Source organism: Streptomyces sp. SID12488, from assembly GCF_010548275.1.
GTDB lineage: Bacteria > Actinomycetota > Actinomycetes > Streptomycetales > Streptomycetaceae > Streptomyces.
Map to the genome: position 1 here is coordinate 173015 of NZ_JAAGLT010000004.1, position 113657 is coordinate 286671.

A 113657-nucleotide genomic window follows, 5' to 3' on the forward strand; every position below is an offset into this window, starting at 1 on the left:
GCTGGCGGCGTCGGGAGCGGTCGTCGTAGCCGAAGCCGCCGTCGTCCGGGCCCATCGGGGGGAGCATGGTGGTCGCGCCGGCGTCGGAGCGCAGGGCGGTGGTGGCCTGGTCGTCGGGGTAGCCGTAGCCGCCGTAGCCGGCCGAGCTCATGGCGTGCGCGGCTGCGACGGGCTGGCCGTCGAGGCAGGCCTCGATGTCGATGCGCATCTCGTCGGCGGACTGGTAACGGTAGTCCGGGTCCTTGACCAGGGCCTTCAGGACAATGGCGTCCATCTCGGGCGTGATCTCGGGGTCGAACACCGACGGGGGCTGCGGTTCCTCCCGTACGTGCTGGTACGCCACCGCGACCGGGGAGTCCCCGATGAACGGCGGGCGGACCGTCAGGAGTTCGTAGAGCAGGCAGCCGGACGAGTACAGGTCGGACCTCGCGTCCACCTGCTCGCCCTTCGCCTGTTCCGGCGACAGGTACTGGGCCGTTCCTATGACCGCGGACGTCTGCGTCATCGTCATGCCGGAGTCGCCCATCGCACGGGCGATGCCGAAGTCCATGACCTTGACCTGGCCGTTGCGCGTGAGCATCACGTTGGCCGGCTTGATGTCACGGTGGACGATGCCGCTTCTGTGGGAGTACTCCAATGCCTGGAGGATCCCGATGGTCATCTCCAGCGTCCGCTCGGGCAGCAGCTTGCGGCCCGAGTGGAGGAGCTCGCGGAGGGTGGAGCCGTCCACGTACTCCATGACGATGTACGGGATGGACGTCCCGTCGATGTAGTCCTCGCCGGTGTCGTACACGGCGACGATCGCGGGATGGTTGAGCGAGGCGGCCGACTGGGCCTCCCGGCGGAACCGGGCCTGGAAGGAAGGGTCGCGCGCGAGGTCGGCGCGCAACGTCTTCACTGCCACGGTGCGGCCCAGGCGGGTGTCATGTGCGAGGTATACCTCTGCCATGCCACCACGGCCGAGCACGTGACCCAGCTCGTACCGGCCGCCGAGGCGACGCGGCTCTTCCATGCTTCCTACCAGCCCTCTCCGTCGGTCCCGACCGCACCTGTGTGTGGTCCGGCGGTGTGCCGTCCGGGCCTACGGTACCCGGGTTCATTTGTGTGACCTGGCCAAGCCCGTCAGCCGATACCGGACCGGTATCGCAACGTGCACCGATGTGAAGGGGACGTGACGGGGCTCACTGCTTGCTCTTGATGACCGCCTCCATCACGCTCTTGGCGATGGGCGCGGCCAGACCGCCGCCCGAGATGGCGTCACGGATGGCGCCCTCGTCCTGGACCACGACCGCCACGGCGACCGGTGAGCTGCCGTCGGCGAGCTTGGCGTAGGAGATGAACCAGGCGTACGGCTTCTCGCTGTTGTCGACGCCGTGCTGGGCGGTACCGGTCTTGCCGCCGACGGTGACGCCGCTGATCTGGGCGTTCTTGCCGGTGCCGTCCTTGACGACCGTCTCCATCATCGACTGGAGGGTCTGGGCGTTCTTGGAGGTCAGCGGCTGGCTCATCTCCGAGGGCTCGGTCTGTTCGAGCACGTCGAGGTTGGGGGCCTGGAGCTTGTCGACCATGTACGGCTTCATCAGCTTGCCGTCGTTGGCGATCGCGGAGGCGACCATGGCCATCTGCAGCGGGGTCGTCGCTGTCTCGAACTGGCCGATCGAGCTGAGCGCGGTCTGCGGATCGTCCATCTTCTCGGGGAAGTTGGAGGCGGCGGAGCGGACCGGGACGAACTGCTCGGAGTTGAAGCCGAACTTCTTGGCCTCCTCCAGCATCTTGTCCTTGCCGACGTCGAAACCCATCTTGCCGAACACGGTGTTGCAGGAGTACTGGAGGGCGACGCGCATGGTCGCGTTCTTGCAGGGGATGGTCCCCTCGTTCTTCAGCAGCGTCGTGGTGCCCGGCAGGGTGTACGGGAGCGGCGAGTCCGTCTTCTCGTCGGCGTCCGTGTAGAGGCCGTTCTCGAGTGCCGCCGCCGCCGTCACGACCTTGAAGGTGGAGCCGGGCGGGTAGATGTCGCGCAGGGCCCGGTTGAGCATGGGCTCGTCGGGGTTGGCCTTCTTCTGGAGCTTTGTCCAGGCTTCCGAGTCCTTGTTCGAGTTCCCGGCGAACGTCGAGGGGTCGTACGAGGGGAAGGAGGCCAGGGCCAGGATCGCGCCGGTGGACGGGTCGATCGCGGCCACCGCGCCCTTGCCGCGGCCCTTGAGGCCGTCGTACGCGGCCTTCTGGGCGGCGGCGTTGAGGGTGGTGATGACGTTGCCGCCCTGCTTCTTCTTGCCCGTGATCATGTCGAGGGTGTTGCGGAAGAAGAGCCGGTCGTCGTTGCCGGTGAGGATGCCGTCGTCGATGGACTCGAGCTGCGTCGCGCCGAACGCCTGCGAGGCGTAGCCCGTGACGGGGGCCCACATGGGTCCGTCCTTGTAGCTGCGCTTGTACTCGAAGTCGGTACTGTCGGACGTGGTGGAGCCGGTGATCGCCTTGCCGTCGACGATGATGTTGCCGCGTGGCGTGGCATAGCGCTCAATGGCGACGCGACGGTTGTACTTGTCGTCCTTGAGCTCGTCCGCCCGGACGTACTGGATCCAGTTGTCGCGGACGAGCAGGGCGAGCACGAGGAGCCCGCAGAAGATCGCGATCCGGCGCAGGGGCTTGTTCACGGTCGGACCACCTGGGTCATCTCGGCGTCGGGGCTGGGGGCCGGGGCGGGCGCCGGACGGCGCGCGGTGTCGCTGATTCTGAGCAGGATGCCGATGAGCGCCCAGTTGGCGATGACGGAGGAGCCACCGGCGGCGAGGAACGGCATCGTCATACCGGTGAGCGGGATTAGGCCCATGACGCCGCCGGCGACGACGAAGACCTGGAGGGCGAAGGCGCCGGACAGGCCGATGGCCAGCAGCTTGCCGAAGGGGTCGCGGGCGGCGAGGGCGGTGCGGACGCCGCGTTCCACGACCAGACCGTAGATCAGCAGGATCGCCATGACGCCGGCCAGGCCGAGTTCCTCGCCGAAGGTGGCGAGGATGAAGTCGGAGTTGGCGGCGAATCCGATGAGGTCGGAGTTGCCCTGGCCGAGGCCGGTGCCCAGGGTGCCGCCGGAGCCGAAGGCCCACAGGGCCTGCATGGACTGCATGGTGTGACCCCCGACGCCCTTCAGGCTGAGGAGGTACTCGTTCATCGGGTCGAGCCAGGCCTGGACGCGCTGCTGGACGTGCGACTCGAAGCTGGCGACGCCGACCGCGCCGGCCGCCGACATCAGCATCCCGAAGACGATCCAGCTGGTCCGCTCGGTGGCGACGTACAGCATGATGATGAACATTCCGAAGAACAGCAGCGACGTGCCGAGGTCGGTCTCGAAGACCAGGATCAGGATCGAGATGATCCAGACGACGATGATCGGTCCGAGGTCGCGGCCGCGGGGCAGGTACAGGCCCATGAAACGGCGGCTGGCCAGGGCGAGCGCGTCGCGTTTCACCATCAGGTAGCCGGCGAAGAAGATCGCGAGGGCGATCTTCGCGAACTCGCCGGGCTGGACGCTGCCCAGGCCGGGGATCTTGATCCAGATCTTGGCGCCGAAGTTGTCGAAGCCGAGGCCTGGGACCAGCGGCAGGACCAGCAGCACCACGGCTCCGGCCATGGAGATGTAGGTGTAGCGCTGGAGGATGCGATGGTCCTTGAGGAGGACCAGCACCGCCACGAACAGGGCGACGCCCAGTGCGGAGTTCAGCAGCTGGCGGGGGGCCGCCTCGACGAACGTTTTGCTCTGCTGAAGTCGTTCGGACTGGTCCAGCCGCCAGATGACGACCAGGCCGATGCCGTTGAGCAGTGTGGCCAGGGGCAGCAGCAGTGGGTCGGCGTACGGGGCGAACTTCCGTACGACGAGGTGGCCGACGCCGGCGATCAGGCCGAGGCCGAGGCCGTAGCTGAGCACGCCGGCGGGGATCTTGTCGTCGATGGCCAGGCCCACGTTGACGTAGGCGAAGACCGGGATGACGACGGCGAACACCAGGAGTGCCAGTTCGGTGTTGCGCCGGCTCGGGGTGCCGATCGCGCCGATCGTGGACGTGTGGTGCTGCGAGGTGTTGGTTGTACTGCTCATCGTATGAAGTGGCCCCTCACGGCTTGCCTACTGCTTACCGCACAGCGAGACCAGCTTCTGCTCATCCTCGGAGAGGCTGGGGCCGGGTGTGGGAGTGGGTGCGGTTGTGGACGGGGACGCCGTTGTGGACGGCGTCGGGCTCGGCGATGCCTTGGACGCGGCGGCGGTACGGGTGGTTCCCGTGGTGCCTCCGGCCTCGCCCTCGCCGGTCTTGGCGTTGTTCGCGTTGTCGGCCGCGCGCCGTGCTTCCTGCTTCTTGCACGCGGAGGCCTGGGTGGCCAGTTCGGAGATCTTCGACTGGGCGTCCTTGAGGCCGCCCTCCGCGATGGTGGCCTTGACCTGCTTCTGCTGGTAGGCGGGCAGGTACTTGAGTTCGATCTCGGGGTGGTCCTTCTCGACCTTCGAGAGCGAGACCCAGGCGAGGTCCTGGCTGATGCCCCGGTACAGCGCGACGTGCTCGTCGGTGGCGCCGACGTAGTACTGGGTCTGTGTCCAGCGGTAGCCGCCGTACAGGCCTCCGCCGATGACGGCGAGGGCGAGCGTGATGTAGAGGGTTCTCTTGAACCACCTGCGGCCGGCGCCGGGTTTGACGAAGTCCTCGTCGGTGTAGCCGCCGAAGCCGCCGGTCTGGATGTAGCCGGTGGTGTCGCCGGAGCCGGGCGGGCCGAACTCGCCGCCCCCGCCGTCGTGCGCGGGCCGCTGCCGGCCGAGCCCGGAGGCGCGTCCGGCGGGCGTCTGCATGGCGCCGCCGTCGTGCAGGTGGTGCTGGTTGTGCTGGTTCTCGGCGACCGCGCCGACCACTACGGGTACGTCGGACAGCTGCCCGGCGAGGGTGTCCCCGGTGTCGAGGTCCAGGACGTCGGCGATGATCACGGTGATGTTGTCGGGGCCGCCGCCGCGCAGCGCGAGCTCGATGAGCTGCTGCACGGTCTCCTGGGGTCCCTGGTAGCTGGCGAGGGTGTCCTCCATGGTCTGGTGGGACACGACCCCGCTCAGCCCGTCGGAGCAGATCAGGTACCGGTCGCCGGCCCGGACCTCACGGATGGAGAGGTCGGGCTCGACGTGGTCGCCGCTGCCCAGCGCGCGCATGAGGAGCGAGCGCTGCGGGTGGGTGGTGGCCTCTTCCTCGGTGATGCGTCCCTCGTCGACGAGGCGCTGCACCCAGGTGTGGTCCTGCGTGATCTGGGTGAGGACGCCGTCCCGGAGGAGGTACGCACGTGAGTCGCCCACGTGTACGAGGCCGAGGCGCTGGCCCGTCCACAGGAGGGCGGTGAGCGTGGTGCCCATGCCCTCCAGCTGGGGGTCCTCCTCGACCATCATGCGGAGCTGGTCGTTCGCCCGCTGCACGGCGGTGCCGAGCGAGGTGAGGATGTCGGAGCCGGGGACGTCGTCGTCGAGGGCGACGATGGTGGAGATCACCTCGGAGGAGGCGACCTCACCGGCGGCCTGGCCGCCCATGCCGTCGGCGATCGCGAGGAGGCGGGGACCGGCGTAGCCGGAGTCCTCGTTGCCCTCGCGGATCATGCCTTTGTGCGATCCGGCGGCGAAGCGCAGTGACAGACTCATGCGCACCTCGCCCGTCGGCTCCGGGTACATCCGCACGGTGCCCACCCTCCGGTCGGGAGCGCGCCGGTGGCCTTCACATGGACCGCCGCTGCGTGCTCGCTCCGCTCGCGCCTATTCATGATGTAGCACTACTTCCGCAGCTCGATGACGGTCTTGCCGATGCGGATCGGCGCGCCCAGCGGAATCGGTGTGGGAGTCGTCAGCCGGGTCCGGTCGAGATAGGTGCCGTTGGTGGACCCGAGGTCCTCGACGATCCACTGGCCGTCGCGGTCCGGGTAGATCCTGGCATGCCTGCTGGAGGCGTAGTCGTCGTCCAGCACGATGGTCGAGTCGTGGGCCCGCCCGAGCGTGACCGTCTGCCCCTGGAGGGCGACGGTGGTGCCCGTCAGGGTGCCCTCGGAGACGACGAGTTTGCTGGGTGCGCCCCGGCGCTGCCTGCCGCCGCCGGACGGCTGCTGCTGGCGTTGCTGCGGTGGCGCGGCGGCCTGTCGGGCGGCCGCCTGCTGCTGGCGGCCGCTGTCACGCCTCGACCCGCGCTGGGTGACACGCGTACCGAACAGGTCGCTGCGGATGACCTGCACGGCCACGATCACGAACAGCCACAGAACGGCCAGGAAACCCAGCCGCATGACCGTGAGGGTCAGCTCTGACATTGCCCCCGCTTCACCCTTCGGCTTGCCGGTAAATGATGGTGGTGCTGCCCACGACGATTCGAGAGCCGTCGCGGAGCGTAGCGCGGGTGGTGTGCGTCCCGTCCACCACGATGCCGTTGGTGGACCCGAGATCCTGGATCGCCGGGGGTGTTCCGGGGCGGATCTCACAGTGCCGGCGCGAGACGCCGGGGTCGTCGATCCGCACGTCGGCCTCGGTGCTGCGGCCCAGTACGAGGGTCGGGCCGGTGATCTGGTGGCGGGCGCCGTTGATCTCGACCCAGCACCGCATCCGGCCCGCGCCCGCGGCCGGACGCTGTCCCATGGGCGGGCCCGCCGGAGCGGCGCCGAGGCGTCCGCCGGGCGGTGGTGCGGCCGGCATCGGGGGTGCTCCGGCGGCGGGCGGATAGCCGTAACCGCCGCCCGCGCCGGGCCGGCCTCTCGGCGGGGCCGCGGGCGCGGCGGCGCCGGGTCCGGGGCCGCCGGGGGCCTGCTGGTTGGTGGAGGAGGCGAGCGTACGGCTGCGCACGCGGTAAAGGCCGGTGTCCAGGTCGTCGGCCTTCTCCAGATGCACCTTGACGTTGCCCATGAAGGTGTATCGCTGCTGCTTGGCGTAGTCCCGCACCATCCCGGCGAGCTCGTCGCCGAGCTGTCCGGAGTAGGGGCTGAGGCGGTCGAAGTCCGGTGTGCTCAGCTCGACGATGAAGTCGTTGGGTACGACGGTCCGGTCGCGGTTCCAGATGGTCGCGTTGTTGTCGCACTCGCGCTGCAGCGCGCCCGCGATCTCCACGGGCTGGACCTCGGACTTGAACACTTTGGCGAAGGTGCCGTTGACCAGACCTTCGAGACGCTGCTCGAACTTCTTCAGGACTCCCATGGGGCACCTCCTCCTTGTTGCTGCTCTGTCCAAAGCCGTGCGTGCCATGCGTGCGGTGCGTTCCGTACTTGGTACTGCTTACTGATCGTATCCACGCGCCGGGAAATCGGCTGGTTCCCCCTGTCAGGCAGGCCGACGGGTGTCGACGCCTGACGAAGTTCCCTGTGAAGCTCCTCTTCGAACTCCCCGAGCCGTACCCAGATCGTAGAGGCGGCGCCAAACCAGTGTCCCGCACCTGACTGTGCAGCTTGCCCGCCTCCTTGGGAGATGGGCTGGACCGGTACGAGGTTGATACGTGAACGGCACGTGTTGATACGAAGTCGCAGCCGGTCCGGCTCGTTCGGGGCCGATCGGGCGGGCTGGGGGGCGGGGGAAAGGGATGTGAACCCACCACCTCCAGCGTGCTAATCTTCTCGATGTCGGAAGGCCCCAGCCCCCCAGGGAGCAGGGCCCGAGGGCACAGCGAATGCGCGAGTGGCGGAATGGCAGACGCGCTGGATTCAGGTTCCAGTGCCCGCAAGGGCGTGGGGGTTCAACTCCCCCCTCGCGCACAGGTGAACGGCCCTCATCGGGATCACGATGAGGGCCGTTTCGCGTTGTCCATCTGCGTCGTGTCTCGTGCCGTCGGATCTCGTGCGTTGCGCAGATGTGAGGTCTCTCTCACTGTGAAGTGTGTCCCGCTGGTTGTCCGACTTGTCCACAGGGTCTGACCTGATGCGGTGTGCGGCTGTACGGTCTTCGCCAGTTGATGTTGGCGGCGGTGAGTGGAGCGGGGGAGGCGGTCGCGATGACCGAGGTCGGTACGGAGTCGGCGGGGGCCACAGTGGCGCGGAGCATGGCGCGCAAGCTTCCCCAGGTGCGCGGGTTCGCCCAGTGGCCGGTGGAGGGTTCGCCCAAGGAGGAGGGGAAGGCGCTGCGGCGGCAGGTTCCGCGCAGCGAGCACGCCTCCCTCGACACCGGCGCGGACGGCTCCCGTCCGGACGCCGAGGCGGCGGTCAGGGAGTCCAACCTCGGCCGTATCCCCGAGCTGACCGCGATAAGGGTGGGCAGGATGGCGGCCACCCCGTTCGCCTTCCTGCGCGGCTCGGCGGGCCTGATGGCGTACGACCTGGCCCGTACCCCGATGACCAGGATCAGCGCCCAGATCTGCGGCGACGCGCACGCGGGCAACTTCGGGCTGTACGGGGACGCGCGTGGCGGCCTGGTCATGGATCTGAACGACTTCGACGAGACGGTGCAGGGTCCCTGGGAGTGGGATCTGAAGCGGCTCGCGGCCTCGCTGGTGCTCGCGGGCCGGGAGGTGGGCGGGGACGAGGACGTCTGCCGTAAGGCGGCGCACGGCGCGGTCGGTGCGTACCGCCGTACGATGCGGCTGCTCGCGAAGCTCTCGGTGCTGGACGCGTGGAACGCCATCGCGGACGAGGAGCTAGTCTCCCACGCGGACGCCCAGGACCTGGCCGGCACGCTGCAGCGGGTCTCCGAGAAGGCGCGGGGCAACACCAGCGGGCGCTTCGCGGCCAGGTCGACCGAGATCACCGAGGACGGCGGGCGGCGTTTCGTGGACGCGCCGCCGGTGCTGCGGGGGGTGCCGGACGAGGAGGCCGCGGTGGTGGCGGCGGCCCTGGACGAGTACGTGGGCACGCTCTCGGACGACCGCCTTCCGCTGCTGTCCCGCCACTCGGTGCACGACGTGGCGTTCCGCATCGTCGGCACGGGGAGTGTGGGCACGCGGTCGTATGTCGTGCTGCTCCTCGACCACAAGGGCGAGTGCCTCGTCCTCCAGGTGAAGGAGGCCCGTCCCTCGGCGCTGGTCCCGCATCTGGCGACCGCCGGTTTCGACCCGGTGGAGGCGGCGGGCTCGGTGCACGAGGGGCGCCGGGTGGTGCTCGGGCAGAAGCGCATGCAGGTCGTCAGCGACAGCCTCCTCGGCTGGACCACGGTCGACGGACTGCCTTTCCAGGTACGGCAGTTCCGCAACCGCAAGGGCAGCGTCGACCCGGCCGCCCTGTCCGCCGACCAGATCGACGACTACGGCCGGATGACGGGCGCCCTCCTGGCCCGCGCCCACGCGCACAGTGCCGACCCCCGGCTGATCGCCGCCTACTGCGGGAAGAGCGACGAGCTGGACGAGGCGGTGGCGAGGTTCGCCACCGCCTACGCCGACCGCACGGAGGCGGACCACGCGGATCTGGTGGCGGCGGTGCGGGCGGGGAGGATCGACGCGGAGATGGGCGTGTGACGGCTGTGGGGTCGCTTCGGGGGGTCACCTCAGGGGTCTCTTCGGTGACCCTCGGTGGGCGCGTGGGCCGTGGCCTACGCTGGGCGGGTGACGACCCCGGAAGCTGAGCAGTCCTCGTCCGTGCCCGAAGCCGAAGGGCCGCGGGAGCGCCCTGACGCGCAGTCGCCGTCCGGCGAGGCGGAGGGGCCTCGGCCCGAGGAGCGGTTGGAGCGGGCAGTGCGGGTCGCCGAGCAGGCGCTCATCGAGTACGAGATCGCGGTCGAGACCTTCCGTATCGAGGTCGAGAACTTCTCCCGGCTGCACCACCAGAAGCTCGGCCCGATGTACGCCCGCCTCGACGAGCTGGACGCCGAGATCGCCGAGGCGAAGGCCGCGCGCTCCGGCGACCCCGAGGACGTTCGGGCGGCGCGGGAGGCACGGGCGCAGGTCATGCCGATGCCCGGTGTCGAGGAGCTGTTCCACGGCTGGATGGACTCGGAGGGGCTGTTCCCGGAGGCGGCGGCGATGCTCACCGAGCAGCCGGTACGGCCTCCGCAGCGGGTCCGCCCGAGCGACGAGGCCCGCAAGCTCTACCGCGAGCTGGTCCGCAAGGCCCACCCGGACCTGGCGCAGGACGAGGAGGAGCGGGCGCGGCGCGACGAGTTCATCTCGCGGGTCAACAGCGCCTACGGGCGGGGCGACGAGCCGCTGCTGCGGGAGCTGGCCGAGGAGTGGGCGGCCGGCCCGGTGCCCGCCGAGTGGAAGCCGAGCCACAGCGAGGAGCTCTACGCCCGCCTCGAATGGCTCTCCCAGCGCAAGGAGCTGCTGACGCTGGTCGCCAGTGAGCTGGAGGAGGGCGCGATCGGGGCGATGCTGAAGCTCGCTCCGGACGACCCCGACCGTCTCCTGGAGGAGATCGCCGAACAGCTGCTGGCCCAGGTCTCGCAGCGCGAGGAGGAACTCGCGGCGCTGCTCGGGCAGTGACCTGGGTATCGTCGGGGCATGAGTTTCGGATCTGGTGTGCCCACGGTCGAGGTCGTGGACCTCAAGGACGGCGACTTCCTGCTGGACGTCCGTGAGGACGAGGAGTGGCAGGCGGGGCATGCCGCGGGGGCGTTGCACATACCCATGAGTGAGTTCGTCGCCCGCTACGGCGAGTTCACCGGTACGGCACCGCAGGACGGCCGGGTCAACGTGATCTGCCGCTCCGGCGCCCGCTCGGCCCAGGTGACGAACTACCTGGTCCAGCAGGGCATCGACGCGGTGAACGTGGCTGGCGGCATGCAGGTGTGGGAGGCGGCGGGCCGCCCGGTCGTCACCGACGAGGGTGCGCCGGGCTTCGTCGCCTGAACACCGGGTGCCTGGCGGCCCGTGGCCGGCTTCAGCCCAGCTGGTGTGCCGCGAGCAGGTCGCCCAGTGCCTCCTCGTGGGCCGCGGCCGGGCCGAGCGACAGCTCCAGGTACTTGGCCCAGGCGTGGTAGCGGTGCAGCGGGTAGTCGGTGTCGGCGCCGAAACCGCCGTGCAGGTGCTGCGCGGTCTGCACGACCCTGCGTACCCCCTCCGAGGCCCAGATCTTGGCGACGGCGACATCTCCGGAGGCGGGCAGCACACCACCGGCCCCTGTGCTGATCCGCCATGCCGCCTGCCACAGCGTGACCTCCATCGCGCGCAGGTCGATGTACCGGTCGGCGGCCTGTACGGCGACGGCCTGGAAGGTGGCCAGCGGATAGCCGAACTGCTCCCGCTTGCCGGTGTAGTCGCTGGTCATGCCCAGTACCGAGGTACCCAGTCCGAGCGTCAGCGCGCAGGTTCCGACGGTCAGCAGATCGCGCAGCCAAGGCCAGGCACCGTCGGCGTCGAGGACGTACCGGTCCGGCAAGCGCACGGATTCCAGGCGCAGTTCACCGAGCCGCTCACCGGCGGTGGATATCTGCTCGGCGAGTGCGAAACCGTCGAGGGGGGCGCCTTCGTGGAGGCGGGGGACAAGGGCGAGGACGGTCCGGTCGGCGCTCGTCCGCGCGGGTACGAGGACGAAGGCGGCGTTGTGCGCCCAGGGGATCGCGGTCTGGACTCCGTCGAGGACCCAGTCGTCGCCGTCCCGGCCCGCGGTCACGGCGAGTTCGGCGGGGTCGTGGCCGGTGCGGCCGTGCGCGGCGACGGTGAGCACGAGTTCGCCGGTCCCGGCCCGGCGCAGCACCTCGCTCTTCAACTCTCGGTCCCCGTACGCCTGTACGGCCGCCGCTGCCGCGCAGCTCTCCAGCAGGGGCACCCTGGCCAGCACCTTCGCGGACTCGCGCAGTACGAGGCACAGGGCGATGGCGTCGAGACCGGCCCCGCCGAACTCCTCGTCGAGCAGCAGGCTCAGCAGATCCGCGCCGGCGAGCCGCTCCCACAGGGCCCGGTCGAAGTCGTCCGCGACGGCACCCGGGACGAGTGACGGACTGGGCACTCCGTCCGGCGCGACCCCGCCGAACACCGCCCGGGCCGCCTCGACCGCCGCCTGCTGCTCCTCACTGAACCTGAAGTCCATGGTGCTGTCCTCTCGGGCCGGGTGCGGGGGACCTGACGGGGCGTCAAGATAGAACAGGTTCTAGAAGAAGGGAACGGGCGGGACCGGAGGGTGCGTGGCAACGACCGATCGTTCGGTCTGCCCGAGTCGATGGTCCGGCGCAGGGCCGTAGGGTGTCAACGGCTGTGGACAACTCCGGGTCCGGCCTCCCGGGCGCTGCTCATCGGTCGTGCAGGTGTGCGAGGGGGGCTGTGCCGGGCGGGCGGCTCTGAGTACCGTGCCGGTGCGCACGCCACGGGCGCGGTGGGACCGGGTATCGGGAGACGGGGCGGAATGGACGCGTACGAGGCAGGTCCGGACGCCGGGCACGGGCGCGACGAGCCGGGTGAGCCCGGCGAGGCCGAGGGCTCCACCGATCCCGGGGAAGCCCCCCGCCCGGAACTGGCCGCACTTTCCCTCCCCTACCAAATCGGCGCCGCCCTCGCCGTCGCGATCGTCGCCGTCGCCGCGTGTGTTCATCTCGGCATGGTCTTTCTGCACGTCGCGCCCTCGAACACGGTCACCAAGGAGCACGCCCGGACGATCGACGACTGGATCTACCCGGAGTTCGAACAGAACTGGAAGCTCTTCGCTCCCAACCCGCTGCAGCAGAACGTCGCCGTCGAGGTCCGCGCCGATGTCCGTACCGCGGACGGCGCCGCCCGGACCACCGGCTGGTACGACCTCTCCGCGCTGGACGGCAAGGCCATCGACGGCAATCCGGTACCGAGTCACACCCAGCAGAACGAGCTCCGCCGGGCCTGGGACTTCCTCCTCGCCACACACGACGCCCAGAACCGTCCCTCGGGCCTGCGCGGTGCCCTCTCCGAGCAGTACCTGCGTCGCATCGTCGTCCTGCGTCTCGACCGCCAGGAGGCGGCCGGACCGGGGGGCACGATCGACCGCGTCCAGGTCCGCTCCCGCAGCACGAACGTCCGACCGCCCGAGTGGAGCCAGGAGCAGGTGCCCGAGACGCCCACGTACCGCGTACTGTCCTGGTGGCCCGTCCCCGACGGCGAGAAGGCCGCCGAGGCGGCGGGCGCGGCCGGTGCGGCGAAGGGGGACGGCTCATGACCCGCCTCGTCCCCGTGGCCGCCCGTTCGCTCTCCCGGTCGGTCTCCCGTGGCATCGCCCGCGTCACCGAGACCGCCCTGGGCCCGTACCAGGCCGCCGTCGTGCGGATCGGCTTCTCGGCGACCTGGCTGCTGTTCCTGCTGCGCGAGTTCCCGCACCGGCAGGAGCTGTACGGCCCCGACGGCCCCTGGAGCTGGGATCTCGCTCAGCAGCTCATCTCGGACAACGGCGCTTTCACGGTCCTGACGTGGTCCGGCAGCCAGGTCTGGTTCGAGCTCGTCTACGCGCTCGCGGTGCTCGCCAGTCTTCTCCTCCTGCTCGGCTGGCGGACCCGCACCCTGTCCGTGCTCTTCATGGTCGGCGTGCTCTCGATCCAGAACCGCAGCATCTTCATGGGCGACGGCGGCGACAACGTCCTGCACCTGATGTCCCTCTACCTGGTGTTCACGCGCTGCGGCCAGGTGTGGTCCCTGGACGCCCGGCGGGCCCGGAAGGCACGCGCACGCGTGCCCCTCGGCGACGACCCCGCCCCCGACCGCGTGGGGCCTGTGCTCTGGGGCGTCCTCGGGGTGCTCCTCCTGGGCGGTATCGCGGCCGGCATGCTCGGCGGTGACCCGCTGGTCCCCCGGATCCTCTGGGGCATGTGGCTGGCGCAGGGCGTGTGGTGGGTCGTGGCGCGCCGTGGGCAGGGCGGCGAGCCACGGATGCTCCTGGACATCGTCGGCAACCTCGTGCACAACGCGGCCCTCTTCGTGATCATGGCCGAGGCCTGTCTGATCTACGCGACGGCCGGCTGGTACAAGATCCAGGGCTCGCGCTGGCAGGACGGCACGGCCGTCTACTACCCGCTCCACCTCGACTACTTCTCCCCGTGGCCCGCGCTCTCCGACCTGATGTCGTCGAGCGGCACGATGGTGATGCTGGTGACGTACGGGACGGTGGCCGTGCAGGTGGCCTTCCCCTTCACGCTCTTCAACCGGCGGGTCAAGAACATCCTGCTCGCCGTGATGATGACCGAGCACGCCGTGATCGCCGTCGTCCTCGGACTGCCCTTCTTCTCCCTCGCGATGATCGCCGCGGACGCCGTGTTCCTGCCGACGTCCTTCCTGCGCCGCCTGGGCGACGGGGCGGCACGCGCGCGGGTGCGCCTTCTCGCCCGCCTGCCGGGCAACGGCGGACGCGCTGTGCCGGACGAGGAAGCCTCCGAGGCGGCCGACGGGAGCGCGGTGGACGAGACGGCGGAGCCCCCGCACGTAGGCTTCACGGCATGACGGATGCGGCGACGGGGACAGCGATCGACGCGGCGGTGGCCGACTGGCACCGGCTCGCGGGGGCTTCCGTCCTGCTCGACGGCTTCCACGCCCTCAAGCACGCCGTCCGCTTCGGCGCGCGGATCCCGGTCGCCGTGACCGCCGACCGACGGGCGACCCTGGATCTCGCCGACGAGCTGGCTCCGGACGTACGGGACACCCTGGACGCCCTCCTGACCGAGGTCCCGGAGACGGCGTACACGGCCCTCGTGCCGCGCCCGCACCCCACCGCGGTGGCCGCCCTGGCCGTACGGCCCTCCCGCGCGGCCAACCTGGAGGTGCTCGCGCGCACGCCCCGGACCGCGCCCGTCGTCGTCCTCGACAACCCGCGCAATCTCGGCAACGCCGGGGCGGTGATCCGGCTCGCCGCCGGTTTCGGGGCGACGGGGGTCGTCATGACCGGGACGCTCGACCCCTGGCACCCCACCGTCGTACGCGGTGGGGCGGGGCTGCACTTCGCGACCGCCGTGGAGCGGCTGACGGTGGCCGAGCTGCCGTCCGGGCCGGTGTTCGCGCTCGACGCGGAGGGCGACGACATCCGGGGGCTGAAGCTCCCGGACGACGCCGTACTCGCCTTCGGCTCCGAGCGCAGCGGGCTGTCGCCCGAACTACGCGCGCGTGCCGACCATCTGGTGTCCCTCCCGATGCGCCCGCAGGTCTCCAGCTACAACCTCGCGACCAGCGTGGCCATGACGCTGTACCACTGGAGCTTCACCGGGGGACGGGCCTTCAAGGCGGCCTCGGAGAGGTCGGGCGCGGAACCGCGCCCCGAAAGGGGCGCGGGGAACTGCGCGACCGGCCCCCACCGAGCCGCGGCGAAAGTACTGCGTGTCCAGCGGAGCGCTTAAGCCTGGCGGCGCACTTCCACCACCCGGAAGCGGTTCGCCACGAACGCCCCGTCGCACAGTGCCGCGTTCGCCGCCGGGTTGCCGCCCGAGCCGTGGAAGTCGGAGAAGGCGGCCGTCTGGTTGACGTACACCCCGCCGGTCAGGTTCAGCGACAGCTGGGCGCACTCCTCCAGGCAGGCCTCCTGGACGGCCTGTTCGACCTCCGGGTCGGTCGTGTACGCGCCGACCGTCATCGCGCCCTTGTCCCGGACGGTCCGCCGCAGCAGTTCCACCGCGTCCGCCGCCGAGTCGACCGCGACGGCGAAGGAGACCGGGCCGAAGCACTCGCTCATGTAGGCGGCCTCGGAGTCTGCCCCGTCCCAGTATTTCCGCGTGCCGTCGAGCTTCACGATGACGGGCGTACGGACCACCGCTTCGGGGAAGTCGGGGTTCACGATCTCGCGTGAGGCCAGGGCGACCTCGCCGAGCCCGGCCGCCGCCTCGAGGCGTGCCTTCACATCGGGGTTGACGATCGCGCCCAGCACCCCGTTGGCGCGCGCGTCGTCGCCCAGCAGGCCCCCGACAGCCGCTGCGAGGCCGGTGACGACCTCGTCGTACGACTTGTGGCCCTCCTCCGTACGGATGCCGTCGCGGGGGATCAGGAGGTTCTGCGGGGTGGTGCACATCTGGCCGCTGTACAGGGAGAGGGCGAAGGCGAGGTTCGACAGCATGCCCTTGTAGTTGTCGGTCGACTCCACGATCACCGTGTTGACGCCGGCCTTCTCCGTGTAGACCTGCGCCTGACGGGCGTTGGCCTCCAGCCAGTCCCCGAACGACGTCGACCCCGTGTAGTCGACGATGCGGATCTCCGGGCGGGTCGCCAGGGTCTTGGCGATGCCCTCGCCGGGGCGTTCGGCCGCCAGTGCCACCAGGTTCGGGTCGAAGCCGGTCTCCGCCAGGACCTCGCGTGCGATGCCGACCGTCAGGGCGAGCGGCAGTACCGCGCGCGGGTGGGGCTTCACGAGTACCGCGTTGCCCGTGGCCAGGGACGCGAACAGGCCCGGGTAGCCGTTCCATGTCGGGAACGTGTTGCAGCCGATGAGGAGGGCGATGCCGCGCGGGACCGGCGTGAACTCCTTGGTGAGGGCCAGCGGGTCGCGCTTGCCCTGGGGCTTGGCCCACTCCGCGGTGCCGGGGGTGCGGACCTGCTCCGCGTACGCGTACGCCACCGCCTCCAGGCCGCGGTCCTGGGCGTGCGGGCCGCCCGCCTGGAACGCCATCATGAAGGCCTGGCCGCTGGTGTGCATGACCGCGTGCGCGAACTCGTGCGTCCGGCCGCTGATCCGCTTCAGGATCTCCAGACAGACCATCGCGCGGACCTCCGCGCCCGCGTCGCGCCAGGCGCGCTGCCCGGCCTTCATGGCGGGCAGCAGCACGTCGACGTCCGCGTGCGGGTAGGTGACACCCAGCTCGACGCCGTACGGGGACACCTCACCGCCCACCCAGTCGTCCGTGCCGGGCTGGCCGAGGTCGAGGCGGGTGTTCAGGACGGCGTCGAAGGCGGCCCTGCCCGCGGCCAGGTCCAGGCTGCCGTCCTCCCCGTACGCCTTGGGGTGTTCGGGGTGCGGGGACCAGTACGCGCGCGTGCGGATCGCTTCCAGCGCCTGGTCGAGGGTGGGCCGGTGCTGGGCGATCAGCTGGTGCGCGGTGAGTTCGGCGGCCATCAGGGACCAACTCCTCGTCTCAAGAGCACTTCGTTGAGCTCATGACCTGGGGCGTGACCCGGTGCATGAACAGGGACATGACCTGGGCAGAAAAGGGACGACAGAGTTAGAGTAACCGAACGATCGGTCGGGACAAGGGGGTCCGCCGCATCTGTGGACAACGCCGTGCGGGAGGATCGCGCACATGACAGCACTCGACCTCAGCAGCCCCGTGGCCGTCGTCGGCACCGGCACCATGGGCCAGGGCATCGCCCAGGTCGCGCTGGTCGCCGGTCATGACGTACGGCTGTTCGATGCCGCGCCGGGGCGGGCCCAGGACGCCGCCGACGCCATCGTCGAGCGCCTCGACCGACTCGTCGAGAAGGACCGGCTGACGGTGGCCGACCGGGACGCCGCCCGGGGCCGGCTGCACGCTGCCGGGAGCCTCGCCGAGCTCGCCGACTGCTCCCTCGTCGTCGAGGCCGTCCTCGAACAGCTCGACGTGAAGCAGCAGCTCCTGCGTGACCTGGAGGACGTGGTCGACGACGACTGTCTGCTCGCCACCAACACCTCCTCCCTGTCCGTCACCGCCATCGGGGGCGTTCTGCGCAACCCCGGGCGGTTCGTGGGGCTGCACTTCTTCAACCCGGCGCCGCTGCTGCCCCTCGTGGAGGTCGTCTCCGGGTTCGCCACCGACGTCACCTCGGCCACGCGCGCGTACGAGATGGCCCGCGCCTGGGGCAAGACCCCGGTCGCCTGCGCCGACACCCCCGGCTTCATCGTCAACCGCCTCGCCCGGCCCTTCTACGCGGAGGCCTTCGCGGCGTACGAGGCCCAGTCCGCCGACCCCGCCACCATCGACGCGGTGCTGCGCGAGTGCGGCGGGTTCAGGATGGGCGCGTTCGAGCTGACCGATCTGATCGGGCAGGACGTCAACGAGGCGGTCACCCACTCCGTGTGGCAGGCCTTCTTCCAGGACGTGCGGTTCACGCCCTCGCTCGCCCAGCGGCGGCTCGTCGAGTCGGGCCGCCTCGGCCGCAAGACCGGGCAGGGCTGGTACGACTACGGAGACGACGCCGAGCGCGCCGAACCGCACACCGCGGAACAGGCCCAGGCGCCCGCATACGTCGTCGCCGAGGGTGACCTGGGCCCCGCGTCCGACCTCCTCGCGCTGATCCGCGAGGCGGGCGTTCCCGTCCGTGAGGACGAGGAGGACCACGGCACCCGGCTGGTGCTGCCCGGCGGCGGTCAGCTGGTCCTCGCCGACGGACAGACCAGCGTCGAGTTCCGTGACGTCGTCTACTTCGACCTCGCCCTCGACTACCGGCGGGCCACCCGCATCGCCCTGTCCGCCTCCCAGGACACCCAGCCGCAGACCCTCTCCGAGGCCATCGGCCTCTTCCAGGCCCTCGGCAAGGACGTCAGCGTCCTCGGGGACACCCCCGGCATGATCGTCGCCCGTACGGTGGCCCGGATCGTCGACCTCGCGCACGACGCCGTCGCCAAGGGCGTCGCCACCGAGGAGGACGTCGACACGGCGATGCGCCTCGGCGTCAACTACCCGCTCGGGCCCTTCGAGTGGAGCCGCAGGCTCGGCCGGAGCTGGGCGCACGAGATCCTCGACGAACTGCACCAGCGCGACCCGAGCGGACGGTACGCGCCGTCCCTCGCGCTCTACCGCCACGCGTACGCCACCGACAAGCGGGAGGGCACCCCATGACCACCGCCAAGCGCGACACGTACACGCCGACGACGCTGCTCCAGGTCGCCGTCCAGGTGTTCAACGAGCGCGGCTACGACGGCACCTCCATGGAGCACCTCTCCAGGGCCGCGGGCATCTCCAAGTCGTCGATCTACCACCACGTCACCGGTAAGGAGGAGCTGCTGCGCCTGGCCGTCAGCCGGGCGCTGGACGGCCTCTTCGGGATCCTCGACGAGGAGCACGCGCGCGTGGGGCCCGCCGCCGGGCGCCTGGAGTACGTCGTACGGCGCATGGTCGAGGTGCTCATCGCCGAACTGCCGTACGTGACGCTGCTGCTGCGGATGCGCGGCAACACCGACACCGAGCGCCGGGCCCTGGAACGGCGCAGGGACTTCGACCACCGGGTGGCCGAGCTGCTCAAGGCAGCCGCAGCCGAGGGGGACATCCGCGGTGACGTGGAGGTACGGCTCGCGACGCGGCTCGTCTTCGGGATGATCAACTCGGTCGTGGAGTGGTACCGGCCCGACGGGCGCGGCATGGGCGAGCGTGAGGTCTCCGACGCGGTGGTGCGGCTGGTCTTCGGAGGGCTGCGCAACCCGGAGTGAGCTGTCCGGCAGGGGTGGCCCAGGAGGTGGCTCAGGCCTCCGGTCCCAGGTCCTCCTCCTCGAACACCAGCAGGGTCCGCGAGCTGAGCACCTCCGGGATCGCCTGGAGGCGCATCAGCACCAGCTCGCGCAGCGCCTTGTTGTCCGGGGTGTGGACCAGCAGGAGCACGTCGAAGTCGCCGCCCACCAGGGCGATGTGGGCGGCGCCGGGGAGCTGCCTCAGCTGCTCGCGGACCGTGCGCCAGGAGTTCTGGACGATCTTCAGGGTGATGTACGCCGATGTGCCCTGTCCGGCGCGTTCGTGGTCCACGCGGGCACCGAAGCCGCGGATCACGCCGTCCTCGATGAGGCGGTTGATGCGCGCGTAGGCGTTGGCCCGCGAAACGTGCACGCGTTCGGCCACGGAACGGATCGAGGCGCGGCCGTCCGCCTGGAGCATCTGCAGGATGGCCTGATCAATGGCGTCCAGCGGACGAGGGGGCGGCAGGGTGCCGCCGCCTTCGGCCCGTTCGGCCATTTGTTCAGGTGCCATGTCCCCCCGCCTCCCTACCATGGACGTACTGCGTCCATCTCAGGCTGTGGAGAACCGTTTGTCCACAGCCTGGCGGTGCCTGTAGCCAAAATGTGCCGACGACCGAACAATCGGTAGGTGAGGCGAGTCACACCCGTGGCGCGCCCGGAGCCGTCTCCCACGAGGAGGTGCCGTCATGACGGTCATGGAGCAGCGGGGCGCATACCGGCCCACGCCGCCGCCAGCCTGGCAGCCCCGTACCGACCCCGCGCCGCTGCTGCCCGACGCGGCTCCGTACCGCGTCCTCGGCACCGGGGCGGCGGCGCAGGCGGATCCCGGGCTGCTGCGCCGGCTGTACGCGCAGCTGGTGCGCGGGCGCCGGTACAACGTGCAGGCCACCGCCCTCACCAAGCAGGGCCGGCTCGCCGTGTACCCCTCCAGCGTCGGCCAGGAGGCCTGCGAGGTGGCCGCCGCGCTCGTCCTGGAGGACCGCGACTGGCTCTTCCCCAGCTACCGGGACACGCTCGCCGTGGTCGCCCGGGGCGTGGACCCCGTACAGGCGCTGACGCTGCTGCGCGGCGACTGGCACACCGGGTACAACCCGCGTGAGCACCGGGTGGCGCCCCTGTGCACCCCGCTCGCCACCCAGCTGCCGCACGCCGTCGGGCTCGCGCACGCCGCCCGCCTCAAGGGCGACGACGTGGTCGCGCTGGCCATGGTCGGTGACGGCGGCACCAGCGAGGGCGACTTCCACGAGGCGCTGAACTTCGCGGCCGTGTGGCAGGCGCCGGTCGTCTTCCTGGTCCAGAACAACGGCTTCGCGATCTCCGTACCCCTCGCCAAGCAGACCGCCGCCCCGTCGCTGGCCCACAAGGCCGTCGGCTACGGGATGCCGGGCCGCCTGGTCGACGGCAACGACGCGGTCGCCATGTACGACGTGCTCAGCGAGGCCGTACGCCACGCGCGCGCGGGTGGTGGTCCCACGCTCGTCGAGGCGGTGACCTACCGCGTGGAGGCGCACACCAACGCCGACGACGACAAGCGCTACCGGGCCGACTCCGAGGTCGCCGCCTGGCGTGAGCACGACCCGATCGACCTCCTGGAACACGAGCTCACCGCGCGCGGGCTGCTCGACGAGGACGGCATCAGGGCCGCGCGCGAGGACGCCGAGACGCTCGCCGCCGATCTGCGGGCCCGGATGAACCAGGATCCGGCGCTCGACCCCATGGATCTGTTCGACCAGGTGTACACCGAGCCCACCCCCCAACTGCGCGAGCAGCGCGCCCAGTTGCGGGCCGAGCTCGCAGCCGGGGCGGAGGGGACGCACTGATGACCACCGTCGCCCTCAAACCCGCCACCATGGCGCAGGCCCTCACGCGCGCGATGCGCGACGCCATGGCCACCGACCCCACCGTGCACGTCATGGGTGAGGACGTCGGCACCCTCGGCGGTGTCTTCCGGGTCACCGACGGGCTCGCCAAGGAGTTCGGCGAGGACCGCTGTACGGACACCCCGCTGGCCGAGGCGGGCATCCTCGGCGCGGCCGTCGGCATGGCCATGTACGGCCTGCGCCCGGTCGTCGAGATGCAGTTCGACGCGTTCGCCTATCCCGCGTTCGAGCAGCTCATCTCGCACGTCTCCCGGATGCGCAACCGCACACGCGGGGCGATGCCCCTGCCGATCACCGTCCGGGTGCCCTACGGCGGCGGCATCGGCGGCGTCGAACACCACAGCGACTCCTCCGAGGCGTACTACATGGCGACCCCGGGTCTCCACGTCGTCACGCCGGCCACGGTCGCCGACGCGTACGGCCTGCTGCGGGCCGCCATCGCCTCCGACGACCCGGTGGTCTTCCTGGAGCCCAAGCGGCTGTACTGGTCGAAGGACTCGTGGAACCCGGACGAGCCGTCGGCCGTTGAACCGATCGGACGCGCGGTGGTGCGGCGCCCGGGCCGCAGCGCCACGCTCATCACGTACGGGCCTTCCCTGCCCGTCTGCCTGGAGGCGGCGCGGGCGGCGGAGGCGGAGGGCTGGGACCTGGAGGTCGTCGACCTGCGTTCCCTGGTCCCGTTCGACGACGAGACGGTGTGCGCGTCGGTACGGCGGACCGGGCGGGCCCTCGTCGTGCACGAGTCGGGCGGTTTCGGCGGCCCTGGCGGGGAGATCGCGGCCCGCGTCACGGAGCGCTGTTTCCACCACCTGGAGGCGCCGGTCCTGCGCGTCGCCGGGTTCGACATCCCGTACCCGCCGCCGATGCTGGAGCGGCACCACCTGCCCGGCGTCGACCGTGTGCTGGACGCCGTGGGACGGCTGCAGTGGGAGGCGGAACGCTGATGGCGCAGGTACTGGAGTTCAGGCTCCCCGACCTCGGCGAGGGACTCACCGAGGCGCTGATCGTGCGCTGGCTGGTCGAGGTCGGCGAGGTCGTCGCCGTCGACCAGCCGGTCGTCGAGGTCGAGACGGCCAAGGCGATGGTCGACGTGCCGTGCCCGTACGGGGGTGTCGTCACCGCCCGATTCGGTGAGGAGGGCACCGAACTGCCCGTCGGGTCACCCCTGGTGACGGTGGCCGTCGGGACGCCGGCCCACCCCGACCCCGACCCCGGCACTGACGCGGCCGAGGGGTCCGGCAACGTGCTCGTGGGATACGGCACGTCCGAGGCGCCCGCCCGGCGACGGAGGGTACGGCGGGAACAGGCGGCGCCCGCCGCTCCGGTCGCCATCGAGAACACGGCCGTACAGGCCCCCGCCCCCGCCCGGGTGGACGGTCCCGTACCGGTCATGTCGCCGCTCGTTCGCAGGCTCGCCCGGGAGAACGGCCTGGATCTGCGGGAGTTGGCGGGCTCCGGGCCCGACGGACTGATCCTGCGCGCCGACGTCGAGCTCGCTCTGCGCGCCGGCACCACGCGACCCGGGCCCCCGTCCCTGGCACCGACCGCGGTCCCGGTGTCCGTCGCGCACCCGGCCGCCGTCTCCGCCGAGGGCACGCGCGTGCCCCTCAAGGGCATCCGCGGTGCCGTCGCCGACAAGCTCTCCCGCAGCCGGCGCGAGATCCCGGACGCGACCTGCTGGGTGGACGCCGACGCGACGGAACTGATGCGCACACGCGTGCACATGCAGCGTTTTTCTGGGGGACACCCCCAGACCCCCGGGGCCGGCGGCGCGAAGATCTCTCTCCTCGCCCTGCTTGCCCGTATCTGCACCGCGGCCCTCGCCCGGTATCCCGAGCTGAACTCCACGGTCGACCTGGAGGCCAGGGAGATCGTCCGGCTCGACCGCGTCCACCTCGGCTTCGCCGCACAGACCGAGCGCGGGCTCGTCGTCCCCGTCGTCCGGGACGCCCACACCAGGAACGCCGAGGCGCTCAGCGCGGAGATCGCGCGGCTGACCGAGGCGGCCCGGGCCGGCACCCTCACGCCCGCCGAACTCACCGGCGGGACCTTCACGCTGAACAACTACGGCGTGTTCGGCGTCGACGGCTCCACGCCGATCCTCAACCACCCCGAGGCGGCCATGCTCGGCGTCGGCCGGATCGTCCCCAAGCCGTGGGTGCACGAGGGTGAACTGGCGGTGCGGCAGGTCGTCCAGTTGTCGTTCACCTTCGACCACCGGGTGTGCGACGGCGGTACGGCGGGCGGTTTCCTGCGCTATGTGGCGGACTGCGTCGAACAGCCGGCGGTGCTCCTGCGCACGCTGTGACCAGGGTGGCGCGCGCCCGTTCCCTGTGATCAGCGGGGGCCCGCATACTCGGAGGGTGACCGCCTACGAGCCCCAGCCTCCAGGGACGCCCGGCGCCGACGGCTACGACGCCGTCGTGCTCGCGGGCGGGGCCGCCAGGCGGCTCGGCGGCGCCGACAAGCCCGGCGTACGGGTGGGTGGGCGCGCGCTGCTCGACCGGGTGCTCGCCGCCTGCGCCGACGCCGGCGCCACCGTGGTCGTGGCCGGCCCCCGGCCCACCGCACGGCCCGTCACCTGGGCCCACGAGGACCCGCCGGGCGGCGGACCCGTCGCCGCACTCGACGCGGGCCTGCGACACACCGGCGCCGAGCATGTCGTCGTACTCTCCGCCGATCTCCCGTTCCTCGGACCGGCGACGGTACGGCGGCTGCTCGACGCCCTGCGGACAAGTGGCGCCGAGGGCGCGCTGCTCACCGACACCGACGGCCGGGACCAGCCCCTCGTGGCCGCGTACCGGGCGTCCGCGCTGCGCCGGGAGCTGGGCGCTCTCGCCCTCGACCACGGCGGCGTCACCGGTCTGCCGCTGCGCCGGCTGACCGCCGCGCTCGAACTCACCCGTGTGTCCGACCCCGTCGCGTCCTTCGACTGCGACACCTGGGACGACATCGCCGCCGCCAGAGCACGCATCAGGGAGCATGGGCACGTGTTGGACGAATGGATTTCCGCAGCCAAGGACGAACTGGGCATCGACCTGGACGTCGACACCGACCTCCTCCTGGATCTCGCCCGCGACGCCGCGCACTCAGTGGCCAGGCCGGCCGCCCCTCTGACGACGTTCCTCGTCGGGTACGCGGCGGGCCGGGCCGGGGGAGGCCCGGAGGCGGTCGCCGAGGCCACCCGCAAGGCGGTCGCCCTCGCGCTGCGCTGGGCGGACGAGGCAGCGGCGGACGCGAAGTCCGCAGCCGCCGAGCCCGGTGCGGGCAAGGCCCCGGACAACCGCCCGGACGCCGGATGACCGCCCGCAGTGACCTGGACGACCTCGGCGCCGAGGAGGCGCTCGCCCTCGTGAACGAAGGCAACGGCAACGGCAACGGACGTGGCAGCAGGAGACAGGGGGACGGGCCGAGCCCTGCGGGCGCCGCGGTACCGGCACCCTTCGGGGCGGGCGTCTACGACGTGGACGCCGACACCGACAGTCCCGGCACCAACCCGGCCGCCACCCATGCCCCCGCCGCCGAGCGCCCCCGGGCCACCCCCTGGCCCCAGGCCCGGGCCATCGCCGAGCGCGCCGCCCGCCGGGTCCCCCGTACCGCCTCGGCCCCCGTCTCCGTCCCCCTCGACGCCGCCCTCGGCCTGGTCCTCGCCGCCCCTCTCGCAGCCCTCACCGACCTCCCCTCCTTCGACACGTCCGCGATGGACGGCTGGGCGGTGGCAGGCCCCGGCCCCTGGGACGTGCGTGAGGCCGGTGTGCTCGCCGGGCACGCGCAGCCCGAGCCGCTCACCGACGGCGAGGCGGTACGGATCGCGACGGGTGCCCGTATCCCGTACGACACGAGCGCCGTACTGCGCAGCGAGCACGGCCGCACCGACGACAAGGGTCGGCTGCACGCCATCCGCGAGATGAGTCACGGCCAGGACATCCGGCCGCGCGGCCAGGAGTGCCGCTGCGGCGACCAACTGCTGCCCACCGGCACCTTCGTGACCCCGGCCGTGCTCGGACTCGCGGCAGCCGCCGGGTACGACACCCTTGCCGTGATCCCCCGGCCCCGGGCCGAAGTCCTCGTCCTGGGCGACGAGTTGCTCACCGAGGGACTGCCGCACGACGGTCTGATCCGGGACGCGCTCGGCCCGATGCTGCCGCCCTGGCTGCGCGCGCTGGGCGCCGACGTCATCGCCGTACGCAGGCTCGGGGACGACGCCGAGGCGCTCTACGCGGCCCTGAAGGACTCCCCCGCCGAGATCGTCGTCACCACCGGAGGCACCGCTGCCGGACCCGTCGACCATGTCCACCCCACCCTGCGCCGCCTCGGCGCCGAACTGCTCGTGCACGGCGTGCAGGTGCGCCCTGGCCACCCCATGCTGCTGGCCCGGCTGAAGGAGAACCAGCACCTCGTCGGGCTGCCCGGCAACCCGCTGGCCGCCGTCTCCGGGCTGCTCACCCTCGCCGAGCCCCTGCTGCGGACCCTCGCGGGCCGGGCCGCGCCCGAGCCGTACACGCTGCCACTCAAGGACGAGGTGCACGGGCACCCGCACGACACCCGGCTCGTCCCCGTCGTCCTGCGCGGCGACCGGGCCGTGCCGCTGCACTACAACGGGCCGGCCATGCTGCGCGGCATCGCGGCGGCCGAGGCTCTCGCGGTCGTACCGCCGGGCGGCGCACGAGCCGGCCAGGAACTGGAACTGCTCGACCTGCCCTGGGCGGCAGCCACCGAAGCCGGGGAGTGTTTCACGTGAAACATTCGGACCGGAACGGCACCCGACTCAGCGGCAATGGAGGATGTTTCACGTGAAACTGCCGGGCCATGACGCCATCGCCCGCCAGGCGGACGAGCACCTGATGACTTATCGGGTCAAACTTCCCCGGACCGTGGTGGAGCGGCCGATCCGACAGGTCGGCAAGCGCGTCGCCATGGCACTGCTGGTGCTGGTCGGGACCGCACTCATCGTCTATGCCGACCACGACGGCTACAGCGACAACGCCGACGGTTCCGTCGGCCTTCTCGACTCCTTCTACTACGCCACCGTCACCCTCTCCACCACCGGATACGGCGACATCGCGCCCGTCAGTGACGCCGCCCGGTTCACCAACATCTTCGTCATCACCCCGCTGCGCGTGCTCTTCCTGATCATCCTGGTCGGCACGACTCTCGAAGTCCTCACGGAACGCACACGGGATGAGTGGCGCCAGAACCGCTGGAGGGCAGCCTTGCGAGAGCACACCGTTGTCATCGGGTTCGGGACCAAGGGGCGGTCGGCTGTGCAGACCGTCTGTGTCACCGGACTGAAGAAGGAACAGGTCGTGGTCGTCGACCCCAGTGCCAAGGCCGTGGACGCGGCCACCGCCGAGGGGTACGCCGGAGTGGTTGGCGATGCCACCCGCAGCGACGTACTGCTGCGGGCCGAGGTGCAGAAGGCGCGGCAGATCATCATCGCCACCCAGCGCGACGACACGGCCGTGCTCGTCACGCTGACGGCCCGGCAGCTCAACCGCACGGCGAAGATCGTGGTCGCCGTGCGCGAGGAGGAGAACGCGCCGCTGCTCAAGCAGTCCGGCGCCGACGCCGTCATCACGAGTGCGAGCGCGGCCGGTCGCCTGCTCGGGCTGTCGGTGCTCAGCCCTGCCGCCGGCATGGTCATGGAGGACCTCATCCAGCAGGGCAGCGGGCTCGACATCGTCGAACGGCCGGTCATAAAGTCCGAGGTGGGCAAGGGGCCGCGCGAGACGGACGACCTGGTGGTGAGCGTCGTACGAGGGCATCGCGTGCTGGGTTACGACGATCCGTCCATCGGGCAGCTTCAGGTGGCCGACCGGCTCATCACCATCGTGCGAGCGTCGCCGGGCGCGCATGTGGCACCCGACGCCCGCCCGATCCGCGAGCACTGAACTTGTATCGCCTCGCTGACTACTTGCGGTTGTAGAGCCGCATAGTCACGGGCCCGAAGACCAGCACCAGCAGGCCCGCCCACCCCAGCGACCAGGCGATCTCGGCGGCCGGCCACTCGCCGGCCATCAGCTCCCGCACCGCCGACGACACATGCGTGATCGGGCTGTTGTTGACGAAGGCCTGGAGCCAGCCGGGCATGGTGCGCGGGTCGACGAAGACGTTCGACAGGAAGGTCAGCGGGAAGATCACCATCATGCTGACGCCCATCACCGACTTCTCCGTGCGCAGCAGCAGGCCGAACATCGTCCAGATCCACGAGAAGGCGAAGGAGAAGACCAGGAGGAGGGCGATGCCGGCGACCACGCCCACCACTCCGCCGTCCGGACGGTAACCCAGGATGATGCCGACCGTCAGCATCACCACCGACGCCATGGTGTACCGCAGGGCGTCGCCGAGGAGATAGCCGACCATCACCGCCGGCCGCCAGATCGGCAGCGTACGGAAGCGGTCGAAGACGCCCTTCTCGATGTCCGTGTTGACCGAGACGCCCGTGTACATCGTGATCATCACGACCGACATCACCAGGATGCCCGGCAGCAGGAACTGGATGTACTCGCGCGGGGAGCCTGCCAGCGCGCCCCCGAACAGGTACGTGTACATCAGCACCATCATGATCGGGAACGCGGTGACGTCGAAGAGCTGCTCAGGGACGTGCTTGATCTTGAGGATCGCGCGCCAGCCGAAGGTCAGGGACGCCGAGAGCGCGCTGGGGCGCGGCGGCCGGTCCTTGCTGATGAGCAGCGCGGCGAGCGACTCGGCACTGACGGGGGCCAGTTCCTTCTCGGTGGTGGTCGCGGTGCTCATGCCGCCGCCTCGCCTTCAGTGGAGCCGACTGTGGAGTCAGCCGGGGAGTCGGCTTGTGTGTCGTGTCCGGTGAGGGCGAGGAAGACCTCGTCCAGGCTGGGCTGTCCCAGGGAGAAGTTGTCGACGGTGATGCCGCGCCGGGCCAGTTCGCCGAGCGCGCGGGCCGCCTGCTCGGCCGCGTTGTCTCCGGCCGACGACCCGACGCGGGCCGTCAGCGCCACCGGGTCGGGCTCGCGCTGCACGGTCGCGTCGAGGGCCAGCCGCAGCACCTCCTCCGCCTCGGGCCGCTGGGCCGGATCGCGCAGCCGCAGATGGACGGACCCGGCGCCGACGGACGCCTTCAGTTCGCCCTTCGTGCCCTCCGCGATCACCTTGCCCTTGTCGATGATGGCGATCCGGGACGCCAGCTGGTCGGCCTCGTCCAGGTACTGCGTGGTCAGCAGCACTGTCGTGCCCTGGGCGACCACCGCGCGCACGATGTCCCACACCTGGTTGCGGCTGCGCGGGTCGAGCCCGGTCGTCGGCTCGTCCAGGAAGAGCAGGTCGGGCGTGTTGAGGATGGACGCGGCGATGTCGATACGGCGCCGCATACCGCCCGAGTAGTGCTTGACCTGCTTCGCTGCCGCGTCCGTGAGCCCGAAGGCCTCCAGGAGCTGGGCGGCGCGCTCGCGGGCGGTCCGTTTGTGGTGGCCGAGGAGCCGGCCGAGCAGCACCAGGTTCTCGGTGCCGGTGAGATCCTCGTCCACGGACGCGTACTGGCCGGTCAGGCTCACCCTGCCGCGTACGGTGTCGGCCTCGCGCACCACGTCGTGGCCGAAGACGTGTGCCTCGCCGCCGTCCGGCCTGAGCAGGGTGGCGAGCATCTTCACGGTGGTTGTCTTGCCGGCGCCGTTCGGCCCGAGGACTCCGTAGACCGTGCCGGTGGGCACCGCGAGGTCGACGCCGTCGACGGCCCGGGTCTCGCCGAACGTCTTCACCAGCCCCGCGGTCTCGATAGCGAGGTCGGGCGCCTCGGCCGCCCAGCCCGCTCTGGCTGCCTGTGGGCTCATGTTCGGGGTCCTTCCGGAGTCCTTGCGCGTACGGGGTTACGCAGAGGGAGACCGCCGGCCGGCCGGAAACTCATCGCTCGCGCGACCGCACGTCTGTCCACGGTCCCTCCGCCGGACCCGGACCGCACCTCGTTCATGCCGGAACGGGGAGTAGCGTCCCCTCATGCATGCGATCACGATTCCCGAACCCGGAGGGCCCGAGGCGCTGGTGTGGGCCGAGGTCCCCGATCCCGTGCCCGGTGAGGGCGAGGTGCTGGTCGAGGTGGTGGCCGGCGCCGTCAACCGCGCCGACATCCTGCAACGCCAGGGCTTCTACAACCCGCCGCCCGGTGCCTCCCCGTACCCCGGCCTGGAGTGTTCGGGGCGGATCGCGGAGATCGGGCCCGGAGTGTCCGGCTGGTCCGTCGGCGACGAGATGTGCGCACTGCTCGCCGGCGGCGGTTACGCGACGAAGGTCGCCGTGCCGGCCGGGCAGCTGCTGCCCGTGCCCGAGGGCATCGACCTGAAGCGGGCCGCGGCGCTGCCCGAGGTGGCCTGCACGGTCTGGTCGAACGTCTTCATGATCTCCCACCTCCGTCCCGGCGAGACCTTCCTCGTGCACGGCGGCTCCAGCGGTATCGGCACCATGGCCATTCAGCTCGCCAAGGCGGTCGGCGCCAGGGTCGCTGTCACGGCCGGGACGAAGGAGAAGCTCGACCGGTGCGCCGAGCTGGGCGCCGACATCCTCGTCAACTACCGCGAGCAGGACTTCGTCGAGGAGCTGAAGCAGGCCACCGGCGGTGCCGGCGCCGACGTCATCCTCGACAACATGGGCGGCAAGTACCTGGACCGCAATGTCCGCGCCCTCGCCGTCAACGGACGGCTCGCGATCATCGGCATGCAGGGCGGCGTCAAGGCCGAACTGAACATCGGGGCGCTCCTCACCAAGCGGGCCGCGATCAGCGCGACCTCGCTGCGCGCCCGGCCGCTCGCCGAGAAGACGGCGATCGTGGCCGCAGTACGCGAGCACGTCTGGCCGTTGCTCGCCGCCGGTCAGGTGCGGCCGGTCGTCGACCGCGAAATCCCGATGGGCGACGCGGCGGCGGCCCACCGGATCGTGGAGGAGAGCGGGCACGTGGGGAAGGTGCTGCTGGTCGTCCCGTAGCGGGGCGCCCTCGCCGGTCACGTCCTGCGTACGCGCAGCCGCAGCGTGAGCAGGGCGAGGCCCAGGCCGAGGCCGATCAGGACCAGCCCGCTGCCGAGCGGCAGTATCCGCAATACCGGCCCGGAGACCGTGCCGGAGACCGTGCCGGGCAGGGCGTCGGCGTCCCGCGGCCCGTCCGGCACCGAGGTGGGCTCGGGGACGGGCACACCCTCCTCGTACGCCGCCTCGTCGGGCGGCGCGGACTCCGGCCGCCCGGGACGCTCCCGGCCCTCACCCGCCGGGCTCCCGGCCCGGGAGGCGTCGGGGGCGGGCCGGGCGGCGTGAGCGATGTTGCCGTACGACGATGTCGTGCCGTGCGGGGAGGAACCGAGAGGGCAGGCGGCGAGCGTGGGGGCCGCCAGAGCCAGCAGGATGCCGCAGGTACGAAGGGCGCGGAGCCGTGTAGTCATGTCGGTGGCCTCCTCCCGCTGCGGAGTCGCCGGTCGCCGGTCACCCGTCCCGGGGTTCGACGGAACCAGCCTCACACGCGCTCGCCCGTCCGGCATCCCGGACGAAGAGAGCCGGGCCGGACCCACCGGCCGCAGCCGCGACCTGGTGCGAGAGAATGACGGAATGGAGATGCCGAGGAACGACAGGTCACCGGAGAACCCCCAGATCCTGGTCGTTGGCCAGGACGGGATGGCTCTCGGCGGCGGCGGTGACGACGACTCCCGCGAGATCCCGGTGACGGACATGGTGGAGCAGCCCGCCAAGGTCATGAGGATCGGCAGCATGATCAAACAGCTGCTGGAAGAGGTACGCGCGGCCCCTCTCGACGAGGCGAGCCGGGTCCGGCTCAAGAGGATCCACGCCAGCTCGGTGAAGGAGCTGGAGGACGGTCTCGCGCCGGAGCTGGTCGACGAGCTGGAGCGGCTGTCCCTGCCGTTCACGGACGAGGCGATTCCCAGCGACGCCGAACTGCGGATCGCGCAGGCCCAGTTGGTGGGCTGGCTGGAGGGTCTCTTCCACGGGATCCAGACCGCCCTGTTCGCCCAGCAGATGGCCGCGCGGGCCCAGCTGGAGCAGATGCGCCGCGCGCTGCCGCCGGGTGTCGGCGGCCACGAGGGCGAGGACGACCCGCGTACAGGTGGACGTACGGGCGGGCCGTACCTCTAGTCCGTCCTCCAGCCCGTCGGTCCGCCCCAGATCTCATGGAGTGGGGCCCGGTGGCCGACCGACCGGCTGCCGGGCGCCGCTCCATGAACGACCGTCGGCTCAGGACGACGGGTAGCCCGTCGACACCTTCAGTTCGATCACCGGCATGTTCTCCGGGTCGACGTCCTCGCCCGCGGAGGGGAACTGGTCCGTGACCTGGTCCTTGCCGAACGTGTTCTCGTCGTAGGGCGTTTCATTCATCCGCCAGCCGGCCGCCTGGAAACAGAGCTTTACCGAGGCCAGGTTCTTGTAGCGGAAGTCGGGCAGCTGGATCTTGTCCGGGTCGGTGTACGACTCCCGCGCCTCCGAGCACTCCTCCGCGTCGATCGTCTTGCTCGGGTCCGGCCCCTTGTACCCCGATCCGGATCCCGTCCCCGTCCCCGCCGTCCGCGAGACCGAGGCACTCGGCGTGCCGCCGCCGGTCCCGCCGCCGTTGTCGTTGTCCTTCCCGCCCAGGTTCAGGGCCAGGAGCAGTCCGCCGACGGCGACGAGGGAGACGACGACCGAGCCCACGATCACCGGGGTGTTGCTCTTCCGCCCCCCTCCGGAGGCGGCCGGGAGTGTGTGCTGCGGCTCGTACGGGCCGGGCGTCCGGTACGCGGCCTGCTGCGGATAGCCGTACGCCGGAGCCGGTGTCTGCGGGGGCGTGTGCACAGCTGCGTACGCCGAGGCCGGAGTGGTGCCGTACGGATTCGCGGGGTGCGGGTGCGGTGTCGGCTGGTACGGGGTCTGTACGGAGCCGTGCGGGGCCGGGGTCGCCTGGTCGACCGGCGGGAACACCGCGGAGGCGACGCCCGTGCCGCTCTGCGCCGGGGCGCCCGGGACGATGTTCGGGGCGGCCGGGTGGAGGGAGGCGGCCACGCGCAGGCACTCCTCGCGCATCGCGTCGGCGCTCGGGAAACGCTCGTTCGGGTTCTTCTTCAGCGCGCGGGCGACGAGCGCGTCCACCGCCGGGGGCAGCGCGCTGTTGACCGACGAGGGGGCGACCGGCTGCTCCTGGACATGCGCGTACGCGATCGCAAGCGGTGAGTCGGCGTTGAACGGCAGCCGGCCGGTGACCAGCTGGAACAGCATGATGCCGACCGAGTAGAGGTCGGAGCGGGCGTCCACGGCCCGGCCCAGCGCCTGCTCCGGGGAGAGGTACTGCGGGGTGCCGACGACCATGCCGGTCTGCGTCATCGACGTGACGCCCGACTGCATGGCGCGGGCGATGCCGAAGTCCATGACCTTGACGACACCGCGCTTGGTCGTCATCACGTTGCCCGGCTTGATGTCCCGGTGGACCAGGCCCATCTCGTGGCTGATCTCCAGGGCCGCCAGCACATCCGCGGTGATCTTCAGCGCCTTGTCGGCGGGCATCGCCCCGAACTGCTGTATGTCCGCGTCGAGAACGGAGCCGAGCGGCTGCCCCTCGACGTACTCCATGACGATGTACGGGGTCATCGTCCCCGCCACATCGTCCTCGCCGGTGTCGAAGACCGAGACGATGTTCGTGTGCGTGAGCTTGGCCACTGCCTGGGCCTCGCGGCGGAAACGCTCACGGAAGGCCTGCTCACGGCCCAGTTCGGTGTGCAGCGTCTTGATCGCGACCTGCCGGTCCAGGACCGAGTCGTACGCGAGGTGCACCGAGGCCATGCCGCCCTCGCCGAGCAGATCGCGCAGTTGGTAGCGCCCGCCGGCGAGCGCGTGCCCCGCGTACCGGCCGTGTGCGCCGTCCTGGCTCATGTCTCCGCGTCCCCCGAACTTTTCCACAGCCGCACGTGATCGACTGGCTGATTCCGGGCCAAGTCTGCCGGAGGGCACTGACACGTCAAGCGCGGTGCCCGTTCCGTGACCGTACGGGAAGGAAGCGTCGCGGAAGCGTTACAGGGGCTGTTCGGACGAGGTACGGGATTTGCACGCCGATACCCGCAACGGGTTTGATAACCGGTCCGCCCGGGACTCGTACCCGGATTCGTCCCGGAGCTCCTCCGGGATCGCCTCCCGGATCGGAGGCTTGCGTGGAGGCTGTAGCGTGGCCGACGGAGACCGTAACAACACCGCGCGCACCGCGGGCAGAAACGACGGCGAGGACTGATGGCACAGCAGCGCGCTCAGGGCCCGTCCGACCCCGAGGCGGCTGGCGGCGGTATGTCAGACGCGCCTGAGCTGTGGGGCAACGGCGGACTGGTGGGGGACGGCCGGTACCGGCTCACCCACAGACTCGGCCGGGGTGGCATGGCCGAGGTGTTCGCCGCCGAGGACGTGCGCCTCGGGCGGACCGTCGCGATCAAACTGCTCCGCGCCGACCTCGCCGAGGACCCGATCTCCAAGGCCCGCTTCACGCGCGAGGCCCAGGCGGTGGCCGGACTCAACCACCACTCGATCGTCGCCGTGTACGACTCCGGCGAGGACTACGTGGGCGGTCAGTCCGTGCCGTACATCGTGATGGAGATCGTCGAGGGGCGCACCATCCGTGACCTCCTCATCAACGCCGAGGCGCCCGGGCCCGAGCAGGCCCTGATCATCGTCTCTGGGGTGCTGGAAGCGCTTGCCTATTCGCATCAGCACGGCATCGTGCACCGCGACATCAAGCCCGCCAACGTGATCATCACGCACGGTGGCGCCGTGAAGGTGATGGACTTCGGCATCGCCCGCGCGCTGCACGGGGCGTCGACGACGATGACGCAGACCGGCATGGTCATGGGCACGCCCCAGTACCTCTCCCCGGAACAGGCCCTCGGCAAGGCCGTCGACCACCGCTCCGACCTGTACGCCACCGGCTGTCTGCTGTACGAACTCCTCGCGCTGCGGCCCCCGTTCACCGGCGAGACCCCGCTTTCCGTGGTCTACCAGCACGTCCAGGACATTCCGGTGCCCCCGTCCGAGGTCTCGGACGTGGCGCCGCCGGAGCTCGACGGGCTCGTCATGCGTTCCCTCGCCAAGGATCCGGACGACCGCTTCCAGACCGCCGAGGAGATGCGCGGGCTGATCCAGTACGGCCTGCAGATGCTGTACGACCAGGGCGGCCACACGGGCACCTGGAACACCGGGCCCGTGGACATGCACGACGGCCGGCACACCCCCTCGGGGGGCTTCGCCGGCACCGCGGTGATGAACCACCCGGGCGACCAGTCCGGCACCACCCAGATCCCCCAGCAGATCCTGCCCGCCGGGTACGGCGGCGGGGACGACGGCGGCTTCGAGGGGCACGGCAACCGGAGCGGCCGGAGCAAGCTGTGGATACTGGCGTTCTTCGCCGTGATCGCCATCGCGGCGGGCGTCGCCCTGGCCCTGCAGAACGGCAATGGCACGGGCGGCGACACCGGCACCTCGGAGTCGCCGGCCACCTCTCAGTCCGCGACGGCCGACGAGACCACGGCGAGCCCGAGCGACGAGCCCTCCGAAGAGCCGTCGAACACCGCCACGGACGACAGCAGTGGCTCGGACGGAGGGTCCCAGTGGACGCCGTCGGCCACGCCGTCGTTCACAAAGTCCCCGACCCCCTCCACCGAGCCGTCGCCCAGTCCGTCGGACGTGGAGACGAGCGCGGTGCCGTCGGTCACCGCGTCCCAACCGTCGGACCCGGTGACTCCCTCGTCGGAGACGTCGGGCGACACCGGAGAGGGAGACGGCGGTACGGAGGGCGGGGGCACCACCCCCTGACCCGCCGACCGCCTCGCCGGGTGAACGAACCGGCGGCCGGTTGACGTAAAGCAGCCTCCACGCGCGCGTGCGGCCCGAAGAGGGCTTCACGCGCGCGTGCCGTTTACCGGGGGCTCGGCGGCCGGCCCCCGGCGGGTGTCAGCCCACGAACGCCTCGCACACCGCGTCGTACTCGCGCGTCCACCACACCGCGAGCGCCGAGGCGGCCGGGAACTGGGAGTCGGCGCGGGTGTCCCCCCGTTCGTAGTGCCAGCGCAGCATCCAGAAGTCGTTCAGGCGCTCCCACCACACCCGGTGCACGGCGGCGGCCAGTTCGGAGGGCGTGGCCCCTGCCGTACGCCGGTACGCGCGCGCGTAGGCCCGTGCCTTGGGCAGGTCGAGCGTGCCGGTGGGCCGTACGAAGAAGATCGCGGCGCCACGTACGGCCTCCTCCGCACGGGGCTGCACACCGAGCCGGTCCCAGTCGACGATCGCGGCCGGGGCGTCCCCCTTGTAGAGCAGGTTGAACGGGTGGAAGTCCCCGTGCACCCAGCCCACCGAGCCGCCCGGCGGGGGCCGCCGGTCCGCGTGCTGCTCCAGCAGAGCCCGCCGTTCCAGGAGCCGGTGGCGGGCCAGTTCGTCGAAGGCGTCGGTGGGTTGGTGGCGGCGTACGTGGGCCAGGAGCTCGTCGATGAGCGCGAAGGTGTCGGCGGGGTCGGCAGAGGGGGCGGGTGGGGTCTCGGCGAGGCTGTTGGAACCGGTCGGACGCGGCTGCGGCTGCGGCCGACCGGCGGGGTGGTTGGGGTGGTTGGGACGGTGGGCGTCGGCTGAGTGTGGAGGCTCGGCCGGGGCGGAAGGCTTCGCGGAGGCTCCGGCAGGAGTGGCGGCCTCGCTCCGCCCGGGGGTCCCGTTGTGTCGGCCGGCGTCCCGGTGGTGGACGGCTTCGCTCGGTCGGCCGGGTTCTCCTTGGCGGGCGCCGCCGCCGGAGCCGCACTGGCCGGCGGGCCGTCCTCGATCGGCGTCCTCCCCCCGACCCGCGGTGAGTCCCCACGCGGCGGCGCCCTCCCGGACGGCGGTCAGATCCCGGCCCGAGGTGCCTTCCCGGCCTCCGGCCCTCTCCCGGGCTGCTGTCAGGTCCCGTGGGGCGGTCAGGTCCCGTCGGACGGTCAGGTGCCGTCCGTCGGCCTCGCCCTCATGCTCGCCCCCGCCCCGCTCGCCAGGTGCTCGGCATCGGGTCGGCATCACCCGTTCCAGGCTCGCGTGGACCACGCCCAGCAGAGCGCCCAGCCTGCCGCACTGGCCGGTGCTGAGCTGGCCGCCGTGACGGTGGCGGCCGTCGACCCAGGGGTGCAGGGCGTAGGCGTGGCCGCCGACGACGGCGACCGTACGTCCGTCGCGGCCGGGCAGGGGCGGGGCCACCGGGACGCCGAGGTCCGCGAGGCGCTGGGTCGCCCGGTGCTGACGGGCGATCGCGGCGGGGTCGGCGGTCTCGGGGTCGAAGTGGTGCTTGAGGAAGTAGTGGCCGCGGGTGGTGGCGAGCCGGTAGCCGCGGTTCAGCAGCCCCTGGTCGACGGGGTCGCAGGTCAGCGCGGACCCGGCGGCGTACTGGCGGAGGAGGGCGCCCAGCGGGGGCGCATGGGACGCAAGGGGTGGTACAGATGAGCGCGGCACGCGCCAGATGGTAGGGCACGAGCCGGGCGCGTGAGCGGGGCGCTTGTCACAGGCAGTCACAGGCGACCGCGTAAAGTCACGGGGAGTCGGTTTCGATCACGGAGTGCACCGTCGCGAACTGGGGTTCGACCCGGAGGTAGACGGGATCGAAGGGAACGCCGTCCACGGAGCGCGGTGCGGGACCGAACCGGTCGAGCTCGGCGGCGGTCGGCTCGACGGCGGCGCACTCCCCGACGACCTGCACGGACCACGACCGGCTCCGCGCGGACGGAACATCCGCGCCGTACGCGACGACACCGCCCACGCACGCCCGGTGGTACCCGTGCCCCCGGTGCAGGCGCAGCAGGACCCGGCCGTCCACGACGATGTGCCGGGCGGACGCCAGGAAGGGCAACGCGCGCATGCTGGTCGCGACCCGGCCGTGCTCGACCCGGCCGAGGAGATCGGCGGCGCGCTGTTCGTCGGTCGGCATGCACTCAGGTTGCGCGCCCCGAGGGCGGGCACACCAGGGGCGCTCGCCCCGAGAAGAGGGGCCTTAGGTCCCGATTCGGGGGTTCACCCCTCAAAAACCCCGCCGCCGGCCCTGTTGCTCCGCCTGCGTCCGTGCCACGTACGCCGCCGCCTGGGAGCGCCTCTGCATGCCCAGTTTGGACAGCAGCCCGGACACGTAGTTCTTGATCGTCTTCTCGGCCAGGTGCAGCCGTTCGCCGATCTCGCGGTTGGTGAGCCCCTCGCCGATCAGGTCGAGGATCCGGCGTTCCTGCTCGGTGAGGTTCGCGAGCCGCTCGTCGCCCTGCTCACCGGTGTCCGCGCCGCCGCCGCGCAGCCGCTGCATGACGCGGGCGGTCGCGACCGGGTCGAGCAGGGACCTGCCCGCGGCGACTTCCCGTACGGCCGCCAGTAGTTCATGTCCGCGGATGGCCTTCAGGACGTACCCGGAGGCGCCCGCCATGATGGCGTCGAAGAGGGCCTCGTCGTCGGCGAACGAGGTCAGCATCAGGCACTTGACCCCCGCGTCCCGGGAGCGGATCTCGCGGCACACCTCGACGCCGCTGCCGTCCGGGAGCCGGACGTCCAGAACGGCCACGTCCGGGCGGGTGGCCGGGATCCGGGCCAGCGCCTCCGCCGCCGTACCGGCCTCGCCGATCACCTCGATGTCGTCCTCGACCGAGAGCAGTTCGCGGACTCCCCGGCGGACGACTTCATGGTCGTCGAGGAGAAATACGGTGATTTTTCCGTCTTCGGGCACGCGGACAGTCTCACACACCGGCTCTTCCCGTGAGCTGGGTGAGCGGGATAACGTGCCGTTGTTCCGGCCCCCTGCAAGGCTGTGACCAGGGTCCCTTCCCGACTTACTCAATTTACTTGGATTTCCAAGCAAAATGGCAGGTCAGGGGGGTTTCATAGAAATATGACGCACTGGGTAACGTGATCCTTGCGGGACGCTCGCCGGGGCGCCTGTCACGCCTGTCCCGGCCGAGCGGCACCCACCCCGTGCACGGGTATCGGGTACAGGTGACCGCACTGGTTACCCGGCAACCCCGGGGCCGGACCGACGGAGGAGTACACGTGACCGTGGAGAGCACTGCCGCGCGCAAACCGCGACGCAGCGCCGGAAGCAAGACCGGTACCACCCGCACCACCCCCCAGAGCGCCGACGCACCGGTCGCAGACGCACCGGCCGCCGACGCGCCTGCCACGGCCGCGAAGCGCGTCACCGCCAAACGCGCCGCCACGAAGAAGGCACCCGTGAAGACGCCCGTGAAGCCGGCCGGGACGGGCGCCGATCCGGACCTCGTCCAGCTGCTGACCCCCGAGGGCAGGCGCGTAAAGAACGCCGCCTACGACCCGTACGTCGCCTCCGTCACCTCCGACGAACTGCGCGGCCTGTACCGGGACATGGTGCTGACCCGCCGTTTCGACGCCGAGGCCACCGCCCTCCAGCGCCAGGGCGAGCTGGGCCTGTGGGCCTCGCTGCTCGGCCAGGAGGCCGCCCAGATCGGCTCCGGCCGCGCCACCCGCCCCGACGACTACGTCTTCCCGACCTACCGCGAGCACGGTGTCGCCTGGTGCCGGGACGTCGACCCGACGAACCTGCTGGGCATGTTCCGCGGTGTGAACAACGGCGGCTGGGACCCCAACAGCAACAACTTCCACCTCTACACGATCGTCATCGGCTCGCAGACCCTGCACGCCACCGGCTACGCGATGGGCGTGGCCAAGGACGGCGCCGACTCGGCGGTCATCGCGTACTTCGGGGACGGCGCCTCCAGCCAGGGCGACGTCGCCGAGTCCTTCACCTTCGCCTCGGTCTACAACGCCCCCGTGGTGTTCTTCTGCCAGAACAACCAGTGGGCCATCTCCGAGCCGACCGAGCGCCAGACCCGCGTCCCGCTCTACCAGCGCGCGCAGGGCTACGGCTTCCCCGGCGTACGGGTGGACGGCAACGACGTGCTGGCCGTCCTCGCGGTGACGAGGTGGGCCCTGGAGCGGGCCCGCCGCGGCGAGGGCCCCACGCTGGTCGAGGCGTTCACGTACCGCATGGGTGACCACACCACCTCCGACGACGCGTCCCGCTACCGCCACGACGACGAGCGGGTGGCCTGGGAGGCGAAGGACCCGATCGCCCGTCTGCGTACGTACCTGGAGGCCTCAAACCACGCGGATGAGGGATTTTTCGCGGAACTGGAGGCCGAGAGCGAGTCGTTGGGCAGGCGAGTACGCGAAGTGGTCCGTGCCATGCCGGACCCGGACCCCTTCGCGATGTTCGAGCACACCTACGCCGACGGGCACGCGCTCGTGGACGAGGAACGGGCCCAGTTCGCCGCCTACCAGGCGTCGTTCGCTGATGTGGAGGGGGCATGACCATGGCGGCTGAGACAGTGGCTTCGAAAGACATGGCTTCGAAAAGCGTGACGTCGAAGAGCATGGCCCTGGCCAAGGCGATCAACGAGTCGTTGCGCAAGGCCCTGGAGTCGGACCCCAAGGTCCTGATCATGGGTGAGGACGTCGGCAAGCTCGGCGGTGTCTTCCGGGTCACCGACGGTCTGCAGAAGGACTTCGGCGAGGACCGCGTCATCGACACCCCGCTCGCCGAGTCGGGCATCGTCGGCACGGCCATCGGCCTCGCCCTGCGCGGCTACCGCCCCGTGGTGGAGATCCAGTTCGACGGCTTCGTCTTCCCGGCGTACGACCAGATCGTCACCCAGCTCGCGAAGATGCACGCACGCGCGTTGGGCAAGATCAAGCTCCCGATCGTCATCCGCATCCCGTACGGCGGCGGCATCGGCGCGGTCGAGCACCACTCGGAGTCCCCGGAGGCGCTCTTCGCGCATGTGGCGGGCCTCAAGGTGGTGTCCCCGGCCAACGCGTCGGACGCGTACTGGATGATGCAGCAGGCCATCCAGAGCAACGACCCGGTGATCTTCTTCGAGCCGAAGCGGCGCTACTGGGACAAGGCCGAGGTCGATGTCGAGGCCATCCCGGGCCCGCTGCACAAGGCCGAGGTGGTCCGCGTGGGAACCGACCTCACCCTCGCCGCCTACGGCCCGATGGTGAAGCTGTGCCTGGAGGTCGCCAACGCTGCTGCCGAGGAGGGCCGGTCCCTGGAGGTCCTCGACCTCCGGTCGGTCTCCCCGCTCGACTTCGACACCGTCCAGGCCTCGGTCGAGAAGACCCGCCGCCTGGTCGTGGTGCACGAGGCACCGGTGTTCTTCGGCTCGGGCGCGGAGATCGCCGCCCGGATCACGGAGCGCTGTTTCTACCACCTGGAGGCCCCGGTGCTCAGGGTCGGCGGCTACCACGCCCCGTATCCGCCGGCGCGCCTCGAGGACGAGTACCTACCGAGCCTGGACCGGGTGCTCGACGCTGTCGACCGCTCGCTGGCGTACTGAGGAGAGGGACGTGACGACGATGACTGACGCGTCCGTTCGCGAGTTCAAGATGCCCGACGTGGGCGAGGGACTCACCGAGGCCGAGATCCTCAAGTGGTATGTCAAGCCGGGCGACACGGTCACCGACGGGCAGGTGGTGTGCGAGGTCGAGACCGCCAAGGCGGCCGTCGAACTGCCCATCCCGTACGACGGTGTCGTGCGCTCGCTCCACTTCCCCGAGGGCACGACGGTCGACGTGGGTATGTCGATCATCGCGGTGGACGTGACCGGCGGGGCCGGGGCCGCGGTGGAGGCCCAGACCCCCGTTGCCGCCGAGGCTCCCGAGGAGGCGAAGCCGCCGACCCGCCAGCCGGTCCTGGTGGGCTACGGCGTGTCCGTCTCCTCGACCAAGCGCCGCCCCCGCAAGGGCGCCGAGGTCCCGGCCCAGGAGGTCGCGGCGGCGGTCCAGCAGGAGCTGAACGGCCACAGCGGGCGCCCGGAGGCGAACGGCCACGGCGGCCACAGCGCCCTCACCGGCCTGTCGGGCCTGCCCGGCCAGGCTGTCCTGGCCCCGGTGGCCGGGCGCCCGCTCGCCAAGCCGCCGGTGCGCAAGCTCGCCAAGGATCTCGGCGTCGACCTGACGACGGTGATCCCGTCGGGCCCCGACGGCGTCATCACGCGCGAGGACGTGCACGCCGCGGTGGCCCCGGCCGCCCCCGAGCCGGTGCGCACGACGCCGGTCGCCCCGGCGATCCCGGCGCCGGCCGCCACGTACGACGGCACGCGGGAGACGCGTGTCCCGGTCAAGGGCGTACGGAAGGCGACCGCGGCGGCGATGATCGGCTCGGCGTTCACGGCGCCGCATGTCACGGAGTTCGTGACGGTGGATGTGACGCGGACGCTGAAGCTGGTGGAGGAGCTCAAGGGGGCCCCCGACTCGTACGGGTTGGCGGGTCTGCGGGTGAACCCGCTGCTCCTGATCGCCAAGGCCCTGCTGGTCGCGATCAAGCGCCATCCGGACATCAACGCGTCCTGGGACGAGGCGAACCAGGAGATCGTGCTCAAGCACTACGTCAACCTGGGCATCGCGGCGGCCACCCCGCGTGGCCTGATCGTCCCGAACATCAAGGACGCCCACGACAAGACGCTCCCGCAACTGGCGGAGGAGCTCGGTGAGTTGGTGTCCACGGCGCGGGAGGGCCGGACCTCGCCGGCGGCCATGCAGGGCGGCACGGTGACGATCACGAACGTCGGCGTCTTCGGTGTCGACACGGGCACGCCGATCCTGCCTCCCGGCGAGGCCGCGATCCTCGCGGTCGGCTCGATAAAGCTCAAGCCGTGGGTCCACAAGGGCAAGGTAAAGCCCCGCCAGGTGACGACCCTGGCCCTCTCCTTCGACCACCGGCTGGTGGACGGGGAGCTGGGCTCCAAGGTGCTGGCGGACGTGGCGGCGATCCTGGAACAGCCGAAGAAGCTCATCACCTGGGCATAGAAAACGGCCACAAAAATTGGGGGCCTGCCGCGCCGAGCGCGGCAGGCCCCCAATTTTCAGCTACTGGATGTCAGCCCAGGCGTGCGAAGCCGTAGTTCATCAGCTTCTTCGCGTCCGCCGTGCGGTTGGCGACCGAGGTGGAGGCGAGAACCGTGCCGATGACCGTCTTGCCGTTGCGGGTCGCGGCGAAGACCAGGCAGTACTTGGCCTGCGGGCCCGAGCCGGTCTTGATGCCGATGGTGCCGGCGTAGCCGGACAGCAGCGGCTTGTTGGTGTTCTCCCACGTCATCCAGCGGGTGCCGCCGGACTTGGTGGTGACCTTCTCCTTGAAGTTCTGCTTCGCCACGACCGCGCGGAAGGCGCCGCTCTTCATGGCGTTGCTGGCGAGCTTCGTCAGGTCCTTCGGCGTCGAGTAGTTCGCGCCGTTGCCGATGCCGTCGAAGCTGTCGAACTTGGTGTTCGTCATGCCGAGGGTCCGGGCCGTGCTGTTCATCTTGCCGATGAACGACTTCACCCGGGCGGCACGCGTCGTACCGGTGCCGAACTTGTCCGCGAGCGCGTAGGCGGCGTCGCAGCCCGACGGCAGCATGAGCCCGTACAGCAGCTGGCGGACGGTGACCTTGTCGCCGACGATCAGGCCGGCCGAGGAGGCGGTGTTGGCGACGATGTAGTCGCTGTACGCCTTCTGGATCGTGACCTTGGCGTTGAGGTTCAGGTTCGCCGATGACAGCACGACCTTCGCCGTCATTATCTTCGTGGTGGAACCGGTGGACAGCTTGGTGTTCTCAGCCTTGCCGTACAGCTTCGTACCGTTGGCGTTGTTCATCAGATAGCCGCCCTTGGCGACGATCGTCGGAACGGCGGGAGCTGCCTGAGCGGGCGCCGCGGTGAGCGCTCCGGTCGCGAGTACGGTGCCGGTGGTGACCACCACAGCTACGGCTCTACGAAAGCGGGTGCCCTGGATGCCGGTTATCAACTTCAATACCCCGATTACGTCTGGATCGTCCGAATGTCCCTGGAGGGCGGCCGAGTTGGCCCAATAGCCGGAACGCCGCTCTCTTGTGACTCGTAACTAGCACAGTAGGTTGTGCGCGTGCTGAGGCGGGTTCCCCGATTTTCCCTTTCCAAGAGACGTCGTACAGATGTGCGTGGTTCCCGCGTCCCTTCCGGAAGTTGAACTGTTGTCCGCGCGCTGAGTCACGCCCCGAACGGGGATCGGTCCGCGAGGTCGGTCCATATGGCGGACGGCCGCCCTCATGCGTACGTGATGTATCTATGCTGTGGGCATGACCAGCCTGGCCGTGCAGCACGTGAAGCAACCTCCCGCCGCCGAACGCGTCTACGCCCACGTCAAAGAGGGTGTCCTGGACCGCCGTTACGAGGGCGGGACCCTGCTCACCGAAGGCGAACTGGCCGAGGCCGTCGGGGTGTCCCGCACGCCGGTGCGCGAGGCGCTGCTGCGTCTGGAGGCCGAGGGGCTGATCAAGCTCTACCCGAAGAAGGGCGCGCTCGTCCTGCCCGTCTCCGCGCAGGAGATCGCGGACGTCGTCGAGACCCGGCAACTGGTCGAGGAGCACACCGTCCGCAAGGCGGTGCCCGCCTCGCCCCGGCTCCTCGCCCGGCTCACCGAACTGCTCGAACGGCAGCGAGAGCAGGCCGCCGCCGGTGACCTCGCGGGCGCCGCCGTGACCGACCGCTGCTTCCACGCCGAGATCGTCCGCAGCGGAGGCAACGAGATCCTCTCCCGGCTGTACGACCAACTGCGCGACCGGCAGCTGAGGATGGGCGTCGCCGTCATGCACGCCCACCCCGACCGCATCACCAAGACGCTCGTCGAGCACCAGGAGATCCTCGACGCGCTGCGCTCGGGCGACCCGGAGGCGGCGGTCGCGATCGTGCACCGGCATGTCAGCTGGTTCTCCAACCTGGCGCGGGGCGAGGTCCGATGAGCTCCAGGCCCATTGCCGCCACCGGTTCCGGTTCGCTGCCCGGCGATCCTCCCGGCGGTCGCCGTGCCGTCCTCGTCTGGTCCGTCGGCGTCTCGGTCTACTTCGTCGCCGTCATCTTCCGTACGTCACTGGGGGTGGCGGGGCTCGACGCCGCCGACCGTTTCCACGTGGGCGCGTCCGCCCTGTCCACCTTCTCGATCCTCCAGCTCCTCGTCTACGCGGGCATGCAGATACCGGTCGGTCTGCTCGTCGACCGGCTCGGCACGAAGAAAGTGCTGGCCATCGGCGCGGTGCTGTTCACGGCCGGGCAACTGGGCTTCGCGTTCTCCCCCTCGTACGGCACGGCCCTCGCCTCCCGCGCGCTGCTCGGCTGCGGTGACGCGATGACGTTCATCAGCGTGCTGCGGCTGGGGTCCCGGTGGTTCCCGGCGCGGCGCGGGCCGATGATCGCCCAGCTCGCGGGGCTGGCCGGGATGGCGGGCAACCTCGTCTCGACGCTGGTCCTGGCCCGGCTGCTGCACGGCGTCGGGTGGACGGCGGCCTTCGCGGGCAGCGCGGTCGCGGGCGTGGTCGTGCTCGTGCTGATGCTCGTGTTCCTCAGGGATCACCCGGAGGGGCACGAGCCGGAGCCGTTCCCGCACCAGGGAGCCGCGTATGTGCGCCGGCAGATCGCCGCCTCGTGGCGTGAGCCCGGGACGCGGCTCGGACTGTGGGTGCACTTCACCACCCAGTTCCCGGCGATGGTTTTCCTGCTGCTGTGGGGCCTGCCGTTCCTCGTCGAGGCACAGGGGCTGACCCGGGCGACGGCTGGGGAGTTGCTCACCCTGGTCGTGCTGTCGAACATGGTGATCGGTCTGGTGTACGGCCAGGTCGTCGCCCGGCACCACACTGCGCGGCTGCCGCTGGCGCTGGGCACGGTGGGCGCCACGGCGGTGATGTGGGCGGTGACGCTCGCCTACCCGGCGGTGGCCGGCGCCGACCACGCCCCGATGTGGCTGCTGGTGCTGCTGTGCACGGTGCTGGGTGCCTGCGGGCCCGCCTCGATGCTCGGGTTCGACTTCGCCCGGCCCGCGAATCCGCCCGAGCGTCAGGGGACGGCTTCGGGGATCACCAACATGGGCGGGTTCGTCGCCTCGATGACGACGCTGTTCGCGGTCGGTGTGCTGCTGGACGCGACCGGGGACAACTACGCCGTCGCGTTCTCGTTCGTGTTCCTGTTGCAGGGGGTTGGCGTCAGCCAGATCCTGCGGTTGCGGAAGCGGGCCGCTCTGCGGGAGTCGGAGCGGTTGGTTGTGAGCAGGGTGTCGACAGTGCACGTTCCGGTGTAGGTGCGGGGTGTTGGTGTGGGCGTCTCTGGGGGCTGCCGCCCCCAGGCCCCCGCTGTCGGCCCTGAAGGGGCCTCGTCCTCAAACGCCGGACGGGCTGAAATGGGCTGGGATTGGCCGACCCGGTGCTGAAAAGTGCTGCTACGGCGTCACCGCGAAGTGGCGCAGGATCGCTCCCGTGAGGCCCGGGTCGCCCTCCGTCTTGATGCGGTCGGCGACCGCTTCCGGGGTCACCCGGCCGCAGGCCAGGCGGAAGTAGGTCTCCCAGTCGAGGGCGAAGCTGGCGGCGGGGCCGAGGGCCGGGGACGTTTCCAGGGTGCCGCGGCCGTTGATGTCGACGCGGATCGTGCGCAGGAACTCGACGGGACCGTGCACGTCGAAGACGATCGCCGAGCTGCGCGGCGCCCCCGCGTCCTTGGCGACGACCTTCGGCAGCGCGCCGAGCAGCATGTCCCGCGCGATGTACGCGCCGGGCGAGTCCAGGTTGCCGGGTCGGCCGACGGCGGTACGCAGGTCCTGTTCGTGCACCCACACGTCGAACGCCCGGTTGCGCATGAGGTCCACGAGGGCGGTCTCCCGGCCGTAGAGGCCGCGGATCATCGTCCCCGGTTCCCGTGACTCGTTGCGCAGCTGGCGGTTGCGGCGGATGACCGTGTACTCCAGCTCGGACGTCATCTCGGGGGACGTGTGGTGCCGCCGTACGTCGACCTGCATCTCCGTGTACCGCTGCTGCTCGTTGGCGACGTGGTAGAGGTCGCGCGGGAGCGTGTGGATGGGGCGCGGGTCGCCGAGCATCTCGCACTCCATGCCGATGACATGGGAGACCACGTCACGGACCGACCAGCCTGGGCACGGCGTCCGGCGGTTCCACTCACCCTCCACGAGCGGTGACACCAGCTCGGATATCGCGTCGATGGAGTGGGTCCAGGCGTCGGCGTAGGGCTGGAGAGTGGGATGCAGACTCACGGAACGGGACCCCTCGGGCGGTCGGTACGCGGGCAGTGGTGACGGCGGATGACGGCGGGTGTCGACGGCGTTGTCGGCGGTGCTACCAGTGTCGGTGTCGCTATCAGTGTCGGTATCGGTGTCGGTGGGGCGTTTTCGGTTGGTGTGAAGGTGTGGGCGGGATAGCTGTCAGCGGGTGTCTTGGAACGTTAAGTTACGCTGCTGTGCGGCACCCCGGCAGTGCTTTCGTGTGACGATCGTAGGCCCGTGTGAACGGCTCGAATGTCAGGACGGTGGTAGTGTGCGCGCCTCGCTCATCCAGATCGGTGTAGAAGAGGGCGAATCGGTCGAATCGCGCAGGCGGCGCGTGGCCTCCCTCGTACGGGACGAGGCCGGAGCCGATCTCGTCGTACTGCCCGAGCTGTGGACGACCGGGGCTTTCGCGTACGAACTGTTCGCCACCGAGGCCGAGGCGCTGGACGGTCCGACGTACGAGGCGATGGCGAAGGCGGCGAGCGACGCGGGCGTGTGGCTGCACGCCGGGTCGATCCCGGAACGGGACCCTGATGGTCCGCTGTACAACACCTCCCTCGTCTTCTCCCCCGCCGGTGACCTGGCCGCCGCCTACCGCAAGATCCACCGCTTCGGCTTCGACAAGGGCGAGGCCGTGCTGATGGGCGCGGGCACGGAACTGGTGACCGTCTCCCTCCCCGGGACCACGGTCGGCATCGCCACCTGCTACGACCTCCGTTTCCCCGAACTCTTCCGCGGCCTTGTCGACGCGGGTGCCGAGACGATCGTCATCTCGGCGGGCTGGCCGGAGCGGCGGCGCGCCCACTGGACGCTGCTGGCTCAGGCGCGGGCGGTCGAGAACCAGGCGTACGTCCTCGCGTGTGGAACGGCCGGTACGCATGCGGGAGTTCCGCAGGCCGGGCACTCGATCGTGGTCGATCCGTGGGGTGAGGTGCTGGCGGAGGCGGGTGGGGGCGAGGAGGTTCTGCGGGTCGAGTTCGATCCCACGAAGGTGGGGGAGACCCGGGAACAGTTCCCGGCGCTGAAGGACAGGGTGCTGGGGGTGGCGGTTCCGCGCCGCCACTGATGCGACGCGGGGCCGAGGGTTTCTCGCCCCCGCCGCCCCTACCCGTCCCGATCCTGTCCCTGGGGGCTGCGCCCCCAGACCCCCGCTTCGGCCCTGAAGGGGCCTCGTCCTCAAACGCCGGACGGGCTGAAATGCCGGGCCTGAGCTGAGATGACGGCGGGGGCGGGTGGGTGGGAAACAGGGCCCGGGGTGAATGGGCCTTGCCTTTGGACGCCGGACGGGCTGGGTTCGCCTCAGTCCTCCGTTCGTTCCTTCTCCGCCAGGTGGATCACGCAGACCGCCACCGCGATCAGCAGCGCCGGATCCGCGTCGTCCCGTACGACATCGACCCCGTACGTCTCCCGGATGTGCAGCCAGCGGCGGGAGATCTGGGCGAGGAGTTCGCCGTCGTAGTCGACCGCGAACTCCCGGTCCAGGATCTTTCCGCTGACGTCCAGTTCCGTGCCGTCCACCAACGACACCCGGTAGTGGTTGCGCAGCAGTGACAGGCGTTTGCGTCTGATCGTCGCCAGCGGGTCGCCGTCCCGTTCGATCACCATCGTGTCCCGCAGGGCGAGCATCTTCTTGTGGATGTCGATCAGCACCCGCCCCTGCGTGTCCTTCAGCTCGAAGGTGTCCCGCAGCCGCATCGCCTTGCCGTCGACCAGGTACACCTTGTTGCCGTGCTGGTCCTCGATCCAGTAGTCGTCGCCGAAGCCGAGCAGCCGGTCGCGTACGAGGAATCTCATGTACTCACCGCTTCCCCGCGAAGGGGTCCGAAACGCCGTCTGTAGGCCGATGGGCTGAGACCCGTCTCGCGGCGGAGCCGGGAGCGCAGGTTCGCCGCGGTGCCGAGGCCGCTGCGTGCCGCGACCACGTCGAGGCGTTCCTCCCCGCGTTCGATGAGCCGGCGGGCGAGGGTCACCCGCTCCGCGGTCAGCCAGGCCAGCGGTGTCGTGCCGAGCTGGGCCTGGAAGCGGCGGTGGAGCGTGGCGGGTGAGACCGACGCCCGGGCCGCCAGACCGGTCACCGTCAGCGGTTCGGGCAGCCGTTCCTGGGCCCAGGCAAGCAGCGGACCCAGCGACTCGTCCGGGACGGCGGGCACCGGCCGCTCCACGAACTGGCGTTGCCCGCCGTCCCGGTGGGCGGCGAACACCAGGCGCCGGGAGACCGCGTTGGCGACCTCGGCGCCATGGTCCGTACGCCAGATGTGCAGCCCGAGATCGAGCGCGGCGGCACTGCCCGCGGCGGTCAGGATGTCGCCCTCGTCCGTGAACAGCACGTCGGGCTCCAGCAGGACCCGGGGGTGCAGCCGCCTGAAGGTGTCGGACCAGAGCCAGTGCGTTGTCGCCCGGCGGCCGTCGAGCAGCCCTGCCTCCGCGAGCGCGAAGCTTCCCGTGCACAGGCTCACGACACGTGCCCCGCGCGTGTGGGTGCGCCGTACCGCGTCGAGTACGGCGTCGCCGCGCGGTACGACGTTGTCCGGGCGGCCCGGCACGACGAGGGTGTCGGCCTCGTCCACGGCGTCCAGACCGGCCATCCCGGTGAGGGTGAGGAAGCCGTGGTTCATCCGGACCTCGGAGGTCGGTGCGCACACCGTCACCTCGTACAGCGGCCCCGGCAGGCCGAGTTCGGGACGCGGAAGCCCGAACAGCTCGGTCGCGACACCGACCTCGAACGGGTTGGTGCCCTCGTCGACGATCACGGCGACGCGGTGAGGTCGTGGGCGAGGTTGAGAGGATCCTTGCGGCATGCGCGATTTCTAGCACTCGTGGAGTGCTCGGGTCACGTCCGACGATGGGCTCATGGCATCCATCGGCAGGTCCAGCAGGTCGTCCACGACGACGTCCATCGAGGGGAGCGGCGAACCCGTCTCCCTCTCCGCCGCCCTGGCTTCCTTCAGCGCGGTGTGGAGCCCGCGCATCGTCACCACCGTCAACGACTACGACGTACGCGTCGCGAAGGTCGAGGGCGAGCACGTCTGGCATGTGCACGAGGGCACCGACGAGTTCTTCCTGGTCCTGGACGGTGAACTGCACATCGCCCTGCGGGAGCCGGCCGGTGAGCGCACGGTCGTGCTCCCGAAGGGCTCGGCCTTCACCGTCCCCCGCGGCACGGAGCACAAGCCGTACGCCCCGGGCCGCACCGAGATCCTCGTCCTCGAACCCACCGGCACCCTCAGCGTGGGCGACCGGCACGACGACGTGCCCGGCCATGTGGATGTCACGACGGGGCACGCCCTGTTGTAGGAACAGGAGCCACGGGACGACCGCTCTGGCTCAGCCCCGGTACCGGTCGTCGTCGATCACGGTCGTCGAGGGCGGTATCACTACCCGCCTGCGCCGGGCCACACTGCGGAAGGCCAGGGCACCGATCACTCCGACGATCATCAGGATGACGCCGACCAGGTCGAGGTTGACACCCTGCATCTCCCAGTCGGTGGCGAAGGTGAGGATGGCTCCCACGGCGATGAGGATGATGCATCCGCCGAGGCTCATGAGTGTTGCCTCCCTGTCGGGTCCGGTCGCGCCGGAGGTTCCGGTTGTTCCGGAGTTTCCGGGTGCCCGGACCTGGGACAGGTATGCGTGGTTGCCCAACTGCACTGCCCAACTACCCTTCCAGGAACGCCACGAGCGCGTTGGCGAGCAGGTGCGGGTCGTCGGCGCCGCACAACTCCCGCGCACTGTGCATCGACAGGATCGGCACCCCGATGTCGACCGTCTTGATGCCGTGCCTCGCGGCGGTGATCGGGCCGATCGTCGTGCCGCAGGGCATGGAGTTGTTGGACACGAAGTTCTGGAACGGGACGCCGGCCTTCTCGCAGGCCGCCGCCCAGACCGCGCGGCCCGAACCGTCCGTGGCGTAGCGGTTGTTGACGTTGACCTTGAGGATCGGGCCGCCGTTGACACGCGGGTGGTGCGTCGGGTCGTGCCGCTCCGCGTAGTTGGGGTGGACGGCGTGGCCCGTGTCGGAGGAGAGACAGACGGCGCCCGCGAACGCCCTCGCCCTGTCCTCGTACGACCCTCCGCGCGCGAACACCGAACGCTCCAGCACGCCGCCGAGCAGCGGGCCGTCCGCGCCCGTGTCGCTCTGCGAGCCGTTCTCCTCGTGGTCGAAGGCCGCGAGGACCGGGATGTACGGCAGCGTCCCGTCGCCGGTGGCGGCGCTCGCCGCCACGGACGCGAGAGCCGCCGTGGCGGCGTGCACGGACAGGAGGTTGTCCATGCGCGGGCCGGCGACGAGTTCGCGGTCGCGGCCCAGGTACGCGGGCGGTTCGATGGAGTGGACCATCAGGTCCCAGCCGGTGACCTCGCCCGCCGGGAGTCCGGACTCCTGTTCGAGGAAGGCGATCAGGTCGCCCTCGCGGACATCGTCCGACATGCCCCAGATCGGCTGCATATGACGCTGCTTGTCGAGCTTCAGCCCGTCGGTGTTCACGGCCCGGTCGAGGTGGATGGCGAGCTGGGGGACTCGCATGAGGGGCCGGTCGATGTTCACCAGGCGCGACGTGCCGTCCCGGAGAGCGAGGCGGCCCGCCAGACCGAGGTCGCGGTCGAGCCAGGAGTTGAGCAGCGGTCCGCCGTAGATCTCGACGGCGACCTGGCGCCAGCCGTGTCCACCGAGGTCCGGCACCGGCTTGACGCGCAGGTTGGGGGAGTCGGTGTGGGCGCCGACGATCCGGAAGGGGGTGTGCGGCGCGGCTCCCTCAGGGACGTACCAGGCCACGATCGCGCCGCCGCGCAGCACGTACTTGCCGCCGCTCCCCGCCGCGGAGGCCGCCGATGTCTCCGCGTCCCAGGCGTCCGTCTCGGCGACCTGACGGAAGCCGGCCTTCTCCAGCCGCTCGGCGGTGTTCGCCACGGCGTGGTACGGCGACGGACTCGCCGCCAGGAAGGACATCAAGTCGTCGGTGTGGCCGCGGTCGAAGCGGTGGGGTGCGCTCATGGGGTTCACCTTAACGACGTAATAGCGCCCGCTCCCTGGGATGGTGAGCGGGCTCTCGTAACGGGGATGTGAAGGCCGGACAACTGGCCCGTGAGTCAGTTTCCGGACTGCGGACGGACCGTGGGGATGTGTCCTGGTTCAGCAGGACGGCGGCCCGCCCCCGGAGTTGATCCGGGTGCGGGCCGCCGTGCCTGGCCTGTCGTAGGTGTCCGTCCGGCTCAGAAAGCCGCCTCGTCCAGCTCCATCAGGTCGAGGTCCACGCCCGCCGCGAGCTTGCGGGCGCCGGTGACGCCCGGGAGGACGCTCGCCGCGAAGAACTTCGCCGCCGCGATCTTGCCCGTGTAGAACGGGACGTCCTTCGCCGACGCCGTACGAAGCTTCTCGGCGGCGACCGCGGCGCCCTTGAGGAGCAGGTAGCCGACGACGACGTCGCCCGAAGCCATCAGCAGGCGCGTGGTGTTGAGGCCCACCTTGTAGATGTTCTTGACGTCCTGCTCGGTCGCCGCGAGGTCCGTCAGCATCAGGCCGACGATCGCCTCCAGCTCGACGGCCGCCTTGGCGAGCTGCTCGCGCGCCACCGCCAGGTCCTCGCCGCCCGTGCCCGGCGCGAGGAACTTCTTGATGTCCTCGGCAAGGGAGTTGAGGGCCGCGCCCTGGTTGCGGACGATCTTCCGGAAGAAGAAGTCCTGGCCCTGGATCGCGGTCGTGCCCTCGTACAGGGTGTCGATCTTGGCGTCGCGGATGTACTGCTCGATCGGGTACTCCTGGAGGAACCCGGAGCCGCCGAAGGTCTGGAGCGACTGGGCGAGCTGCTCGTAGCCCTTCTCGGAGCCGTAGCCCTTCACGATCGGGAGCAGGAGGTCGTTCATGGCCTCCAGGGCGGCGGTGTCCTCGCCGGCCGCCTCCTTGACCTGGATGTCGTCCTGCACGGCCGCGGTGTGCAGCACCAGCGCGCGCATGCCCTCGGCGTACGCCTTCTGCGTGATCAGCGAGCGGCGGACGTCCGGGTGGTGCGTGATGGTGACCTTGGGCGCCGTCTTGTCCATGAAGTTGGCGAGGTCCGGGCCCTGGACGCGCTCCTTGGCGTACTCCAGGGCGTTGAGGTAGCCGGTCGACAGCGTCGAGATGGCCTTCGTGCCGACCATCATCCGGGCGAACTCGATGATCCGGAACATCTGGCGGATGCCGTCGTGCTTGTCACCGATCAGCCAGCCCTTGGCCGGGTGCCGGTCGCCGAAGGTCATCTCGCAGGTGTTGGAGGCCTTGAGGCCCATCTTGTGCTCGACGTTCGTCGCGTACACGCCGTTGCGCTCGCCCAGCTCGCCGGTCTCGAAGTCGAAGAGGAACTTCGGTACGAGGAAGAGGGACAGGCCCTTGGTGCCGGGGCCGTGGCCCTCCGGCCGCGCGAGGACGTAGTGGAGGATGTTCTCCTCCATGTCGTGCTCACCGGAGGTGATGAACCGCTTCACGCCCTCGATGTGCCAGGAGCCGTCCTCCTGCTGAACCGCCTTGGTGCGGCCGGCGCCCACGTCCGAGCCGGCGTCCGGCTCGGTGAGGACCATCGTCGAGCCCCAGGTCCTGTCGACCGCGATCTGGGCGATCTTCTTCTGTACGTCGTTGCCCTCGTCGAAGAGGATGCCGGCGAACGCCGGGCCGGAGGCGTACATCCACACGGCCGGGTTCGAGCCGAGCAGCAGCTCCGCGTACGCCCAGATCAGGGAGCGGGGGGCGGTGGTGCCGCCGATCTCCTCGGGCAGGCCGAGACGCCAGTACTCCGAGTCCATGAAGGCCTTGTAGCTCTTCTTGAAGGACGCCGGTACGGGCGCGGTGTTCGTCTCGGGGTCGAAGACCGGCGGGGTGCGGTCGCCGTCCGTGAAGGACTCCGCCAGCTCGTTCTCCGCGAGGCGCGTCATCTCCCCGAGGATGCTCCTGGCGGTGTCCGTGTCCATCTCCGCGAACGGACCGGTGCCGTACAGCTTGTCGCGCCCGAGGACCTCGAAGAGGTTGAACTCGATGTCGCGGAGATTCGACTTGTAGTGCCCCATGGCGACTGCTCCGTAGAGAGATCGGCGAGGCACTGGCTCCTCGCGCCTAATTCATACCGACTGGTAGCTACCTTGCCACGATGATGCTACCCGCCGGTAATAAGACGCAACCCCAACCGGTCACATGTGATGCGTTACGCGCCCGAAGTCATGCGAACGGCCCGCGAATGGTCTAGACCGGAATGGTGAGGGTGGCCGTGTATCCCTTGTCCACGCTGCCTTCCACGGTCGCCATCTGCTGGCCGTAGCCGTCGCTGAAGACCATGTCGGTCTTCAGGGAGAGCTGACCGAGGTTGTCCACGCTCCGGCTGTAGCCGTCCGTCGCGTACACCGTGTCGCAGACGTCCTTCGGGAACGCCAGCTGCGAGGTGTTCGTCACCGACGTGGCCGCGGTCGCGTCCTCCAGGCCGCCGTAGACCTCGAAGTGGATGTGCGGCCAGCGGCCCGGGTAGCAGCCCGGGAAGATACTCGTGAAGGTGACCTGCCCCTTGTCGTCCGTCTCCTGGACGCCCCGGAGGTAGTTCTCGTCGGTCACTCCCTCCGTATAGAGGGAGTAGTCGCCCGCGCGGTCGCACTGCCACAGGTAGACGGCGGCGCCCACCTTGGGGGTTCCGCAGCCGGAGGCCGCGTCGACGACGGTGAGCGTGACCGTGAGCGGCACGCCCTCGGCCCTGCCCCCCGCCGAGTTCCCGAAACTGGACCTGATGTCGCTGCGGACGACTCCGCTCTCCTTGAGCACGTTCACCCCGTTCGAACCGTCGCCCGGATAGGGGCCGGCGGTCTCCTCCGGGATGGTCGCGCACTCGGCGGACGAGGACGAGGACGAGGAGGCCGTGCCGCTGGACGAGGGGGCGGAGGAGGCGGAGGTGGACGTGGAGTCGTCGGCGGTACAGCCCACGAGCGGCACCAGGCCCGCGCCGGCCAGCAGGCGGATCATCCGGCGGCGGGCGAGGACGGGAAGGTCGTAGGAGAGGCCTCTGTCGTGCTCGTGGACCCCGTCGTCCGCGTGGTCTGCGTGGTCATGATGCCCATGTCCGCTCATGGCCGTCTCCCTCTGCCTGTGCCCGCCGGGGACTGCGCGGGCTTTGCCGCTGCCTGATCGAAACTTTGTTGAAGTTGACAGTATGAGCGCCCGCGGTGGCAAACAGGGCCGCGCCCATGGACTCCTCAGGGGGCGGGCCGGTCGCGCCGGCCGCGAGCAGGGGACCGGGCCGCCCCCACTCCGCCGCGGTCTCGGTACTCTTGCGCCATGTACGGCTATGACCAGAACGCCGGAGCGCAGCAGCAGTACGCCCAGCCGCAGCAGCAGATGCCGGGCGGGTACGGGCAGCAGCAGCCGCTGTACCCCGAGCCGTCCCCGCCGTCCCTCGCGGACGCGGTGCGCGCCTTCACGACGGGCTCGCTCTCGGCCGAGGACTTCCAGCAGGTCTTCGCCACGTCGAAGGTGTACTGCCCGCGCGGCGACAACCCCGGGTTCCTGGCGCTGCACAACACCCAGCAGCCGGTGATCCCGATGTTCACCTCGCTGAAGGAACTGCGCCGCTACGCCGGCAAGGAGTCCAAGTACTTCGTGATCACCGGCGCCGAAGTCATCGACCTGCTGCCCACGGGCTACGGCTTCGTCGTGGACATGGAGGGCGAGCACCGCATGGTGTTCGACGCGAAGGCGGTCGAGCAGATGGTGGAGTTCGCGATGCGCAGGATGTACGGCTGACAGCCGTTCCTCCCGTTTCCTCCGCTCCCCCTCCGGATACCGCCCGCCGGAAATCCCTTTCCCCGCGCCGAAATCGTTGTCTTCGCTGCCGGAAAACCCCTCCGTGATTGTCACAGGCATGCCATAGGGTTCCTTTTGGCAGCCGCGCCCCACTGGCCACCGCTTCGGGCGGTCGCGTCTGGGTGTCGCGCGGCGCTCTCAGCTCCCGGTGATCCGGGTTCCTTGTGGGGGGTTCATTACTGTGCGTATGCGCAGCACTTCGACCGCGACCGCGCTCGCGGTTCTCTTCAGTTCGGTGGCACTGAGCGTTGCCACGACCGGTTCGGCCTCGGCCGCCGTCGCCACCGTGCAGTCACCCGGCGGCATCGTCGCTGACGCGACCCTCAAGCGGGTATTCGTCGGCGACAGCGGCAACGGCCGTGTGGTGGCGGCGAATTACTCGGGCACCGTCGTCGCCACCGTCGGCGGCTTCGGCTCGGTCGCCGACCTGGCACTGTCCGACGACGGACGCACCCTGTACGCGTCCCTGCCCGCGCGGCACCAGATCGTGGCTCTCGACCCGGCCACCCTGCTCATCAAGGCCCGCTACTCGGTTCCCACCGACACCGGACCGGGATACCTCGCCTTCACCGGCGGCAAGCTCTGGTTCAGCTACGGCGACCAGTGGGACGGGAACCTGGGCTCGGTCGACCCGAACTGGACCGACACTCCGGCCCCGACACCGACGCCGACCTCGACGTCCGTAGAGCCGACGTCGCCGCCGACCGAGGCGCCGACGTCGCCCGCACCGGACCCGTCCGACGACCCGAGCACGGAGCCGTCCGCGGAGCCGTCCACCGAGCCGTCCGTGGAGCCGACGACGGAGCCGTCGCCCGACCCCTCGGCCGAGCCCACGTCCCCCACCCCGTCCCCGGAGACCTCGGCCGACTCCTCGTCCGACCCGTCCGGCTCCTCCGACTCGTCCGCCGCGGCTCGGGCGGCCGTGGCCGAGGCCGGCCCGGTGTCGATGGAACAGTTCCCCGCAGGCAACAACCTCGGCATCTGGGGCCAGGGGCTCCTCGACGCGAGCGCGTCGGCGCCAGGTCTGCTGGCCGTCGGTGAGACCGGCCTGTCCACGTCCTCCATGGCCGTCGTCGACGTCTCCGGAGCGACGCCCCGGCTGACCGCCTGGCACAACGGCGACTACACGCTCAACCAGGGCATCGGCGACGTCGACCTCGTCCCCGGCGCCGCGCAGGTACTGGTCAACGGCACGGACCGGGACGCCTACGCGAACGGTTCGTTCACCAAGGCGGGCGCCTACCCGGGCGGCCAGAGCGCCGACATCGCCCCGAACGGCCTGATCGCCCAGGTCACCGGTACCAAGGTGGCCGTCTACCGGCCGAACGCCACGAGGCCGCTCCGTGCATACCCGACCGGTACGTACGGCACCGCCGACCTGGCCTGGGCACCCGACTCCTCGCGGATCTTCGCCGTGGTCGGTACCGGCAGCGGCTACACCCTCAAGGCGCTCACCGACCCGACGAAGAACGTCCCGACCCTGACGGTGAACGCTCCGTCGAAGGCCACCCGCGCCAAGAAGCTCACGGTCTCCGGCAAGCTGTCGGCGACGGTCGCGCTGCCGGCCGGCGTCAAGCTGAAGGTCACCCGTACCGACCTGGAGGCCCCGAACGGCAGGGCGCTGCCGTCGGTCGCGGTGAAGTCGAACGGCACGTACTCGTTCACGGACACCCCGCCGGCCGGTGGCACGGTCACCTACAAGGTGGCGTACGCGGGCGACGCCGCGCACACTCCGGTCAGCGTCTCCGACAAGGTCGCGGTCACCCGCACGGCACCGACGCTGACGCTGAACAACAACAAGAAGCTCTACAACTACGGCACCGACGTCAGGTTCACCGCGCACCTGGGCAGGACGTACAAGAACCGTACGGTCGAGATCTGGGTGGACCCGCACGGCACGGACAAGCCGAACAAGCTGATCAGGTCGGCCAAGGTCAACTCCGCCGGTGACCTCGCGGTGACCGTGGACATGACCCGCGACACGACCGTCACCGCGGTCTACAAGGGTGACGCCCGCTTCGCGCCGAAGACGGCCAAGGTCACGTCGTACGCGCACGTGCGGATCTCCACGGCCGTGTCCCGGCACTACAAGACGGGCAAGATCGGCTCGACCTCGTACTACTGGTTCCACAAGAACACCAACCCGGTGCTGACGACCTCGATGCCCTACTACCCGGGCCGCGAGCAGCGCTTCGACCTTCAGGTCTACTTCGAGGGCACGTGGTACGACGCCGAGCCCCAGTACTTCGGGATCGGTACGAACGGCAAGTCGGCGGTCGAGCTCGTGGCGCCCGGCGAGTCGGGCATCCGGGCCCGGGTGCGGTCGTCCTACGTCGACGGTGCCTCCGGTGACAACGTGAACTCGACGACGTACGGATCCTGGAAGTACCTGTACTTCAGCAACTAGTCCTGCAAGTACCAGCCCAGCCGACCCCCGGTCGGTTGAGAAGGCCCGGAGGGAATGCCCTCCGGGCCTCCTCTGTTAGGGGTAGCAGGAAGTTCAATAATCAACTAAACTGGCCGCACAAGGAGGTCCCGACATGCCTGCAGTGACCGTCGAGAACCCGCTGACCCTGCCCCGTGTGGCCGCTCCGGCCGACGCCGTGGCACGCCCCGTGCTCACCGTGACGACCGCGCCGAGCGGTTTCGAGGGCGAGGGATTCCCGGTGCGCCGGGCGTTCGCCGGGATCGCCTACAAGCACCTCGACCCGTTCATCATGATGGACCAGATGGGTGAGGTGGAGTACGCGCCGGGCGAGCCCAAGGGCACCCCCTGGCACCCCCACCGTGGCTTCGAGACCGTCACCTACATCATGGACGGGATCTTCGACCACCAGGACTCGCAGGGTGGCGGCGGCACCATCACCAACGGGGACACCCAGTGGATGACGGCCGGCTCGGGCCTCCTCCACATCGAGGCTCCCCCGGAATCCCTGGTCATGTCCGGCGGCCTCTTCCACGGCATCCAGCTGTGGGTGAACCTCCCGGCCAAGGACAAGATGATGGCCCCGCGCTACCAGGACATCCGCGGTGGCCAGGTCCAGCTCCTCACGTCCCACGACGGCGGCGCGCTCCTGCGCGTCATCGCCGGTGAGCTGGACGGTCACGAGGGCCCCGGTATCACCCACACCCCGATCAGCCTGGTCCACGCCACGCTGGCCCCGGGCGCGGAGGTCACTCTCCCCTGGCGCGAGGACTTCAACGGACTGGCGTACGTCCTCGCGGGCCGCGGCAGTGTCGGCGCGGACCGGCGCCCGGTCCACAAGGGCCAGACGGCGGTCTTCGGGGCGGGCTCGTCCCTGACGGTCCGCGCGGACGAGGAGCAGGACGCGAACTCCCCGGACCTGGAGGTCGTACTCCTCGGCGGACAGCCGATCCGTGAGCCGATGGCCCACTACGGCCCGTTCGTGATGAACACGAGGGCCGAGCTCGAGCAGGCCTTCGAGGACTTCCAGAAGGGCCGCCTGGGGACTGTCCCGGCGGTGCACGGAATGTCCGAGGGCGGTCAGTAGGTTTCCTGAGAAGTCCAGGCAGCCCGACCAGCAGCTAGCAGGTACGCGACAGCCCTGCCCGATCCGATGATCCGGGCGGGGCTTTCGTTTGTTCCGCTCTGCCTCAGGTGGGCAGGTGGGCAGGTGGGCGAGGAACCACAAAAGAGGCTCGGGTTCCGGAGCTCGAAGCTCAAGTTCCTGCGGCGTACGTGATGAAGGCGTTCCAGGCGTCCGGGGGGACCGCGAACCGAGGGCTCCGAGTGCCGAGCTTCGAGTCGCGGACGTGGATGGCCAGGCGGCAGGGGGCGACTTCCACGCAGGCGTCCTCGAAGTCGCCGCTGTGGCTGGACTTGCGCCAGGGCAGTTCGGCGCTCATGGCTTCTCCGTCAACTTCCGTCCGAGGGCGGGATGTGGTTCTCCGGCGGCCGGGCTGTGCGGTCCGGTACGGTACGAAAAGGCCCGAAGCCGCAACTCTGTTTTGCGGCTTCGGGCCTGTCTGTTTCGCCGGGTTCGGTTACGGCAGCACGTAGATCGGTGCGCCATCCGGAGCGCATCCGATCTGGCGGACGCAGCCCCGCTTGAGCAGCATCCGCACGCAGTCGTGGACACGGTCGTGCGGCAGCCCGGTGCGAGTGGCGATCTCCTCCAGGCGGTAACTGGCCTCACCGTGCACGAGCGCCGGGGCCAGGTAGGCCGCCACGGCGTGGATGTCGTCGGTGACGACCAGGTTCTTCGCCTTCCAGGTGGCGAGGAGCTGCTGGGGCGTCAACTCCGGTACAGGGGTGGGGTGGGGGCGGTTCGTGGCGGAGTGCTTGAGGGACTGGGCGATGTCCCGCAGCGCGTCGGCCATCATGAGCTGGCTGTGGCCGATCTGGCGCAGCAGGTCGTTCCGCTCTCCCGCGAAGGCTGCCAGGGCCTCGTCCATCTGCATGTTTCGCTCTTCGAGGCGCACGATCGCGTCGGTGACCTGCTGGGGCATGAGGTAGGCGGTGCCGCCGGTGGGGGCGGGCTGTACGGGGGCCGGTTCGAGGGAGTAGGAACCGTTGCGTTGCAGGGTGGCGATGACCTCGGAGACCCAGGCCTTGAAGGGCTGTGATTCCGGCTTCGTGCAGCCGTTGACGAGCTGGATGAGCCCGCGAAGATTCACCATCTTCATGTGCTTCTTCAGCCCGTGACCTGCAATCTTGCGCGAACCGTCGGTCCTGTCGACGGTTGGTGCAAGTTCGGCCAGCGATGTTGTGTGCTCTTGGGCGACGCCGTGGCGCAGGGCATCCCGCGTGTTTGCGTAGCCAAGCTCGCCGGCCACATCCGCAGCCGGGAACCAGTGTTCCCCGTCCGGCATCGTCAGCCTCCGCACCCGCGACCCCGTGGCCGCGAACACGAAGTCGCTGATGTCGATCGCGTCCTGCCGCTGTGCCGTCGACTCGTCCGACGGCGTGTTGTTGTTCTGCTCGTACATCGAGCATCACCTCCGCCTCGGAAAGTAGGCAGACGGTGGACCAACATACGTCTATAGCAAGCTTGTTCATCCTTTAGAGGGATAGAAGCATCGATTCTGCGGCGCGTCACCGCCTGCGCGCCCGCAGCCCCACCCGGGCCTCCCCCACTGCCTGCAATGTCACCGCCGCCGTCACCGGGATGTCCGTGTCCGGTGCCTCGATGTCGTACTCGCGCAGCAGTACCGCCAGGGCCAGGACCGACTCCAGCATCGAGAAGTGGCGGCCGATGCACGCGCGGGGGCCGCCGCCGAAGGGGAGCCACGCGTAGCGGTGGCGGGCGGTCTCCTGGTCGGGGGTGAAGCGGTCCGGGTCGAAGTGGTCGGGGTTGTCCCAGTGGGCCGGGTGGCGGTGGGTGACCCAGGGTGAGATCAGGATGTCCGCGCCCGCCGGGATGACGTGGCCGTCGATCTCCGTCTCCGCCACCGCCCGCCTGCCCATCAGCGGAGCGGCCGGATACAGGCGCATCGTCTCTTTCAGGACCCTGGTCAGGTACGGGAGTTGGTCCATGGTCGCCGCCGTGTACGGCTCCTCCGACGGCAGCGCGTCGATCTCCTGCTGGGCCCGGGCCCTGATCTCGGGGTGGCGGCCCAGGAGGTGGAGGGCGAAGGCCAGTGACGTCGCCGTTGTTTCGTGGCCCGCCAGGAGGAACACCAGGACCTGGTCGCGGAGTTCGGTGGCGTCGAGGCTGCCGTCCTCCTCGTTCTGCGCCTGGGAGAGGAGGGAGAGCAGGTCCTGGGCGGCCTCGTCGGCCGCTTCGCTCCCCTTGCTCCGGCGCGCCGCGATCATCCTGTCGCAGACCTCGTAGACCGCCCGTGTCGCCGTCTCCGCACGTCTGTTGGACGGGGTGGGCCAGGTGCGCGGGACCCTGAGCGGTGAGTAGGCGCGCGCCGTGATGTACGCGCTGACCACCGGGAAGTTGGCGTGGATGACGTCCACCGCGGCCTCGACATCCGCGCCGAACAGGACGCGGGCGACGGTGCGCAGCGCCAGCCGGTCCATCTCCCGTACGACGTCCACGTCGGGTCTGTTCCGCCAGCGTTCCGCCGTCGCCTCGGCCTCGCGGGTGATCGTCGCGGCGTAACCGTCGACGCGCTTCTTCGTGAACAGGGGCTGGATCAGGCGGCGTTGGCGGAGATAGTCGTCGTCCTGGCTGGTCAGGAGGCCGTTGCCGCCGGTCTGGCGTATCTCCTCGTAGAAGGCGTTGTCCTTGCGGAAGTTGGCGGCCTGGGTGGCCAGGACCTGCTGGGCGCCCTCGGGGGAGAAGACGCAGTACATGACCGTACGGAGACCGGGCGGGCCGGCCGTTACGCGGACCACGTCGCCGTGCTCCCGCTGGGCGCGGACGAAGGTGGCGAGCGGGTCCCTGCGGAGGTCGAGGGCCGAGCCCAGCAGGGGGTGGCCGGTGGGGCCGGGGACGGGAGCGGTGGTGTGTGTGGTCCCGGGGGCGGTTCTGCGGGCGGTGCGCGTGACGGCCATGGTCGTATCATCTGCTTTTCCTGGCGCCCGGGGCACCCTTTCGTCCTACACCTCTTGCTCCGCCTCTTTGTCCGCCTCTTTCTCCGCAGCCCTCTTCATCTCGCTCTCCTTCTCCTCCTTCTCGGGGTCCCTCTCGTACAGTTCGAACCAGATGCTCTTGCCCTCGCCCCGCGGGTCGACCCCCCACGCGTCCGCGAGCATCTCGATCAGGATCAGGCCCCGGCCCGACGAGGCCAGTTCGCCCGGGCGGCGTTTGTGCGGGAGGTCGTCGCTCACGTCCGTCACCTCGACGCGGATACGGCGTGCGCCGGGTTCGCCCGTGACCTCGGCGACGACCAGGGCGTCGGCGTCGGTGTGGACCAGGACGTTGGTGGTCGTCTCGGAGATCAGGAGGACCGCCGAGTCGACCTGGTCGGGACAGGGCCAGTCGTGGAGCTGTTCGCGGAGTTGCTGGCGGGCGACGGCGACGCGCTCGGGTTCCGCCTGGGCGATCGTCAGCATGGTGCGCCGGACGGTGGGGCGTGGTGTCGGTGGCTGGGCTCCGTCGGTGGCGCAGTCGCCGGGGCGGCTCAGGAGCAGCAGCGCTATGTCGTCCTCGCGGCGGTCGGCCAGCGGGCCGGTGGTGTGGTGGGAGAACGGGCCGTGCACTGCCTGGACGAGGGCGTCGGCCAGGTGCTCCAGGCCGGCGCTCTCGATGTCTCCCTTGTGTTCCTCCAGGGTCACCCGGATGCGCAGCCAGCCGGTGTCCAGGTCGTGGCCGCCGGTCTCGATCAGGCCGTCGGTGCACAGGAGCATGGTCTCGCCGGGTTCGAGGGCGAGGAGGGTGGTGGGGTAGTCGGCGTCCGGGTCGATGCCCAGGGGCAGGCCGCCGGCGGTCGGGCGGGTCAGTACCGTGCCGTCCGCCATGCGGATCGCCGGGTCAGGGTGGCCTGCGCGGGCGATCTCCAGGACGCCGGTCGCGGGGTCGACCTCTACGTACAGGCAGGTCGCGAAGCGCAGGTCGCCGGTGACCGTGCTGTTCGCGGAGTCGGTGATGCCGTGCAGGAAGCGGGAGGCGCGGGAGAGGACTGCGTCGGGGCGGTGGCCCTCGGAGGCGTAGGCGCGCAGCGCTATGCGGAGCTGGCCCATCAGGCCGGCGGCGCGGACGTCGTGGCCCTGGACGTCGCCTATGACCAGGGCGAAGCGTCCGCCGCCGGGCAGCGGGATCATGTCGTACCAGTCGCCGCCGACCTGGAGGCCGCCGCCGGTCGGTATGTAGCGGGCGGCGACCTCCATGCCGGGTATCTCGGGGCCGAGGGTCGGCAGCATCGAGCGTTGCAGGCCGTCGGTCAGTTCGCGTTCCGACTCGGCGACGCCCGCCCGGGAGAGGGCCTGGGCGAGCATGCGGGCGACCGTCGTCAGGACCGAGCGTTCGTCGGGGATGAAGCTGACCGGGTAGGCGAAGCCCGCCATCCAGGCGCCCATCGTGCGGCCCGCGACGGTCAGCGGCAGGAACGCCCAGGACTGCCGGTCGAATACCTGGGCGAGCGGCCAGGCGGTGGGGTAGCGGGCCTTGTAGGCCTCGGGGGAGGAGAGGTAGACGGCGCGGCCGGTGCGGACCACCTCGGCGGCCGGGTAGTCGGTCTCCAGGGGCATGTGGGAGAAGGGACGCTCGTCTCCGGGGCGCTGGCCGTGATGCCCGATGACGGTGAGGCGGTCGCCCTGGACGCCGAAGACGGCGAGGCCGTCCGGTGAGAAGCCCGGCATCGACAGGCCGGCCGCGACCCGCAGCACCTCCTCCGTGGACCGCGCCTCGGCCAGTGCCCGGCCCGCGTCCAGCAGAAACGCCTCCCGCGAGCGGCGCCAGTCACCGGTGACCGGGGTGCGGGCGGCGATGCCCGGCGAGGGCTCGGTGACCTCCTGGAGGGTGCCCATGACGTCGTAGGCCTTGCGATCGGTGTCGAAGGTCGGCTTTGCGCGGCTGCGTGCGGTACGGATCACCCGGCCCTGCTCGTCCATGACGCGGACCCGGACCTCGGCGATGCTGTCCTCGGCGACGGCGAGCTGGATGACGCCGACGATCTCGTTCCAGTCGACCGGGTGGAGGCGGGCCCGGGTTGCGGCCTCCGTGAGGGTGGTCGGCTCGGCGGGCAGGCCGAGCAGGCGGGCCGCCTCGGCGTCGAGCGTGACCAGCTGTGTGGCTGTGTCCCAATGCCACATGCCGGTTGCGAGGGCGACCAGGACGTCCCCCACGGCGGGCAGGGGCTCACCAGTGCGCATTGACCCACTTTATGGAGAGGTGATCGCAGCGTGCCACCCAAGCTGTACGGAGCACCCTGTCGAGGAGCGGTACAGGCTACGCGCCCGAACTAATTGCGGGGAAGCGGTCTCGGGGCGGCCGGTACCCTTGGGTCTGTACTTTCGGAGGTTTGGATGTTTCACGTGAAACATCCAAACCTCGATCCCTGATCCCCGATCCGCGAAGGCTGGATGAACGACGATGCATCGGTACAGGTCCCACACCTGCGGCGAGCTCCGCGCCTCTGACGTCGGCAGTGACGTCCGGCTGAGCGGCTGGCTGCACAATCGGCGCGACCTGGGCGGCATCCTCTTCATCGACCTGCGCGATCACTACGGCATCACGCAGCTCGTCGCCCGCCCCGGCACGCCCGCCTACGAGGCCCTCGACAAGGTCTCCAAGGAGTCGACGGTCCGCGTCGACGGCAAGGTCGTCTCGCGCGGCGCGGAGAACATCAACCCCGAGCTGCCCACGGGCGAGGTCGAGGTCGAGGTCGGCGAGGTGGAGCTGCTCGGCGCCGCCCAGCCGCTGCCCTTCACGATCAACGCCGAGGACGGGGTCAACGAGGAGCGGCGCCTGGAGTACCGCTTCCTGGACCTGCGTCGCGAGCGCATGCACCGCAACATCATGCTGCGTACGGCCGTCATCTCGGCGATCCGGCACAAGATGACCGCGCTGGGCTTCAACGAGATGGCCACGCCGATCCTGACGGCGACCTCCCCGGAGGGCGCCCGCGACTTCGTCGTGCCGTCGCGCCTCAACCCGGGCCGGTTCTACGCGCTGCCGCAGGCCCCGCAGCAGTTCAAGCAGCTGCTGATGATCTCCGGGTTCGACCGCTACTTCCAGATCGCGCCCTGTTTCCGTGACGAGGACGCGCGCGCGGACCGTTCGCCGGGCGAGTTCTACCAGCTCGACGTCGAGATGAGCTTCGTCGAGCAGGAGGACGTGTTCCAGCCGATCGAGCGGCTGATGACCGAGCTGTTCACCGAGTTCGGCAAGGGCCGCGAGGTCACCTCGCCCTTCCCGCGCATCCCGTTCCGCGAGGCGATGCTGAAGTACGGCTCCGACAAGCCGGACCTGCGCGCCAAGCTGGAGCTGGTCGACATCACCGACGTCTTCGCGGGCTCGGAGTTCAAGGCCTTCGCCGGCAAGCACGTACGGGCCCTGCCGGTGCCGGACGTCGCCGGTCAGTCCCGGAAGTTCTTCGACCAGCTCGGTGACTTCGCCGTCACGCTGGGCGCGAAGGGCCTGGCCTGGGTGCGGGTCACGGAGGACGGTTCGCTGTCCGGACCGATCGCGAAGTTCCTCACCGAGGAGAACGTCGCCGAGCTGACCAAGCGGCTTTCGCTGGCCCCCGGTCACGCCGTGTTCTTCGGCGCGGGCGAGTTCGACGAGGTCTCGAAGATCATGGGCGCGGTGCGGGTCGAGGCCGCCAAGCGTGCCGGGCACTTCGAGGAGAACGTGTTCCGGTTCTGCTGGATCGTCGACTTCCCGATGTTCGAGAAGGACGAGGAGACGGGCAGGATCGACTTCTCGCACAACCCGTTCTCGATGCCCCAGGGCGGCATGGAGGCCCTGGAGACCCAGGACCCGCTGGACATCCTGGCCTGGCAGTACGACATCGTCTGCAACGGTACGGAGCTGTCCTCCGGCGCGATCCGCAACCACGAGCCCGACATCATGCTGAAGGCGTTCGGGATCGCGGGCTATGACGAAGAGACGGTCGAGCGCGAGTTCGCCGGCATGCTCCGCGCGTTCCGCTTCGGCGCCCCTCCGCACGGCGGGATCGCGCCCGGCGTCGACCGTATCGTCATGCTCCTCGCCGACGAGCCGAACATCCGCGAGACGATCGCGTTCCCGCTCAACGGCAACGCCCAGGACCTGATGATGGGCGCGCCGACGGAGCTGGAGGAGGCTCGGCTTCGGGAGCTCCACATTTCGGTGCGCAAGCCCCAGCCGAAGTAAATTATCGGAAGTACCGGAATTATCGGAAGTATCGGTAATTGAAAAAGGGGGCTTTGCGGCCTTCGGTGAATGGCTCGGAATCGGCGGCGATTCCGAGCCATTTTCATGGCCATTCTTATGTCACCCTCAGGAATCACAGGGCTTTGACAGGTTGGATTCATAATCTCCCGGGTCATGACTGAGACCCCCCGACAGACAGCAGCAGAGCGGGAATTGACGCGCCGTAGAGTCGTCGTCGCCGGTGGCGCGACGGCGGTGACGGCCACGGCGGTGGCCCTCGGTGCCGGACTCGCGTCGGCGCAGGGAGTACCGGCGGGCAAGGGCGTGCACGGCCCCGGGAACCTGCCCTCCGGCACCCCGTCGGGCACCCCCTCCGGCACACCCGAGGCCTGTTATGTGCTGACCACGGAGACGACCGAGGGCCCGTACTACATCGACGCGGACAAGCTCCGCCAGGACGTCACCGAGGACGAGGAGGGCATCCCCCTCACCCTCCGGCTCAAGGTGATCGACGCCGAGACCTGCCGCCCGGTGCGGAACGCGGCCGTCGACATCTGGCACTGCTCGGCGCTCGGCCTCTACTCCGGCTACGAGGCCATGGGCAACGGCAGTGGCGGTGGCGGCGGCACCCCGCCGTCCGGCGAGCCGACGGGCGTACCCACTGGTCCGCCCCCGACGGGCGGTCCGGGCGGGCCCGGTGGCCACCAGGAGCCGACCGACGACGAGCGCTATCTGCGCGGCACGTGGAAGACGGACCGGCACGGCTACGTCACCTTCCGGACCGTGTTCCCGGGCTGGTACCGGGGCCGCTGCGTGCACATCCACGTCAAGGTGCACGTGGACGGCACCTGGACCGACGCCGGTTACGAGGGCGGGCACACCTGCCACACGGGCCAGCTGTTCTTCGACGAGGAGTCCGTGCTTCTCTCGGCGGAGGTGGACCCGTACTCGACGAACACGGCCCCCCGTACGACCCTCGACGAGGACGGGATCTACCCGGACAACGGGGCCGAGGGCGGGCTGCTGTGGCTGCGGTACAAGAAGCGGGACATCGGGCGCGGGGTTCACGCCGAGCTGACGATGGGCGTGGCACCGGACGAGACGAACGACAGCAATTGAATAAGGTTAGGCTTCCCTAATTCGTGAGTCTGGGGCGGGAAATGGACAACTGTTTTCCGCCCCTTTCGCGCGTTTTTTCTCGCGTCCGTAAAAAGGCAAAGGAAAGCACAGTCCTTTCCCATGGTCCTGACAGGCGTCTTACCTAGTTTTCACGACCATGACAGAGATTCAAGGGCCGAAGCACAAAAAGGATCTGACGCGTCGGAAGGTCGTCGTCACCGGCGCCGGAGCGGTCGCCGCGGTGGGCGTCGCGGGCGGACTCGCGGCCGGCGCGTTCGCGGGTGAGACGGGCAAGGGCAGGAAGAATCCCACCCCCAAGGCCTCCGGCAGCAGCTCCGAGGTCTGCTACACGCTCACCTCGGAGACCACGGAGGGCCCGTACTACATCGACGCGGACAAGCTCCGCCAGGACATCACCGAGGACAAGGAAGGCATCCCGCTGACCCTGAGCCTGCGGGTGATCGATTCCGAGTCGTGCAAGCCGATCGTGAACGCGGCCGTCGACATCTGGCACTGCGACGCCCTGGGTCTCTACTCCGGCTACGAGAGCCTCTCCACCGGCGGCGGTGGCGGCGCCCCGACGGACGCCCCCTCGGGCACCCCGACCGGTGAGCCGCCGACCGACGCGCCCTCCGGTGCCCCCTCCGGCGGCACGGGCGGTGGCGGTGTGCACGAGGAGCCCACCGACGACAAGCGCTACCTGCGCGGCACCTGGAAGACCGACCGGCAGGGCCGGGTCACCTTCAAGACGGTCTTCCCGGGCTGGTACCGGGGCCGCACCGTCCACATCCACACGAAGGTGCACGTGGACGGCACCTGGACGGACGCCGGCTACGAGGGCGGCACCACCTGCCACACCGGCCAGTTCTTCCTCGACGAGGAGTCGGTGCTGCTCTCCGCCACGGTCGAGCCGTACTCGACGTCGACGACCGAGCGCACGACGCTCACCGAGGACACGATCTACGACCAGAGCGGCACCGCCGGTGGTCTGCTCAAGCTGAAGTACAACAAGAAGAACATCGCGAAGGGCGTCATCGGCTCCATCACGATGGGCGTCGACCCGGACGCGACCAACGACGGCACGGGCGACTCGACGCAGCCGAGCGCGTCAGCGTCAGCGTCGGTGTCGGAGACGGCGAGCTGACGGACGTACGGCCCACGAAGGGCCGGCCCGGAACCCTCGCCCCGGTTCCGGGCCTTCGTCATGTTCGGGGAAGCTCCGTACGCACACTGGCGGTTCGCAGGGAGCACACAGACTTCTCGTCGGAAGGGCACAGTGGCGGGGCGTTTGATGGGAACTGTCGCAGTGGGGTAACCGCACCTCACGGCACGTTCCACTCACGCTCGTTGTTCGCCACCCGTTGTTCGCTGGAGGAAGTCATGGGAATCGTCGTTCCGCTCACGCTGCTGCTGATCGTCGGAGCGGTGGCTTCCGTCGTCCTTCTGCGCAGGCAGGCGGGGACGCACATGGTCGCGTCCGGCTTGGCCGGGCTGGACGCCGAGGTCGAGGCCAACCGGTGGGTGGTGCGGCTCGGCGGGAGTCTGGCCGGTCTGCGGCCGGGGGCCGACGAAGCCGCCGCGCGGGCGCTGGCCGAGGCGACCGGACGGCATCACGCCGCCCGTGGCCAACTGGCCACCGCCCGCACGCCCGCCGAGTACGCGCTCGCGAGGCAGACCGCTGTGGAGGGTCTCCAGTACGTCAGTGCCGCCCGCAGCGCCCTCGGGCTCGCATCCGGTCCGCCGGGCGCCGACGCCGACTCGGGCGCCGACGACCCGAACGAAGGAACCGCCCGTCAGCTCCTGGGAGTTGGCGGGCGGTTCGGTGTCACCGCGTAAGGCGCGGGCACGGGGGCGGAGGCAGGGTCACTCGGGTGCGCCGCCGAAGCGCTCCTTGTACGTCGCCAGGTCCTCGTCCGTCAGCTTCGCGAACAGCACCGGCGGGACCGTGAAGGCGGTGCCCGCGGGGACGGCGGACAGCGACTTCGCCTCGTCGGCCGTGACCCACGTCTTCGTGTCGTCCCGCAGCGCGAACGCCGCGCGCATGGTCGCCGACGTCGCCGGGATGAAGGGTTCCGAGACCACCGAGTAGAGGTGGATGAGGTTCATCGCCGTACGGAGGGTCAGGGCCGCGCCGTCCTGGTCGGTCTTGATCTCCAGCCAGGGAGCCTTCTCCTCCAGGTAGGAGTTGCCCGCCGACCACAGTGCGCGCAGGGCTGCCGCCGCCTTGCGGAACTGGAGCGCCTCCAGCTGGTTCTCGTACTCCGCGAGCAGCTCGGCGATCTGCTCGCCCAGCCTCGCCTCCGCCTCGCCGGCCGCCGAGCCCGCCGGGACCTCGTCGCCGAAGCGCTTCTTCGAGAAGGAGAGGACGCGGTTGACGAAGTTGCCGAGGGTGTCCGCCAGGTCCTTGTTCACCGTGGCCGTGAAGTGCTCCCAGGTGAAGGAGGAGTCGTCGGACTCGGGGGCGTTGGCGATCAGGAAGTAGCGCCAGTAGTCGGCCGGGAGGATGGCCAGCGCCTGGTCGGTGAAGACGCCCCGCTTCTGGGACGTGGAGAACTTGCCGCCGTAGTACGTCAGCCAGTTGAAGGCCTTGACGACGTCGACCTTCTTCCACGGTTCGCGGACGCCGAGTTCCGTGGCCGGGAACATCACCGTGTGGAACGGGACGTTGTCCTTCGCCATGAACTCCGTGTAGCGGACCGGGTTGTCGCCCGCGTCGGCCTCGTACCACCAGGACTTCCAGTCCCTGGTCTCCGGCTGCTCGTCCGACCACTCCTTCGTTGCGCCGATGTACTCGATCGGGGCGTCGAACCAGACGTAGAAGACCTTGCCCTCCGCCGCCAGCTCCGGCCAGGTGTCCGCCGGGACGGGGACACCCCAGTCCAGGTCACGGGTGATCGCGCGGTCGTGCAGGCCCTCGGTGAGCCACTTGCGGGCGATGGAGGAGGCGAGGTGGGGCCACTGGCCCTCGTGGGCGGTCACCCACTCCTCGACCTCGTGCTGGAGCTTCGACTGGAGGAGGAAGAGATGCTTCGTCTCCCGGACCTCCAGGTCGGTGGAGCCGGAGATCGCGGACCGGGGGTTGATCAGGTCGGTCGGGTCGAGCACCCGGGTGCAGTTCTCGCACTGGTCGCCACGCGCCTTGTCGTAGCCGCAGTGGGGACAGGTGCCCTCGACATACCGGTCCGGGAGGAAGCGGCCGTCGGTGGGGCTGTACACCTGGCGGATCGCGCGCTCTTCGATGAAGCCGTTCTCGTTGAGTCGGCGGGCGAAGTGCTGGGTGATCTCCATGTTCTGTGGGGAGGAACTCCGCCCGAAGTGGTCGAAGGCCAGCGCGAACCCGTCGTACACCGCCTTCTGCGCGTCGTGCGCCTGCGCGCAGAACTCCGCCACGGGGATGCCCTGCTCCTTCGCGGCCAGCTCGGCCGGGGTGCCGTGCTCGTCCGTCGCGCAGATGTAGAGGACGTCGTGGCCGCGCTGGCGGAGGTAACGGGAGTAGACGTCCGCCGGGAGCATGGACCCCACCATGTTGCCCAGGTGCTTGATCCCGTTGATGTACGGAAGGGCGCTGGTGATGAGGTGTCGAGCCATCGGGGGGCTGCTCCCAGGTTGGTTTCCTGCTGCTTCGCGAACCTTGAAATCGTAGCTGCGAGTGGACCCTCGCGATGCCGTATATACTCAACATGTCACGCGTCTATAGCGGGAGGTCTGTCATGTCGAAGCTGCTCATCGAGGTTGACGACGAGGCTCTGGCGGAAGCCCAGGTCCTGCTGGGCACCAAGACCAAGAAGGACACCGTCAACACCGCGCTGCTGGAAGTCGCCAAGCGGCGCAGCCGGGCCATAGCGCTGGCTGAGCTCCGGGAGATGGGAGCGCGAGGTGACTTCGACATCCTTCTGGACAAGAGGAACTACCGCCGGTGAGTGACGTCTCGTATCTGATCGACACCTCGGCCGTTGTGCGCCTGCTCAGCAGCGATGAGTATGACGAGCGATGGCAGCAGGTGCTCGCCAACGGGTTGGTCGCGCTCTGTGACCTGACCGAACTGGAACTCCTTTACTCTGCCCGTTCCGGAAAGGACCGGGATGCCAAACAGGAGCGCCTACGACGGTTGTTCGCCTGGACCTTGATGCCCGACGGCATCTATCAGCGCGCTCGCGAGGTCCAGCAGCTGCTCACCGACAACGGCGAGCACCGTTCGGCCGGACCGGTCGACCTGCTCGTGGCCGCCACGGCCGAGTTGTCGGGCCTGACTCTCCTCCACCACGACCGGGACTTCGACACCGTCGCCCGCCGCACGGGTCAGTCGACCGTGTGGCTGGCCGAGCCCGAGTCCATCGAGCCGATCGAGTCCTGAACGTGGGCGTAACCCCGTGGCCCCGTGCTGTCAGGACTCCTCGTCCTCGTCCTCGCCGCCGGCCATGCGGAACGGCCCCGCTGTTCCGGGCGCGAAGTACAGCGTCAGTCCGTCTTCCATGACCACCTCGATGGGGTCATTCGCCTTCAGCAGCCTGTTCAGCTCGGTCTCGAGCGATTGCCGCATCGGGTGTGTGGCTTGCCTGCGGCCACACGTGAAGTCACCTGCCTCCCCGAAGGGTCGCCCAAGAGGGCGGGCTCCCCGAACGCCGTGCCACTCGCCCGTGGCCCAGATCTCCAGCTTGTTGTACTTCATGGACGCAGGGTCCCCCGGGTGGCATGCGCCCGCACCCGGGGGACCCTGCGCCTGACGCGTACGTGCTGCGCACTACGCGCTCGGCTTCTCCTCCAGGCGGGGGAAGAGCACCGCGCCCTTGGTGATCGTCGCGCCCGCCGGGAGCCGGCCCCAGGTGGCGGCGTCGGTGACCCGCTGGTCGGGGAGTGCGCCGAGGACGGCGTCCGCGCCGAGGGAGTCCCAGAGCTGCTGCGAGGTTTCCGGCATGACCGGGTTGAGCAGGACCGCCACCGCGCGGAGGGACTCCGCGGCTGTGTAGAGGATCGTCGCCAGGCGGGCCCTGCCCTCCGGAGAGTCGTCCTTCGCGACCTTCCAGGGCTCCTGCTCGGTGATGTAGCCGTTGACCTGTTTCACGAAGTCGAAGATCGCCAGGATGCCGCCCTGGAAGTCCACCTCGTCGCCGATCCGGCGGTCGGCCTCGGCCACCGCCTTGGCCATGCCGTCCTGGACGGCCTTCTCGGCCTCGCCCGCCGCCGTCGCCTCGGGCAGCGTGCCGCCGAAGTACTTGCCGACCATCGCGGCCACGCGTGACGCGAGGTTGCCGTAGTCGTTCGCCAGCTCGCTCGTGTAGCGGGCGGAGAAGTCCTCCCAGGAGAACGAGCCGTCCTGGCCGAACGCGATCGCGCGCAGGAAGTACCAGCGGTACGCGTCCACCCCGAAGTGGGAGGTCAGGTCCTGCGGCTTGATGCCCGTCAGGTTCGACTTCGACATCTTCTCGCCGCCGACCATCAGCCAGCCGTTGGCCGCGACCTTGCCGGGCAGCGGCAGACCCTGCGCCATCAGCATCGCGGGCCAGATGATCGCGTGGAAGCGGAGGATGTCCTTGCCGACCAGATGGACGTCGGCGGGGAAGGTGTTCCCGAACTTCTCCGGGTTCTCGTTGTAGCCGACCGCCGTCGCGTAGTTCAGCAGCGCGTCGACCCACACGTAGATCACGTGCTTGTCGTCCCACGGGACCGGGACGCCCCAGTCGAAGGTGGAACGGGAGATGGAGAGGTCCTGGAGGCCTTGGCGGACGAAGTTCACGACCTCGTTGCGCGCCGACTCGGGCTTGATGAAGTCCGGGTTCGCCTCGTAGTGGGCGAGCAGCTTCTCGCCGTACTCGCTGAGCTTGAAGAAGTAGTTCTCCTCCTTGAGGATCTCCACCGGCTTCTTGTGGATGGCACACAGTTTCGTGGTCGGCGTGCCGTCCCCGGCCTCCGGACCGGCCTCGATGAGGTCGCCGGGGAGTTTGTACTCCTCGCAGCCCACGCAGTACGGGCCCTCGTAGCCGCCCTTGTAGATCTCGCCCTTGTCGTGGAGATCCTGGACGAACTCCTGGACGCGGTCCGTGTGACGCTTCTCCGTCGTACGGATGAAGTCGTTGTTCGCGATGTTCAGGTGTTCCCAGAGGGGCTTCCAGGCTTCGTCGACGAGCTTGTCCGCCCACTGCTGCGGGCTGACGCCGTTCGCCTCCGCGGTGCGCATGATCTTCTGACCGTGCTCGTCGGTGCCGGTGAGGAACCACACGCTCTCGCCGCGCTGACGGTGCCAGCGCGTGAGCACGTCGCCTGCGACGGTCGTGTAGGCGTGGCCCAGGTGAGGAGCGTCGTTGACGTAGTAAATGGGGGTGGAGACGTAGTACGCCTTGCCGCCCCGCTTCTCGGATCCAGTGGCCACCATGGCGAAATCCTACTGGCCGAGGGGAGATTGGCTCACGCCGATTTCTGCTGAGGAGATTACGGGGACAGGGCCCGGGGTTTGGCCCCGGGCCCTGTCGGTCGTCGTGCGTGAGGTTTTACGAGGGTTATGAGGGTTACGGGGGTTACGGGCGCCAGTTGGCCAGTACGCCCTCGTACAGCTCCGTGTCCGTCAGCTCGCGAGGGGTCGGGCCCGCGTGGAAGAAGGACGTGTTGGACGTCTTGAGCTTGCGGAGGTAGTCGAAGGCCTTGTTCTCCGGCTCGCCGAAGGCGACGAAGGAGAAGAAGAGGGTGGGGTGCTTCGCCGCCGCCTCCGTGAGGGACTGGGTGGCGGGGGTCTTGGCGTCCGGGGCGCCGTCCGTCTGGAAGACGATGAGGGCGGGGTGCTCGGTGCCGGACTTCTCGTAGTGCGAGACGACCTCCTCCACGGCTGCGTGGTAGCTCGTACGGCCCATGCGGCCGAGGGAGGCGTGGAGCTCGTCGATCTTGTTGTCGTGGTCGGGGAGGGTCAGCTCGCCGGTGCCGTCCAGTTCCGTGGAGAAGAAGACGACGTGGACGGTCGCCTCCGGGTCGAGGTGGGCGGCGAGGGCGAGGGTCTGCTCGCCGAGGGCCTGGGCGGAGCCGTCCTTGTAGTACGGGCGCATGGAGGAGGAGCGGTCCAGGACGAGGTAGACCTTGGCGGGGGTGTTGTCGAGGTTGAGGGTGGCGAGGGTGGCGGCGGCGGAGTTGTACGCGGTGAGGAGGCTTGCGGGTACGGCCTCGGACCCGGCCTTGGCTTCGCCGTCGGCCGTGTTCCCATCCGCACCACCCGTGGCGCCTTCGTTCTCGGGTGCGGGTGGCCCCTGTGGGGCTTCCGCTGCGTCGGCGGCTGCCGGGACCAGGTCCTCAGACTCAGCCTCAGGCGCAGACTCCGGCTCCGGTTCCGGTTCAGGGGTCACCTCGGCCACCGGCTCGGGAGCGGGCTCGGGGGTCGGCTCCTCTGCGGCGGGCTCGACCTTGGCCTCGGGCTCGACAACCGCTTCGGCCTCGGGCTCGGTCTCGGCTTCCGGGGCGACCTCAGTCACCTCGGCCACCGTTTCCTGCTCCGGGGTCGCCTCCTCGGCTACCGGCTCGGCCTCCGGCTCAGGAGTCACCTCGGCCAGAGGTTCCGGCTCGGGCTCGGGGACTACCTCGGCCACCGGTTCGGGCTCCGGGGTCACCTCGACGACGGGTTCCGGTTCAGGGGTCACCTCGGCGGCCGGTTCAGCCTCCGGCGCGGTCTCGGCGACCGGCTCTGCCTCTGCCTCTGGCTTGGCCTCTACCTCGGCCACCGGATCTACACCGGTCTCTGCCTCCGGCTCGACCTCCAGCTCGGCCACCGGCTCAGCTTTGGTCTCTTCCGCGACCTCGGTCTTCGCCTCGGCCTCGACCTCCGCCTCGGCCACCGGCTCCGGCTCGGTCTCTTCCGCAACCTTGGCGTCGGCCGCAACCGCAACCTCGGGCTCGGTCACCGGCTCGGTCACCGGAGTCACAGGCTCGGCCACCGCCTCAGCCACCGGAGGTACCGGCTCGGCCGCCGGCTCAGTCACCGGAGCCACCGCCTCAGCCACCGGAGGTACCCGCTCGTCCACCGGCCTGGTCGGCTTGGGGACCGTTACGTTGTCGAAGGCTGCCGAGACCAGGTCGTCCACGACCGAGGGGGCCGCTGCGGGCTTCGGTGTCGGGGACTGGGTCAGGGTCGGTTCTGGGGACGGTGCCGGAATCTTCGGCTCGGCGACCCCCTGCTGAGGAACCGACTCCGCCTCCCGCGCGGGCGCCGCCTCGGCGTCACGCCCCTTGCGTGACTTGCCGAACGCGTTCCGCAGGAGAGTGAGAATGCCCATGTGCGCAACCCTTCACGTGAGTTGTAGCCGTCAATCCCTGGCCAGGACGGACACGTAAGGTTAGCGGTCCGGATTGACGATCTTGGGCAGGGTCTTTCACGGAACCCGGCGGGCGTCAAGGGCGCCACTTCGCCAACCTCGCGCCCCGCCCCCCAGCAGGCCTCGGCCGGGCCTGCGGCAGGTCCCGTCCGCGTCTTCCCCGCACTCCAATACCCTTACCGCTCCCACGGGTTCACCCTTCGTTCACCCGGCGTCCCCACCGTCGCACTTCCGTCCGCCTAGCGTCACGCTGACACCAAAGGCACGTATAGGGACACCATGGGGAGAGTAAAGTGCGCAAGTTGCTGCCGTTGATCGGATCGTCGTCCGGATCGCATCCTGGCGGCCGGTCAGCGATGACCTGCCGTTTCCGGTGTGGTGACGCCTGCTTCCACGAGGTTCCCAACACCAGCGCCAACGAGTACCTCGGCGATGTGATCGCCGGCGCCCTCAGCCGACGTTCCGTGATGCGCGCCGCCGCCGTCGTCACCGTGGCCACCGCGGCCGGTACCGCCGCGAACGTCGTCGGCGCCGAGGGCGCGGAAGCGGCCACCGCAGCCTCCCACCACCCCTCCCCCTCGCACTCCTCCGTGCCGCGCGGTCTGCGCTTCACCCCCGTCGCGCCCAACACCGCCGACGCCGTGACCGTCCCCGGCGGGTATGGCCAGAACGTCGTCATCCGCTGGGGCGAGCCCATACTCCGAGGTGCCCCCGCCTTCGACCCGGAGAAGCAGACCGCCGCCGCGCAGGCCGGCCAGTTCGGGTACAACAACGACTTCCTCGCGCTGCTCCCCCTCCACGGGAACCAGAAGCTCCTGGTCGCCAACCACGAGTACACCGACGAGATCCTGATGTTCCGCGGCTACGACGCCGCCAACCCCACCCGCGAGCAGGTCGAGGTCGCCTGGGCGGCGCACGGGCTGTCCGCCGTCGTGGTCGAGGGCGACCGGCGTACCGGCAAGCTCACCCCCGTACTCCGCCACCCGCTCAACCGTCGTGTCACCGCCACCACCGAGTTCCGGGTCACGGGACCGGCCGCCGGGTCCGATCTCCTCAAGACCTCCACCGACCCGACCGGGCGGAAGGTCCTCGGCACGCTCAACAACTGCTCCGGGGGTACGACCCCCTGGGGGACCACTCTCCACGGCGAGGAGAACTTCAACCAGTACTTCGCCAACGCCTCCCGCGACACCGACAAGCGGTACGGCATCGGCACCGGCGCCACCGAGCGCAAGTGGGAGCGGTTCGACAAGCGGTTCGACGTCGCCCAGGAGCCCAACGAGGTCCACCGGTTCGGTTACGTTGTGGAGTTCGATCCGTACGATCCCTCCTCCACGCCCCGCAAGCACACCGCCCTCGGACGCTTCAAGCACGAGGCCGCCACCATCCGGCTGACCTCCGACGGGCGTCCCGTCGTCTACACGGGCGACGACGAGCGCTTCGACTACTTCTACAAGTTCGTGAGCAGCAAGCGGATGCGGCACGGGGACTCGCGCTCCGTCCGGGAGCACAACCTCTCCCTCCTCGACGAGGGCACGCTGTACGTCGCCAAGCTCACCGGTGACTCCCCCGCCATCGAGATCGACGGAAGCGGGAAGCTGCCCGCCGACGGTGAGTTCGACGGCAGCGGTACGTGGATCCCGCTGGCGACCGCCACCGCCAAGGGGGCCGTCTCGCACGTCGACGGCATGACCGCCGAGGAGGTCTTCGTCTTCACGCGGCTCGCCGGGGACAAGGTCGGCGCGACCAAGATGGACCGGCCCGAGGACATCGAGCCCAACCCGGTCACCGGCAAGGTCTATGTCGCCCTCACCAACAACACCAACCGTGGCAAGGCCGGCTTCGCCGCCACCGACGAGGCCAACCCGCGCAACTCCAACAAGCACGGGCAGATCCTGGAGCTGACCGAGCGCTGGAACCGCGCCGAGAGCACCTCGTTCGCCTGGACGCTCTTCCTCGTCGCCGGTGACCCCAAGGACCCCGCCACCTACTTCGCGGGCTTCCCGAAGGACGACGTCAGCCCGATCTCCTGCCCGGACAACGTCGCCTTCGACCGCCACGGCAACCTGTGGATCTCCACGGACGGCAGCCAACTCGGCTCCCACGACGGCCTGTTCGGCGTCGCGACGAAGGGTGCCCGGCGCGGTGAACTCAAGCAGTTCCTGACCGTGCCGACCGGCGCCGAGACCTGCGGTCCGGTCATCGGGGAACGCCAGGTGCTCGTCGCCGTGCAGCACCCGGGCGAGATCGACGGCGCCTCGGTGGAGAAGCCCGCCAGCACGTGGCCCGACGGACCGGGGAAGATCGTCCGTCCGGCGGTCGTCTCCGTGTGGCGTACGGACGGCTGCGACATCGGCGTCTGAGCCGGCCGGGTCGGTTCAGCAGGCGGCCTTACGGGAGTGCTGGGACGGAGGCGGTCGCCGCGGCGCCGGTGCTCTGTTCCAGCCACTCCCGGTATGCCGGTGCCTGCCGTGCCACCTCCTCGTACGCCTCCGCCAGCGCCGGATGCACCCCGTCCAGCTCCGTCTCCGTACGGGCCGCCAGCAGCAGCCGTACGCCGAGCGGGTCACCGTGGAGCCGGCGTACCGCCATCTCGGGGCGCGGCAGGCAGGTCGGCTGGCAGACGGCGACGACCTCGCCGGTCGCCACCAGTGAGGCCGCGGTGTGGTAATCGCCGTGCAGGACACGGGGGTTGAGGCCTGCGGTGTGCAGCATGCGCAGTACGGCGTCGAACTCGCCGTCGACCGTCTCGTCCACCATCCAGCGGTCGCCGGCCAGCTCGGAGAGGTGGACCACCGGTCTCGCGGCGGCCGGATGGTCGGCGGGCAGGGACACGAACTGGGGTTCCCTGTCGGCCAGTACGCGCAGGCACAGGCCGTCCGGGATACGGAGCGGGCAGCCCTCGACCTCGTGCACGAACGCCACGTCCAACTGGCCGTCGGCGACCATGCGCAGCAGCGCGCTCGCGGAGACATCCATGCGGAGGGTCGGTTCCTGCTGGCGCTGACGGAGCCTGCGCAGCCAGCCCGACAGGGCCCGGCTGGCCGTCGAGCCGATGCGCAGCTGCGGTTCGTCCGCCGCCGCGGCCCGCGCCTCCGTGACCAGCGAGCGCATCTCCGCCACCAGGGGACGGGCCCGGCTCAGCACGACCCGGCCGAGCGGCGTCGGACGGCAGCCGGCCCGGGTCCGGGTGAACAGCGCGCCGCCCAGCTCCTGTTCGATCCGGCGCAGCTGGGTGCTCAACGAGGGCTGGGCCACGCCCAGTTGGCGGGCGGCCCGGTGCAGGCTGCCGGTGTCGGCGATGGCGCACAGCGCCCGAAGGTGCCTCACCTCTAGCTCCATGAGACCGGCTCCGCGTCGCGAATCATGCGCATGCACATGTCCATGCCATCGCACCCTAAGCCGGATCCGTGCGTTCCGACAGACGCACACAGGCGGACCCGCCCCCGGTGATAGGGCCGCGCTATCGCGACTTGCCATCATCACAGCCGCCGCACAGACGCCGACACTCACCGTACGAACGATCGACTCACCCCCCACACAAGGAGTCATCGATGAGAAAGCCAACCTCTGGTGCCCTGGCGACCACGTTAGGCCTCAGTCTGGCAACTCTCGCTCTGGGTACGGCAGTTCCCGCATCTGCCGCCTCCGCACCCGAGCCCGCGACCACCGTGTCCACCGTGTCCGACGCGAAGGCCGCGTACGCCGGGTCGGCCGAGGACACCGCCGCCAACAAGGCCTTCTTCGAGGCCGTACTGAAGTCCGTCGCCGAGAAGCGCGCCGCCAACCCGCGCTCGGCCGCCGCCGTCACCGTCATCTACAACGCGTCCCGCGCGCCCTCCTTCAGCGCCGAGATAGCCCGCTCCACCTCGATCTGGAACAGCTCGGTGACCAACGTGAAGCTGCAGTCGGGCTCCGCGTCCGCCGCCGACTTCACCTACCGCGAGGGCAACAGCTCCCAGGGCTCGTACGCCTCCACGGACGGCCACGGCAGCGGCTACATCTTCATCGACTACGCGCAGAGCCAGCAGTACAACCCGACCCGTATCACCGCCCACGAGACCGGACATGTGCTCGGACTGCCCGACCACTACTCAGGCCCGTGCAGCGAGTTGATGTCGGGCGGCGGCCCCGGCACGTCCTGCACCAACGCCAACCCGAACTCGACCGAACGCTCCCGCGTGAACCAGCTGTGGGCCAACGGGCTCGCGAAGGCCCTGCGTTAGTTCTCCACGTTCCCAACGTTCCCTGAGTTCCCCAGTAGCCCCCACCCCCCACCCCCCCCCCACAGGCGCGGGTCGTCCCTCTGCACAGGGGCGGCCCGCGCCCCCCTCGTCTCGCCGCCTACTTGTGCGGTGACGTGACCGCCCTCGCCGCCGCCACCTCCTGGCGCAGCGGCTCCAGCACGCTGTCCGCCGGTCCGCTGAGGTCGGTACGCACCGCGTACAGGGTCTCGACCCGGCGCAGCCCGTCCGACAACTCCCGCAGCTGTGCGACGACCTGGGTGATCTCGGCGTCGGACGGCGGCTTGGCGCCCTGCTTGATGTGGACCCGGGCCGCCGTCGTCGCGTCGACGATGCGTTCCACCGCGACGACCAGGGGCCACCAGGCCGCCGCGCGCCGTCCGGTGGGCGGCGGTTCGGTCAGGGCCCGCTGGAACTCCGTACGGACGACGGAGAGATCGCGGTACAGGCGCCGTCGCATACGTGCCCGTGCCGCACCCTCGGTTTCCGGGCGGAACGCCGAATCCACATAGCGTGCCGTGTCCGCGACCGCGTCGGCGAGGCGGTCGCCGACGCGGGTGTGCCAGCTCTCGGGCCAGAGGAGATAGCCCGCGACCAGCGCGATTCCGCACCCCATGAGGGAGTCGAGGAGCCGGGGCAGCAGCAGGGCCGCGCCCTGGTGGTTGAGGACGTCGGAGAGCAGGAGGATCACCGGGGTGATGGCGGCCGTCTGGTAGCCGTACCCGCGTGGGGTGAGCGCCGGGATCAGCGTGGCGAGGAGAAGGACCACGGGTACGTCCCACCAGCCGCGCGGCACCTGGACGAGCACCCCCGCCGCGATCACCAGCCCCGCGACCGTGCCGAGGGCGCGCAGCAGCGCCCGGGAGAAGACGGAGCCGAAGTCGGGCTTCAGGACGAAGGTGATGGTCAGCGCGACCCAGTACGACCGCGGCACCGGGACGGTCGAGACCAGCACCTGCGCGAGCCCGATGCACAGCGCGAGGCGCAGTCCGTAGCGCCAGGAGTCGCCGGACAGGGCGACGTCCCGGGCCGAGAGGACGGTGCGGGCGCGCAGGGTGGCCGGACGGCCGAGGCGGTCGTCGTCGGCCGCGGCGGTGCGCAGGTCGGGGGAGCGGCTGCCGACCACGTCGGCGGCATGGCGCAGCGCCTGTTCGACGGCGCGCGAGGTGTGGTCGGCCGGGGCGGGGATGTGCAGCCCGGTCGGGCCGGTGTAGCCCGTCTCGACGGCGTCGGCGAGGTGGCGGACCGCCTCCGGGACCTCGGGCGGCAGCGGGCGGCCGGCCTGGTGCGCGGCGGGGGCGGCCTCGACGACCGGGGTGATGGCGTTCAACTGGGCGAGCAGACGGACGAGTTCGGGGCTGCGGCCGTGGTGACGGGCGCGCCGGGCGAGGACGAGGTCGTACGACTTGTTGAGGGACTGGGTGACGGCCTGCCGGGCGTCCTCGTAGCCGTCGGTGGTGCCGGCGGCGAGCAGTTCGGCGACCGTACGGTAGGTCTGCGCGACCGCCGCCCGCTCCGGCACCCCCGACCGCAGCGGCCAGGCGAGCAGGGCCAGTACGAGCACCAGCAGCCCGCCGCCGGACATCAGCGCCGGTGCGAGCCACCAGGCCCCCGGCAGCGGCAGCCCGGCGCCGATCACGGAGTTGAGGAGCAGCAGCAGTCCGGACACGGAGGCCACGGCGCCGATCGTCGAGATCATCCCGGAGACGAGGGCCACGCAGGTGACGGCGGCGACGGCGGCCCAGCCCCGGCCGTACACGAGTGAGCCGAGGGTGACGCCGAGCGCGCCGAAGAACTGGGGGATCGCGATGTTGAGGATGCGCATCCGGTACGCGTCGGCGGTGTCCCCGATGACGCCCGAGAGGGCGCCCATCGAGGCCAGAGCGCCGTAGGCGGCGTGGCCGGTGGCGAGGCCGACGGCCAGGGGCAGCGACATGGCGATGGCGGCGCGGGCCACGGCGGGGCGGTTGACGGGCGGGGCCGGCTGGGGCCGGAGATTCCGCACCAGCCAGTCGGGGGGCGTGAGGCCGATGGGGAACTCGCGGGACATGGGCCCATTATCGCCGTACAGCGTGTTTCCGGACGGGCGCGTCCGCGCTGGTGGCGGGCTGGGTCAGGGGGCTGGGTCAGGGGCCGGGTCGATCCGCGTCGCCAGGAAGCCGGCCAGGGCCCTGTTGAACTCCGCCGGGCGTTCCAGGTTGGGCAGGTGGGCCGCCTGTTCGATCACGTGGAGCGTGGAGTCGGGGAGGGCCGCGTGCATGGCCTCGGCGTCGGATACCGGAGTGAACTCGTCGTCGGCGCCCACGACGACCAGGGCCGGGACGGCGAGCCTGGTCAGCAGGAGGCGGTAGTCGGGGCGTTGCGCACGGCCCCGGAGTGCCGCCGCCGCGCCCCGGGGGTCCGTGGTGGTCATCATGCGGTGGACATGGGCCTTGACGCTCGCGTCGGCGTACGGGGCCACCATCTTCGCCAGCACCTCGTCGGCGTACCCGCCCATGCCCTCGGCGAGCAGGCGGTCCGCCATCGCGTTCCGGGCGAGGCGGCCCTCAGGCGTCTCGGGTGCGGGGAAGGTGTCGGCGAGGACCACGCCCCGGACGCGCTCCGGGAACCGCTGGCAGTACTCCATGACGATCTGGCCGCCCATCGACAGCCCGGCGAGCACACACGACTCGACCCGCGCCTCGTCGAGCAACTCCTCGATGTCCCGCGCGAACCGCGAGAGGGGGGTGGCGGTGTCGAGAGCCGCCGGGGAGGTGCCGTAGCCGCGCAGATCGGGGGCGATGACCTGGCGGGTGGCCGAGAACGCCTCGATCTGCGGGTTCCACATCGTGTGGTCGAAGGGGTGACCGTGAACGAGGACAAGAGGTGCAAGCGGTGCAAGAGGGTCAACAGGATCAAGAGGTGCAGGGGATATAAGGGGCGTTGGACGTGCAATAGGTTCAATGGTTTCAATCGTTTTAATGGGTGCAAGAGGGGTCATGTGAACGACCTTAGATCGCCCCGACTGCTCGGTGCAATAGAATCCTTGCGCTCGGTGCAATGTACGAGAACGGGTACGGGGGATTCATGGACGACTACCGACGCCTCGCCGACCGGATAGCCGACGACATCGCCACCGGACGGCTCCGCCCCGGCGAACGGCTGCCTCCGCAACGGGCGTTCGCGCGTCGGCGCGGGATCGCCGGGTCGACGGCCGGGCGGGTGTACGGCGAGCTCGTGCGCCGTGGACTGGTCGTCGGGGAGGTCGGACGCGGCACGTTCGTCCGGGCAGCGCACCCCGCGCCGGGCGGGCGGGCGCTCGCCGAGCCGGCGTTGGGCAGCACGGCCGCGAGGGGCGGCGCGACGGTCAACCTGGAGCTCAACTATCCGTCCGCGCCCGGCCAGTCGGAGCTGCTCGCCCCGGCGCTCGCGCCTCTCCTGCGCCCCGACGTGCTCACCGAGGCGCTGCGTCCGGCGCCCGCCGCCGGTACCCCCGAGGCCAGGTCGGCGGTCGCCGGGCTGCTCGCCACCCCGGGCTGGCGGCCCGACCCCGACGGCGTCCTCTTCGCGGGCAACGCCCGGCAGGCGATCGCCGCCTCCCTCGCCTCCCTGGTCCGGCCGGGCGGCCGGGTCGGCGTCGAGGCGTTGACGTATCCGCTGGTCAAGGAGATCGCCGTCCGCCTCGGCATCACCCTCGTCCCCCTCGCCATGGACCGGGACGGTCTGCGCCCCGACGCCCTCGCTGCCGCCCACCGCACCGCTCCCCTGTCCGCGCTGTACGTCCAGCCGACGCTGCACAACCCGACGTCGGTGACGATGGGAGAGGAGAGGAAGCGCGAACTGGCCCGTGTGATCCGGGAGTTGGGCGTGCCGGTGGTGGAGGACCGAATCTGGTCGTTCCTCATGGATGCGACGGACGCGACGGATACGGCGGATGCGGGGGAGCCCCTCGCAGCCCGCGTCCCCGAACTGGCCCATGTCGTCGACGGGTTGTCCAAGCGGGTCGCCCCCGGCCTCACCGTGGGCTTTCTCGTCGTACCGCCGGACCGGGCGGAAGCCGTGGCGGCGGCGGTGCGGTCGGGTGGGTGGAGTGCGGGGCGGTTCGCGCTGGAGGCCGGGATGCGGTGGGTCGAGGACGGGACCGTGGCACGGCTCGTGGCCGCCAAGCGGCTGGACGCGGCGCGTCGACAGCGGCTGCTGGCAAGGGAGTTGGCGGAGTTCGGGGGCGCCGTGCGGTCGGATCCGTACGCCTACTACGCCTGGTGGGAGTTGCCCGCGTCCTGGCGGGCGGACACCTTCACGGCCGCCGCGGCGGTGCACGGCATCGCCGTCACGCCCGGGAGTGCCTTCGCCGTGGGTCCGCAGCGGGCGCCGGACGCCGTCAGACTCGGGCTCGCGTCGGCGCCGGAAGCGGACCTGGAGCGGGCGCTGCGGACCCTCGCCGCGATCGCCCGGCGCGGCCGTACCGGTCGGTGACCCACATGCCGAGGGCGACCGTGAGGCCGAGGGCGAGGAGCAGCCAGGAGACCGTGCGCAGGGTGGCCGTCAGGGCGTCGTAGACGGCACCGGCGGCGGGTGCGGAGACGCCCGGCGGCAGGTCGGCGAGGGTGAGGCGGCGGGTGATCACGAGCGCGACGCCGAGCAGCGCCCCGCCGAGCGCCGTACCGAGCGCGGTCGCCGTGATCGCCCGGCGGCGCCGGACGGCGAGTGCGATCCCGGCGACGGCGAGGACGCCGGCCGTCACCGGAAGCCAGAAACCGGCGACTTCGAGCACGCGAAAACCCTTCCGGAGCGGTACGAGATCCTGCGCGGGCAGGACCGCGACCTCGGTGTGTGCGACGGGGATATGACTCGCCAACGGAACATGGTCGGCGGTGAGTTGACGCTTGACCTGGGCGGTGACGGCGGCGAGGTCGATGGTGACGGCGCCCTCGCTGCCGTAACTGCCGTAACCGCCGTGACTGCCGTAGCGGTCGCCGGGGTGTTGTCTGCCGGGGTCGTTCCGCAGGGCGTGCAGCACCGCCTCGTGGGTGGCGCGGTTCGCCGTGTCCCAGGCGGTGCGGAAGGCTTCGGTGCGGGTGAACGAGTGCACCGCGTCCTGCACGAAGTGGTTCACGGTGCCTTCGAGCGGGCCGGCGTCGACCGCGTGCACGATCCCGGCGCCGACGTTGTCCGCGATGGCGTCCTGGACGTACGGGTTCTCGGCGAGCGGCGCCATCGTGGTGACGTACCGGCCGGTGTCGGCGAGCCCGTACGCCGCCCAGGCCGAGAGCGCGCCGAAGGGCAGCAGGAAGCACGCGAGGGCGGTGAGGACGGCCGACAGGACGCTCCGGAGACGGTGAGGCACACGGTGAGACACCCCTCCAGGCAAAGGCCCGGGGGTGGGAAACGCGAGCCGGTTGACCCCATATGACTGCATATGGGTGCGTGGGACAAGCCTCCGTGGTGGAGCCTCCGGTGGAGCGTTCACCCGAACGGGTGTTTCCTGGTTTTGGGGAGAAGGAGGCCGATCATGCCCACCACTCCGGCCCTGCGGATCTTGACCGCGGCCCTGTTCACCGGCGGAATCCTGGCCGCCGTACCCGTCGGCACGGCGCTGGCCGCCATGCCGGCCGGCTCTGACGGCTCTGACGGCTCGGGGGTCCGGGGCACCGTCGTCTCCGCCGGCGAGCTGAACCTGCGACAGCAGCCGACCACCCACTCGCCCGTCGTCGGGTCGCTGTCACCGGGCAGCCACGGCCGCGTCGAGTGCGCGGTCACCGGACAGACCGTGCGCGGGAACCCGCACTGGTACTGGCTGCCCGGCGTCAACGCCTGGGCGAGCGCCGTCTTCATCGACACCGGGGGCCGGTCGGTGCCCAGCTGCACCGACCCCTGCCCGGAGTGGAAGCCGGACTGGAAGGACGACAACCACGGTGACGGTCACGACCACGGCCACGACCGCTGGAGCGCCTCGGGGACGTGGAGCTTCAGCTGGAACGTCACCTTCGGCTGAGATCGCTTCTGATCACCTTCGGCCGGGATCAGCTCACCCGGTGACCGGCCGCGTCCTCGCGGGTGTAGTAGCGGTAGAACAGCACCGCCGACACGGATGCCGCGACCACCAGCGAGTTGCCGCACGACCGCAGCACACTCGCCCCGGTCTGGCTGTACAGGAACCCGAACGCGACCCCGGCGAACGCGCCCCACGCCACCGCGTGCAGCTCGCGCGTCAGTCGCGGCGCCACCGCCCGTACGCCGACCAGAACCGCCATGAACGCCAGCGCGCTCACGAAGCCGAAGAGAACGTTCCAGCCGGTGATGGGACCGCCCTCTCGCCGGTTGGCCGCGGCCCAGAAGCCGTAGACCAGCCCGAGTACGACGGGCAGTGCCCGGTTCACGGCCAGGTGGGCCCGGGCGCTGAAGATGTCGGGAATCGCGGTTCTCCCCGCCTTGCCGGGGATCCCGGACGTTGCTTGAGCCATGAGAGTGTCCTCTCTCCTCGCCCCCGCCCTCCAGAGCACACCTGGAGCGGTCCCCTGGCAAGTCGACAGCGGACATCGGCCGTGTTTCGCTGGGTGCCATGAAGCCGGTGGGCCGGGTGGGCGCCGTGGGCACGGACGAGGGGCCCGCCTTCTCGGCGCCCCTCTCCGCCGGGCGCGGATTCGGCTGGGTGCCGCCGCTGGTGCTGCTCGTCGTGATCGCGGTCCTCGACTGGAACACCACCGGCGAGTTCCGGATCATCTCCTGGATCGTGCTGGTGCCGGGGATCGCCGCCGCGCTCTGCCGGGTGACGGGCACCGTCGTCTTCGCCGGCCTGTCCCTCGGCACCTATGTCTTCGTCGACGGTGCCTGGCCGCACCAGTACCAGACCGGGCTGCCCGACTTCATCCTCGTCGGCCTCGGCGGGGTGCTCGCCGTCCTCGCCTGTGTGGTCCGGCTGCGCGGTGAGCGGCGCATGCTGCACATGCGGGACGTCGCCGAGACCACCCGTCGTACGGTGCTGCGTCCGCTGCCGCCGGGCTGGGGAGGCCTCGACCACGCGGCGGTGTATCTCGCAGCCGACGCCTTCGCCCGCGTCGGCGGCGACTTCTACGACATCCAGCCCGGCCCGCACGGCACCCGGGTCCTCATCGGTGACGTCCAGGGCAAGGGGCTCGGCGCGGTCGAGGCGGCGGCGGCCCTGCTCGGCACGTTCCGCGAGGCCGGGTACCACGAACCGGTGCTCGCGGGGGTCGCGGAACGCCTGGAGGTACGGATGCTGCGGCACATCCGCTACCGGGCGGCCGTCGGGCGGGACGACGGCGACCGGTTCGCCACGGCCGTCCTCATCGGCTTCCCCCGGGAGGGTGAGACCGGGCTGGTGGTCGAGGTCGTCAACTTCGGGCACGAGCCTTCCCTGATCGTGTCACCCGACGGGGTACGGAGCCTGCCGCCGGGAGACGGACTCCCGCTCGGGCTCAGTGAGTTGACCTCGGGCGAGGGCGGGCTGCCGTCCGTGTTCCGGGTGCCGCTCGGCGCCGCGGAGACCCTGCTCCTCGTCACCGACGGTGTCACCGAGGCCCGGGACGCCGACGGCACCTTCTTCCCGCTGCGCGAACGCGTCGCCGACGCCGTCGCCGCCGATCCGCGCATCGCCGATCCGCAGCGGCTGGTGGCGTTCGTACGGGACGGCACGCTGCGGCACTGCGGTGGGCGTCTCGCCGACGACACGACGGTGTTCGCGGTGCGGGCGGCTGACGGTGTGGCGGACGGCGCGGCTGACCCCGGGTCAGGTACAAGCCGTGCATAGGGGGCCATAGCCGTACCGCCAATCCCCCTTCGCAGTCGCACCGGTTACGGTGCTGCCTAGGGATGTGACGGACGTCAAGGAGGTGAGGGGGCGACCATGAGTGGCGCAACGGGTTCGATGGGCTCGCCGACCGGGACCGCGCTGCTGCTCGCCGCCTCGCCCGTGGGCAAGGGCTGTCTCGTGGACGCGGTGTCCGTGCTGCCCGTCCTCGCCGCCGTCGCTCCCGCCGTGCTGGCCGGCACCGACACCGCGAACGTCGTCGAACTCGCCGACCCGCTGGAGCCGCAGGCCGTACTCACCCGGCTGCGCGCCGCCGCGATGACTCCCGGGCCGCTCACCGTCTTCCTCACCGGGCAACTCCAACTCGACCGCAAACAGCACCTTCCGCATCTCGCCCTGGCCCGCACGACCCCCGCGACGGTCCGCTACACCGCGTTCCCCTGGCACTGGATCGCCGAAGAACTGCGGTTGCGGGCGCCGGGGACGACGACCCTGTTCCTCGACCTGCACGCCGACGCCGCCGCCTGGCAGTACCTCACGGGGCGGCCGTTCGGTGCGGGGCGGGGAGTGAGCGTGTACGGGAGGGTGGCTCCGCCGCCGCCCCGGCGCGCGGTGGCCGTGCCGACGTACATGAAGACGGTCGCGACGATTCTGCGCAGCGGGTACCGGCCCGAGGCGGGGCGGTTGCATCAGCAGGCGCTCGGGCGTTTGTCGTCGGAGGGCGCGGCTTACGGGGATGTGGTGCTGGCGTGGGATGCGGTGTCCGGTGCGGGTGTGAACGCCGGGTTTGTTTCGCCCCCGCCGCCCCTACCCGTCCCGTCCCAGGGAGGCTCCGCCCCCAGACCCCCGGCTGCGGGTGGGTGGGTGGTGGATCGGCCCGAAGGGCCTCGTCCTCAAACTCCCCCAGAGGGGGGACCCCCAGACGGGCTGGTAGTGCCGGTCGGCGCTGAAAGGGCGCCCGGCGGAGCCGGAGAAGTGTCCGGTCCAGCGGAGTTGGCAAGCCCGGTCGAGACGGCAGGCCCAGCCAAACAGCTGGCCCCGGCCGACAACGCAACCCCAGCCAAGCCGCTCGCCCCAGTTCAACAGGCGGCCCCGGCACAACAGTTGGCCCCAGTCGCAGACGCACCCCGTCGGCTGGCCCTCGTCCAGGACGGCGACCCGCACTCCTTCATCACCTCCGCCGTGCAGGCAGGGCGGCACGGTGACGCCGACGCGCTCGCTGCCGAGCGGGAACAGGCGGTCTCCCGTTCTCACGGCCCCGCCTCCGAGGAGGCGTTGCACTGGACCGAGGTCCGGGCCGATCTCGCGATGTTCGCCGGGGACCCGGCCCGGAGCTGCCGGGCCTGGCTGACCGTCGCCCGTACGCGACTCAGGGCCGGGCAGGCGCCGGACGCGCCCGCTGTCGAGGCGGCCGTCGACCGGGCCCACCACCAGTGGACGAGCCTCGGTGAGAGCGCCGACGCGCGTGAACTCGGCCCGGTGATCGTCGAGTTGAGGCGTCGCGTGCCCGGCCGGCGCGAAGGGGCCGTACGGCATGCCGAGCGGCAGCTGGAGCGGCTGGAGTCGGCTCAGCACGTGCCCGGTTAGGCCACGGTCAGGCCGGCGACAGCACAGCCAGCGCCCCCGACACCAACGTCCGTACTCCCGGTGCGACCGTCGACAGGTCCGGGGCGAACAGTGGGCTGTGGTTGCTCGGTACCGCCGCGAGCTTCGCCATCAGGTCGTCGCCGCCCTCCGCCGCGTTCCAGACCTCTCCCGGTGTGGTCGTCACGAACCAGTAGGCGTAGGGGAGTTGGTCCGTCGCCAGGTGGGCGAAGTCCTCGCTGCCCATGGCCGGGCCGGGGTCGAAGACCGTGCCCGCGCCGAAGACCTCCCGGTGGACGGAGGCCACCCGCTCGTCGAGCGTCGCGTCGTTGACCGTCACCGGGAAGGTCGCGCCGACCTGGATCTCCGGCTCGCGCGGGCAGCCCGCCGCCAGGCACTCGCCCTGGGCGATACGCCTGATCGAGGCCAGCATGCGGTCGCGTACGTCGGTCGACTGGGTGCGCAGGTTCAGGCCGATACGGGCCGTCGCCGGGATGATGTTGTGCCGGGTGCCCGCCTCGATCACGCCGACCGTCAGGACGGCGGAGTCGCGCGCCGCGATCTCGCGCGAGACGACCGTCTGGAGACGCGTGACGATGTAGGCCGCCGTCACCACCGGGTCGACCGTCGTCTCGGGGCGGGAGCCGTGGCCGCCCCGGCCGTGTACGACGATGTCGACGTCCGTCGACGCGGACATGATCAGGCCGGGGACGTGGGGGTAGAGGCCGGCGGGCCCGGGTGCCGCGTGCTGCCCCAGCAGTGCGTCCGGCCGCGGGAAACGCTCGTACAGGCCGTCCGCCAGCATCGCCCGCGCGCCCTCGCCCGTCTCCTCGGCGGGCTGGCCGACCAGCACCAGCGTGCCTCGCCAGGTGTCCCGGCCCGCTGCCAGGGCCTGGGCCGCCCCCGCCAGCCAGGTCACATGCAGGTCGTGGCCGCAGGCGTGCATCACACCCGGGACCGTGGAGGCGTACGGCAGGCCGGTCTCCTCGCTCACCGGGAGCGCGTCCATGTCGGCGCGGAGCAGGACCGTCGGGCCCTCGCCGCCCCGCAGGACGCCCACGACGCCGGTGCCGCCGACGCCCTCCGTCGTCTCGTACCCGGACTTTCGCAGGGAGTCCGCCAGCCTGGCCGCCGTGCGGTGTTCCGCCAGGGACAGTTCCGGGTGGCTGTGCAGGTCGCGGTAGAGGTCCTCCAGGGCCGGGACCGGGAGGTCGGCGGTGAGGTCGAGCGCGGTGCGGGCGGCGGGCGAGGTCGGAGAGGTCACGGGGGCAGCGTATGTCTCCGACATGTGGGCCCGGTCACTCGTTCGGCCGCGCACCCACGGCCGTCGGCCGGCGTCGCTGGTATCCACGAGGAGGGGGGCCGGCAGCACCCGATCACCTACCGAAGGAAGACCACCCATGGTCAGCAGCACCCGTGCCGGCAGCGGCACCAGTCTCGCCGTCGACTTCACCCAGGGGCTCAACGACGCCTGGTCGAAGATCGCCACGTTCGTGCCGAAACTCATCGCGTTCCTCATCATCCTGGCCATCGGCTGGTTCGTGTCGAAGCTGATCGCCCGGGTCCTGGACCGCGTCCTGCGCAAGGTCGGTTCGGAGAAACTGGCCGAACGGGCCGGTACCGCACAGCTGTTGCGGGACTCCGCGTACGACCTGACCGGGATCGTCTGCCGAATCGTCTACTACGCGCTGATGCTGATCACGCTCCAGCTCGCGCTCGGTGTCTTCGGCGCCAACCCGGTCAGCACGATGATCAACGGCATCGTGGCCTGGCTGCCGCGCGGCATCGTGGCCGTGGTCCTCATCGTCGTGGCGATGGCCATCGCCAACGCGGTGCGCGGGATCGTCGCCGGCGCGCTCTCGTCCGTCTCGTACGGGCGTACGGTCGCCACCGTCGTCTGGGGCTGCATCCTGGCGCTGGGTGTCATCGCCGCCCTCGGCCAGGCGGGCATCGCCCGTGACGTCACCCGCCCGGTGCTGTACGCGGCGCTCGCCGTGGTCGTCGGCATCCTGGTCGTCGGCGTCGGCGGCGGCATGATCGCGCCGATGCGGCAGCGCTGGGAGCGGATGCTCACGGCGGCCGAGCGGGAGACCGTGACCGCCAAGGGGAGTGTCAGCGCCTATCAGGCGGGCCGCGCGGACGCCCTCGGCAACCAGCCGGTCCGGGAACGGACCGACCTGCCGCCGCGCGACATGTGAGCGACATGTAGCCGGTGCGCAGTACGGAAGATGGTGCCGCCGGTGGGACGGCGCGGGGGAGCTCTGGTCCCACCGGCGGCTGCTCAGGAGGGCCCGGGCTTCACTGACCCGGGCTTCACGGACCCTGTTGTCAGAACGCGGGGATGGCCGCCGCGGCGCGGCTGTCGGCGTTCCGGGCCTTGTTGATGTTGCTCTGCAGGTTGCCGGTCAGCGGGAAGTTGGCGTCGCCCCACTGGGAGTTCCACAGCGCGTTGCGCGGCGCGTCGGCCATGTTCTCCATGGTGACCAGGGCGGGCCGGTCCCAGCCGCCGTTGCCCCAGGCGTGCGCCACCTCGTCCCACTTGGCGAAGCGGAAGGCGTGGGTGCTCGCGCCGTCCTTGTGGTAGACGATCTTGACGCGGTTGCCGTCCATCGGCACCTCGTTGATCGGGTGGGTGCTGTAGCCGCCGTGCCGGGAGGCCGCGAGGTAGCTGGGACGCTCGTCGCCCTGCTTCTGGAAGACGACGACGGACTCCCAGTCGTGGCGGTGCCCGAAGGCGTCGGCGCCGTTCAGCGTCTGGTCCTTCTCGAAGTAGAGCCCGTACACGTAGGCGCACCAGCCGTTCTTGCACCAGCCCTGCGAGTACGTGTTGGCCTTGCCGAGGTGGTCGGTCCGGCAGCCGCCGGTGATCGAGCCGCTGTTGTTGAGACCGCCGTTGAGCCTGCCGCTCGCGTCGACGGCCGCCGCGGGGAAGCAGCTGTCCGTGTCGTAGTCCCAGACCGGCTGGTACTTCTTCTGGAAGGTGCTCGCGTTCTCCGGCAGGGGGGTCAGGATCGCGGCGGACGCGCTCGTCGAGATACCGACGGTCAGGGCGCCGGCGCTGACCGCGATGAGCGCGGCCCGGCCGAGACGGGACGTCCTGCTGCCGTACGTGCTGCTGATCCGCGTCCTGCCGCTGTGCGTGGATGCCTTGAACATGTGCGGGTGCTCTCCACTTGGTCGTGCCGGGAATACGGCTCGGTCGTGCCGTGAAGTCCGGCGTGGCGGGTCCGACACTGGCACCTGGAAAGTTGACTGGCACCCCTCTCACCGGGCCGTTCAATTCCGTCGCCGGGAGTTCGTGTTCACCGCCCCGACCGTTTGCCTTGTGAACAGGTATGGCGCTCGGAGCGTTTTTCCCTGTGATGTGGCTCCTGTGTGATGCGGCTCCTGTGCGGTGCACGCGGTACGGGAATGGGGAGGGTGGAGCTCATGGGGCGTCCCGAGAGACCTGTGGACCCGCAGGCCGGTCCGGTGCAGCGGTTCGCCCATGAGCTGCGGGAGCTGCGGCGGACGGCGGGCGGACCCTCGTACCGGCTGATGGCCGAGGCGGCCGGGTTCTCCGCGGCGACCCTGTCCGAGGCGGCGCGCGGGGAGCGGCTGCCGTCGCTCGCGGTGGTCCAGGGGTATGTCCGGGCGTGCGGGGGCGACCCGGGTGAGTGGGAGTCGCGCTGGAAGGATGCCGAGGGCGAGGTCGCGTCCGCCGCCCGCGGCGACGACGGGGACACCGCGGCGCCGTACCGGGGGCTGGCCCCCTTCGACGAGGGCGACCGGGAGCTGTTCTTCGGGCGGGACGGACTGGTCGGCGAGCTGCTGCGGCTGGTCCGGGAGCACCGGTTCGCGGTGGTGTTCGGAGCGTCGGGCAGCGGGAAGTCCTCGCTGCTGCGGGCCGGGCTGATACCCCGCCTCCAGCAGGAGTGCGGCCCTGCCGTGCTGCGGGTGATCACGCCCGGCGAGCGGCCCGCCGAGACGTACGGACACCTGCTGGTCCCGAAGGACGACGACCCGGAGAGCTGGGTGGTCGTCGACCAGTTCGAGGAGGTCTTCACGCTGTGCCACGACCGCGCCGAGCGGGCCCGGTTCGTCGACCTCCTGCTGGCCGCCCGGAACCCGGACAACCGGCTGCGGGTACTCGTGTCCGTACGGGCCGACTTCTACGCCCGCTGCGCCGAGCACCGGGAGCTGGCGGACGCGCTCGGCGGGGCCGGGCTGCTGGTCGGGGCGATGACGGCGGACGAACTGCGGGAGGCGGTGACCCGGCCGGCGGCGGCCGTCGGGCTGCTGGTCGAGCGCGAACTGACCGCACGGATCGTCGAGGAGGTACTGGACCGGCCGGGCGCGCTGCCGATGCTGTCGCACGTGCTGCTGGAGATCTGGCGGCGGCGCCGGGGCCGGCTGCTGACCCTGGCCGCGTACGAGGCGGCGGGCGGGGTGCGCGGGGCGATCGCGGCGAGTGCCGAGGAGGTGTACGGGCAGCTCACCCCCGCCCAGGCGCGCAGCGCCCGGCAGTTGCTGCTGCGGATGGTCGAGCCGGGGCAGGGCAGCGCGGACACCCGGCGCCCGCTGACCCGCGCCGAACTGGCCGAGTCGGCGACCGACCACCACGTGCCCGTGGTGGTGGAACGGCTGGCCCGCGCCCGCCTGCTGACCGTCGACGAGGACGGCGTACAGCTCGCGCACGAGGCGCTGATCACCTGCTGGCCGAGGCTGCGCGACTGGATCGAGGCGGACCGGGAGTGGCTGAGCCACCATCGGCGGCTGGCCGAGGAGACCCGGCTCTGGCTGGAGAACGACCGCGACCCGGGCGCGCTGGTCCGGGGCAGCAGGCTGGCCCGCGCCGAGGAACTGTTCGCCGGTGAACCGGACGGGGAACAGGGCCGGCTGACCCCGCCCGAGCGGGAGTTCCTCGACACCGCGCTGGCGGCCCGCGTCGCGGAGTCCAGGGCCGCCACCCGCGCGACCCGGCGCTCCCGGGTCCTGGTCGCCGCGCTGTCCGCCGTACTGGCGGTGGCCCTGATGGGTGGCCTGACCGCCTGGCACCTGAGCGCCGACAACGCCCGTCACCACACCGACCTCGCCGCGCGCCGGGTCGCGGACCTCGCCGACGCGATGCGGACGACCGACCCGCGCACCGCGATGCTGCTGAGCGTCGCGGCCTGGCGCATCTCCCCGTTGCCCGAGGCCCGCCGGGCGCTGCTCGGCTCCCTCGCCCAGCCGGAACACGCCGTCTTCACCGACCCGGCACCGGGCGACGGCCCGGCCCGTTTCCTCGCCGACTCCGGCCGTACGCTCCTCAGCGTCGACGGCCGCATCTGGCGGACCTGGAACGTGGCCGGCACCCGCCCGATCGCCTCCGGACGGCTCCCGGCGGGTGAGGTGGTCGCGGCCGGCCCCGACGCCCGGGTCCTCGCGGTCGCCGGGGACGACGGCATCCGCCTGTGGGACACGGCCACCGCCCGCTGGACCGGCGAGCGGAGTCCTCTCCCCTTCACCTCCGTCACCCACATCGCGGCGGGCGCCTACCTCGTCGGCGACATCGACGACGACCGGGTACGCGTGCGGTCCGTCACCGACGGCAGGGTGCTGTTCGAGGAACGGGTGGCGGGCGGCGGCCTGGTCACCCCGGCCGTGAGCGCCGACGGCCGCCTGGTCGCCGTCTGCCCGGAGGGCGGGTCCCCGCAGGTCTGGGACATCGCCCGCCACCGCGCCCTGCCCGGCGCCTGGGACCGGACCCGCGGCCTGTGCGACGAGGCGGCGGCGACGGCTCTGGTGTTCGGCTCCGTCGGCGGCGACCGGCTCGCCGCGCTCTCCGAGTCAGGCGTGACGGTCTGGGACACCGCGTCCGGCCGTGAGGTCGCCCACCTCGCCGAACCGGGCGCGCAGCGGGCCGCGTTCACCCCGGACGGCGCCTTCCTCGCGACCGCCGGCGGCGCCGAGATCCGGGTGTGGCGACTGTCCGACCCGGCGGCCCCCGTGTTCCGGCACCCCCTCAGCAACCAGCATCTGTACGGGATTTCCTGGGACCCGACCCGCCCGACCACCCTGCGCTACCTCGAAGGCGGCGCCGTCCACTGCCTGGAACTGGGCATGGCGGTCACCCCCGACTGGCGCGCGGACCCCCTCACAGCGGTACGTGTGAGCCCGGACGCCCGTACGTACGCCACCGCCCGACTCGTCGACGGCCGCTACCGTTTCGAACTCCGGGCCACCTCCGACAGCCGCCTCCTGCGCACCCTCCCCGCCCCGCCGCCGCCCGTCTCGGCCGACCCCGCAGAGCCGGTGATCCCGGAGAACATGGTGGCCCTGCTCGCGTTCAGCCCCGATGGCCACGCGCTCTCGTACGGTGTCTCGGCGCCCGGCAGGGAGGCGGCCCCGCAACGCTTCACGGTCTGGGACACGGCCCGGGACCGGCCCCGCGCGGCCCTGGACCTCGCGACCCCCGAATCCACCGCCCCGGTGGTCGCCCTGGCCCTGGGGCCCGGCGGCTCCACCCTGTACGCGGCCCGGCTGCCGGTCCTGGGCGACGTGACCGACGAGGCGTGGGACACCGCAACCGGCCACCGAACCACCGTCCTCACCGGGCTCGGCAGCACCCACCTGGCCGTGCGCCCCGACGGCCGCCTCCTCGTCGGTGACAACCGCACCGCCCCACTGCCCTCCGGGAAGGCCGGGGGGAAGGGCCTCGTCCAGGGCGAACAGATCGGCGCCCTCGCCTTCGCCGCCGACGGCTCACGTCTCGCCGCGGGCGACCTGACCGGCCGAGTGGCCCTGTGGGACGGGGAGTTGAGCGACCGTACGGGCATCCTGCGCAACGTCTTCCCCGCTCCCCTGGGTGAGGAGGCGGAGGCGGTGAGCGCGCTGGCCGTCAGCCCCGACGGCGCCACCCTGGCCGTCGGGGGCGGCGCCGGCACCCTCCAGCTCTGGGACATCGCCACCCAACAGCCCCTGGGCGGCCCGCTGACCACACCGGGCGAGCCGATCGACACCCTCGCCTTCAGCGCCGACAGCGGCACCCTGTTGGCGGGTAGCGCCCATGTCCCGCTCCAGCGGTACGCCGTCGACCCGGAACGGGCGGTCACCCTGGTGTGCGCCCGGGCGAGCGCGGGGGCGCCCACCGGGGCGGACCTCTCGCGGGAGCAGTGGCGGACGTACGTACCGGAGGTGAAGTACCGCCGGGTGTGCGTCAGTTGAATCAGTTGAACGGGTCGAGCGTGATGTACGCCGTCTGCGGGGAGCCGTCGTTGACCAGCGACTCGTGGTTGCCGACGTCGTCGAAGGCGAAGGCGTACGCCTTGCCGTCGGCCATCTGGGCGTGGATCTTCCGGGCGTAGTGGTTGGTCACCGCGTCCTGGTAGAAACCTGCCGAACTCGTGTCGGGCTGGCTGGAGTTGGTCAGAAGCGTGGAACGGTTGTAACCGGCGCACAGGGTGCGGGAGATCGGGCCGCGCACCAGGTCGTTCGGCGCGTCCAGGAACTTGTGGCAGCCGAAGATGCTGTCGGCGTCCGGCTTCTGGAAGGTGGTGACGACGGCACCGGAGCTGTTGGTGAAGTTCATGACGTTGCCGGAGACCCTGCCGTAGTACTTGGTGGCCGGCTGGTCGGCGAACGGTGTCACCGTGAGGGTCGAGCCCGCGTATTTGCTCCACACGCGGTTGACGTAGTCGTCCATGACAGTGCTCGGCAGGGCGCCGGACTCGATGCCGTGACCGGGCGAGAGGGCGCGCAGGATCGTGCCGTCGGACCGGGTCCGGACGAGGTTGGCCCACCCGCCGGGCTGACCCTTCAGGGCGTTGTAGAACCCGGCGTAGCCGCCCGCCTTCAGATGGCCGGTGTTCTTCACGGCACCCGAGGTGTTCTTGACGCCGACCGCGTACGGGGCCGAGAACATGTCCACCTGCGTGCTGTTGAGCCACAGGCCGGCGTCGTTCAGCGTGTACTCGGTCCAGTTGAAGAGGATGTTCGCGTTGGGGTCGGAGGGGTTCTGCACGGCCGGCTGCACGAGACCGCCGGTGGTCAGCTTGAAGACCAGCTTCTGGCCGTAGGAGAAGTAGACGCGGCCGGAGAACTTCGGCATCCGGAGCGTCATCGACTGTCCGTCGGCCGGTCCGGCGATCGAGGCGTCGGGCGCGGGGGTCGGGGGGTTGCCGCCGACTGGCCAGGCGTGGAACGTGCCGCTCGCGTCGGCCCAGCCCTGCTGACCGGTCGAGAGCAGGGTCCCGATGTTGTAGACGTAGATCTGGTCGCCGCGCCCGGAGTTGTTCTTGAACTCGAGCGGGATGGTGGTGGGCACGGCTGCTTCGGCGCGGGAGGACGCCGGGCCCGCGACCGTGAGCCCCACGCCGACGGCCCCGGCGGCGACCAGGGGCACCAGCACCTTCCGTATCCGCCTGGCCTTCAGAACCCGCCGCACTTTCCGTTTGGCAAACACGTTGGTCCTCCTCGTGTCGCTTGCTCGTCGCTTTTCTGAGAGCGCTCTCAGGCTGCTCTCGTGAGCGGGACACGTCAAGGTCTAGACCAAGACTGGTCACTTGCCACTCCGGAAACTTGCCTCTTTCCGCACTGGAAACTATCGGCTACTCTTTCCGTCATGGAAAACAACGGGGTACGACTCACGCCGGAGCAGGCTCGTTCCGCACTGGCAGACACCGAGCAGGTGCGGGCCTCCGCCGCGGCACTGTCAGCCACACCATGGCCGACCTGGTTCTTCGTCGCGCTCACGCTCTACGTCGCCGCGCTTCCGATCGTCTACGGAGGCATGATGGCCGACTCGGACTGGCTGCTGCCGGGCCCCGCCTGGATGGGCGTCATGCTGGCGATCACCGCGGTGTACGGGGCGCTCTACGCCGTCGCGGCCAAGGGCTGGCGCAACAGGACCGGGGTGGCACTGCGGCTGGACGTGCTGCCGAAGCGGGCGAGCGTTCCGCTCGTGGTCTGCCTGCCCGTGCTGCTGGTGGGGGCGGCGCTCGCGTTCCGGGCCACGGGACGGCCGGAGTGGTTGATCGGGGCCTCGCTGATCAGTGCAGCCTTGTCCATTGGCTTCCACCTGGCCTTCGTCCGGCTGCACCGGAAGACCGCGTGAGTGCCGAGGCCGACGACGGGCTGGAGGGTTTCGACACCACCATCCACGCCCCGAACCGGCTGCGAGTCTGCGCCCTGCTGGACACCGCGGGCGAGGCGGAGTTCGGCCTGGTCCAGAAGCGGCTCGACCTGTCCGCCTCCGTGCTGAGCAAGCATGTCACCGTGCTGATGGACGTCGGCTACGTCGAGCAGCGCAAGGCCGTCCGCGACACCCGGCAGCGCGTGTGGCTCCGCCTGACCGGGCGGGGCCGGGATGCCTATCGGGGGCACTTGGCGGCACTGCGGGCGATTGTGGGGCCGTCCGATCCGGGGCTCTAGCCGACGGTTCCAGCCCGTGTTCTCCGAGTTCTCCTCAAGGAGGCTGTGCCGCTCCGCCAGCCGGCTGATGGCGGTGAGGCGGCACACCGCGTAGTCGTGTCCGACGGGTGCGCGCCAGTCGAGTTCGTCGAGTTCGTCGAGCGCGTCGAGGAACCCGTGGGCGTAGTCGGCGAGGCCTTCGCGGTGCAGCTGCCGGGGGACGAGCCCAGGGCTGCCGGCCGCGATCCATGACGGAAATTCACCCATGCCGAACAACCGACCACTTCCCGGTAGGCGGGCAGCCTCTGAATTCGGGTGAGGCCGAAAGGTGAGGCGTCATTCCTTTGGCAGTCCTAGATTCGATGAAGTCAACCGACGGAGTCTCTTCGAGGAGTGTTTCACTATGATCGAAAACCACGGCGCGAGCCGTCGGACATGGGTGCGCAGCATGGTGGCGGCCGCCACCGGTCTCTCGGCCGTCCTCACTATGGCCTGCACCGCCGATGCAGCGACACACAACCCCGGGACCCCCTTTGTCTCGCAGGCCAAGGCCCGGGGGCTCAGCACGGCTGAGGCGAAGACGGGCGGGACCCAGGTAGCGGCCGACAGGATCCGCACCGCTGACCAAGCCGCCCTGGCGCTCTCGCTGCAGGCCGGCAATTCCGTCGACAGCAAGAGGGCGAATGGTACCGCCGCCATAGCGGTCGCCTGCCCGTACAAATACTTCTGTGCTTACCCCGGACCGAATTTTACCGGTGATCCTATTCTCATGTACAACTGCCGCGAGTACGACATCCCGTTGACGTGGACGGGTATCGGATCGTGGATCAACAACCAGACCCCTGGAACTCGCGCGCAATTCAGGAGTTCCGACCACGTGACGCGCTGGAGGGATGCGGGTGCCTACGACACAGACGGCTCCGCCGACTGGTCCTGGGTCTATTGGGTGAAGCCCTGCTGAGAAGCGACTGGGCCGTCGGCGACACGGGGGCTCCCTGTCATCGGATGCTCCTCCCATGCCTTCCTGTCGTGTCGACGGCTCACCCGCAAGGGATGGGTCAGAGAGTGGGGCCGGGAAGACTCCGAGAATCCGGCAGCATGGCAGCCGACAAGGCATACAGGAACGGGCCTTGTCGGTAGTACCTGCTCGGTAGTACCTGCGGCGTCGGTATCCTCCGGGCCACGATTCCGGAGGATACCGACGGTCACCCGGCTGCGACGAAGAGCCGTACGAGGAACGCAACTCCGTCGAACGGGGCGTCGACCGGCTCAGGCGTCGGGCGGTGAAGGTCTCTCATCTCACTCGGCTCAATGGCGCCTCGTGGCGCACCCACTCGCTACGACAGGTGGGCCATGTCTGCCATGATCGGCCGGACAACTCCGCCTAGGAGAAGCACACTTGGCGCCGCGCCTGGCCCCGGAGGTACTGGGAGCGTTCCTGCTGGGTGAGGTCTCGGTGAAGGGCGTCGCAGATCATGCCGATGGCCTGACGTGGGCGGGGCAGGCTGAGCTTCCACAGTTGGATCGTGCCGTCGGTATTGCTGGCGGCGAGTGTGCGTTGGTCGGGGCTGACGCCCATTGCGGACACTGCTTGTTGACGCCCACTCAGGGTGGCGCGGACGGTGCGTGTGGCCAGGTCCCACAGTCGTACTGTTCCGTCGGCGTGACCGGCCAGGAGGGTGCGGCCGTCGGGGCTGAAGGCCAGCGAGCATGCCAGGTCGGTGAGGACGGCATGCCTCCCGCCGCTGGCGATGTCCCACACTTGTAGCTTTCCGTCGGCACCGGCGGAGGCAAGCGTGTGTCCGTCCGGGCTGAAAGCGAGTGACGCCACGACGTCTGTCTGTCCGGCGAGGACGCTCCGGCCCTTGCCGGTGGCCACGTCCCACAGGTGCATACGCGCACCTGTCCCGCCGGTGACGAGAACGCGCCCGTCGGGACTCAGTGCCGTTGTCAGCAGGGTGTCGGACCGGGGACGGTGGCGCACGACCGTGCGGAGCGTGCGGGTTCGCGCGTCCCACATTCGCACCGAGCGGCCGTCATCGGTGATCAAGGCGGCCGTTGCCCAGCCGCCTGGACGAAGGGCCAGTGACGTCACGGCGCCGGCACCGACAGAGCGGGCGCTGCGCGGCCGTTCGCTGACCGTGTCCCAGACGCGCACTGTTCCGCGGCCGTCACCGGTTGCCAGGGTGCGCCCGTCATCGGTGAAGGCCATGCTCGTCAAGGTGGCGGATTCGGCTCGCATGTTGTCGGGCGTCTGCTGAGTGAGATCCCACAGCCGGACTGTGCGGTCACGGCTGCCGGTGGCCAGAGTGCTGCCGTCCGGACTGAACGCCACTGACGACACGCTGTCGAGGTGACCGGTGAGGACGGCCTGGCTCTCGCCGGTCACCGCGTCCCACAGCCGTGCTGTGCGATCGTCACTGCCAGCGGCCACCAGGCGCCCGTCCGGGCTGAACGCCACCGCCCGTACCGGCCCGTCGTGTCCGGTGAACCGGGTGCGGAGATCACCCTTCGTCACGTCCGACAACTGCACCAGACCGCTGAGATCACCGACGGCCAGTAGGCGGCTGTCGGGACTGAAGGCCATCGATGTCAGTAAGCCGACCCCTTCTTGCCGAATCACACGGGTGGTGCCGTGGATCAGGTCGCGCACCCGGATTGTTCCGCCCGAGTCGCCGGCCAGGAGGTGGCCGTCCGGGCTGAAGGCGACCGACGTCACGTCGTGCGCGGAGACGGAGAAGACGGTGCGAACCGTACCGGTCGCCGCGTTCCACAGCCGTACATGCCCATCGGAACTGCCGGCAGCCACTGAACGGCCGTCGGGACTGACCGCCACCGGTCCCAGGTTTCTTGCATGGCCCTGAACGGTCCAGGCTTTCTGGCCAACCGCAACAGTCCGCAGCCGCAGTATCCCGTGGGCATCGCCGACGGTCAGGAGTCGGCCGTCCGGACGGTAGGCCAGGCCGGTGACTTCTCCTGTAAAAGCGGGGAACGTCGTGCGAATTCTGCCGGTCGCCGCGTTCCACAGCCGTACGTGGCCGTCGGAACTGCCGGCAGCCACCGAACGGCCGTCGGAGCTGAATGCCACCGCACTGACGAGGTCAGTGGGACCGGTCAGCCGGTGCCGCAGGGGGAGGGCTGCCGCGGAGTAGAGGCTGGAGACGGCTTCTGCCGTGGGACGGATCTGGTAGGCATGGGCGGCCAGGAGCATGGCGAGATCGGGATCGTCGTCCAGGAGAGCGGTCGACTGCGCGGCCAACTGACGGGACACAGCGGTCTGCTGTGCGGCTACAGCTCGGTCTCGTTGATGTTCGCTCGCCCGATACTGCTTCCAGGCGACCAGACTCGCGGTGAGAGCGACGACAAGCAGGACGGACAGCGTGGCGGTGAACTGGCGCAGGCGGCGCGACGTGCGGGCGGCAGCGAGGCGCTCACGGTCGTGAGCGGTCGTGCTGCTGGAGAGGAAGTCCCGTTCCAGACCGTTCAGATCCTCGGCTCTGGCGGGAGCGGCGAAGGTCTCCTGGGCAGCGGCCAGGCGGGTGCCGCGGTACAGGACCCCCGGGTCGCGGCCCAGGGCGCTCCACGTGCGGGCGGCTTCCCCGAGCTGATGTTGGAGGTGCATGCGTTCCCGGGCTTCGTCGACCCATTCCCGCAGCCTGGGCCAGGCGGCGATGAGAGCTTCGTGCGCCAGGTCGACGGTGCTGCCGTCGATCGTGACCAGCCGTGCCTTGACCAACCGCTCGAGCAGGACTCCAGCCACGGGAGAGCTGTCGGCATCCAGTTCCTCGCGGTCCGCCGGACGCCTTGTGTCCTGCGTGCCTTCGCCGGGGGCGATCAGGCGCAGCAGGATTCGTCGGGCGTACCTGGCTTCGGGTGCGGACAGTTGGGTGTAGAGGTCTTCCGCTGTTCGGGCGATGGCACCTTCGACGCCGCCCACTGCCTGGTAGGCGGCAAGAGTCAGCGCGCGGCCCTTGCGGCGGCGCCAGGTTTCCAACAGGGCGTGGGACATCAGCGGTAGACCACCCGGTCTTTCGTCGACGTCCTCGATGATTTTCGCGGTCAGTTCGCGCTCGACGATCAGTCCCTCAGCGGTTGCCGGTTTGACTATGGCATCGCGAAGTTCGGCGGGGCCCATAGGGCCGACGAGCAGGGTGGCGTCACGCAGCGCCGCGGCCAGATGATGATGTTCGGCGCAGCGGCCGAAGAAGTCCGCGCGCACAGCGATCACCATCCGCAGCCCGCTCATCGGCTCCATCGCCTTCACCAGCCCGTCGAGGAAGGCGGAGCGCTCTGCGCGGTCGGAGCACAGGGTGAAGAGTTCCTCGAACTGGTCGAGGATGACGACCGTGTCGCCGCGTCCCCGGGCGGGCGTGATCGCGGCGGCATGGGTCGACATCGGCTGGGCCCCTGGGGTGAGGATCCGGATGCCTGTCGGACGACGGTCGATGGACCCTTCCCGCTGTAGGGCGGGGATGAGTCCTGCGCGCAGTAAGGAGGACTTGCCGCTTCCGGACGCGCCGACGACGGCGACCAGGCGGCGGGTGTGCACCCGCTCGACGAGCTGAGTCACCAGTTCGTCCCGCCCGAAGTACACATCAGTGTCCGCGGCTTCGAAGCGGGCCAGCCCGCGGTAGGGCGCCTGCGCGTCGTCACCGGTCTCCCGCCCGGCAGCCGCATCCTCGGCTGCCTTGCGCCAGCTCCGTTCCCACTCCACCTCGTCCGCTTCGCAGGCCCGCGCGTAGGCCAGTGCCACGTCGAGGGAGGGCAGCTGCTCCCCGGCCGCCGCTCGTGACAACGTCGCCACGGAGTAGCCCGCGCGCTGCGCCATGGCCCGGTAGGTCGGCCCGCCCGCTTCCTGACGCAGCGTGCGCAACGCGAAAGCGAAACGCTGCACGGGACCGGCTTCCGGATCCAGTGCCCCCTCTCGGCGCCCCATCCCCATCCCCCCCAGTCGGCATGATCGGTGCAGGCAACCTTGGCACCACCGTGCACCAACTGCACCTATGGCCAGCGCGTTTCGGCCGAACATCGGCTCCGGCCAGCCGCCCGGGGAGTTGTTTCACGTGGCGGCAGGGGTGTGCGCAACAACAGGACGGCCGGGAAGCTGGTGCTTGGCCGACGCCGAACAGTTTCGGGGGGCGGCGTCGGCCAGTCATCTCCCTGTTGGGGCGTCCGCCTGACGTGTTAACGCCTGCACAGTCGGCCGGGAGCAGCCGCAGCACATACGAGAGCTTGGCGGCAGGCAGCAGTGGTACAGGAGGGGGCGCGGGACCATGACGTTGCGAATTGAGTTCAGCCCACAGGACCTGGGCCGACTGGCGATCGGACGCCCGGCGCACTTACCGGTCAGCGAGGCTGTGATGAGCCTGCAGGTCCTGCTGCGCAGGGATCCAGCCATGCGGTTCCAAGCGTGGCGAGAGGCCATTCGAGCTCGTGGCATTCAGCCGGGGGCGGTGCTGAAGGGCCTAGTGCCGGCATACGGGTGGGTGCCCGACTTCCTCACACCGGGTAATCGTGCCTGGCCGGAAGCAGGAGCGTTTGACGTCATCAGGGCCACGCCCCGCCGACGTGTCCGCCGGGAACTGGCCCGCCTGTCCGGCCATCACCCCTTGCCCGTCTGGGGCGCCCGACTGGCGGAGTCGGGAGATCCACATCTTGGCGTTCTCGTCGACAATCTCGCTGCCTACTATGACGCCGCTGTACGCTCGTACGCTCCCGCGATTCGCACCGTGCTCGACGCCGATCGTGCCCTGCGTGCCGAAACACTCGCCTCCAAAGGGGTGGACGCGCTCCTGCACACGCTGCACCCGTCCATCACCTGGGAACCACCGTTCCTCATCCTGCCGTCCCCTCACGAATCCACGTTCCGGTTGCAGGGCCGTGGTCTGATCATCACGGGGCACTTTTTCTGCTGGCCGAGCCCACGGGCGCAGCTGAACGACACTGACATGCCGGTCCTCGTCCATCCAGCTTCCTGGAATCCACTCCACCAGCCGGCGCCGGGCACAGACAGCTCGGACACCCGAACGGACCGGGGCCTGGCCGCGGCACTGGGACGCACTCGGGCCCGGGTCATGCTGGCCCTCGCGGAGGCGCCCCACAGCAGCACGGCGGAACTCGCCAGGCAGTTGGACATCTCCCCAGCTTCCGCATCGGAACACGCAACTGTCCTGCGACAAGCAGGGCTTACCGACAGCCGTCGCCAGCATCGCACCGTCCGCCACTCGCTGACCGCTCTGGGCAATGACCTCCTCAACCACCCAAGGACCCTCACCACGCGGTTTCCCCCGCGCTGGACCGACGCTGAGCGCCATCACCGCAGGTGACGGGTGACGGCGATCGGATCGAACGACCCGCGGTCGTTGCCACGAGCCCGCCTCGTGGGATGTCGTCCAGGCGGCGCTGCGGGTACGGACCGCGGCGCCGGGCGGGCGGCCGGCATCTGGGACAGGTGCGGCTCAGGTCGGTTGCCGCGGCAGTCCACTCGCAGCCCTCCGCGCCGAGTGCGAGATCCGGATTTCTAGTCGGCGCGCTCGGTGAGGAGGTCGTGCCGATGGGCGAGCCAGCTGATGGCGGTCAGGCGGCACACCGCGTAGTCGTGCCCGACGGGTTCGCGCCAGTCGAGTTCGTCGAGCGCGTCGAGGAACCCGAGGGCGTAGTCGGCGAGGTCTTCGCGGTGCGGCTGCCGGGGGATGAGCCCGGGGCCACCGGCCGCGATGCGTTCCCTGATCTCGGCGACGTGCTGGTCCACGGCGGCCGTGAAGGCAGGCTCGAACGCGAACTCCGCGAAACGGGGCGCGAACGCGCTGCTGATTCTGACCAAGGGGGACATTCCTCCACGGTATGTGGGGTGCGGGGGCGGGAGGAGAGGGGAATGTCATGGTTTCCGTCACACCGGCTCCTTGCTCTCGCACTCGAACCAGACGGTCTTTCCGGTACGTGTGGGATGCGTGGGCAGGCTGTACCAGCCCCAGCGGTCGGTGACGGCCTCCACGATCATGAGTCCGCGCCCGCCTTCTTCATCCACAGCTGTGGATGCCTCCGGGCCCCGCGGTTCCGTGTCGGTGACCTCGACGAGGACTCCGCCGGGCCGCCGCAGCAGCAGTACGGTGCCGCGCCGGTCGGGGACATGTCGTACGACGTTCGAGACCAGCTCGGTCAGGGCGAGGGTGGCGGAGTCGGCGAGGCCGGACATGCCCCAGGAGTCGAGGTACGCCCGCAGGATGCACCGCAGGTGCCGGGCCGAGTGGTCACCGAGGGTGAAGTTCATGCCGTACCTCGGCCCAAGTGTGCTTTCGTCCAGGTCAGTTGCGTCATTTGCGTGATTCACGTCACCAGAGTGAGGTGGCGTGGTTACGCTGGGCTACATCGTGAATCCAACGACGCGAAGCGTCAGCTTGGGGGTGGCCCGCCGTGCCCAACATCCGCGAACTCGACCCCAGTGCGTCGCCGCTGGACTACTTCGGCTTCGAGCTGCGCAGGAAGAGAGAGGAAGCGGGCCTTACCCAGGGGGAGTTGGGTGCGTGCATCTTCTGTACGGGATCACTGGTGGGCCAGGTCGAGACGGCGAGGAAGGTTCCCACGAGGGAGTTCGCCGAACGGGTGGACGCGGCGCTTGGAACGGACGGGGAGTTCTCGCGGTTGGTGGGGTTGGTGCTGCGGAGCCAACTCCCGCACTGGTTCCAGGCGTACGCGGAGATGGAGGCGAGGGCCACATATATCTCCACGTATCAGTGCCAGTTGGTCTACGGACTGCTGCAGACGGAGGAGTACGCACGGGCCGTACTGGGTGTCGATCAAACGAACAGGCTTGACGAGATGGCGGCTGCTCGGATGGATCGCCAGCGGATCTTGAAACGCGGACAGCCGCCGGTCCTGTACGTAGTGCTGGACGAGTCGGCGCTGCACCGGCAGATCGGTGGCCGGGGCATCATGCGGAGGCAACTCGCCCACTTGTTAGGTTGCTTCGACCAGCCGTGGACGCAGCTTCAGGTGCTGCCGTTCTCAGTAGGTGAACACGCCGCGATGATGGGCTCGTTCAATCTCCTACGCTTCGATGACGACCCGGATGTCCACTACAGCGAGAGCTACGACGCGGGTCACATGACCGCCAACCCGCAAGTGATCAGGGAGCGTTCTGTCGGATACGCTCGTTTGCAGGCCGACGCCCTCTCTCCGAAGGAGTCGGCGGCGCTGATCGCTCGACTTATGGAGGAACGCTATGGGGAGCAGTCCGAGTCTGGCGAGCGCACAGTGGCGTAAGTCGTCGTACAGCGGCTCCAGCGGCGGCGACTGTGTCGAATGCGCCCCCCTCGGCACTGCCGCCTGGCGTAAGTCGTCGTACAGCGGCAACACCGGCGGCGACTGCGTCGAAGTCGCCCCCCTGACCCCCCACATCGCGATCCGCGACTCAAAGGCCCCCGACCTGGGCGCTCTCACGCTCACGCCGGAGGCCTTCGCCGCGTTCGTTACCGCTGTGGGCTGGTCAGGATGACGAGTTGCTGGGTCGCCCGGGTCATCGCGACATAGCGATCCACCGCCCCCTCGATACCCTCGCCCCCGCCGAACCTCTCGGGGTCGACCAGGATGACCAGGTCGAATTCGAGGCCCTTGGACAGCACCGGGGTGAGTGACCGTACCCGCGACGTCGCCCGGAACCCGGGGTCGCCGATGACGCAGGCGATGCCGTCGGCGTGTGAGGCGAGCCAGGTGTCGAGGACGGCATCCAGTTCCGACACCGAACCGTGGACAACCGGAACCCCGCCGCTGCGGATCGAGGTCGGCACGTTGGCGTCGGGGAGGGCGGCCCTGATGACCGGCTCGGCCTCCGCCATGATCTCTTCCGGCGTGCGGTAGTTGATGCTGAGAGAGGCCAGGCTGATCCGGTCGAGCCCGATCCGCTCCAGCCGTTCCTCCCACGACTCCGTGAACCCGTGCCGGGCCTGGGCGCGGTCCCCGACGATGGTGAAACTCCGGGACGGGCACCGCAGCAGCAGCATCTGCCACTCCGCGTCGGTCAGTTCCTGGGCCTCGTCCACGACGATGTGTGCGAACGGCCCGGCTAGCAAGTCCGGCTCGGCGACGGTCAGTTCGGACTCGTCGACCAGGCTGACCTTGGCGTCCTGGCCGCGCAGCATCCGCACCAGGCCCTCGCCTTCGTCACCGTCGGCGCCGGAGTCGCGTACGGCGTCGATCAGGTTGTCGACGACCTGGGTCATCCGCTCGCGCTGGGCCGCCAGGACACTCGCGTGCCGGCGCCTGCGTCGGGCGGCCTCCGGGTCGCCGAGCCGCTGGCGTGCCGCGTCGAGGATCGGCAGGTCGGACACGGTCCAGGCGTGAACGTCGTCCGCGCGCTGCAGTTTCCGTACCTCGTCGGGGCTCAGCCAGGGCGCGCACATCCGCAGGTAGGCGGGCACGGACCACAGGTCTCCGACCAGGTCGGCCGCTTCGAGCAGCGGCCACGCGCGGTTGAAGGTGGTGACCAACTCCCGGTCCTGTGAAAGTGACTTGCGTAGCTGGTCGGGAGAAACTCCGCCGTCGTCGTTGTCGTGTTTGTCCGCGAGGATCGTGAGGAGTTCGTCCCAGACCTGGTCGCGGGCCTCGTTGTGGGGCACGCCGGGTGCCGCTTCGAAGGCGACGGCCCAGTCGGCGGCGGTCAGCCGGACGTCGGACCAGTGGGTCGAGACCGTGAGCCCCTGGGTGGGCGGCTCCTCGTAGAACGCGACGGCCTTCTCGATCGCCTTCACCAGGTTCGCGGACGACTTCAGACGGGCCACGTCCGGGTCGGCCTCGACCGCTGCCGAGGCGCCTTCGTCGACGAGGTCCCGCAGGGTGCAGGTCTGCACGCCCTCCTCGCCGAGACTGGGGAGGACATCGGCGACGTACGCCAGGTAGGGCCGGTGCGGGCCGACGAACAGGATGCCGCCACGGCGGTGACCGAGGCGGGGGTCGGCGTAGAGGAGGTAGGCGGAGCGGTGCAGGGCGACGACGGTCTTGCCCGTGCCCGGACCGCCGTCCACGACGAGCGCGCCGCGCGAGCCCGCGCGGATGATGGCGTCCTGGTCGGCCTGGATGGTGCCGAGGACGTCCCGCATGCGCGGCGAACGGTTGCTGCCCAGGCTGGCGATGAAGGCGGACTGGTCGTCGAGCGCGGCGGCGTGCCCGTCGAACCCGTCCGAGGCGAACACCTCGTCCCAGTAGTCGCTGATCCGGCCGTCGGTCCAGCGGTACCGGCGGCGGCTGGCCAGACCCATCGGGTTGCCATGGGTGGCCCCGAAGAACGGCTCGGCGGCGGGGGAGCGCCAGTCGAGCAGCAGCCGACGGCCCGTGGAGTCGGTGAGGCCGAGCCGCCCGACGTACGCAGCCTGCTCGGGGTCGTCCGCGCTGACCATGTGGCCGAGGCACAGGTCCGGCCCGAAGCGGCGCAGCGCGCGCAGGCGGGCGGTGAGCCGATGGATCTCGGTGTCCCGGTCCATGGCATCGCGGCCGGTGCCGCCGGGGGCTTTGCGCTGGGCGTCGAGACGGTCGGTCAGTTCGGCGATCGACTGTTCCAGGCACTCCGCGAGGGCGGCGAAGTGCCGCTCGTCGCGGCCGATCAGCTTCGGGTCGGCCTTGGCGGAGAGACGGTCGGGGAGGGCGAACGCGCTGGTGGATGTACTGGTGGATGTACTGGCGGTGGACATGGTGGTGACGGACATCGTGGTGACGGACGTGGTGGTGGTCCGGGCGTTCACGGCATCAACTCCCGTCCGGGCGACGGCGCGCACACCCACATCTCCGACCCGTAGGTCGACAACAGAACACGCACTTCGAGACTCCCCGTTTCCGCAGTTCCAGGCCTTAGGCGGGAGATTCTGCGGCACGACGGGGGCCTTGCCGCAAGCCCCCCGGTGCGCTATATCTTGAACATGGCAAGGGGTCCAGAACTCCTTGCCTTTGTTTTTTGTGGCGCGCCCTGACGGCGAAGCTCAGGCCTCGGTAGTCCTCTTCTTCCTTCTCGCCCTGACGATGACGATGATCAGGGTGAGCGTGGTGGTCATCCCTATCCCGAAAGTCAGGTCCACCAGGGCGTCGATCAGGTTGTCGACGGAGAAGTCGAAGATCACGGTGGTCAGGAAGCGAGTGAGGTCGATGAGGCAGAGCGTGAAGGCCACATGGGCCAGCGGAATCCTGAACTTCTCCCCGTTCGCCTCTTTCATCGCGTACCTCTCCTGCCTCTCCTCGCTCACCTCCACCTCCTGGTTCGGCTGATTCTTACATCACCACTTTGAGCCGTACTGGGGGGCTATCGGTACGGCCTCGTTTCGTTCAGCGGAAGAAAACTTCCATTGACAGGCCGGTTACGTGTGCGGCATTTGGGAGAAACATCCGGCCCGTTCTCTTTACGCCATCCGGCGCCATCGTGGCGACCCGCGCAGGAAGAGAACGCGATGACGGACACGGTCAGAGAACCAGGCGGAGATACGGAGATCGCGGGCGGGGAGGGGTACTCCCCCCGCCTCTACAACGAGGACCTCGCCCCGGCCACCGAGCGCAAGTGGGGCGCGTTCAGCATCTTCAACGTGTGGACCTCGGACGTACACAGTCTGTACGGGTACTTCCTCGCCGCCAGCCTGTTCCTGGTCGCCGGCAACACCTTCAAGTTCCTGATCGGCATCGGTGTCGGATCGCTGATCATCTACTACCTGATGACGCTGATCGGAAAAGCGGGCGTGCGCACGGGCGTCCCGTACCCCGTCCTGGCCCGCGCCTCCTTCGGTACGTTCGGCGCGAACGTACCGGCGCTGGTCAGGGCGATCGTCGCCACATTCTGGTACGGCGCCCAGACCAGCGCGGCGGCGGGCGCGATCGTGGCGTTCCTCATCCGCTACGACGGCCCGAAGCACCTGCACGAGACGAGCCGTCTGTTTGACCACAGCGGTCTGGAAGTCATCTGCTACCTCGCCGTCTGGGCGGCCCAACTGCTGATCATCAGCAAGGGGATGGAGACGGTCCGCCGGTTCCAGGACTTCGCGGGCCCGGCGGTCTGGCTGATGATGCTGGTGCTGGCGGTGGCCCTGTCGGTGAAGGCGGGGACGCTGTCCTTCGCGGTGGACATGCCGGCCAAGGACCTGGCGGCGCTGGCGAAGAACGCGACCGGCCTGGACGTGACGCCGGGTTCGTTCGCCGCGATAGCGGCCATCGCGGCGACCTGGGTGACGTACTTCGCCGCGCTGTTCCTGAACTTCGGCGACTTCGCCCGTTTCGCGCCGGACGAGAAGACCCTGAAGAAGGGCAACGTCTGGGGCCTGCCCGTCAACCTGATCCTGTTCTCGCTGGTGGCGGCGATGACAACTGCCTCTGCCAGCAAGGTGTACGGCGAGGTCATCCTCGAACCGGCGGCTATCTCGGCGAAGTTCGACAGCGCGTTCCTCGTCCTGCTGGCCGCCCTGACGTTCGCGGTCGCGACCCTCGGCATCAACGTCGTCGCCAACTTCGTCAGCCCGGCCTTCGACTTCGCGAACATGGCCCCGAAGCACATCTCGTTCAAGCGGGGCGGTCTGATCGCGGCGGTCATCGCGCTGCTCCTCTACCCGCTCCACCCCTGGGACAACGCTCCGAGCTTCGTCAACGCGATCGGCTCGACGATGGGCCCGATCTTCGGCGTGGTGGTCGTCGACTACTACCTCATCCGCAAGGCCCAGCTGAACATCCCCGACCTCTACAAGGAGGACGGCGAGTTCCGCTTCCAGGGCGGCTGGAACATCCGCGCCTTCGCGGCGGCGGCAGTAGGCGCGATCTTCTCCAGCATCCTCCCGACGTACGGACCTTCGGGATACGGGGCCGCGCTGGGCCCGTACTCCTGGTTCATCGGGGTGCTGGTCGCGGGGACGATCTACTTCGGGGTGAGCGGCGGGAAGAGCCGACTGGTGGGTTCACGCTCGTCCGAGTGACGGTTCCGGATTCCGTATCCGGGTCGGCGGTCAACTCTGGGACAGTCGCGCCGAGCGAGGGCGAAGGATGCCTGTCATGGTGGCGACGGAGTCGAGCGTCGGGCAGGCCTTCGAGCTGTTCAGCGCGGCTGCTCCTGAGGGTTGGCGCGTGGAACTCGTCGAGGGGGAGATCTGCCTGTCGCCGCCCGGGAACGGGGCCCACGCGGAGATCGTGTCGGAACTCGCCGGGCAGGTCATCGACCGACGGGGCGACCCGTCCCTGCGTGCCTACACGGGCGTCGGCCTGAAGGTCCCCACGGTCCCCGGTATCCCCGGTGTCCCCGGCGCGGACTATGTCCTCCCGGACCTGACCGTCGCGCCCAGGAGCAGCTTCGCCAACGAGGACGTGTGGCAGTACCCCTCGGACGTCCTCCTTGCCGCAGAGGTCACCTCGGCCGGTACCGCCGAGCGTGACCGTGGCAAGAAGCTCTGCGGGTACGCCCGTGCGGGCATTCCCGTCTACCTCCTGATCGACGGGGAGAAGGGCGAGGTGGTCGTGCACTTCGAGCCGTCGGACGGCGCGTACGGCTGTAGCGTGAGGTACAAGTGGGGCCTCGCCGTGCCGCTTCCCGCGCCCCTGGGGTTCGAGCTGGACACGGCGGAGTTCTGAGCGTCGGAGCGGTCCTGTTGGGGGTCGGCCGCTACGGCTTGTTGCTTGTCATTGTTGTGGGCGGACATACGGAAGGCTTCACCTCCGGGTAGGAGGTGAAGCCTTCCTCTGTTGCGCGGGATGGAGAGCCGCTCAGGGCTACGGCTGCGCGAGCACTCCGGCTGCCTCCATCAGCATGACAGTGGCCGATGTCGTGACGATGAAGGCGCCGCCACCGCGGGCTGCGGCGTCCGTGTATGCGGCGCCTCCCAACCGCGCCAGGATGCTCGCGACCAACCCGGCCACAAGACCGGTCAAGAGGGCGATGGAGATCAGCAGGGCTCGGGTCGCAAGGGAAGACATGGTGGATTCCCGGAGGTGAGCAGGTCGTGCCCTTCTGGGCCCCGGCGGCCGGGTCCGATGACCGCCGACGCATCCGACGCTACGGCCGCGCACACCAGCGCTGTATCACCTGATGCTCCATCAACTACAGCTCCATGGAGGGTTGTTGATGGATCGAGGCGGGGTAGCTGAAGAGACGATGTTGCCGTCGTCGGGCGGGTGCCAGAGTGAGGCATGACCTTGCAGACCGCACACGCGAAAACCGCTCTCGAACGGACTCAGCGCATGATCATTCGCGCCCTGGCATGGCTCAGAGGCGTCCAGTTCGCCTTGTGGATCTGGGTTCCCTTCGCCGGCGAAGGCCCCGGCCGTTCTGATCCGCAGGTACTCGGCGGCTATGTTCTCGCTGCGGTTTTCTCCACGACGCTGTTCACTGTCGCACTTCGTCGAGGCACGTTGTCGCCACGCTGGGTCAGTGCCGACGTGGTCCTCGCGGTGGGCTACGCGATCGTGGTGAGCCGTTCCTACCCGCCCGTGGACGCCGCGTCGATCACGAACTGGGTGATTCCCCCGCTGTGCGGTGTCACGGTGACCGCGGCGATCTACGGCGGCCGGTACAGGGCGGGTGCGGTGTGCCTGGTGGTGGGTGCATGGGTGCTGGGAGCCTGGCCCGCACTCGGCACGGCCAACTCCGCCGAGCTGGTGACCAACAGCGTGATGATGACCCTGTTCGCGGGTGTGGCCGGCATCACCGGCAATCTGCTGTTCGGCGCCGCGAGAGGGGCGGACCTCGCGGCGGAGGAGGCCGCGACGCAGCGGGGCAGGGCGGAAAGGGCGTCGGAGCGGGAGCGCCACACCCGGTACCTGCATGACACGGTGCTCCAGATACTCGAAGGCATCGCCCAGGGGACACGCGGCAAAGACCTTCCTGAAGTCCGACGCATCTGCCGGACCGCAGCCGAGAAACAGCGGACCACCGTGCTGGCCGCTCGCCCTGACGGGGTGGTCGCCCACATCACCGAGGCCCTGGCGGAGATGATCGAGGACCACCCGGCACAGGAGAAGCTTCAGCTGGTCAGCACCAGGTTCGACGACCGGCTGCCGGATCTGCCCACCGAAGTGGTCGACGCGCTCACCGGTGCGGTTCGCGAAGCACTGAACAACATCATCAAGTACGCGCACACGGACGAGGCACGAGTGACAGTGACCGTCCTGGAACCCAAGGGCGTCAGGATCATCGTCGTCGACCACGGGGTGGGCTTCGACAGCGACACCGTGGTCCTCGGCTTCGGCACGCGGAGGTCGATCATCGAGCCCGTCGCCGCCGTAGGGGGCGAAGCCGTCATCGACAGCACGCCCGGTGAAGGAACAATCGTGGAGATGTCATGGACGAAGTGATCGAGATCGAGATCGGCTGCATCGACGACGCCCTGATGGATCTGGAGGGCAAAGCCGTCGCGCTGAAGGCGAAGAGCGAGGTCCGAGTGGTCACGATGGCCGCTTCGGTGGAGGAGTTCCTGTCCCGTGCTCCACGGCCGAAGATCGTCACCCTCGATCTGCACCTGGGCGACGGCACCCTGCCCGCGGACAACGTGACCGCGCTGGTCGAGGCAGGGCACAAGGTCATCGTCTTGACGGTCATTCCGGAGTTCGACTGGGTTCAGGAGACGACCGAAGCCGGCGCGTCCGCCTATCTCCACAAGAGCAACCGCCTGGAGACCCTGGTCACCGTCATTCGCGAAGTGCACGCCGGAG

97 protein-coding genes, 1 tRNA gene and 1 pseudogene (2 of these 99 running past the window's edge) are annotated in these 113657 nt (G+C 70.1%); 52 read left to right on the forward strand and 47 right to left on the reverse strand.

Annotation, left to right across the window (positions count from 1 at the left end):
• From pknB to G3I56_RS08960, 6 genes are all read right to left on the reverse strand, one after another.
• On the reverse strand, window positions 1-1012 hold the 5' portion of the coding sequence (gene pknB, locus G3I56_RS08935; protein ID WP_164408347.1) for a Stk1 family PASTA domain-containing Ser/Thr kinase. 995 nt of this gene lie to the left of the window's left edge; the window shows 1012 of its 2007 coding nt (coding positions 1-1012); the start codon lies at window positions 1010-1012; its stop codon lies beyond the left edge, outside the window.
• Window positions 1013-1181: 169 nt separating this feature from the next.
• The gene (locus tag G3I56_RS08940; RefSeq protein ID WP_164408348.1) at window positions 1182-2654 is read right to left on the reverse strand and encodes a penicillin-binding transpeptidase domain-containing protein; all 1473 of its coding nucleotides are present in this window, start codon (window positions 2652-2654) and stop codon (window positions 1182-1184) included.
• On the reverse strand, window positions 2651-4090 hold the full coding sequence (locus tag G3I56_RS08945; RefSeq protein ID WP_164408349.1) for an FtsW/RodA/SpoVE family cell cycle protein: 1440 nt from the start codon (window positions 4088-4090) through the stop codon (window positions 2651-2653). Before G3I56_RS08945 ends, G3I56_RS08940 begins: the two co-directional genes overlap by 4 nt.
• A 27-nt stretch (window positions 4091-4117) precedes the next feature.
• Window positions 4118-5656 (reverse strand): Stp1/IreP family PP2C-type Ser/Thr phosphatase, encoded by a 1539-nt coding sequence (locus tag G3I56_RS08950; protein ID WP_239134783.1) that lies wholly within the window; start codon window positions 5654-5656, stop codon window positions 4118-4120.
• A 128-nt stretch (window positions 5657-5784) separates the two neighbouring features.
• Window positions 5785-6309 carry an FHA domain-containing protein gene (locus G3I56_RS08955; protein WP_164315837.1) on the reverse strand — a complete coding sequence of 175 codons (525 nt, stop codon included), beginning with the start codon at window positions 6307-6309 and terminating at the stop codon, window positions 5785-5787.
• 10 nt (window positions 6310-6319) lie between these two features.
• Window positions 6320-7183 (reverse strand): DUF3662 and FHA domain-containing protein, encoded by an 864-nt coding sequence (locus G3I56_RS08960; RefSeq protein ID WP_164408351.1) that lies wholly within the window; start codon window positions 7181-7183, stop codon window positions 6320-6322.
• Between the two features lie 468 nt (window positions 7184-7651).
• On the opposite strand from G3I56_RS08960, the gene G3I56_RS08965 reads away from it, so the two are divergent.
• The 4 genes from G3I56_RS08965 (at window position 7652) to G3I56_RS08980 (ending at window position 10751) form a co-directional block, all read left to right on the forward strand.
• Window positions 7652-7734: transfer RNA gene (locus G3I56_RS08965), tRNA-Leu, on the forward strand.
• Window positions 7735-7970: 236 nt separating this feature from the next.
• A complete protein-coding gene (locus G3I56_RS08970) occupies window positions 7971-9422 on the forward strand; it encodes a DUF2252 domain-containing protein (RefSeq protein ID WP_164408518.1) in 1452 nt (483 codons plus the stop codon).
• A gap of 87 nt (window positions 9423-9509) precedes the next feature.
• Window positions 9510-10385: a hypothetical protein gene (locus G3I56_RS08975; RefSeq protein ID WP_164408352.1), complete on the forward strand. Its 876-nt coding sequence runs from the start codon at window positions 9510-9512 to the stop codon at window positions 10383-10385.
• A 36-nt stretch (window positions 10386-10421) separates the two neighbouring features.
• A complete protein-coding gene (locus tag G3I56_RS08980; protein WP_164408519.1) occupies window positions 10422-10751 on the forward strand; it encodes a rhodanese-like domain-containing protein in 330 nt (109 codons plus the stop codon).
• 31 nt (window positions 10752-10782) lie between these two features.
• Here the strand turns inward: G3I56_RS08980 and G3I56_RS08985 are convergent, their stop codons facing one another.
• Window positions 10783-11931 carry an acyl-CoA dehydrogenase family protein gene (locus G3I56_RS08985; protein WP_164408353.1) on the reverse strand — a complete coding sequence of 383 codons (1149 nt, stop codon included), beginning with the start codon at window positions 11929-11931 and terminating at the stop codon, window positions 10783-10785.
• A gap of 312 nt (window positions 11932-12243) precedes the next feature.
• Between G3I56_RS08985 and G3I56_RS08990 the strand changes: the two genes are divergently transcribed.
• Genes G3I56_RS08990 through G3I56_RS09000 form a run of 3 tightly spaced genes read left to right on the forward strand, consistent with a single transcriptional unit; the run spans window position 12244 to window position 15181 of the window.
• A complete protein-coding gene (locus G3I56_RS08990) occupies window positions 12244-13023 on the forward strand; it encodes a DUF5819 family protein (RefSeq protein ID WP_164408354.1) in 780 nt (259 codons plus the stop codon).
• The gene (locus G3I56_RS08995; RefSeq protein ID WP_164408355.1) at window positions 13020-14294 is read left to right on the forward strand and encodes an HTTM domain-containing protein; all 1275 of its coding nucleotides are present in this window, start codon (window positions 13020-13022) and stop codon (window positions 14292-14294) included. The genes G3I56_RS08990 and G3I56_RS08995 overlap by 4 nt, the downstream gene beginning before the upstream one ends.
• On the forward strand, window positions 14291-15181 hold the full coding sequence (locus G3I56_RS09000; RefSeq protein ID WP_164408356.1) for a TrmH family RNA methyltransferase: 891 nt from the start codon (window positions 14291-14293) through the stop codon (window positions 15179-15181). The genes G3I56_RS08995 and G3I56_RS09000 overlap by 4 nt, the downstream gene beginning before the upstream one ends.
• Here the strand turns inward: G3I56_RS09000 and paaN are convergent.
• Window positions 15178-16884, reverse strand: coding sequence for a phenylacetic acid degradation protein PaaN (gene paaN, locus G3I56_RS09005; protein WP_164408357.1), 1707 nt, complete (start codon window positions 16882-16884; stop codon window positions 15178-15180). The two genes, G3I56_RS09000 and paaN, sit on opposite strands and share 4 nt — an antisense overlap.
• 184 nt (window positions 16885-17068) lie before the next feature.
• Here paaN and G3I56_RS09010 point away from each other — a divergent pair, with 184 nt between their 5' ends.
• Both G3I56_RS09010 and G3I56_RS09015 read left to right on the forward strand, forming a co-directional pair.
• Window positions 17069-18583 carry a 3-hydroxyacyl-CoA dehydrogenase gene (locus G3I56_RS09010; protein WP_164408358.1) on the forward strand — a complete coding sequence of 505 codons (1515 nt, stop codon included), beginning with the start codon at window positions 17069-17071 and terminating at the stop codon, window positions 18581-18583.
• Window positions 18580-19170 carry a TetR/AcrR family transcriptional regulator gene (locus G3I56_RS09015; protein ID WP_164408359.1) on the forward strand — a complete coding sequence of 197 codons (591 nt, stop codon included), beginning with the start codon at window positions 18580-18582 and terminating at the stop codon, window positions 19168-19170. The genes G3I56_RS09010 and G3I56_RS09015 overlap by 4 nt, the downstream gene beginning before the upstream one ends.
• Window positions 19171-19201: 31 nt before the next feature.
• Here the strand turns inward: G3I56_RS09015 and G3I56_RS09020 are convergent, their stop codons facing one another.
• A complete protein-coding gene (locus G3I56_RS09020; RefSeq protein WP_164408520.1) occupies window positions 19202-19687 on the reverse strand; it encodes an Lrp/AsnC family transcriptional regulator in 486 nt (161 codons plus the stop codon).
• A 190-nt stretch (window positions 19688-19877) separates the two neighbouring features.
• On the opposite strand from G3I56_RS09020, the gene pdhA (G3I56_RS09025) reads away from it, so the two are divergent.
• Genes pdhA (G3I56_RS09025) through G3I56_RS09050 form a run of 6 tightly spaced genes read left to right on the forward strand, consistent with a single transcriptional unit; the run spans window position 19878 to window position 26962 of the window.
• Window positions 19878-21011 (forward strand): pyruvate dehydrogenase (acetyl-transferring) E1 component subunit alpha, encoded by a 1134-nt coding sequence (pdhA, locus tag G3I56_RS09025; RefSeq protein WP_164408360.1) that lies wholly within the window; start codon window positions 19878-19880, stop codon window positions 21009-21011.
• Window positions 21011-22015: an alpha-ketoacid dehydrogenase subunit beta gene (locus tag G3I56_RS09030; protein WP_164408361.1), complete on the forward strand. Its 1005-nt coding sequence runs from the start codon at window positions 21011-21013 to the stop codon at window positions 22013-22015. Before pdhA (G3I56_RS09025) ends, G3I56_RS09030 begins: the two co-directional genes overlap by 1 nt.
• Window positions 22015-23379, forward strand: a complete 1365-nt coding sequence (locus tag G3I56_RS09035) for a dihydrolipoamide acetyltransferase family protein (protein WP_164408362.1) — start codon at window positions 22015-22017, stop codon at window positions 23377-23379. The genes G3I56_RS09030 and G3I56_RS09035 overlap by 1 nt, the downstream gene beginning before the upstream one ends.
• Window positions 23380-23434: 55 nt before the next feature.
• Window positions 23435-24373: a molybdenum cofactor guanylyltransferase gene (locus G3I56_RS09040; RefSeq protein ID WP_164408363.1), complete on the forward strand. Its 939-nt coding sequence runs from the start codon at window positions 23435-23437 to the stop codon at window positions 24371-24373.
• On the forward strand, window positions 24370-25812 hold the full coding sequence (locus G3I56_RS09045) for a molybdopterin molybdotransferase MoeA (RefSeq protein ID WP_164408364.1): 1443 nt from the start codon (window positions 24370-24372) through the stop codon (window positions 25810-25812). The genes G3I56_RS09040 and G3I56_RS09045 overlap by 4 nt, the downstream gene beginning before the upstream one ends.
• A 43-nt stretch (window positions 25813-25855) precedes the next feature.
• Entirely contained in the window at window positions 25856-26962 is a 1107-nt protein-coding gene (locus G3I56_RS09050) for a potassium channel family protein (protein ID WP_164408365.1), read from the forward strand.
• A 19-nt stretch (window positions 26963-26981) separates the two neighbouring features.
• On the opposite strand, the gene G3I56_RS09055 is transcribed toward G3I56_RS09050, so the two are convergent.
• Complete coding sequence (locus tag G3I56_RS09055; RefSeq protein ID WP_164408366.1) at window positions 26982-27827, reverse strand: ABC transporter permease; 846 nt, start codon at window positions 27825-27827, stop codon at window positions 26982-26984.
• Window positions 27824-28876: an ATP-binding cassette domain-containing protein gene (locus G3I56_RS09060; RefSeq protein ID WP_164408367.1), complete on the reverse strand. Its 1053-nt coding sequence runs from the start codon at window positions 28874-28876 to the stop codon at window positions 27824-27826. Before G3I56_RS09060 ends, G3I56_RS09055 begins: the two co-directional genes overlap by 4 nt.
• A 163-nt stretch (window positions 28877-29039) precedes the next feature.
• On the opposite strand from G3I56_RS09060, the gene G3I56_RS09065 reads away from it, so the two are divergent.
• Window positions 29040-30020: an NAD(P)H-quinone oxidoreductase gene (locus tag G3I56_RS09065; RefSeq protein WP_164408368.1), complete on the forward strand. Its 981-nt coding sequence runs from the start codon at window positions 29040-29042 to the stop codon at window positions 30018-30020.
• A gap of 17 nt (window positions 30021-30037) precedes the next feature.
• Here G3I56_RS09065 and G3I56_RS09070 read toward each other — a convergent pair whose 3' ends face one another.
• Window positions 30038-30469, reverse strand: coding sequence for a hypothetical protein (locus G3I56_RS09070; RefSeq protein ID WP_164408369.1), 432 nt, complete (start codon window positions 30467-30469; stop codon window positions 30038-30040).
• 163 nt (window positions 30470-30632) lie between these two features.
• On the opposite strand from G3I56_RS09070, the gene G3I56_RS09075 reads away from it, so the two are divergent.
• Entirely contained in the window at window positions 30633-31175 is a 543-nt protein-coding gene (locus G3I56_RS09075) for a bacterial proteasome activator family protein (protein WP_164408370.1), read from the forward strand.
• A gap of 99 nt (window positions 31176-31274) precedes the next feature.
• On the opposite strand, the gene G3I56_RS09080 is transcribed toward G3I56_RS09075, so the two are convergent.
• Entirely contained in the window at window positions 31275-32939 is a 1665-nt protein-coding gene (locus G3I56_RS09080; RefSeq protein ID WP_164408371.1) for a Stk1 family PASTA domain-containing Ser/Thr kinase, read from the reverse strand.
• A gap of 348 nt (window positions 32940-33287) precedes the next feature.
• Here G3I56_RS09080 and G3I56_RS09085 point away from each other — a divergent pair, with 348 nt between their 5' ends.
• Window positions 33288-34859, forward strand: coding sequence for a protein kinase (locus G3I56_RS09085; RefSeq protein WP_164408521.1), 1572 nt, complete (start codon window positions 33288-33290; stop codon window positions 34857-34859).
• 138 nt (window positions 34860-34997) lie between these two features.
• Here the strand turns inward: G3I56_RS09085 and G3I56_RS09090 are convergent, their stop codons facing one another.
• The 3 genes from G3I56_RS09090 to G3I56_RS09100 form a co-directional block, all read right to left on the reverse strand.
• Entirely contained in the window at window positions 34998-36509 is a 1512-nt protein-coding gene (locus tag G3I56_RS09090) for a phosphotransferase (protein ID WP_343239905.1), read from the reverse strand.
• A 76-nt stretch (window positions 36510-36585) separates the two neighbouring features.
• Complete coding sequence (locus G3I56_RS09095) at window positions 36586-36981, reverse strand: pyridoxamine 5'-phosphate oxidase family protein (protein WP_164408372.1); 396 nt, start codon at window positions 36979-36981, stop codon at window positions 36586-36588.
• A 90-nt stretch (window positions 36982-37071) separates the two neighbouring features.
• Window positions 37072-37758 carry a response regulator transcription factor gene (locus tag G3I56_RS09100; RefSeq protein WP_164408373.1) on the reverse strand — a complete coding sequence of 229 codons (687 nt, stop codon included), beginning with the start codon at window positions 37756-37758 and terminating at the stop codon, window positions 37072-37074.
• A gap of 320 nt (window positions 37759-38078) precedes the next feature.
• On the opposite strand from G3I56_RS09100, the gene pdhA (G3I56_RS09105) reads away from it, so the two are divergent.
• Genes pdhA (G3I56_RS09105) through G3I56_RS09115 form a run of 3 tightly spaced genes read left to right on the forward strand, consistent with a single transcriptional unit; the run spans window position 38079 to window position 41873 of the window.
• The gene (pdhA, locus tag G3I56_RS09105; RefSeq protein WP_164408523.1) at window positions 38079-39374 is read left to right on the forward strand and encodes a pyruvate dehydrogenase (acetyl-transferring) E1 component subunit alpha; all 1296 of its coding nucleotides are present in this window, start codon (window positions 38079-38081) and stop codon (window positions 39372-39374) included.
• Window positions 39375-39406: 32 nt separating this feature from the next.
• A complete protein-coding gene (locus tag G3I56_RS09110) occupies window positions 39407-40402 on the forward strand; it encodes an alpha-ketoacid dehydrogenase subunit beta (protein ID WP_164408374.1) in 996 nt (331 codons plus the stop codon).
• Window positions 40403-40412: 10 nt separating this feature from the next.
• Complete coding sequence (locus tag G3I56_RS09115) at window positions 40413-41873, forward strand: dihydrolipoamide acetyltransferase family protein (RefSeq protein WP_164408375.1); 1461 nt, start codon at window positions 40413-40415, stop codon at window positions 41871-41873.
• Between the two features lie 70 nt (window positions 41874-41943).
• On the opposite strand, the gene G3I56_RS09120 is transcribed toward G3I56_RS09115, so the two are convergent.
• Window positions 41944-42849, reverse strand: a complete 906-nt coding sequence (locus G3I56_RS09120; RefSeq protein ID WP_164408524.1) for a D-alanyl-D-alanine carboxypeptidase — start codon at window positions 42847-42849, stop codon at window positions 41944-41946.
• A 310-nt stretch (window positions 42850-43159) separates the two neighbouring features.
• Here G3I56_RS09120 and G3I56_RS09125 point away from each other — a divergent pair, with 310 nt between their 5' ends.
• Together G3I56_RS09125 and G3I56_RS09130 are read left to right on the forward strand one after the other, a co-directional pair.
• On the forward strand, window positions 43160-43822 hold the full coding sequence (locus G3I56_RS09125; protein WP_164312105.1) for a GntR family transcriptional regulator: 663 nt from the start codon (window positions 43160-43162) through the stop codon (window positions 43820-43822).
• Entirely contained in the window at window positions 43819-45150 is a 1332-nt protein-coding gene (locus tag G3I56_RS09130) for an MFS transporter (RefSeq protein ID WP_164408376.1), read from the forward strand. Before G3I56_RS09125 ends, G3I56_RS09130 begins: the two co-directional genes overlap by 4 nt.
• A 138-nt stretch (window positions 45151-45288) precedes the next feature.
• Here the strand turns inward: G3I56_RS09130 and G3I56_RS09135 are convergent, their stop codons facing one another.
• Window positions 45289-46113, reverse strand: a complete 825-nt coding sequence (locus G3I56_RS09135) for a maleylpyruvate isomerase family mycothiol-dependent enzyme (protein ID WP_164408377.1) — start codon at window positions 46111-46113, stop codon at window positions 45289-45291.
• 280 nt (window positions 46114-46393) lie between these two features.
• Here G3I56_RS09135 and G3I56_RS09140 point away from each other — a divergent pair, with 280 nt between their 5' ends.
• Window positions 46394-47191, forward strand: coding sequence for a carbon-nitrogen family hydrolase (locus G3I56_RS09140; RefSeq protein ID WP_164408378.1), 798 nt, complete (start codon window positions 46394-46396; stop codon window positions 47189-47191).
• 233 nt (window positions 47192-47424) lie between these two features.
• On the opposite strand, the gene G3I56_RS09145 is transcribed toward G3I56_RS09140, so the two are convergent.
• Window positions 47425-47919 carry an LURP-one-related family protein gene (locus G3I56_RS09145; protein WP_164408379.1) on the reverse strand — a complete coding sequence of 165 codons (495 nt, stop codon included), beginning with the start codon at window positions 47917-47919 and terminating at the stop codon, window positions 47425-47427.
• Window positions 47916-48923 carry a helix-turn-helix domain-containing protein gene (locus G3I56_RS09150; RefSeq protein ID WP_164408380.1) on the reverse strand — a complete coding sequence of 336 codons (1008 nt, stop codon included), beginning with the start codon at window positions 48921-48923 and terminating at the stop codon, window positions 47916-47918. The genes G3I56_RS09145 and G3I56_RS09150 overlap by 4 nt, the downstream gene beginning before the upstream one ends.
• Before the next feature lie 52 nt (window positions 48924-48975).
• Between G3I56_RS09150 and G3I56_RS09155 the strand changes: the two genes are divergently transcribed.
• Window positions 48976-49419 carry a cupin domain-containing protein gene (locus G3I56_RS09155; protein ID WP_164408381.1) on the forward strand — a complete coding sequence of 148 codons (444 nt, stop codon included), beginning with the start codon at window positions 48976-48978 and terminating at the stop codon, window positions 49417-49419.
• Between the two features lie 30 nt (window positions 49420-49449).
• Here G3I56_RS09155 and G3I56_RS09160 read toward each other — a convergent pair whose 3' ends face one another.
• From G3I56_RS09160 to G3I56_RS09175, 4 genes are all read right to left on the reverse strand, one after another.
• Window positions 49450-49668, reverse strand: coding sequence for a DUF6458 family protein (locus tag G3I56_RS09160; protein WP_164408382.1), 219 nt, complete (start codon window positions 49666-49668; stop codon window positions 49450-49452).
• A gap of 112 nt (window positions 49669-49780) precedes the next feature.
• Window positions 49781-51115, reverse strand: coding sequence for a M18 family aminopeptidase (locus G3I56_RS09165; protein WP_164408383.1), 1335 nt, complete (start codon window positions 51113-51115; stop codon window positions 49781-49783).
• Between the two features lie 218 nt (window positions 51116-51333).
• The gene (locus tag G3I56_RS09170; RefSeq protein ID WP_164408384.1) at window positions 51334-53160 is read right to left on the reverse strand and encodes an acyl-CoA dehydrogenase; all 1827 of its coding nucleotides are present in this window, start codon (window positions 53158-53160) and stop codon (window positions 51334-51336) included.
• Window positions 53161-53332: 172 nt separating this feature from the next.
• Window positions 53333-54202 (reverse strand): intradiol ring-cleavage dioxygenase, encoded by an 870-nt coding sequence (locus G3I56_RS09175; RefSeq protein WP_164408385.1) that lies wholly within the window; start codon window positions 54200-54202, stop codon window positions 53333-53335.
• 207 nt (window positions 54203-54409) lie between these two features.
• Here G3I56_RS09175 and G3I56_RS09180 point away from each other — a divergent pair, with 207 nt between their 5' ends.
• The 3 genes from G3I56_RS09180 to G3I56_RS09190 all read left to right on the forward strand — a co-directional run bounded on the left by G3I56_RS09180 (window position 54410) and on the right by G3I56_RS09190 (window position 58446).
• Complete coding sequence (locus G3I56_RS09180; RefSeq protein WP_164408386.1) at window positions 54410-54874, forward strand: SseB family protein; 465 nt, start codon at window positions 54410-54412, stop codon at window positions 54872-54874.
• Window positions 54875-55121: 247 nt separating this feature from the next.
• Complete coding sequence (locus G3I56_RS09185) at window positions 55122-57341, forward strand: Ig-like domain repeat protein (RefSeq protein ID WP_203689494.1); 2220 nt, start codon at window positions 55122-55124, stop codon at window positions 57339-57341.
• Between the two features lie 133 nt (window positions 57342-57474).
• On the forward strand, window positions 57475-58446 hold the full coding sequence (locus G3I56_RS09190; protein ID WP_164408387.1) for a pirin family protein: 972 nt from the start codon (window positions 57475-57477) through the stop codon (window positions 58444-58446).
• Between the two features lie 169 nt (window positions 58447-58615).
• On the opposite strand, the gene G3I56_RS09195 is transcribed toward G3I56_RS09190, so the two are convergent.
• The 4 genes from G3I56_RS09195 to G3I56_RS09210 all read right to left on the reverse strand — a co-directional run bounded on the left by G3I56_RS09195 (window position 58616) and on the right by G3I56_RS09210 (window position 63659).
• Window positions 58616-58801, reverse strand: coding sequence for a DUF397 domain-containing protein (locus G3I56_RS09195; protein WP_164408388.1), 186 nt, complete (start codon window positions 58799-58801; stop codon window positions 58616-58618).
• A gap of 138 nt (window positions 58802-58939) precedes the next feature.
• Window positions 58940-59884: a Bro-N domain-containing protein gene (locus tag G3I56_RS09200; RefSeq protein ID WP_164408389.1), complete on the reverse strand. Its 945-nt coding sequence runs from the start codon at window positions 59882-59884 to the stop codon at window positions 58940-58942.
• Window positions 59885-59990: 106 nt separating this feature from the next.
• Entirely contained in the window at window positions 59991-61400 is a 1410-nt protein-coding gene (locus G3I56_RS09205) for a cytochrome P450 (protein WP_164408390.1), read from the reverse strand.
• A 45-nt stretch (window positions 61401-61445) separates the two neighbouring features.
• The gene (locus G3I56_RS09210) at window positions 61446-63659 is read right to left on the reverse strand and encodes a SpoIIE family protein phosphatase (protein ID WP_164408391.1); all 2214 of its coding nucleotides are present in this window, start codon (window positions 63657-63659) and stop codon (window positions 61446-61448) included.
• A 220-nt stretch (window positions 63660-63879) separates the two neighbouring features.
• On the opposite strand from G3I56_RS09210, the gene aspS reads away from it, so the two are divergent.
• The 4 genes from aspS to G3I56_RS09230 all read left to right on the forward strand — a co-directional run bounded on the left by aspS (window position 63880) and on the right by G3I56_RS09230 (window position 68598).
• Complete coding sequence (gene aspS / locus G3I56_RS09215; protein ID WP_164408392.1) at window positions 63880-65643, forward strand: aspartate--tRNA ligase; 1764 nt, start codon at window positions 63880-63882, stop codon at window positions 65641-65643.
• A gap of 174 nt (window positions 65644-65817) precedes the next feature.
• A complete protein-coding gene (locus G3I56_RS09220) occupies window positions 65818-66762 on the forward strand; it encodes an intradiol ring-cleavage dioxygenase (protein WP_164408393.1) in 945 nt (314 codons plus the stop codon).
• Window positions 66763-66919: 157 nt separating this feature from the next.
• Complete coding sequence (locus G3I56_RS09225) at window positions 66920-67906, forward strand: intradiol ring-cleavage dioxygenase (RefSeq protein WP_164408394.1); 987 nt, start codon at window positions 66920-66922, stop codon at window positions 67904-67906.
• Window positions 67907-68142: 236 nt separating this feature from the next.
• Window positions 68143-68598 (forward strand): hypothetical protein, encoded by a 456-nt coding sequence (locus G3I56_RS09230; RefSeq protein ID WP_203689496.1) that lies wholly within the window; start codon window positions 68143-68145, stop codon window positions 68596-68598.
• Between the two features lie 27 nt (window positions 68599-68625).
• Here the strand turns inward: G3I56_RS09230 and metG (G3I56_RS09235) are convergent, their stop codons facing one another.
• Window positions 68626-70350: a methionine--tRNA ligase gene (metG, locus tag G3I56_RS09235; protein ID WP_164408395.1), complete on the reverse strand. Its 1725-nt coding sequence runs from the start codon at window positions 70348-70350 to the stop codon at window positions 68626-68628.
• Window positions 70351-70472: 122 nt separating this feature from the next.
• Between metG (G3I56_RS09235) and G3I56_RS09240 the strand changes: the two genes are divergently transcribed.
• Both G3I56_RS09240 and G3I56_RS09245 read left to right on the forward strand, forming a co-directional pair.
• Window positions 70473-70682, forward strand: a complete 210-nt coding sequence (locus G3I56_RS09240) for a type II toxin-antitoxin system VapB family antitoxin (RefSeq protein WP_164408396.1) — start codon at window positions 70473-70475, stop codon at window positions 70680-70682.
• Window positions 70679-71116, forward strand: a complete 438-nt coding sequence (locus tag G3I56_RS09245; RefSeq protein WP_164408397.1) for a PIN domain nuclease — start codon at window positions 70679-70681, stop codon at window positions 71114-71116. Before G3I56_RS09240 ends, G3I56_RS09245 begins: the two co-directional genes overlap by 4 nt.
• Window positions 71117-71146: 30 nt before the next feature.
• Here the strand turns inward: G3I56_RS09245 and G3I56_RS09250 are convergent, their stop codons facing one another.
• The 3 genes from G3I56_RS09250 to G3I56_RS09260 all read right to left on the reverse strand — a co-directional run bounded on the left by G3I56_RS09250 (window position 71147) and on the right by G3I56_RS09260 (window position 75011).
• Window positions 71147-71431, reverse strand: coding sequence for a hypothetical protein (locus G3I56_RS09250; protein ID WP_164408398.1), 285 nt, complete (start codon window positions 71429-71431; stop codon window positions 71147-71149).
• A gap of 72 nt (window positions 71432-71503) precedes the next feature.
• Window positions 71504-73132: a methionine--tRNA ligase gene (metG, locus tag G3I56_RS09255; RefSeq protein ID WP_164408399.1), complete on the reverse strand. Its 1629-nt coding sequence runs from the start codon at window positions 73130-73132 to the stop codon at window positions 71504-71506.
• A gap of 142 nt (window positions 73133-73274) precedes the next feature.
• On the reverse strand, window positions 73275-75011 hold the full coding sequence (locus G3I56_RS09260; RefSeq protein ID WP_164408400.1) for a VWA domain-containing protein: 1737 nt from the start codon (window positions 75009-75011) through the stop codon (window positions 73275-73277).
• A 332-nt stretch (window positions 75012-75343) separates the two neighbouring features.
• Here G3I56_RS09260 and G3I56_RS09265 point away from each other — a divergent pair, with 332 nt between their 5' ends.
• On the forward strand, window positions 75344-77413 hold the full coding sequence (locus G3I56_RS09265; RefSeq protein WP_164408401.1) for a PhoX family protein: 2070 nt from the start codon (window positions 75344-75346) through the stop codon (window positions 77411-77413).
• Between the two features lie 28 nt (window positions 77414-77441).
• On the opposite strand, the gene G3I56_RS09270 is transcribed toward G3I56_RS09265, so the two are convergent.
• The gene (locus G3I56_RS09270; protein ID WP_164408402.1) at window positions 77442-78392 is read right to left on the reverse strand and encodes a LysR family transcriptional regulator; all 951 of its coding nucleotides are present in this window, start codon (window positions 78390-78392) and stop codon (window positions 77442-77444) included.
• A 212-nt stretch (window positions 78393-78604) separates the two neighbouring features.
• On the opposite strand from G3I56_RS09270, the gene snpA reads away from it, so the two are divergent.
• Window positions 78605-79276, forward strand: a complete 672-nt coding sequence (gene snpA / locus G3I56_RS09275) for a snapalysin (RefSeq protein ID WP_164408403.1) — start codon at window positions 78605-78607, stop codon at window positions 79274-79276.
• Window positions 79277-79394: 118 nt separating this feature from the next.
• Here the strand turns inward: snpA and G3I56_RS09280 are convergent, their stop codons facing one another.
• Together G3I56_RS09280 and G3I56_RS09285 are read right to left on the reverse strand one after the other, a co-directional pair.
• On the reverse strand, window positions 79395-81344 hold the full coding sequence (locus tag G3I56_RS09280) for an FUSC family protein (protein WP_164408404.1): 1950 nt from the start codon (window positions 81342-81344) through the stop codon (window positions 79395-79397).
• Window positions 81345-81407: 63 nt separating this feature from the next.
• Window positions 81408-82208 carry an alpha/beta hydrolase gene (locus G3I56_RS09285; RefSeq protein WP_343239916.1) on the reverse strand — a complete coding sequence of 267 codons (801 nt, stop codon included), beginning with the start codon at window positions 82206-82208 and terminating at the stop codon, window positions 81408-81410.
• Window positions 82209-82360: 152 nt separating this feature from the next.
• Here G3I56_RS09285 and G3I56_RS09290 point away from each other — a divergent pair, with 152 nt between their 5' ends.
• Window positions 82361-83749 (forward strand): PLP-dependent aminotransferase family protein, encoded by a 1389-nt coding sequence (locus tag G3I56_RS09290; RefSeq protein ID WP_164408525.1) that lies wholly within the window; start codon window positions 82361-82363, stop codon window positions 83747-83749.
• On the opposite strand, the gene G3I56_RS09295 is transcribed toward G3I56_RS09290, so the two are convergent.
• Window positions 83655-84620, reverse strand: coding sequence for a hypothetical protein (locus tag G3I56_RS09295; protein WP_164408406.1), 966 nt, complete (start codon window positions 84618-84620; stop codon window positions 83655-83657). The genes G3I56_RS09290 and G3I56_RS09295 overlap by 95 nt on opposite strands.
• 165 nt (window positions 84621-84785) lie before the next feature.
• Between G3I56_RS09295 and G3I56_RS09300 the strand changes: the two genes are divergently transcribed.
• Window positions 84786-85268, forward strand: coding sequence for an SH3 domain-containing protein (locus G3I56_RS09300; protein WP_164408407.1), 483 nt, complete (start codon window positions 84786-84788; stop codon window positions 85266-85268).
• 28 nt (window positions 85269-85296) lie between these two features.
• On the opposite strand, the gene G3I56_RS09305 is transcribed toward G3I56_RS09300, so the two are convergent.
• The gene (locus G3I56_RS09305) at window positions 85297-85737 is read right to left on the reverse strand and encodes a hypothetical protein (protein ID WP_164408408.1); all 441 of its coding nucleotides are present in this window, start codon (window positions 85735-85737) and stop codon (window positions 85297-85299) included.
• Window positions 85738-85844: 107 nt separating this feature from the next.
• On the opposite strand from G3I56_RS09305, the gene G3I56_RS09310 reads away from it, so the two are divergent.
• Window positions 85845-87044, forward strand: a complete 1200-nt coding sequence (locus G3I56_RS09310; protein ID WP_164408526.1) for a PP2C family protein-serine/threonine phosphatase — start codon at window positions 85845-85847, stop codon at window positions 87042-87044.
• 96 nt (window positions 87045-87140) lie between these two features.
• On the forward strand, window positions 87141-88631 hold the full coding sequence (locus G3I56_RS09315) for a hypothetical protein (protein WP_164408409.1): 1491 nt from the start codon (window positions 87141-87143) through the stop codon (window positions 88629-88631).
• Window positions 88632-88638: 7 nt separating this feature from the next.
• Here G3I56_RS09315 and G3I56_RS09320 read toward each other — a convergent pair whose 3' ends face one another.
• Complete coding sequence (locus G3I56_RS09320) at window positions 88639-89892, reverse strand: amidohydrolase (RefSeq protein ID WP_343239906.1); 1254 nt, start codon at window positions 89890-89892, stop codon at window positions 88639-88641.
• 136 nt (window positions 89893-90028) lie between these two features.
• Between G3I56_RS09320 and G3I56_RS09325 the strand changes: the two genes are divergently transcribed.
• Complete coding sequence (locus G3I56_RS09325; protein ID WP_164408411.1) at window positions 90029-90826, forward strand: hypothetical protein; 798 nt, start codon at window positions 90029-90031, stop codon at window positions 90824-90826.
• A 130-nt stretch (window positions 90827-90956) separates the two neighbouring features.
• Here the strand turns inward: G3I56_RS09325 and G3I56_RS09330 are convergent, their stop codons facing one another.
• On the reverse strand, window positions 90957-91784 hold the full coding sequence (locus G3I56_RS09330) for an NPP1 family protein (protein ID WP_164408412.1): 828 nt from the start codon (window positions 91782-91784) through the stop codon (window positions 90957-90959).
• A gap of 273 nt (window positions 91785-92057) precedes the next feature.
• Here G3I56_RS09330 and G3I56_RS09335 point away from each other — a divergent pair, with 273 nt between their 5' ends.
• Window positions 92058-95816 carry a hypothetical protein gene (locus G3I56_RS09335; protein WP_164408413.1) on the forward strand — a complete coding sequence of 1253 codons (3759 nt, stop codon included), beginning with the start codon at window positions 92058-92060 and terminating at the stop codon, window positions 95814-95816.
• A gap of 1 nt (window position 95817) precedes the next feature.
• Here G3I56_RS09335 and G3I56_RS09340 read toward each other — a convergent pair whose 3' ends face one another.
• Entirely contained in the window at window positions 95818-96993 is a 1176-nt protein-coding gene (locus G3I56_RS09340; RefSeq protein WP_164408527.1) for a glycoside hydrolase family 64 protein, read from the reverse strand.
• Window positions 96994-97212: 219 nt separating this feature from the next.
• Between G3I56_RS09340 and G3I56_RS09345 the strand changes: the two genes are divergently transcribed.
• On the forward strand, window positions 97213-97704 hold the full coding sequence (locus tag G3I56_RS09345) for a hypothetical protein (protein WP_164408414.1): 492 nt from the start codon (window positions 97213-97215) through the stop codon (window positions 97702-97704).
• Window positions 97701-98021, forward strand: a complete 321-nt coding sequence (locus G3I56_RS09350; RefSeq protein ID WP_164408415.1) for a transcriptional regulator — start codon at window positions 97701-97703, stop codon at window positions 98019-98021. Before G3I56_RS09345 ends, G3I56_RS09350 begins: the two co-directional genes overlap by 4 nt.
• Before the next feature lie 99 nt (window positions 98022-98120).
• Here G3I56_RS09350 and G3I56_RS43680 read toward each other — a convergent pair.
• Window positions 98121-98267: pseudogene (locus G3I56_RS43680) on the reverse strand (hypothetical protein); the annotation flags it as partial.
• A 136-nt stretch (window positions 98268-98403) separates the two neighbouring features.
• Here G3I56_RS43680 and G3I56_RS09355 point away from each other — a divergent pair.
• Window positions 98404-98961 (forward strand): peptidase inhibitor family I36 protein, encoded by a 558-nt coding sequence (locus tag G3I56_RS09355; protein WP_164408416.1) that lies wholly within the window; start codon window positions 98404-98406, stop codon window positions 98959-98961.
• Window positions 98962-99384: 423 nt separating this feature from the next.
• Here the strand turns inward: G3I56_RS09355 and G3I56_RS09360 are convergent, their stop codons facing one another.
• A complete protein-coding gene (locus G3I56_RS09360; RefSeq protein ID WP_343239907.1) occupies window positions 99385-102894 on the reverse strand; it encodes a helix-turn-helix domain-containing protein in 3510 nt (1169 codons plus the stop codon).
• Between the two features lie 379 nt (window positions 102895-103273).
• Here G3I56_RS09360 and G3I56_RS09365 point away from each other — a divergent pair, with 379 nt between their 5' ends.
• Window positions 103274-104326, forward strand: a complete 1053-nt coding sequence (locus G3I56_RS09365) for a winged helix-turn-helix domain-containing protein (protein ID WP_164408418.1) — start codon at window positions 103274-103276, stop codon at window positions 104324-104326.
• A gap of 194 nt (window positions 104327-104520) precedes the next feature.
• Here G3I56_RS09365 and G3I56_RS09370 read toward each other — a convergent pair whose 3' ends face one another.
• Together G3I56_RS09370 and G3I56_RS09375 are read right to left on the reverse strand one after the other, a co-directional pair.
• Window positions 104521-104832 carry a DUF6401 family natural product biosynthesis protein gene (locus tag G3I56_RS09370; protein ID WP_164408419.1) on the reverse strand — a complete coding sequence of 104 codons (312 nt, stop codon included), beginning with the start codon at window positions 104830-104832 and terminating at the stop codon, window positions 104521-104523.
• A 57-nt stretch (window positions 104833-104889) separates the two neighbouring features.
• Window positions 104890-105270, reverse strand: coding sequence for an ATP-binding protein (locus G3I56_RS09375; RefSeq protein ID WP_164408420.1), 381 nt, complete (start codon window positions 105268-105270; stop codon window positions 104890-104892).
• A gap of 143 nt (window positions 105271-105413) precedes the next feature.
• Between G3I56_RS09375 and G3I56_RS09380 the strand changes: the two genes are divergently transcribed.
• A complete protein-coding gene (locus G3I56_RS09380) occupies window positions 105414-106262 on the forward strand; it encodes a helix-turn-helix transcriptional regulator (RefSeq protein WP_164408421.1) in 849 nt (282 codons plus the stop codon).
• Window positions 106222-106494, forward strand: a complete 273-nt coding sequence (locus G3I56_RS09385; RefSeq protein WP_164408422.1) for a DUF397 domain-containing protein — start codon at window positions 106222-106224, stop codon at window positions 106492-106494. The genes G3I56_RS09380 and G3I56_RS09385 overlap by 41 nt, the downstream gene beginning before the upstream one ends.
• Here the strand turns inward: G3I56_RS09385 and helR are convergent.
• Together helR and G3I56_RS09395 are read right to left on the reverse strand one after the other, a co-directional pair.
• The gene (gene helR / locus G3I56_RS09390) at window positions 106469-108682 is read right to left on the reverse strand and encodes an RNA polymerase recycling motor ATPase HelR (protein ID WP_164408528.1); all 2214 of its coding nucleotides are present in this window, start codon (window positions 108680-108682) and stop codon (window positions 106469-106471) included. The genes G3I56_RS09385 and helR overlap by 26 nt on opposite strands.
• 285 nt (window positions 108683-108967) lie before the next feature.
• A complete protein-coding gene (locus tag G3I56_RS09395; RefSeq protein WP_164408423.1) occupies window positions 108968-109228 on the reverse strand; it encodes a hypothetical protein in 261 nt (86 codons plus the stop codon).
• 201 nt (window positions 109229-109429) lie between these two features.
• Between G3I56_RS09395 and G3I56_RS09400 the strand changes: the two genes are divergently transcribed.
• Together G3I56_RS09400 and G3I56_RS09405 are read left to right on the forward strand one after the other, a co-directional pair.
• On the forward strand, window positions 109430-110932 hold the full coding sequence (locus G3I56_RS09400; RefSeq protein ID WP_164408424.1) for a cytosine permease: 1503 nt from the start codon (window positions 109430-109432) through the stop codon (window positions 110930-110932).
• Between the two features lie 76 nt (window positions 110933-111008).
• Window positions 111009-111581 (forward strand): Uma2 family endonuclease, encoded by a 573-nt coding sequence (locus G3I56_RS09405; protein ID WP_239134785.1) that lies wholly within the window; start codon window positions 111009-111011, stop codon window positions 111579-111581.
• A 138-nt stretch (window positions 111582-111719) separates the two neighbouring features.
• Here G3I56_RS09405 and G3I56_RS09410 read toward each other — a convergent pair whose 3' ends face one another.
• Complete coding sequence (locus tag G3I56_RS09410; protein ID WP_164408426.1) at window positions 111720-111923, reverse strand: hypothetical protein; 204 nt, start codon at window positions 111921-111923, stop codon at window positions 111720-111722.
• 264 nt (window positions 111924-112187) lie between these two features.
• Here G3I56_RS09410 and G3I56_RS09415 point away from each other — a divergent pair, with 264 nt between their 5' ends.
• Both G3I56_RS09415 and G3I56_RS09420 read left to right on the forward strand, forming a co-directional pair.
• Window positions 112188-113300: an ATP-binding protein gene (locus G3I56_RS09415; RefSeq protein ID WP_164408427.1), complete on the forward strand. Its 1113-nt coding sequence runs from the start codon at window positions 112188-112190 to the stop codon at window positions 113298-113300.
• Window positions 113288-113657: the 5' portion of a response regulator transcription factor gene (locus tag G3I56_RS09420; protein WP_164408428.1), read on the forward strand. The gene runs 290 nt beyond the window's last position; the window shows 370 of its 660 coding nt (coding positions 1-370); the start codon lies at window positions 113288-113290; the stop codon falls past the right edge of the window. The genes G3I56_RS09415 and G3I56_RS09420 overlap by 13 nt, the downstream gene beginning before the upstream one ends.

What these genes read in the sequence shown, in the direction of transcription:
- G3I56_RS08945 (WP_164408349.1), bottom strand. Translation starts at nt 4,090, where the DNA reads ATGAGCAGTACAACCAACACCTCGCAGCACCACACGTCCACGATCGGC.
- G3I56_RS08990 (WP_164408354.1), top strand. Translation starts at nt 12,244, where the DNA reads ATGGACGCGTACGAGGCAGGTCCGGACGCCGGGCACGGGCGCGACGAG.
- snpA (WP_164408403.1), top strand. Translation starts at nt 78,605, where the DNA reads ATGAGAAAGCCAACCTCTGGTGCCCTGGCGACCACGTTAGGCCTCAGT.
- G3I56_RS09415 (WP_164408427.1), top strand. Translation starts at nt 112,188, where the DNA reads ATGATCATTCGCGCCCTGGCATGGCTCAGAGGCGTCCAGTTCGCCTTG.
- G3I56_RS09030 (WP_164408361.1), top strand. Translation starts at nt 21,011, where the DNA reads ATGACCACCGTCGCCCTCAAACCCGCCACCATGGCGCAGGCCCTCACG.
- G3I56_RS09110 (WP_164408374.1), top strand. Translation starts at nt 39,407, where the DNA reads ATGGCTTCGAAAAGCGTGACGTCGAAGAGCATGGCCCTGGCCAAGGCG.
- G3I56_RS09260 (WP_164408400.1), bottom strand. Translation starts at nt 75,011, where the DNA reads ATGGGCATTCTCACTCTCCTGCGGAACGCGTTCGGCAAGTCACGCAAG.
- helR (WP_164408528.1), bottom strand. Translation starts at nt 108,682, where the DNA reads ATGTCCACCGCCAGTACATCCACCAGTACATCCACCAGCGCGTTCGCC.
- G3I56_RS08950 (WP_239134783.1), bottom strand. Translation starts at nt 5,656, where the DNA reads ATGAGTCTGTCACTGCGCTTCGCCGCCGGATCGCACAAAGGCATGATC.
- G3I56_RS09250 (WP_164408398.1), bottom strand. Translation starts at nt 71,431, where the DNA reads ATGAAGTACAACAAGCTGGAGATCTGGGCCACGGGCGAGTGGCACGGC.
- G3I56_RS08955 (WP_164315837.1), bottom strand. Translation starts at nt 6,309, where the DNA reads ATGTCAGAGCTGACCCTCACGGTCATGCGGCTGGGTTTCCTGGCCGTT.
- G3I56_RS09180 (WP_164408386.1), top strand. Translation starts at nt 54,410, where the DNA reads ATGTACGGCTATGACCAGAACGCCGGAGCGCAGCAGCAGTACGCCCAG.
- G3I56_RS09410 (WP_164408426.1), bottom strand. Translation starts at nt 111,923, where the DNA reads ATGTCTTCCCTTGCGACCCGAGCCCTGCTGATCTCCATCGCCCTCTTG.
- G3I56_RS09315 (WP_164408409.1), top strand. Translation starts at nt 87,141, where the DNA reads ATGAGTGGCGCAACGGGTTCGATGGGCTCGCCGACCGGGACCGCGCTG.
- G3I56_RS09010 (WP_164408358.1), top strand. Translation starts at nt 17,069, where the DNA reads ATGACAGCACTCGACCTCAGCAGCCCCGTGGCCGTCGTCGGCACCGGC.
- G3I56_RS09195 (WP_164408388.1), bottom strand. Translation starts at nt 58,801, where the DNA reads ATGAGCGCCGAACTGCCCTGGCGCAAGTCCAGCCACAGCGGCGACTTC.
- G3I56_RS09405 (WP_239134785.1), top strand. Translation starts at nt 111,009, where the DNA reads ATGGTGGCGACGGAGTCGAGCGTCGGGCAGGCCTTCGAGCTGTTCAGC.
- G3I56_RS09270 (WP_164408402.1), bottom strand. Translation starts at nt 78,392, where the DNA reads ATGGAGCTAGAGGTGAGGCACCTTCGGGCGCTGTGCGCCATCGCCGAC.
- paaN (WP_164408357.1), bottom strand. Translation starts at nt 16,884, where the DNA reads ATGGCCGCCGAACTCACCGCGCACCAGCTGATCGCCCAGCACCGGCCC.
- G3I56_RS08995 (WP_164408355.1), top strand. Translation starts at nt 13,020, where the DNA reads ATGACCCGCCTCGTCCCCGTGGCCGCCCGTTCGCTCTCCCGGTCGGTC.
- G3I56_RS09015 (WP_164408359.1), top strand. Translation starts at nt 18,580, where the DNA reads ATGACCACCGCCAAGCGCGACACGTACACGCCGACGACGCTGCTCCAG.
- G3I56_RS09060 (WP_164408367.1), bottom strand. Translation starts at nt 28,876, where the DNA reads ATGAGCCCACAGGCAGCCAGAGCGGGCTGGGCGGCCGAGGCGCCCGAC.
- G3I56_RS09155 (WP_164408381.1), top strand. Translation starts at nt 48,976, where the DNA reads ATGGCATCCATCGGCAGGTCCAGCAGGTCGTCCACGACGACGTCCATC.
- G3I56_RS08960 (WP_164408351.1), bottom strand. Translation starts at nt 7,183, where the DNA reads ATGGGAGTCCTGAAGAAGTTCGAGCAGCGTCTCGAAGGTCTGGTCAAC.
- G3I56_RS09165 (WP_164408383.1), bottom strand. Translation starts at nt 51,115, where the DNA reads ATGAGCGCACCCCACCGCTTCGACCGCGGCCACACCGACGACTTGATG.
- G3I56_RS09210 (WP_164408391.1), bottom strand. Translation starts at nt 63,659, where the DNA reads ATGCGCACTGGTGAGCCCCTGCCCGCCGTGGGGGACGTCCTGGTCGCC.
- G3I56_RS09145 (WP_164408379.1), bottom strand. Translation starts at nt 47,919, where the DNA reads ATGAGATTCCTCGTACGCGACCGGCTGCTCGGCTTCGGCGACGACTAC.
- G3I56_RS09300 (WP_164408407.1), top strand. Translation starts at nt 84,786, where the DNA reads ATGCCCACCACTCCGGCCCTGCGGATCTTGACCGCGGCCCTGTTCACC.
- G3I56_RS09240 (WP_164408396.1), top strand. Translation starts at nt 70,473, where the DNA reads ATGTCGAAGCTGCTCATCGAGGTTGACGACGAGGCTCTGGCGGAAGCC.
- metG (WP_164408399.1), bottom strand. Translation starts at nt 73,132, where the DNA reads ATGGTGGCCACTGGATCCGAGAAGCGGGGCGGCAAGGCGTACTACGTC.
- G3I56_RS09150 (WP_164408380.1), bottom strand. Translation starts at nt 48,923, where the DNA reads ATGCCGCAAGGATCCTCTCAACCTCGCCCACGACCTCACCGCGTCGCC.
- metG (WP_164408395.1), bottom strand. Translation starts at nt 70,350, where the DNA reads ATGGCTCGACACCTCATCACCAGCGCCCTTCCGTACATCAACGGGATC.
- G3I56_RS09385 (WP_164408422.1), top strand. Translation starts at nt 106,222, where the DNA reads ATGGGGAGCAGTCCGAGTCTGGCGAGCGCACAGTGGCGTAAGTCGTCG.
- G3I56_RS09375 (WP_164408420.1), bottom strand. Translation starts at nt 105,270, where the DNA reads ATGAACTTCACCCTCGGTGACCACTCGGCCCGGCACCTGCGGTGCATC.
- G3I56_RS09355 (WP_164408416.1), top strand. Translation starts at nt 98,404, where the DNA reads ATGATCGAAAACCACGGCGCGAGCCGTCGGACATGGGTGCGCAGCATG.
- G3I56_RS09175 (WP_164408385.1), bottom strand. Translation starts at nt 54,202, where the DNA reads ATGAGCGGACATGGGCATCATGACCACGCAGACCACGCGGACGACGGG.
- G3I56_RS08985 (WP_164408353.1), bottom strand. Translation starts at nt 11,931, where the DNA reads ATGGACTTCAGGTTCAGTGAGGAGCAGCAGGCGGCGGTCGAGGCGGCC.
- G3I56_RS08970 (WP_164408518.1), top strand. Translation starts at nt 7,971, where the DNA reads ATGACCGAGGTCGGTACGGAGTCGGCGGGGGCCACAGTGGCGCGGAGC.
- G3I56_RS09370 (WP_164408419.1), bottom strand. Translation starts at nt 104,832, where the DNA reads ATGTCCCCCTTGGTCAGAATCAGCAGCGCGTTCGCGCCCCGTTTCGCG.
- G3I56_RS09065 (WP_164408368.1), top strand. Translation starts at nt 29,040, where the DNA reads ATGCATGCGATCACGATTCCCGAACCCGGAGGGCCCGAGGCGCTGGTG.
- G3I56_RS09335 (WP_164408413.1), top strand. Translation starts at nt 92,058, where the DNA reads ATGGGGCGTCCCGAGAGACCTGTGGACCCGCAGGCCGGTCCGGTGCAG.
- G3I56_RS09000 (WP_164408356.1), top strand. Translation starts at nt 14,291, where the DNA reads ATGACGGATGCGGCGACGGGGACAGCGATCGACGCGGCGGTGGCCGAC.
- G3I56_RS09130 (WP_164408376.1), top strand. Translation starts at nt 43,819, where the DNA reads ATGAGCTCCAGGCCCATTGCCGCCACCGGTTCCGGTTCGCTGCCCGGC.
- G3I56_RS09190 (WP_164408387.1), top strand. Translation starts at nt 57,475, where the DNA reads ATGCCTGCAGTGACCGTCGAGAACCCGCTGACCCTGCCCCGTGTGGCC.
- G3I56_RS09205 (WP_164408390.1), bottom strand. Translation starts at nt 61,400, where the DNA reads ATGGCCGTCACGCGCACCGCCCGCAGAACCGCCCCCGGGACCACACAC.
- G3I56_RS09075 (WP_164408370.1), top strand. Translation starts at nt 30,633, where the DNA reads ATGGAGATGCCGAGGAACGACAGGTCACCGGAGAACCCCCAGATCCTG.
- G3I56_RS09045 (WP_164408364.1), top strand. Translation starts at nt 24,370, where the DNA reads ATGACCGCCCGCAGTGACCTGGACGACCTCGGCGCCGAGGAGGCGCTC.
- G3I56_RS09305 (WP_164408408.1), bottom strand. Translation starts at nt 85,737, where the DNA reads ATGGCTCAAGCAACGTCCGGGATCCCCGGCAAGGCGGGGAGAACCGCG.
- G3I56_RS09200 (WP_164408389.1), bottom strand. Translation starts at nt 59,884, where the DNA reads ATGTACGAGCAGAACAACAACACGCCGTCGGACGAGTCGACGGCACAG.
- G3I56_RS09290 (WP_164408525.1), top strand. Translation starts at nt 82,361, where the DNA reads ATGGACGACTACCGACGCCTCGCCGACCGGATAGCCGACGACATCGCC.
- G3I56_RS09280 (WP_164408404.1), bottom strand. Translation starts at nt 81,344, where the DNA reads ATGTCCCGCGAGTTCCCCATCGGCCTCACGCCCCCCGACTGGCTGGTG.
- G3I56_RS09070 (WP_164408369.1), bottom strand. Translation starts at nt 30,469, where the DNA reads ATGACTACACGGCTCCGCGCCCTTCGTACCTGCGGCATCCTGCTGGCT.
- G3I56_RS09230 (WP_203689496.1), top strand. Translation starts at nt 68,143, where the DNA reads ATGGGAATCGTCGTTCCGCTCACGCTGCTGCTGATCGTCGGAGCGGTG.
- G3I56_RS09020 (WP_164408520.1), bottom strand. Translation starts at nt 19,687, where the DNA reads ATGGCCGAACGGGCCGAAGGCGGCGGCACCCTGCCGCCCCCTCGTCCG.
- G3I56_RS09160 (WP_164408382.1), bottom strand. Translation starts at nt 49,668, where the DNA reads ATGAGCCTCGGCGGATGCATCATCCTCATCGCCGTGGGAGCCATCCTC.
- G3I56_RS09220 (WP_164408393.1), top strand. Translation starts at nt 65,818, where the DNA reads ATGACTGAGACCCCCCGACAGACAGCAGCAGAGCGGGAATTGACGCGC.
- G3I56_RS09185 (WP_203689494.1), top strand. Translation starts at nt 55,122, where the DNA reads ATGCGCAGCACTTCGACCGCGACCGCGCTCGCGGTTCTCTTCAGTTCG.
- G3I56_RS09125 (WP_164312105.1), top strand. Translation starts at nt 43,160, where the DNA reads ATGACCAGCCTGGCCGTGCAGCACGTGAAGCAACCTCCCGCCGCCGAA.
- aspS (WP_164408392.1), top strand. Translation starts at nt 63,880, where the DNA reads ATGCATCGGTACAGGTCCCACACCTGCGGCGAGCTCCGCGCCTCTGAC.
- G3I56_RS09035 (WP_164408362.1), top strand. Translation starts at nt 22,015, where the DNA reads ATGGCGCAGGTACTGGAGTTCAGGCTCCCCGACCTCGGCGAGGGACTC.
- G3I56_RS09080 (WP_164408371.1), bottom strand. Translation starts at nt 32,939, where the DNA reads ATGAGCCAGGACGGCGCACACGGCCGGTACGCGGGGCACGCGCTCGCC.
- G3I56_RS09055 (WP_164408366.1), bottom strand. Translation starts at nt 27,827, where the DNA reads ATGAGCACCGCGACCACCACCGAGAAGGAACTGGCCCCCGTCAGTGCC.
- G3I56_RS09365 (WP_164408418.1), top strand. Translation starts at nt 103,274, where the DNA reads ATGACGTTGCGAATTGAGTTCAGCCCACAGGACCTGGGCCGACTGGCG.
- pdhA (WP_164408360.1), top strand. Translation starts at nt 19,878, where the DNA reads ATGACGGTCATGGAGCAGCGGGGCGCATACCGGCCCACGCCGCCGCCA.
- G3I56_RS09325 (WP_164408411.1), top strand. Translation starts at nt 90,029, where the DNA reads ATGGTCAGCAGCACCCGTGCCGGCAGCGGCACCAGTCTCGCCGTCGAC.
- G3I56_RS09400 (WP_164408424.1), top strand. Translation starts at nt 109,430, where the DNA reads ATGACGGACACGGTCAGAGAACCAGGCGGAGATACGGAGATCGCGGGC.
- G3I56_RS09170 (WP_164408384.1), bottom strand. Translation starts at nt 53,160, where the DNA reads ATGGGGCACTACAAGTCGAATCTCCGCGACATCGAGTTCAACCTCTTC.
- G3I56_RS09330 (WP_164408412.1), bottom strand. Translation starts at nt 91,784, where the DNA reads ATGTTCAAGGCATCCACGCACAGCGGCAGGACGCGGATCAGCAGCACG.
- G3I56_RS09050 (WP_164408365.1), top strand. Translation starts at nt 25,856, where the DNA reads ATGTTTCACGTGAAACTGCCGGGCCATGACGCCATCGCCCGCCAGGCG.
- G3I56_RS09095 (WP_164408372.1), bottom strand. Translation starts at nt 36,981, where the DNA reads ATGCCGACCGACGAACAGCGCGCCGCCGATCTCCTCGGCCGGGTCGAG.
- G3I56_RS09225 (WP_164408394.1), top strand. Translation starts at nt 66,920, where the DNA reads ATGACAGAGATTCAAGGGCCGAAGCACAAAAAGGATCTGACGCGTCGG.
- G3I56_RS09345 (WP_164408414.1), top strand. Translation starts at nt 97,213, where the DNA reads ATGGAAAACAACGGGGTACGACTCACGCCGGAGCAGGCTCGTTCCGCA.